A 113,550-nucleotide genomic window follows, 5' to 3' on the forward strand; every position below is an offset into this window, starting at 1 on the left:
CCGAGCGATGAACGCGACCTCAACCGTGCGTCGGACCGCAAGCACGAACGCGCCGAGAGCGTCGAGAACATCCTCGAGGAGACGGAGTCGCTCGTCCGCGACGAGCAGAAGTTCCCCGTGCGCTCGGAGGAACTCGCCGAGGAGTACGGCGACCACCCCATCGACATGCCGAACGAGACGGAGTCGCTCGGGTCGGTGTTCGACCGACTCGAGGACGAGGAGGAGTACGACAACGCCGAGGAGGTCCGCGAGGCCGTCTACGGCGCCGTCACCGGCGAGTCCGGCGGCACCGAAGAGTACAACGAGGAACGCGACCTCGGCGCCGTGGACCGCGCCGAAGGGGGGAGCGCCCGAAACGACGTCGACGGCGAGACCATCATGGACGACGTGGCGGCCGACGACGACACCGAACGGCGCGACCTGCCCGAAGAGCGGTAGTCCGTCCCGCTCCGCCGCACACCGCTCCCTTCTCGATCCGATTTCACACCCGACTGGCCGCCTCCTCAGGTATCAAGGGGACGGCGACCGGCCCTTCTCACATGGCAACGACTCTTCCCGCCGCGGAGTACGCGACCCGACTCGACGCCGTCCGCGGCCGACTGGCCGACACTGACGCTGACGCCGCGGTCTGGTTCGGCGCGACGAGCATCGAGTACCTCACCGGCTTCCACCACGTTCCGACCGAACGCCCCGTCGTCCTCGCCGTGACCGACGACCGCGCGGAGATAACGGTGCCCCGCCTGGAGGTCGAACGCGTGCGGGAGAACCCCCGCATCGACGGCGTCCACCATTACTTCGACTACCCCGGCGGCGACCCGATTCGCACCGCGGCCGAGATGCTCTCCGAACGGAACGTCGACGCCGTCGTCGCCGACAGCGACGGCGCGTCGGGGACGATGGGCTACCAAGGCCCGCCGCTCTCGGAGTTCGTCGACGTGGAGACCCAAGGGTGGGTGACGCGCATGCGCTGGGAGAAGACCGATTCGGAGGTGGACCTCATCCGCGAGTCGGCCAAGTGGGCCAATCTCGGCCACCGCTATCTCGCGGACTACACCGAGGTCGGCGCGCACCCGGCGACGGTCTCTCAGCGCGCCTCGACGGACGCCTCGCGCGCGATGCTCGACACGCTCGGAAGCCGCTACTCCGTGCGCGTCCGCGGCGACGGCCCGGTCACCGCGGGCTACATCAGCGGCCGCGAAACGGCGCTCCCGCACGGTCACACGCCGAACGAGCGCCTCTCGAAGGGCGACGTGCTCATCACGGGCGCTTCGGCCGACGTCGACGGCTACCACTCGGAACTCGAACGCACGATGTTCGTCGGCGACTACACCGCCGAGGACGAACACTACTTCGAACTCATGCTGGAGGCGCAGACCGTCGCCATCGACGCCCTCGGTCCCGGCGTCGAACTCGCGTACGTCGACGACGAGGTGACCGCCTACTTTGAGGAGCACGGCGTCGCCGACCTCGCACAACACCACGTCGGTCACAACATCGGTCTCGGCGGCCACGAACCCCCGTACATCGACACCGGATGGGCGGACCACTGCGCCTCCGAGCACACCGACCTGACCGAGTCCGACGCGACGATGGCGCCCGGACACGTCTACACCATCGAACCCGGCCTCTACACCGAGGAGGCGGGCTACCGCCACTCCGACACCGTTGCCGTCACCGACACGGGCACGGAGACGCTCACCAACTTCCCGCGGGACCTGGAGTCGAACGTCATCAGGTAAGCTCTCACTCGCCTTCCCCGCCATCCTCTTGTCGCGTCCCGCCGTTTCACTTTCACTTCCGCCGCGCCCTTTGCCGAGGTTCATACGTGATGGCGGCCACACGATTCGTATGTCGCTCTCCGCGGACACGACGCTCGCGCTCCCGGCGGAACCGCCGTTCGCGTTCGCCCGCTCGGCGTCGGTCCTCGACCGCGCCGCGCCTCCCGCGGGCGGGCGGTACACCCCCCGCGACGCACTCGTGACCGGCGGGTTCGCGCCCGAACCGTTCGTCGCGCACCTCTCCCCGGACGGGCCGGACGCGGTCCGCGCGCACGTCGATTGGCTCGACGGCCGCGGCGACGGGTCGGCCGTCGCCGCCCACCTCGACGCCTTCCTCTCGCTGTCCGACGACCCGACGCCGCTGTACGACGCGGCGGCCGACGACGAGGCGTTCGCGCCCGTGGCCGCCGAACTCCGCGGCTACCACCACGTCCGCTTCCCGACGCCGTTCGAGGCGGCCTGCTGGGCGGCGCTCTCCCGGCGGACGACCACCCCGGTCGCCGCCGCCCGCCGCGACTCGCTCGTTCGCGAACTCGGCCGCGTCGCCGTCGTCGACGGGGAGACGGTGTCGCTGTTCCCGACGGCCCGGACGGTCCGGGCGAATCCCGGCGCCGTGCGAACCGCCGTCGAGGGGACCGCGGCGGACGGGGAGAGGCGGTCCGCGACCGACCGGACCGACCCCGACCGCGCCGACGACTCGGAGTCGATACTCGCCGCCGCCGAACTGTTCGCGGCGTCGGGGTCGGACCTGCGCGAACTCGGGACGGACGACCTGCGGGACCGACTCGCGTCGCTCCGGGGGTTCGGCCCGCGCGCCGCCGCGTTCGTGGCGTTCCGCGGGTTCGGTCGGGCGTCGGTGCTGCCGACGACGGCGGCCCGCCTCCGTTCGCTCGTCGGCGAGGCGTACGGCGTCGAGGACCCCACCGAGGAGACGGTTCGCCGCCTCGCGGAACCCTACGGGGAGTATCGGGGGTACTGGGCGCACTACCTGCACGTCGACGCCCTCCTCGACGAGGAGTGAGCGTCGTCCTCCGACCCCCGTCCGGCAGCTTCAAGTCCGATTTCGCCAATTCACTGGTAGTGGCAGTCTCGTTCGACCTGTTCGGCACGCTCGTCGACGCGGCCCGGCCGGCCGACCCCGCGGCGGCCGTCGCGGCCGAACTCCGCGACAGGGACGTCGCCGTCCCGGACGACTGGGCGGACGCCTACGCCGAGGTCCACATCGACGCGCCGGAGGGGGCCGAAGTCCCCCTCCCCGCGCACGTCTCGGCCGCCCTCCGCTCTCGCGGCGTCGACGCCCCCGCGAACGCCGCGCGTCGCGCCGTCGTCGCCGCGTTCGACCCCGAGGTGCGGACGCGCCCCGGCGCGGCCGACGCCGTCGTCGCCGCCGCCGAACGCGGCCCCGTCGGTCTGTTCTCGAACTGCTCGGTCCCCGAACTCGTCGCGCGGACGCTCATCCGCTCGAACGTCGACCGCGACGTGTTCGCCGCGACGGTGTCCAGCGTCGCCTGCGGGTGGCGCAAGCCCGACCCGCGGGCGTTCAAGACGCTCGCCGGCCGCCTCGACGTCGCCCCCGAGACGCTCGTCCACGTCGGCGACAACTCGTACGCCGACGGCGGCGTCTCCGGCGTCGGCGGCCGCTTCGTCGACGCGACCGAGACCGACTTCGAGGCGTTCGCGGACGCCCTCCGCCGCGGCGCCTCGCTCTCCGAGTTCGTCTCGGAGGGCTGAGCCGTGCCCGCGAGCGCCGCCCTCGTCGTCGCACTCGCGGCCGGCCTCGACGCGGCGTTCGCCGAACCGCCGGCGCGCGTCCACCCCGTCGCCCTCCTCGGTCGCCTCCTCTCGCGTCCGGAACTCCAGTCGCAGTCGTCGCCGCCGTCGCACCCGCGACTCCGCGGCGTCCTCCTCGCCCTCCTCGTTCCCGTCGGCTTCGCCGCCGTCGCGGGTGCCGTCGTCGCCGCGGGTGGAGTCCTCTCGCCGTGGGTCGGCGCCGTCCTCGCCGGCCTCCTGCTGTTCTCGACGACCAGCCTCCGGATGCTGCTGGACGCCGCCCGCGACGTGACGCTCGCGGCCGACGCGGACCTCGAAACCGCCCGACGCGAGTTGCGCGCCCTCGCCGGCCGCGACGCCTCGGCGTTGGACGCCGCGCACGTTCGCTCGGCCGCCGTCGAGAGCGTCGCGGAGAACCTCGCGGACGGCCTCGTCGCACCTCTCCTCGCGTTCGCCGTCTGCGCGCCCGTCTCGCTCCCTCTCGCCGCGGCCGCCGCCGCGTGGGTGAAGGGTGTCAACACGCTCGACTCGATGTTCGGCTACCGGACGAACCCCGTCGGCGAGGCGCCCGCCCGCCTCGACGACGCCGTCATGTGGCTCCCGGCCCGACTCTCGGCCGTGCTCCTCGCCGCTTCGGTCTTTCAGTTCTCCCTCCCGCTCTCCGCCCGCGTCCGGACGCTCGCGCGCCGGCCCCCCTCGCCGAACTCCGGGTGGCCGATGGCGACGATGGCGGCCGTCCTCCCGGCGCGACTCGTCAAGCCGGGCGTCTACGACCTCGACCCGGCGTCCGACGAGGCGGGCACGCCGCTGCCGACGACGGCCGACGCGACGCGCGCCGTCCGGGTGACGAACCGCGCGGGACTGCTCGCGTTCGCCCTCGCGGGGGTGGTGGCGTGGGCCTAATCCCCCTTCCGGCCGCCCTCCGCGGCGGCGTCGCCTTCCTCACCCGCCTCCCCGTCGGGAGCGACGAGGCGTCGTGGGAGGCGTTCCGGCGCACGCCGCTCGCGTTCACGCTCGTCGGCTACCTCGTCGGCGCCCTCGCGGCGCTTCCCCTCCTGCTTCCCGTGCCCGTGCCGACGGCGGCGGCGCTGTACCTCGCCACCCTCTACCTCCTCACGGGCGTCGCGCACGCCGACGGCCTCGCGGACGTCGGCGACGCGGCGGCCGTCCACGGCGACGCCGAGCGTCGGCTCTCGGTGCTCAAAGATTCGCAGACGGGCGTCGGCGGCGCGCTGGCGCTCTGTCTTTGCCTCGTCGCCCTCGGACTCGGCGCGCTCGGCGTCGCGGGCACCCTCCCGAGAACCGCCTTCGCTCTCGCCCTCGCGGCCGAAGTCGGCGCGAAGACGGGGATGGCGACGCTCGTCTGTACCGCCCAGAGCGCCCACGAGGGGATGGGGTCGGCGCTCCTCGACGCCAACGACGCCGCGAACCTCCTCCCCGTCGCCGTCGCTCTCCTCCCCCTCCTCCTCGTCGCGCCCGCCTTGGGCACCGGGGGTGTCGTCGCCGCGGCGCTCACACCCGTCGCGACGGCGCTCCTCGTCGGGCGCTGGGGAGAGAACCATCTCGGCGGCGTCAGCGGCGACGTGCTGGGCGCGGCGAACGAACTCGGGCGCGTCGTCGGCGTCCACGCGGGGGTGGTGGCGTGGACGCTCTTCTGATGTGCGGCGGGCGGGGCACCCGCCTCGGCGGCAGGGTCGAAAAGCCCCTCGTCCCCGTCTGCGGCGTCCCCATGGTCGAACGCGTCGCCGCGGCGCTCCGGGAGAGTCGCGCCGAGACGGTCCACGCGGCCGTCTCGAATAACGCGCCGGAGACGGCCGAGCGCGTCCGCGAGATGGGCCTCGCCGTCGTCGAGACGTCCGGCGAGGGCTACGTCTCCGATTTGACCGCCGCGCTCGATTCGGTCGGGAGACCGGTCGTCACCGCCGCCGCCGACCTGCCGCTCCTCGAACCCGAACACGTGGATGACGCGATTGCGGAGAGTTTCGACCACGGGGGCGATGCCGGCAATGCAGACGACCCCCGTTCGGTCACCGTCTGCGTCCCCGCCGACCTGAAGCGCCGCCTCGGCGTCTCCGCGGATACGACCTTTCGGGGGGAGGACGGACGGGAACTCGCGCCGACGGGGCTGAACGTCGTCGGGAGCGGGGACGACACCGTGCAGTTGACGTGCGACGACCGCCTCGCGGTGAACGTGAACCGACCGTCGGACCTCGAACGCGCGGAGGCGCTGTGCGACTGATACTCGTCGCGGGGACGACCCGCACGGCCGAACGGGAGGGGCTGAGCGCCGCGGGCGCGACGCGCGACCTGCTGTGCCACACGCCGAGCGCCGACGCGGAGATTCTGACCTACGGTGACACCGTCCGCGCGCCGGTCACGCCCGTCAGTCCGACCGGGTGTCCGACGCCGGCGGCCGTCACCCGCGCCGTCCGCGAACTGCTGGGGTTCGACGCCACCGTCGTCGACGGCGGCCTCGCCGAACCGACGGGCGCGCCGACCGTCTCGATGGGTGCCGCCCCCGGCCGCGACATCGGCGAGGCGGACCCGGTGCAGACCGCGCCCGGCGCGTTCGCCGCCGCCCGGCAGTTCGGCCGCGCCCTGCCGGACGAGAAAGTCGTCGTCGGCGAGACCATACCGGGGGGGACGACAACGGCGCAGGCCGTCCTCCGCGCCCTCGGCGAGGAGTGGCCCACGTCCTCGTCGCTGCCGGAGAACCCCGTCGAACTGAAGGAACGAGTCGTCGAGGAGGCGTTCGCGTCCTCCGACCTCGAACCGGGGCGTGCGGCGCACGCGCCCGAACTCGCCGTGCGGTTCGTGGGCGACCCCGTGTTGGCCGTCGCGAGCGGACTCGTCGCGGGAGCGCTCGAATCCGAGACCGAGGTGATTCTCGGCGGCGGTACGCAGATGCTCGCCGTCGCCGCCCTCGTCCGCCACGCGGGCGTCGTCGGACCGCTGACGCTGGCGACCACCTCCTATCTCGCCGACGACGTACCGGAACTGGCGGCGGCCGCGGCGGCGCACGACGTGAACCTCGTCGTCACCGACCCCGGATTCGGCGGCGACGGCGACGGGGCGGGCGGCGTCGACCCCGGTCCCCTCTCGGCCTACGCCGACGGCGTCGCCAAGGAGGGGGCGGCGATGGGCGGCGCCCTCCACCTCGCGGCGCGCGCCGGGCGCCTGGACGAGGTGACCACCGCCACACTTGACGTGCTGGCCCGCCTGCGCTCCGACGATGGACCCTGACTCGGCGTCGTCGGTGTCGAGAGTGCCTCACGGCGGCGACGGCGACCCCGCCGTCGTCGACTTCAGCGCGAACACGAACCCGAAGCGGCCGCCCGGCACCGCTGCCGCCTACGACGCGGCGTACGGTCCGGCGACGCGCTACCCCGACGACGAGTACGCCGACTACCGGGCCGCGGCCGCCGACTACGTCGACTGCGACCCGAGCGACGTGGTCCCGACGGCGGGCGGGTTGACCGCCCTCCGCCTCGCGTTCGGCGTCACCGTCGCCCCCGGCGACGACGTGCTCGTCCCCGAACCCAGTTTCGGCGAGTACGACCGCGAGATTCGCTTACAGGGGGCGACGCCCGTCCCGGTCGCTCACGACGGGATTTTGGAAGCGGACCCGGCGGAGTACGCCGCCGCCGTCGTCTGTACGCCGAACAACCCGACGGGTGAGGCGGCCGCCCCCGACGACCTGCGCGACTTCCTCGCGCGGTGCCGCGCGGCCGACACCGCCCTCGTCGTCGACGAGGCGTTCCTCGACTTCACCGACGACCCGAGCCTCGCGGGTAAATCGGGCGCTATCGTCGCTCGGTCGCTGACGAAGATGTTCGGTCTCCCCGGTCTGCGCGCGGGATTCGCCGTCGCGACGGGCGGCCTCGGCGACGGACTCGACGCCGCGCGGCCAACGTGGGGACTCTCGGTGCCCGCGGCGGCCGTGGGCGCGCACTGCATGCGGCAGTCGACGTTCGTCGAGGAGACGAAGGCGCGCGTCGCCGCGGAGCGAGCGCGGATGCGCGACCGCCTCGAAGCCGACTTCGAGGTGTTCCCCTCCGACGCCCCGTTCCTCCTCCTCGGGGTAGACGGCGACGTGGACGCCCTCCTCGCGCACGCCCGAGAACGCGGGTTCGCCCTGCGCGACGCGCGGACGTTCCCGACGCTGGATTCGCACGTCCGGGTGGCCGTCCGCCTCCCGGAGGAGAACGAGGCCCTCGTCGACGCGCTCTCGGCGTTCGCATGACCGGCGGAGACGCTGGTTCCGACCCCGACGTCGACCCGGTCTTCCAGTCGGTCGTCCGCGACGGGGTCTGTCGGCTTCGGAGACCCGAGACGCGGTGGCTCTCGACGGGCCACGCCGGCGGCCCCTCGACCGGTCCCGTCGCGTACAACGTGAGCGTCCCCGAAGGATGGGACGAGCAGGACGTCGACGGCTACGTCCGCCGCCGCCTCGCCGAGGCCGGGTTCGAGGAGTCGGGGCCGACGCTCCTCACGGGCGTCTCGATGCGGCACGCCCGCCGCGCCCGCCTCGGCCCCGTCGAGGCCGTCGTCACCGCGGGCGTGTCGAACCCGGCGGCGCTTCCCGTCGACGGCGGCGGGGAAGCGACCGCCCCCAATTCGAGCGACGAGGGCGACCGCACGCCCGTCGGCACGGTGAACGTCCTCGTCGGCACGACGCGCGCCCTCGACGCGGGCGCCCTCGCCAACCTCGTCGCCGTCGCCGCCGAGGCGAAGGCCGCGACGCTCCTCGCGCGAACCGGCTTTCCGGGCACGACGACGGACGCCGTCGTGGCCGCCTGCGACCCCGCGGGCGCGGCGGCGGCGTACTCCGGCAGCGCAACCGACGTCGGGTCGGCCGCACGCGCCTGCGTTCGAGACGCCCTCTGCGCGTCGCTCGACTCGCGGTACGGCGGCGGGAGTCACTCCGAGGTTCCCGCCTCCGTCGCGGACGCCGCGTACGGCGTCGTCACCGACGAGCGGGCGTCCGTCTCCGAGATTTTCGGGAGCGAGAACGACTGAGAAGCTTTTATTCCGAACGCGCCGAGGGGATCGTCATGAACGACACACCGGTCCCCGCGGACCTGCCGGGGGTCGTCCTCGCCGGGACCGCATCGAGCGTCGGTAAGACCGTGGCGACGCTGGCCGTCTGCCGCGCCCTCGAACGCGCCGGTCGGACGCCCGTCGCGGCGAAGGCCGGCCCCGACTTCATCGACCCGAGCCACCACGCCGCCTCGCTCGGCCGTCCGTCGCGGACGCTCGACCCGTGGATGACGGGCGAGGACGGTCTCAAGCGGGCGTACGCCCGCGGGGCCGACCACGGCGACGTCTGCGTCGTCGAGGGGATGATGGGGCTGTACGACGGCGACGTGAGCACCGCCACGGTCGCCGCGGACCTCGACCTGCCGGTCGTCCTCGTCGTCGACGCGACGGCGGGGATGGAGAGCGTCGCGGCGACGGCGCTCGGCTTTCGCGCCTACGCCGACCGGATGGACTACGACGTGGACGTGGTCGGCCTCCTCGCCGCCCGCGCTCACGGCGGGCGGCACGAGGAGGGCATCCGGGAGGCGGTCCCCGAGGAGATGCACTACGTCGGCCGGACGCCGCCGCTGGACGGTCTCGACATCCCCGACAGACATCTCGGCCTACACGCCGGGAGCGAGTCCCCGGTCGACGACGACGCCCTCGACGACGCCGCCCGCCACGTCGACGCGGACGAACTGCTCTCGCTGGCGCGCCGCCCGCGGGTGGACGCGCCGCCGGAGCGACCGGCCGACCCCACCGGTCTGACCGTCGCCGTCGCCGAGGACGACGCCTTCCGCTTCGTCTACCCCTCCGTTCGAGAGCAACTCGCCGCGCGGGCGACGGTGGAGACGTTCGCGCCCGTCGCGGGCGACGACCTGCCCGACTGCGACGCCGTCTACCTCCCCGGCGGCTACCCCGAGAAGCGCGCCGCGGACCTCGCCGAATCGCCGGCGCTGTCGGCTATCGCGGACCGCGCGGCGGAGGATCTGCCCGTCTTCGGCGAGTGCGGCGGGCTGATGGCTCTCGGCGAGACGCTGACGACCGAGGACGGAGACGAGCACGCGATGGCGGGCGTCCTGCCCGTCTCGACGCGGATGACCGACGGACCGGTCGCCCTCGACCACGTGGGCTACCGGGCGCGTCGGGACTCGCTCGTCGCGTCCGCGGGCGAGTCGCTGCGCGGCCACGAGTTCCACTACTCGGCGGCGACGGCCGCCCCCGACGCGCGCTTCGCGTTCGAGGTGGTCCGCGGCGCGGGCGTCGACGGCGCGAACGACGGCATCGAGGAGTACCGGACGCTCGGCACGTACGCGCACTTCCACGCCGAGTCGGGCGCGTTCGACGCGTTCCTCGACGCGGCGGCGGAGTGAGACCGAGAAGAGACCGAGCGACGGCGGCCGGAACGGGCGGTAACTCGTAACTCGACGGTGTCAGTTGGCTCTGTTACAATCCTCTGCCGACGATAGTTTGTTGAGGCCGTGCTGAATACAGAGCGCGAATGCAGCAGCGTATCGAGTCGAATTTCTTCGTTTCCGGGGTATCCAGAACCCCTATAATCCGCCCTCCGACAACGAAGGATGATGCACCGGCGGACGATGATTGGGCTGCTGGCCGCTGGAACAACGGCGATGGCAGGGTGCGGATTCGACCAGCGTGTCTCCGGCGGAGATGTCCAAATTACGAATCGGGATAGCTCGCACACGGTCACCGTTCACCTCCGGCAAATAGACGATGGAGGCTAGACAGAGACGTTCCAAGGGACGCCTCCACAGCGGCGAGTACTCACGCTCGATTCCGACGAGACACGGACTCTCGATTCGTTCATCCCTGACGGTGGGGACTGGCTGCTCGTCGCCGAAACTGCCGTCGGAGACGTAAGCCGGGAGGCGGCACCTGAACCTCGTTTCACACGGGATAGCGCCTCGAGCACCCTGCCAGTGCCTGATGGTGATGCCCGGCGACTCATTTATGCTCCGATACTTAGTAGAGGATAGCATGGATGAAACCCAGTCGGCTTCCGCCACCACCCTCGGCGGGGTATCGCCGGAGGAGGCATTCGCCATCCTCGGAGACGAGACCCGACTGAACATCATCCGGGTACTGTGGCGTGCCGGTGCCCTCCACGCGTACGACGATATCGACGACAGCACGTCGACCATATCGTTCTCGGAACTCCGCCGGCGTGTCGACGTCGATGACAACGGCCGGTTCAACTACCACCTCTCGAAGCTCGTCCCCCACTTCGTGCGAAAGACCGCCGACGGGTACCGACTGAGTGGTGGCGGAAAGCGGATCGCCCGAACCGTCATCTCCATCGCGGGGGACCACGACGCAACGGTGGCCGGTGAGGTGAGTACGGACTGCCCGGTGTGCGGTGCAGCTGTGGCCGTCACGTACGAGGACCAGTGGCTCCGTTTCGCCTGCACCGAGTGTCCGGGGCTGTTCGGCGACGCGGCTCCGGATGGGACGCTCCTGAACGCACCGTTCCCGCCGCCGGGGCTGGCCGGGCGGACGCCGGACGACGCGCTCCGGGCCGAACTCTATCGGTGTATGTTGGACCTGACGTGCCTGATGCAGGGGGTCTGTCCCGAGTGTGCGAGTGCCGTCAGGGGGACGCTCTCGGTGTGCGACGACCACGACGCCACCCCCGAGCGACTCTGCGGAGCCTGTGGGACACCGTTCGTCGCGTGGGGTGAACTGCGATGTGACACCTGTCGGTTCGCCAAACGGCTCCCCGTCGAGCTGTGTGTGATGGGACTGGCACCCGTCATCGGATTCCTATAAGCTCGGGGGACCGAAGTGCTCGCACCGTCGCTGGACGAACTCTTCGACCTCGTTCGGACGCAGGTGCGAACCACCGTCACCGAACGTCCCCTCCGTGTGGCCACCACCATCGGTGCGGACGACGCCCTGACGCTGACCCTCGACGAACACCTCTCTGTCGTCGATATCTCTCAGTAGCTGGCTTCGACACCGCTATCGGATTCCTCCCCTCTGAGCACGTGGAGAAGGACTCTTCACTAGTTTTTCCGGGAGAAATATCATTCTCCGAATACTAATGCCCGGGCTCGGCGTAGGAGGTGTCGAACATGTCGACGAAAGCAACACTGAAAACGGTCCGTCTCGACGAGCTCGAACTCGTCAGCACCACCCAAGCCGGTTCGGAGATGGACGCGAGGGTGAACTTCCCGTTCTCTCCAGCGTTCCCGGCCGCGTCCGGCCTGGAACTCGAGGGTGGACACAACGTCGTCTACTTCGAACTCGACCCTAGAACGACGTTGGCAACTCACACGGACAGCCCCGAGGAGATACTCGTCTGTCTCGACGGCTCCGAGGTCGAGGTGTGGGCCGGCGAGGCGACGGGGAGCATCGGGGCTGGCGAGTTGGTCGTCGTCCCGCCGATGGTCCCCCACGGGTTCCGCAACACGGGTCCTGAGACCGCCCGGTTCCTGGGATTCTTCTCGGACCGAACGACTGTCTCCGAGTTCGAAGCGCCGGTCGAGCCGCTCGGTGTGACGACGCTGAGGACGTAGCCATGACGATGCAATCACCACCGGATGTCGACGTGCAGGCCGCAGCCGAATCGGAGGCGACCGCCAGAGCGTACGTGTCGATGTGGAACGACCGGGACTACGCGGCGATCCCGCGACTCGTCTCCGAAACGTTCGTGATGTACGACCCCGCCGCACCCGAAGCGGGGGTTTCGGGACCGAAGGGGGAAGTCCACGGTCGGGAGGGACTCCGCCAGTTCATGGAACTGTTGACGACGGCGTTCCCCGACTTCGAGATCACGGTCCTCGATATGCTCACCGACGAGACCCTGGCGATGTACGAGGTCCGACTGACGATGACCCACGAAGGGCCACTCGGTAGCCTCCCCCCAACGGGTCGACGGGTCGATGTCCGTGGCGTATCGGTTCTCCGCCTCGAAGACGGGGTCGTGGACGAACACCGATTCCATACGAACATGCAGGAGTCGGCCGAACAGCTCGGTCTGACGTTCCCGGCGATACTCGGACAGCTCCCGAAACTCCTGCTCGGCAAGCTACGCCCGTCTCGATAACGTTGAGGAGGGAATCGGAGGCTGGCCGCTCTCCCTCGTCGCTCGAGAGGGGTCGTCGCTACCCCTGTTCCGAGGTGAGTTGGGTGCCGACTCTGCCCCCGCGACTGAACTCGACAACCCGTTCCGGGAGGCGGTATCGGATGGAGCCTGTGTGGTTGTGGAGAATGGCGTCGGGAACGTGAATATCCGCTCGGGAGAACTCTGCTGAAGCCATCCTCTATACTCAGCAGGCGGCATCTGTCACTATGTGTAGATTACATCGAGAATTGGCCCAAGCAGCTACTCGATCAAATCTTCCGGTGCAACACCACCGTGACTGAGCAACTCTCCGTCGAAGGTAACTAGGGTCGCATCAACATCGTTCGCTAATGCGAGGAGCACACAGTCCATTGTGTAGAGCAGAGTATCTCGCTGTAATTCATACGCTGTAATCTGGTCACTGATTTCGGGTGCATAGATATCCACGCTACTGTAGATGTCCGACAACACCGCTTCGACGCGGTCCTACTCAACGCGCTTCTTCTTCGTCATGACTGACCGAATTTCCATGAGATTCAGAATAGATGTGCAGAACTCGTGGTCTCCGTTGAGCAACCGCGTCGCAATCTCACCACGACTCGGTTCGTCAGTCAAACTGGCGATGAAGACGTTCGTATCGATAAAGAACTTCATTCCCGCTTTCGTTCGTCACGTACCGCTTCTACGGAATCAACAGTGACATCTGCAAGTCGGCCTGAAAGCAGGTCACCGAGTCGAGGCCGAGGTTCGTCGTTGTCTGACGATTCATCGTCCAATTCGCGGTGTTGCGTAGCTACCCATTGTCGGTGCTTGCAGACTCCCTGTAAATCGTTTTCTCTGTTCGAGATTCACCTCACCGGGTACACCCTCTGTATCTCGCAAGTGTGTTCTGTCAGTTACTGAGGGTTTCAACAGAGTCCGTCAGTTCGGTTTCGTCTGCGTCTCTTTTTCCTCGCCCACCTCGGACTCCGACTCCGATTCAGACCCCCGGTTCGACTCCGGGTCCGACACCTCGGATTCGGCCTCGCCGTCGGTGCCCAGCGCCATTCGCTGAACGGCGGGCATCTGGAGGAACGACAGCAGCGTGTACAGCACGTACGTGTGCTCGGCGCCGTTCAGGTGGTCCTGATAGACCCGCGTCGCCGCCTCGCGGTCGATGAACGGCAGTGCGTCCATCAGCGGGGCCTTCTCGCGGAGCTTCTTCTGGGCGAAGTCGTGCGTGCGGAGCAGTTCCGTGGAGTTCGTCCACGGCTTGTCCGACATGTACGGTTCGGGCGAGCGGTCCGGCGAGAGGTGCTTGCGGGAGAACGCGTTCGCGTGGTGCAGGAGGAACTGAGTGGGGAACGACTTCGTGAGCGGGACGCCCGTCGACGCGTGCGGCACTCGGGCGAGGTCGTCGTCCAGCGCCACCGTCGTCGCGTCGATGACGTTCCGCCGCATCCGGTGTCGCATCGGGAGTTCCAGCGCCAGTTCGACGAGGCGGTTGTCGAAGAACGGACTCCAGTGCGAGGTCATGCCGTTCAGCGCGTGGAAGAAGTAGTCGGACTTGTTCGAGAACGGGTAGAAGTCGTCGAAGAAGACGAGTTCGCGAACCGACCGGTAGTTCACGCCGTGGTGGTCGACGCCGTCGTTCGAGACGATGTTCCGTTCGAGTATCTCGGTGAGGTCCGAAGAGCACTCCAGGTACTCCGGGAGCGGCTTCGCGCGGCGTTCGATGTGCTCGCGCACGCTCGTCGTCCGCTTAGCCATCGGGAGGTCGAACTTCCCGAGCGGACCCAACTGGACCTGCGGCGACGGGAAGGCGTGCTCTCTGAACAGTGTGTCGGCGCCCAGCCCCGAGATGAGCACGTCGACCTCCTCGCGGATGCGGTCGCCGAACTCCGTGATGTGGGCCTCGCTGAACCGGCCGTGGAAGTTCATCTGCTTGGGCGTCGATTCGAGCATGCGCGCGTGGTTGTCCCGGTCGCGCCGCAGCAGGCTGAACTCGCGGTCCGCCGCGAACGCCACCTGCTCTGCGACCTGCGCCTCGCGGTTCAGCCAGCCGGCGGTGTGGTAGGTGCGCAGGTCGATGTCGGGGTCGACGCCGGCGAGGATGGCCCGCGAGTCGCTGCCGCCGCTGAGCAGCAGTCCGTACGTCAGGTCGGGGTCGAGTCGCTCTTCGAGCACCGTCTCGAACCGGTCGACGAACCGCTCGGCGAACGACGAGAACGGCTCGTCGACCGGGTCGTACCGCGGCCGCCAGTAGCGCTCGGTGTCGACGGTACCCGATTCGAGGTCGACGGTCGTAATCGAGGACGGAAGCAGTTCCTCGACGCCGGTAAAGGGCGTCCGCACGCCGCCGACGGCGCCGAGCGTGAAGTACTCGGCCAGATACTCCACGTCGAACTCCGCGTCGACGTTCGGGCGGACGGGCAGCGACTGCATCTGCGTCGAGAAGACGAACGTCTCCTCGTCCGGGTCGACGCGGTACACCGGGCGGGTGCCGAGGCGGTCGGTGACGACGTGGGCTTTGCGCTCGTCGACGTCGTAGACGACGACGACGAACGACCCGTTTAGCCCGGCGGCGAACTGCTCGCCGTCGGCCTCGTACCGCCGGGCGCAGAATTCCGCGATGGTCGCCGCGTCGTCCGCCGAGCGCGGGCGGTAGCCGTCGTCGCCGTCGGGGCTCTCGTACCCCCAGACGTTTCCGTACGCCCACACGAGCGTTCCGTCGTCGGTCTCGGCGGGTTGCTCGTTCTCGGCGCCGGGATGCGCCGACCATCCGACGGCGACGCGTTCGTCGACGAACCGCCCGCGCTGTTCCTCGCCCGTCCACGAGAGGTCGTCTCTCATCTCGTCGATCGAGTGGTCTCGCGCGCCGAGGACGCCACAGATTCCTGTCATTGTCGGGTGGGTACGTGTTGGTCTTCGAGCGACGCGGCGGGGGTCGGGTCGGGGGAATGGTGCTGTGATATCATGGTGTCGTTAGCTTCGGACGGCACCGAGAACGGTTTCCAGGTCGCTGCGTATCTCCCAGGTCGAGCGGGATTCGACGACGGCCACCGCCGCGATGTAGACGGCGACGCCGGCGACGACGAGGCAGACGAACTCCGCGATGGCGGGAATCCCGGAGAGAGCCGGTCGAAGCGCGTACAGCGCGCCTCCCATAACGGCGCTCGCGAGGACCGGATACATCAACTCGGTGAGGAAGCGTCGGTGGCTCCCGTTCACGCTGCGGACGGCGACGTGAACCTTGATGGGCACGATGACGAGGACGAACACGCCCGCGATGAGGCCGACGGTCCCGACGATGCCGTACCGGGTCGTCGCCGGGTAGATGAGCGCCCCCGTCAGCGCCAGTCTGAGGAGGTTGATCTTCGTGTTGTAGTCGGGGTGGCCGAGGGCGTTCCAGATGTCGTTGAACGCGGATGTGAGCGAGGAGAATGCCCCGTAGACGGCGACGATCTGCATCACCGGGATGACGGGGAGCCACTGCTCGCCGAGGAACCCGCGGACGAACGGGTCGGCGGTCAAGACGACGCCGACTGCGGCGGGGAACGACGCGAACGAGAGGACCCTGACCGTCTTGTTCACCGCGTCGGCCAGCGCGTCTGCGTCGCCTTGGAGCTTCGAGTAGACGGGGAACGCGACCGTCGAGAGGCTCCGCGAGAGCTCCATCGTCGGCGTCTTGCCGAGGCGGTAGCCCATCTGGTAGAACCCGAGCGCGGCCGTCGTCAGGAGCCAGCCGACCACCCAGTCGTCGCCGCTGACCAGGAGGAAGCTGATTCCGCTCGTGGCGGTGATCCACTTGCCGTAGCCGAACAGCTCCCGGGCGTGGTCGAGCCGGAAGTCGAACCCCGGCCGGCGGCTGTCCAGGGCGTAGGAGGCGACGAGTTTCGCCACGTCGGCGGCGATGAACCCGTAGACGATGGCCCAGACGTCGCCCAGGACGAACGCCAGGGAGACGGCGACGACGAACTCCGTCACCGACCCGCTCATGTTGAACGCGAACTTCTTGTGCAGGTCGAGGGACTTCTCGAAGTAGACGATGCTCGGGTTGAACAGCCCGGCGACGAGCGCCGAGAGGGCGATGGCCTTCAGTATCGGTTCGACGACGGGTTCGCCGAAGAACGACGCCGCGAGCGGGGAGGCGACGACGAGGACGGCCGCGATGACCGCCCCGCGGGCCATCTGGAGCCCCCACATGCTGTCGAGGTACTCGTCGACGTTCGCCTCGGGACGCTGGACGAGCGCCCGGTCGATGCCGAGCCGGGAGAACCGGTTCAGCGCCGAGTACGTCACGAGCGCGATGCCCATGAGACCGATGTCTCTCGGGGTGAGCAGGCGCGCGAGGATGATCATCATCACGACCTGTAGCCCGCGCGACCCGAGGTTGGTCCCGACGGCCCAGATGCCGGACTTCACCGTCTGCGACATCAGGTCGCCGTCCGGTCGGAGGGTTCGGAGGACGGTCCGAAGGGCCGATTTCAAACGGTCGAGCATGTCGGTCGCGGCTTCCTCTCGGCCGCCGAGATAGTCCGCAGAATCCGGTTCGGCGAGGGCTCCCAGTCGGTAACGGGAGCGAGGACGCTATCGAGTACTCTCACTCTTCGTTGCTCTCTCGCGCGTCGTCCTTATACCTACGGCATTATCGCACGAGCTGTTTCTCGCTCTCACTCGGAGCAGCCGTCTCGGGACGTCTCCGGGGGCGGACCAGTCCGATTTTATGTGACGGACGCGTCGACTTCACACTATAATGAGAGAGGACTCCCTGCGATACGCGCTCCTCAAACCGCTCCGCGACCGCGCGGGCGCCGGCTACCGAGGACTGTCAGACCGACTCTCCATCTTCGCGACGCTCCTCGACCGGGAACTCTCGACCGGTCTGTCCGTCGATATCCCGTTCGAGCGGCGTCTGTGGCTCTGGCAGCGTGGATTCACGAGTCGGTCGAGCGCCCTGTACGACCTCGACGAGGACAACTACCGGCAGTTCGTCTCCGACCTGCAACACGAACGGGCGAACGACATCGCCGAACCGTGGGACACCGTCGTGAGCAACAAGCTGACGTTCTACCTCCTGTTCAGTTCCTACGCCGAGCACCTGCCCGACTGCTACGGCGTCGTCGGCGACGGCGAACTCCGACGCAGTTCGCCGACGATGCCCACCGCGCCGTGGGAGGCGCCGTCCGACGAGTTGAACGGCGTCGAACGCCACGACGCCGTCCGGTGGGTCGACCGCTACCTCGGCCGCCGGGAGGCGCTGGTGCTCAAGCCCATCTACGGGCACGGCGGCCGCGGCGTGTTCGTCTGCCGGCGGCCCGAGGGGGAGGACTCGAACGAAGACTACCTCGTCAACGGCGAGGCGAAGACGGACGCGGAGTTCGCGGCGTTCCTCGACGACCTCTCGGAGTACCTCGCCTGGGAGTTCGCCGAACAGGCCGACTACGCCGACGACCTGTATCCCGAGTCGACAAACACGCTGCGCGTGCTCACCCTGTGGGACTACGAGGCCGACGAGCCGTTCGTCTCGGGGGCCGTCCACCGCGTCGGAACGGCCGACTCCGCGCCCGTCGACAACTGGAGCAGCGGCGGCCTCTCCGCGATGGTGACCGACGACGACGAGTTGAGCGCCGGCGCCCAGTGGCTCCCCGAGGAGGGCGAGGTGCGCTGGTTCGACACCCACCCCGACACGGGCGAACAAATCGAGGGCGCGCGCGTGCCCGAGTGGTCGTCCGTCCGCCGGCAAATCGAGGAGATGGCCGCCGAGTATCCCTCGCTCCCCCGTCTCGGCTGGGACATCGTCCTCACCGGCGAGGGCGAGTTCGTCGTCCTCGAAGTGAACGCTCACACCGCGACGCGGACGTTCCAGGTGCACAAGCCGCTGCTGGAGGACCCGCGCGTCCGCGCGTTCTACGAGCACCACGACTGCCTCTAGTCGAGCGGCCGACCTACCCCGACCCGTCGTCTCCGAGCCGGGTCGGTTAAGTCGGGACGCCGTCGAGTACCGGCAAATGATCGACGACGACCTGCTGGCGCGGTTGTCCGAGTCGTCCCCGACGGGGACGACGGCGACGCAGTCCGTCTACCGACGGCTGTCGGTGCTGGAAACGCTCTTCGAGCGGGAGGTGGTCTCCGGCTCCTCCGTTTCGCTGCCACGGGAGCGGCGGCTCTCGCTGTGGCGACACGGCTTCACCAGTCGGTCGGGCGTCCTCTTCGACGTCGAGGAGGGCCGGTACGACGAGTACCTCTCGGACTACCAGCTCGAACGGTTGGACTCGCTCGGCGGGCCGTGGGGCGCGGTGGTGAAGAACAAGCTCGCCCAGTACCTCTTGCTCGACGCGTTCCGCGAGCACCTGCCCGCCCTCTACGGCGTGCTCGACGGCGGCGAACTGAAGCGGCGGCCGGCGTTCGCGTCCTACGAGGGGTCGGGCCCGCGCCGTATCGACGCCGTCCCGTGGCTCCGCGACCACCTCGACGGGGAGGGTGCGCTGGTGCTCAAGCCCATCTACGGCTACGGCGGGTCCGGCGTATACGTGTGTGAAGCGGTCGGCGGAGACGACGAAGACGGAGACCGGTCGAACGGCGACTATCTCGTCAACGGCGAGGCGAAGACGGCGGCGGAGTTCTCGGCGCTCGTCGAGGAGTTGGAGGAGTACCTCGTCTGGGAGTTCGTCGAGCAGGCCGGCTACGCCGACGACCTGTTCCCCGACGCGGTGCACACGCTGCGCGTGCTCACCCTCTGGGACCCCGACGCCGACGAACCGTTCGTCTCGAAGGCGGTCCACCGCGTCGGGACGGCCGACTCCGCGCCCGTCGACAACTGGAGTCGCGGCGGCCTCTCGGCCGAGATTCGAGAGGACGGGACGCTCGGCCCGGCCGCCTACTGGTCGGACGACGACCACGAGCGCCGGTGGTTTCAGCGCCACCCCGACACCGACGCGCGAATCGAGGGCACGGAGATTCCGGGCTGGTCGGCGATACGCGACCGACTGCTCGAACTGGCGTCGTCTATGCCGTACCTCCCGCGCGTGGGGTGGGACGTCGTCGTCACCGGCGAGGGCGAGTTCGTCGTTCTCGAACTCAACTCCCACGCGGGCGTGGAGACCCTACAGGTCCACGGGCCGCTCCTCCGGGACGAGCGCACGCGCCGCTTTTACGAGTACCACGGGTTCGCGTAGGCGTCGGAGAGCGCGTCGATCCGAGACGGGCTATCGGTCGTCCGATTCTCGGACGGTGGTGACGGGTATCGGCGACTCCCGCACCAGCGTCCTGGCGACGTCCCCGACGACGAGTTCTTCGAGTCGCGACTGCCCGTGGACGCCAACGACGATGAGGTCCGCGCCGTACTCCTCGGCGGCCTTCACGATCATCTCCGCGGCCTGACCGACCGCGACGCCCGTCCGAATCTGCACGTCTTTCTCGCCCGCTATCTCCTCGGCGACGGTGAAGAGGTCTCGCGCGTGGTCGCGGCGTTCGTCGAGCCAGTCGTCCCACTCGCTCGGGTGGTCGCCCCACCCCGCCGCCGCCGTCTCGTCGCTGTTTTCGTCGACGACGTACAGGACGGTGATGCTCTCGCTTCCGTACTCCGCGCAGGCGTAGCGCAGCGCTCGCTCGGCGAGCGGCGACCCGTCGAAGGGGACGAGGACGTGGTTCGGCATATCCGAGAGTACGGCGCCGAGCGTATTAGGCGTGTAATTCGAGAAACACGTGCGGCGCTGCGCGCTCGACTCCTCAAAGACGCGCGGCGTGTTCGGCCGCCGCGGTCAGTCCGCGGCCGCCGTCGCCGTTCCGGGTCCCGTACGCTCCCGGCGGTCGACCGTCCACGCTTGGTGCGCCATGAGCAGCATGCTGGCGACGAGACAGAGTCCCCACAGCAGCGTCGACATCCCGATGGCGGCGATTCCGGTGGCCGAGACGCCCCACACCGCGAGCGGAAGCATCCACTGTCCGACCAGATACAGCCCCGTCGTCGCTCGCCGGACTCGCCCGGCGACGTTCAGCGCGTCGACCTGACTCCCCATCACGACCGCCAGAATCGACAGCACGCCCATGTGCGCGTGGCCCGGCACGAGCCACGCCCCGCCGCCGCCCGTCTCCAACTGCACCGCCATGTACAACCCTACGCCCATCATCACCGTCAGCCCCAGGAATCCCGACGTCTTGAGTATCCGAGACATATGTTGACGATACTCATTATCCCGCATAACTGTTATCGTTCGTTTGACAGCTGCGCCGGTCGTATTTATCGGCGGTCGAAACGACTTTTCCGACCGCCGCGAACGCTCCCGCATGCACGGACGCGAGTCGGCCGTCTCGGTTCTCGACGCGAACCGGCGCGACGGCTACACGATACCCTCGGCGACGCTGTACCCGTTCCAGTGGAACTGGGACAGCGCGTTCGTCGCCGTCGGCCTCGCCCACGTCGAACCCGAGGCCGCGAAGCGCGAGGTACGGACGCTCCTCGACGCGCGGTGGGAGAACGGGATGGTGCCGCAGATAGCGTTCTGGTCGGACGCCGCGGGCTACTTCCCCGGCCCCGAGGAGTGGCGGGTCGGCACCGACCGGACGGTCCACGCCGACGTGGAGACCAGCGGCATCACCCAACCGCCGATGGTCGTCCCCGCCGCCGAGTACGTCTACGAGGTGACCGGCGACGAGGCGTTCCGAGACTCGGTGCTCCCGGACCTCGAAGCCTACTGCGAGTGGTGGCTCCGCGAGCGCTCCGACGACGGCGAACTCGTCTGGGTGCGACACCCGTGGGCGACCGGGATGGACGACTCGCCGGCGTGGGTCGGCCCCCTCGAACGCTTCGACCCCGGCGAGGTGTCCTACACCCGGAAGGACCGCAAAGATTCGGAGTTGGCCGAGCAGCGACCGACCGACTGGGACTACGACCGCTACGTCGCCCTCGTCCGGCAGGGCCGCGAACTCGGTTGGGACGAGGCCCGACTGCGCGAGGAGTCGCCGTTCGTCGTCGAGGACGTGCTGACGAACGCGCTGTTCGTCCGCGCCTGCGAGTCCGTCGCCGCCCTCTCCGCCGACGCCGGCGACGAGGCGGCCGCCGAGCGCTGGCGCGCGCAGGCCGAGACGACGCGCCGCGCCCTCTCCGAACGCCGGTTCGACGACGACCGCGGCCTGTTCGTCTCCTACGACCTCGCCGCCGACGAACCGCTCCCGGTCCGCTCGATTGCGGGTCTGATACCGACGCTCGCGGGCGCGCCGACCGACGAGCAGTTCGCGCGGATGCGCGAGACGCTCGACGAGTTCCTCGCCTACGAGTACGCCGCCCCCTCCTACGTCGGCCCGGAGATGGACTACGACCGCTACTGGCGCGGGCCGGTCTGGCTGAACACGAACTGGTTGCTCGAACGCGGCCTGCGGCGGATGGGCGCCGACGCGGAGGCCGACCGGGTTCGGGCGGACTCCCTGCGACTGCTCGACCGCGAGGGCTTCCGCGAGTACTTCAACCCTGAAACTGGGTCGGGCCGGGGGAGCGGCCGGTTCTCGTGGTCCGCGGCCCTGTCGCTGGCGTGGGCGGCCGAGGACGCCGCCGCGGAGGCTCCGCGATGAGCGACGACTCCTCCGAATCGGGCGACCGCTCGAACGACGAGGCCGACGGCGCGCCCGCGGCGGACCGCCCCGACTCGCCCGCGGAGACCCGGCGGAACACGCCCGGCGGGGGCGTCGCGCCCGGCGCGAACGCTATCGTATCCTCGGTACCGGAGGAGTTCGGCCTCGTGCAGGCGTGGTGGGGCGACGGCAAGGGCAAGACGACGGCCGCGTTGGGGATGGCGTTCCGCGCCACAGGCCACGGCTACCGCGTCCACCTCCTGCAGTTTCTCAAGGGTGGGGCGGACTCGGTGGAGGACGTCCGCGGCGAGTACAACGCCATCGAGGCTCTGTCGGGCATCTCCTACGAGAACACGGGCCACTACGGCTGGAACAGGCTGATGGACGGCTCCGACGACGACGAACACGCCGCGAAGGCGACGGCGGCGTTCGAGCGGACGCGAGAACTCGTCGCCGCGGCGGGCGAGGCGGACCTCTCGAAACCGCTTCCTCCGGAAGGCGGCCCCGAAGACGGCGTGAACATGCTCGTCTTGGACGAGATTCTGTACGCCGTCGAGATGGACTTGGTCGACGAAGCGGACGTGTTGGACCTCCTGGAGTCGAAGCCCGCGGACCTCGAACTCGTCCTCACGGGCGGACACGAGGAGCCGACCTTCCTCCTCGACGCCGCGGACCTCGTAACCGAGGTCAGAAAGGTGAAACACCCGTTCGACGAGGGGACGCGGGCGCGGAAGGGGACGGAGTACTGATGGCTGACGAGGCGGCGGGAACGGCGGAGGTGGGCGCCTGCACGATTCTCGTCGCCGGCACGGCCAGCCACGTCGGCAAGAGCACCGTCGTCGCCGGTCTCTGCCGCCTGCTCGCCGACCGCGGCGTCAGCGTCGCGCCGTTCAAGGCGCAGAACATGAGCAACAACGCCCGGGCGGTGCCCGTCGCGCCCGGCGCGCGGGAGTCCGACGACGAGAGCGCCGACGCCTTCGGCGAAATCGGCGTCTCCCAGTACGTCCAAGCGCGCGCGGCCCGCGTGACGGCGACGACGGACCACAACCCAGTCCTCCTGAAACCCCGCGGCGGCGGCGAGTCTCAACTGGTGATCGACGGCCGTCCGGTCGGTAACTTCGCCGCCGGCGAGTACTACGAGGAGGGCTGGCACCGCGCCCGCGACGCCACGAAGGCCGCACACGCCCGCCTCGCCGCCGCGCACGACGTGATACTCGCCGAGGGCGCCGGCTCCATCGCCGAGATAAACCTCCACGACCGCGATTTGGCCAACGTCGAGACGGCCCGCTTCGCCGATGCCGACGTCCTCCTCGTCGCCGACATCGAACGCGGCGGCGTCTTCGCCTCGCTCGTCGGAACGCTCGAACTCGTGCCCGACGACGTCCGAGAGCGGGTGGTCGGCGCGGTCATCACGAAGTTTCGGGGCGACGAGTCCCTCTTGGAGGAGGGTCTCGACGCCTTCGAGTCGCGGACGGGCGTGCCCGTCCTCGGCGTCCTCCCGTACGACGACCCCGGTCTGCCGGAGGAGGACAGCGTCTCTCTGCCCCCCGAGGGCGAACGGGCGGTCTTCGGGGCGGGGGCGGACGGGACGGATGCGGACGAGGAGGCCGTCACCGTCGCCGTCCCCCGTTTGCCCCGCGTCTCGAACGCGACGGACCTCGAACCGCTGGCGGCCGAACCGGGCGTCCGCGTCGTCTACTGTCCGTTGGATTCCGAGTTCTCGGGGGCCGACGCCGTCGTCCTTCCGGGGTCGAAGAACACCGCCGACGACCTGCGCGCTTGCCGCGAAGCGGGTCTGCACGACCGCCTTCGGGCGTTCTCGGGGCCGGTGGTCGGCCTCTGTGGCGGCTACCAACTGCTCGGCGAGCGACTGCTGAACGTCGGCGCCGAGAGCGTCCGCGGGGGGTCGGAACTCCGGGGATTCGGCTTGCTTCCCGTCGAGACGACCTTCTCGACCGAAAAGCGCGTCGCGCCCGTCACGTGGAACTTCGCTGGCGCCGGGCCGTTCGCGGGATTCGACGGTCCCGTCTCGGGGTACGAGATTCACACCGGGGAGACGCGGGTCGTCGAGGCGTATCGCGGCGAACTTGCGCGGCCGTTCGCCGCGCCCGACGGTCGTTCGGATGCGACGCTCGGGGTCGCCCGTGGTCCCGTCCTCGGAACGTACCTCCACGGTCTCTTCGAGAACGAGGGGTTCAGAGACGCGTTCGTCGACGGCCTGTTCGCCGCCGCGGGGCGGTCGCGGCCGGCGGCGAAGGATGGGGAGACGGCCGACTCGCCGTACGACCGCGCGGCCGCCCTCGTCTCGCGACTCGACCTCGAAGCGCTCGGGGTCGAAAGTTGAGGCGGCGGCTCTGTTGAAATCATCCGTCGCTGATAGTTTATTGAGGCTGTACTGAATAGAGGGCGCGAGTCGGTCGCTGACACAGCACCTGATATGAGAGAGTCGAACGCTCAGAACAGGCGAGGTAATTAACTCCCGCCTCCCCACAATGGCTGAAATTTATTAAATTCAGAGCCTCTCGCCACAACGTGTTTTTCTCTGTTCCATCTGACTAATTCCCTCTCCTCTAATTCCAGAAGGGAAAGATGATTCAATCGAAGGCGGAGTTTCGCTACCTCTTCATCAATAGAGGGCGGGTCATTCCAGAATTCATTCCCCGGTATCTTGCTCTTAGTCATAGCTATTAGTGTAATGTTATGAATAGAACTTAACTTCCAGAGGTTTTCACGCAAATCACGGTATCGACTAATCAAGAGAGTGTAGAGTATGTTAACTACGCACCTCTCTACTGAACGGCTGTTTCGCAATCAACAGCGTGAAACGAATCGCAGTGGCGTGCTGAATACACCCTCTAAGTGTTACACGCGGCCTCTGACAGTGGTCGGTGAAGTCTCTGTGGTGTGCTGAACTCAGAGCGCGAATGCAGCACGAGATTCGGCTCGATCTACGAAAGTAGTGATTACTCAGGAGATGCAACATTGTTATGAGCGAGCTAATCGAGACATAAATTATCTCACAAAAATTGGTATATTCGCGTTTCGGAATGCTCGAACGCACCACAGTGGTCGCACAGAGGAAAACTATCGCTTAGTCTACGTCGCTGATGAAGGACAGTACCTCGTCGGTGTAGCGGTCAGGGGCGACGAGATGGGCCGCATGTCCGTATCCCTCCAAGGAAGCGAGCCGACTGTTCGGCATTATCTCGTGGAGTCGTTCGGCCAAGCTTGTGTGGGGGCTCTCACTCCCGACGAGCAGTAACGTCGGGGTGGAGAGGTCTTCGAATGGTGTGAGATCCCACCAGTCGAACTCCCCGGCAGCTTCCAACTCGGGGAGGAGGGTTTGATGGAATATATCCACGTGGGCGTCCCATACCGGTGATGAGCGAACCTCGGTAAGTTCACCCGACGTGAATTTGGCGAAGTCGCTGACGACCATCGTGAGTGCCTGCTCGTTCTGCCCCTTGTCTATCAACGCAATCGTTTTTTCCATCGTCTCTTTGAGAACGGCTCTAATGTCCTCGTCGGGCGGGGCAGCAGGCTCGTGCGGGATTACGCTACGGAGATTGTCGGTTCGTAGGGCCGCCCATAACGCATAGTTGGCGCCTGAGGAGTGACCAAGCAGATGGACTGGGTCGTCGATCGACTCGACGACCGCGACCACGTCGGCAATCTGCGCGTCCGGACGACAATCGTCAGAAGACGCGCTGTCGCCGTGATTCCGTCGATCCATGGCGTAGACCGTCGTCTGTTCCGCGAGCGTAGACCGGATGTCGCCGATGTCCCATATTGAGCGATCAAACATACCCCCGTGAACAAGGACGAGCGGCGGCCCACTTCCCGACCGTTCGTAGGCAATTTCAGTCCCATCTGCGCTCGTGACGGTTTCCGTTTTTCCGCCGCTCTCTGGTGGTGTTGTTTTTGCCATGATCTATCTACTAGATGCCACTATGTGAAGAGGTAACATATTCACGCCGGGGCTATCTTAGGAGTAAGTGAGTGAACTGCGACGAACGAAAAACGGCGTGCTGAATATATTCTTTATACTCAGCATGCTATTCGTCTCTGACTACAACGATTTCAACGGAGCCGAGACGGCTGACCGGACTCGGTCGGAGGAGCCTCCGCGGTCACATTCCGTCTTCGACTACGTCGCCGGCGACTCGACGTTGCTCGTCGCACTCGTCGGAACGGTCGCGACGCTCTGTGCGAGCATCTGCTTCGGACTCGAATATCGGCAGCGGCGGCGGGGAGAATCGGCGTGGGACTTCACCCTATAGCGACGACGGAGATGGAGTTCCGGGACGCCGACCGCTCAGTTCAGTGCAGCGATTGGCCGTCGCACTCGCCGCTGGGGCAGCGTCCCTCGGCGTGCGCGGCGAACTCGCGGTCGAACGCCGATATCGCCGTCTCGACCGTCCGCGCGGCGCTCTCCTCGAAGTGACACATCGAGGAGTTCTGCATCGTCCGCGTCAGTTCGCGGAGCATGTCGTCTTTGTACTTCCCGGTGTAGATCTGTCGCAGCAGGTCCGTCATCTGCTTGGTCCCCTCGCGGCACGGCCCCGACCGGCCGCAGTTCTCCTGCGAGGCGAAGTTCGCGCGGTCGCCGACGGCCGCCAGCGCGCAGCGGTCCTCGCCGAACAGTTCGACGACGCCCTCGGAGCCGAGGTCGGCGCCGTCCAGCGCCGGTGCGGAGTACGTGTGGTCCAGTCGGCGGGTGAACCCGCCGAACTGCCCGCCGACGACGGCCATCTTCACCGAGTCGTGCTCGACGGCGTCCGTCGCCGTCCGCATCGACGATCCGGTGGAGAGTTCGACCGTCGCGGGCGCGTCCACGTCGCCGGCGACGGTGACGAGGCGCGTCCCCGGGTCGGCGTCGTCGGCGTCGAACGCCTCGGGGTTCCGAATCACTTCGCGGACCTGTAGCAGCGTCCGCGGCGTGTGGATGACCGTCGGCCGCCCGTACAGACCGTGCGTCTCCGGTCCCGGCGGGGTGAGGCGCGCTTCGAGTCGGTCGTTGCCCTCCAGCGATTCGAGCGCCATCGTCGGCTCGCCGGCGATGAACCGCTCGGGGCCGACGGCCAACTGCGGCGCCTCGCCGTGCTCCTCGCGGTGCCGCGAGACGGCCCGAGAGAGCCGCTCGGTTCCCAGCGACTCCTCCTCGGCGTAGACGACCACGTCCTCGGCGTCGAGGAGGTGTCCGACAGCCATCGCGGCGTCGACGACGCCCCCCGCGTCACCTTCCAGCAGCGTTCGGTCCGTCCGGTTGCGCTCGTCGGCGTCGTTAGCGTTCACCACGAGCACGGGGTCGCCCTCGGCGTCGCGGGCCTCCGCCCAGCCCTCGGCTATCGATTCGTCGGCGCGCGCGTCGCCGCGGCCGCGGCCGAGCAGACCGAGTTCGCGCATCCCCTCGCGCACGTCCTCTGGGTCCTCGCGCACCGCGTCGACCAGCGAGTCGGCCGGCGGTTCGGTCGGGTCGACCCAGCCGCACCGTCCGAGCGCGCGGCGGCGACCGACGCTCAGCGGCCCCTCCTCGGGCGTCGGAAGCACGCCGTCGTCGTCCGACGACCCCTTGTCGCCCTCGACGACGGCCTCGGCGTCCTCGGCGAACTCGCCCGACTCCGCCGCGCGCACGACCTCACCGGTGCGGTCGTGCGACGGCGCGGCGTAGAACGCCGTCCCGTCCTCGGTCGTCACCACGAGCAGCGGTTCCAGCGCCTCCGCGCCCGTCGAACCCGTTCGTCGAACCGTCGACGTCTCCGCGGCCTCCCGCGCGGCGTCGGCGACGGCGTTCGCGTCCGTCCGATGCGCCGACCCGGCGGCGACGCGGACCGCGGGCAGGCTCTCGTCTTCTTCCTTCGAGTCGCTCATCGAACAAAAATACTGCTGGCCGGTAGGAAAGGTTTGTTGCCTGTCGTTGACGTGTCGCCCTCGGCGAGGCGTCGCGCCCGCCACCCGACCCCCGTTACCGACCGAGTCGGTCGGCTGTCATACACTCGCGCGTACCCTCGCCGTCGAACTCGTTACCCGCCTCTCCTCGGTGAACGGCTCTCGGTCGGTGAAAAAATCCGTCTCGCTTCCGTGCGCGCCGGTCAGAACGGCGGTTCCATCTCCTCGTCGTCGTCCCCACCGCTGACGACGAAGTAGATGACCGCCGCGGCCACGACGGCGAGGACGAGCATGGTGAGCGCGACGCTCAGACCGCCCTCGTCGGCGTCGGCGTCGGCGGCGTCAACGTCGGCGTCCTCGTTCTCGACCGGTTCGTCTTCGATGGGGATGCGAACGGGCTGGTCGTCTTCGCCCTCGGTTTCGGTTGCCATGTCCGGAGCTAGTACGCTCGGGGACAAAGGCGTTCGGGCGGCCGAGCGGTGCGCCGGGTTCGGCGGGTCGACACCCCTCCTCCGCGTACCGCCGGAGTGCGGACCGGTCCCACTCGTCTCTACAGAGAACATTCTCCGAATCCGAACGCTTAATTCGGGTGGTCCCGTGGTGCGGATATGGTCGAAGCGTTCGCCGTCGCCAGCGGGAAGGGCGGGACGGGGAAGACGACGAGTACGCTCGCACTCGGAATGGCGCTGGCCGAGCGGTACGACGTGACCGTCGTCGACGCCGACACGGGGATGGCGAACCTGCTGTTTCACACCGGCCTCGACGACGCCGACGTGACCCTCCACGACCTGTTGGTCGAGGGGCGCGAGGCGCGGGTCGAGGACGCCGTCTACGAGCGGTTCGGGATGTCCGTCGTCCCCTGCGGGACGAGTCTCGCCGCGTTCGAGGCGGCCGACCCCGGCCGCCTCCGCGAGGTGGTCGCCGAACTGGCGGCCGGGACGGACGTGCTCCTCCTCGATTCGCCGGCGGCGCTCGGGTCGAAGAGCGCCGTCCTCCCCGTCGTCCTCGCCGACCGCGTCGTGGTGGTCCTGCAACCGACCGTCCCCTCGCTGTCGGACGGGCTGAAGGTGCAGGAGTACGCGCGCACCTACGGCACCGAGACGGCGGGCGTCCTGTTCAACCGCGTCCGCCCCGACGAGGACGCCGAGCGAATCGCCGAGCAGGCGTCGCGCTACTTCGGCGGGTCGACGCTCGCCTCGGTGCCCGAGAGCGACGCCGTCCGCGCCGCCCGGCGGGCGGGCGAACCGCTGCTCGCGCACGCCCCGACGGACCCCGCGGCCGACGCCTTCCGCGAGGCCGCGACGACTCTGGACGTCCGCGAGGGCGACGCCGCCGACGTGGCCGACCGCTTCCGGAGCGCCGTCCTCCCCGAGCGGGTGTGACCGCCCCCGTGACCGCGTTCACCGAGGCGTCGCTGGGAATTCCCGAGGGGGAGTTGCTCCGCTCGCGCGTCGTCAGCGACGCGGGGGCGACGCTCGCAGCCGTCTTGGACCGCGAACTCACCGGCTACGCCGTCTTCGAACCGCAGGACTCGCTGCTCGGCGGCGGCGGCGACCCCGCCGTGCTCACCTTCGAGGACGGGGTGCCCGTCCTCGCGTACGACGCCGGCGCCGACCGCGGCGGCCCGGACGCCCTCGCCGCCCTCGACGCGGCAGGTCCGTTCCGCGTCGAACTGTACGGACTCGCGGCCGCGGCCGTCGAACGCCTCCACCGCGACGAGACGTGTCGCGTCCCGCCGGCGCGGCCGGCGGACCGACTCGCCGCCGACCCCGAACTGGTCGAACGGACGCGCGCGGCGGCGCCGGCGGACCGCCGGGCCGACGAACGCACCGCCGTGGAGGCGTTCCTCGCCGACGCCGACCGCATCGAGGAGATTCGCGCGGAGGCGCGGCGAGAGGCCGAGTCGCGGGCCGCCGAGTGGGGGCTCTCCGAGCAGTTAGAGGAGTGAGGTATCGGTCGGACCGTATATACCGTCTCGGCCGCAAGAAATCGTGTGACGGTGCTCCCACTCGTTCCGTTGCGGACCCCCGCCGACTTCGCCGACTGGTACCGACCCGGCGCAGACTACGTCGTCCGAGTCGCCGAGGGCATGGGCTTTCCGACCGGCGACTTCCCCGCCCTCGTCGACGAGGCGGAGACGGCGATGCGGGGGAACCGGACCGGCTACGACGTGGCCGCGGAGGTGGCACAGACCATCGTGGCCGACCTCTTGGCCGACGCCGCTTTCGGGGGGCCCTTCCTGGAGTGGACGCCGCTGTGGTACGAACTCGCGCTGACCGGACCGACCTACTTCGCGGGATGGCGGCTCAAGCACATCGCCCGCAAGTACGCCGACACGCTCGAACACGTCTCGGTGCCGCGGTTCAGCCGACCGCAGGACGTGCTCTACGAGGGCAAGCCCGCGGTCGACCGCGTCTCGGGGTTCGCCGACCGCTTCGCCTTCGCCGACGCCATCATCCACTTGGAGTGGTTCGACTACGTCGCCAGCGAGTGCGGTCTGCCGGTGCCGCCCGAACTCATCTCGCGAACGCGCGACGAGACGGTGGCCTACTACGTCGGCGCGCGGCCGATGGAGGACCTGACGCCGACGGTCCGCCGGTTCCAGCACCTCCTGTTCAGCGACGACGTGTGGGTGCGCGAGGTGAACCGCCGCTACGACCTCGACAGCACCCTGTTCACGCTCTGGGAGCGCATTCTCTCGCGGGAGCGCCAGCGGTTCGACCCGCGGCAGACGTGAGGTCTCCGGCGGACGCGCCGGGCGTCTCCGCCGCCGCCGCGGTCACGCGTCGGAGGGTCTCGGTTCGTACGCCTCGCCGACGACAACGTCGAGCGCTTGCGAGCGGACGTGCATCGATAGGTCGCGGTGTTCGCGTATCTCGCCGTCGAGGCTGAACTCGATGTCCTCGCCCTCCCGGCCGGTGACGTGGAGTTCGTCGCCGGTGAGTTGGGTCACGTTCTCCGTGTCGCTTCCGATGAACTGCTGGACGGCCGCCTCGGTCAGCATCTTCGAGGTGGGCATGTCGTTGACGACAGTCACCTCGAACAGTCCGTCCTCGACGTTCGCCTGCCCGCCGCCGCGGGCGAACCCGCGCGCGTTGCCGACGAGGATACAGAGCGCCTCGCCCGTCCACGTCGTCGACTGGGCCGACACGTCGCGTTCGACTTCGAGTTCGACGTGCAGCGGTTCGAACTCCCGGACGGTCTTGAAGCCGGCGGCGACGTAGGCGAGCGTGCCGAACCGCTCTTTCATGTCGGAACTCGTTTCGGAGCTGGTCTGCGCGGTCAGCCCGGCGATACAGGAGTTCGTGAACAGTTCGCCGTCGGCGACGCCGAGGTCGATGCGCCGCCGGTCGCCGCTCTCTAAGAGTTCGAAGGCGTGCTCGACGTCCCTGATTCCGACGTTCGTGGCGAAGTCGTTACCGGTGCCGCCGGGGACGACGCCGAACGTCACGTCGTCGAGGGCGTCCGCCCGTCCGAGCCCCTCGACCACGTTGTGTATCGTGCCGTCGCCGCCGCAGGCGGCCACCCGTTCCGCCCCCTTCCGGCCGGCCCGTTCGGCGAACTCGACGGCGTCGCCCGGTTCCTCGGTCCGTTCGACGGCGTAGCCGCGCTCGGCCGCCAGCGATTCGACCCGCTCGGCGTGGTCGCCGGACCCGCTGACCGGGTTGAGGATGATTCGCCACTCGCCGTCGTCGGTGCTGGGGGGCGCTTCTCGGTCGCCGTCGGTCGTCTCGTGGGTCGTCATAGTTCGGAGGGTGTCGGTCGACGTCGAACGCGTTCGGTCGGTGTACGAAGGCGGTCGACGGTCAAGGCTTTGGTGGCTGTGCGCTCTCGAATCGGGTTGCCCGCCGTCGAACCCCGTGCCGACCGCGTGCTCCGCGGCGAAGCGGTCGTCGACGAACAGAACGTCGTCGGTGTCGAACGTCGGCGGGTCGACTCGGTCCTCCGCACTGGGGTCCGCGCCGAAGCCATTCGTACCCTATCCGTCGAATCGTATCCGCGAATAACGGGTGGTTTACACGCGATTCGGTCGTGCGACGCCGCGAGACGGCCCGGCGGCGCTCCGCCGACGCTCGGCGCAAGCGGCCGTTACCGGCTGCGCCGGTAACGTAAGATTGGGTTAAACTCCGCTATACAGGACAATACTCATACCCTTCTCTTTCCATTGTGCGCTCAGTTGATTGACATGCAGGACGAAAACGTCTGGCAGTCCGTCTGTAGAGCCCTCGGCGATAAGACTCGTCGGCGCGTGCTGGTTGCGCTCTTGGAACTCCCGGACGCCGACGACACGCTACGTGTGCCCGAGGATGTTCACGAGGGCGACCGAGACGAACGGAAACTGGAGACGGCGCTGTACCACAACCACCTCCCGCTGTTAGAGCAGGCTGGCTACGTTCGGTGGGACCCGGACGCGGGTCGGGTCGGCGTCGGCGACGACTTCGGGGAGATTCGGCCGGTGCTCCGACTCCTCCACGACAACCGAGCGGACCTCCCGGACGACTGGGTCTGACTCGAATCTACCTCGAATCCGGACGGGGGCCGGCCGCCACCGTATAAACACCGTTCGAACACGGCACGTGAATTGGTATGCGTGCGTCCCGTCACTCATACGCCCATCGGGGGGAGCCGCTTCGGTCCGCGACGGATCGATCGGCGCAGGCTTCCCCGCTGGTGGACGGCGGTTCGACCTCGAAGAGCACGCGCCCGACACCGCCAATACGCGGCTTCCCGTCGCATCCCCCGCGATTTCACCCTTCCGACAGTGCACGACGAAATGCGACGAGGAGCAACCGGTTCGCTCCCGGGCGACGGACGAGCGCCGCCGACCGCGCTCGACACCGCCCGTAACGGAACTGATCGGTTCGCCTCGACGCAGTTCGCGGCGACCCACTTCGAGAACGTCGTCGAGACCAAGGGCTTCCCATCGCGACGGAGACGGCCGCGCCCGATTCCAATGATACAGCAACACAACTGCGACCGAACGAGTACGAGAGGGCACGAATGAGCGACCAGCACCCGGACGAGACGAACTCCGAGGAGAAATCCGGCGTCGCGGGCTACATGGCCCAGGCGAAGGAGATGGCCGAGTCCGCACAGGAGCGAGGCGAGACGACCCCGGACCACGGGTCCGACGAGGGGCACAGCGGTCCGTTCGCGCCGGCCGAGCACCTCGCGGAGTCGTTCGCGGCCAACTCCATGTCGGAGGGGCGCCTCTTCGACGTGGCGGACGCCGTCAGCGACTACCGGATGAACGACGTGGACGTGACCGACACCACCTGCGGCTACTGCGCCGTCGGCTGTCGGTTCGACGTGCTCTCGAAGGACGACGAGGTGTTGGGAATCCGGCCGAACGCCGAGAAAGCCCCCGTCAACGGTATCTCGACGTGCGTGAAGGGCAAGTTCAGCTACGGCTACGCCGACGACGAGGACCGCCTGACGACGCCGCTCATCAAAGAGGACGGCGAGTTCCGAGAGGCGTCGTGGGACGAGGCGCTGGACCGCGTCGCCGAGGAACTGCAGGAGACGAAAGACGAGTACGGCCCCGACGCCCTCGGACTCGTCTCCTCTTCGCGGACGTCGAACGAGGCGAACTACCTGATGCAGAAGCTGTCACGCCAGATTCTCAAGACCAACAACATCGACAACTGCAACCGCCTCTGTCACTCGCCGACCGTCGCGGGCCTCTCGCAGACGGTCGGGTACGGCGCCGGGTCGGTCGGCACGGAAGCCTTCAACGACACGGACTGCTATCTCATCACGGGGTCGAACACGACCGAGTCCCACCCCGTTCTCGCCACCGACATCAAGCAGAACCTCAAGGAGGGCGCCGAGGCGTACGTTTTCGACCCCCGGAAGGTGCAGATCGCCGAGCACGCGACGCAGTACGCCCGCGTCACGCCCGGTTACGACACGGTCTGGATCAACGGCATGATCCGTCACATCCTCGAGGAGGACCTGCAGGACGACGAGTTCGTCGAGAACCGGACCGTCGGCTTCGAGGAGGTGAAGGAGGGCGTCGAGAAGTTCACGCCCGAGTTCGTCGAAGAGCACGCGGGCGTCCCGCCGGAGCAGTTGAAGAACGCGGCCGAGGCCGTCGCCACGGCGGATAGCTGCATGTTCTGCTGGACGCTCGGGCTGACCGAGCACAGCCACGGGACGGAGAACGTCGTCTCGATGGCGAACCTCGCCTTGGTGACGGGCCACGTCGGCACCGAGAAGTCGGGGCTGGCGCCGTTCCGCGGGCAGAACAACGTGCAGGGCGGCGGCGGCGACATGGGCCCCGTCCCGGGGAACTTCCCCGGCTACCAGAAGGTGACCGACGACGACGTCCGCGAGAAGTTCGAGGACTACTACGGCGTCGACGACCTGCCGGACGAGGTGGGTCTGACCATCACCGAGCAGTTCCTCGCCGCCGACCGCGGCAACATCAAATCGATGTTCGTCGAGGGGGAGAATCCCGTCTACTCCGAACCGAACGTCGACCACGCCGAGGAGATTCTCGAGGACCTCGACTTCCTCGCCGTTCAGGACATCTTCCTGACGAAGACGGCCGAGTACGCCGACGTGGTGCTCCCGGCGACGGGTCACGTCGAGACGAACGGGACGTACACGGGGACGACCCGCCACGTCCAACTGGTCAAGCGCGCCGTCGACCCGCCGGGCGAGGCGAAGCCCGACTGGGTCATCACCCAGGAACTCGCCGAGCGCTTCGGGTTCGAGTGGGACTACGACTCGCCCAGCGACATCATGGACGAGATAAACGACCTCACGCCCATCTACGGCGGCGTCACGCACGAGCGACTCGAAGACGGCGAGGAGCTGCAGTGGCCCGTCTGGGACGAGGACCACCCGGGGACGCCGCACCTCTACGAAGAGCAGTTCAACACGGCCGACGGGAAGGCCCACATGTTCCCCACCGATATCTCCGGTCCCGCCGAACGCGACATGGACGACGGCGACTACCCGATCAAACTGACGACGGGGCGCGTCCTCTACCAGTACCACACGGGGACGATGACGAACCGCGAGGAGGGTATCCGCTCGTACACGGACGAGTTGTTCGTCGAAATCAACCCCGAGACGGCCGAATCGCTGGGCATCGCCGACGAGGACCCGGTTCGCATCTCCTCGCGCAAGGGCGAGATAGAGGCGATGGCGCAGGTGACAGACCGCATCGGGCCGGACGTGGTGTTCGTTCCGATGCACGTCCTCGGCGACGGCAGCGACGTCGTAAACGAACTGACGGACGAGAGCCACCTCGACGAGCAGGCGCACGTGCCGGAGTTCAAGGTGACCGACGTGAAGGTGGTGCCGCGGGACCGCCCCACGGCCGTCGACGACGACGCGAACACGTCGAGCCCCGAGAGCGCCGACGACTGACGCGGCAGTCGTCGAACGCCGTCACGACCGCAATCTGACAGACTCCGCGGTCGTCGTCGCAAACATCCGCCGCGCTCGCGCCCCTGCCGCCACTTTTAGCGAGCGCGCCGACGTCATTCCGGCATGGACGTACTCGTCACCGGCGGCGACGGATTCGTCGGCCGACATCTGTGCGCGGAACTGGTCGACCGCGGTCACGACGTGGAGTCGCTCTCCCGGACGCCCGACCCGTCGGTGCTCCCGGCGGAGGTCACGACGACGAGCGGGGACGTGCGGGAGTTCTCGTCCATCGAGGGCGCCTTCGAGGGGAAGGACGCCGTCGTCCATCTCGTCGCGCTCTCGCCGCTCTATCAGCACGGGATCAGTCAGGAAGAGGTCCACGCGGAGGGGACGGAGAACGCCGTCGAGGCCGCCGACGCCCGCGGCGTCGAGCGGTTCGTGCAGATGAGTTCGATCGGGACCCACCCGGACGGACGGACCTCCTACACGCACGCGAAGGGAATCGCGGAGTGGACCGTCTACCAGTCCGACCTCGATTGGGTCGTCTTCCGCCCGTCGATGATATTCGGCGACGGCGGCGAACTGGTCCCGTTCACCGAGCGGTTCACGACGCCCTACGTGACGGCGCTTCCGGAGGGCGGGCGGCCGCCCATGCAACCCATCTGGGTCGGAGACGTCGTCTCGATGCTCGCCGAGGGCGTCGAGGACGGCGCGCACGTCCGCTCGACGTACGAACTCGGCGGTCCCGAAGTGCTGACCGTCGCCGACGTCGCGAGAGAAATCTACCGAGCGAGGGGACAATCCCTGCGCGTGCTCCCGGTGCCGGTGGCGCTCGCGACGCTCGGATTGACCCTCGTCGACCCGCTCTCGGTCGTCCCCTTCGGCCGCGACCAAGCGCGACAGCTGAAGATGAATCTCGCGGTCGAGGGGAACGATATCGGCGCCTTCGGACGGGAGACCGGAGACCTCAGGACGCTCGGCTCGTACGTGCGGTCGGAGTGACGGTCGGTCCCCCTGAGAGCCGATAGACGACGGCCTCGTACGGCTCGAACCTCGCCCTGCGGGTCGGGTCGGCGGGTCCTCGCCGTTGCCGAGGACGACCGCCGCGTCGGCGGTATCCACGGCCGCGCGGCCGAACACCGACGCCGCGTTGGACCGGTCGAGAACCACCGGCACGGCCTCCTCGTCGAGCGTCCGGGTGGAGGTGGAGAACGACTCGTCGTCCGGAAGCAGAAGGTCGTACGCGCCGTAGACGAACACCCCCGCTTCGTGTCTCAGGTCGACCAGTCGCCGAGAGTAGTGCCAGCTGGAATCCTCCGTCGGCGCCTGCGAACGCCCGAGGGGAAACGGACTCGCCGAGACGGCCGCGACGACCGAGGAGACCGTCGGCGACGACTTCGGGGAGATTCGGCCGGTGCTCCGACTCCTCCACGACAACCGAGCGGACCTCCCGGACGGGTGGACCCGACCGCACGGTCTGCGTGCGAATCGCTCCGCTCGAACGCGCTCGCGGCTTCCAATCTCGTCATTCCGTCACGACCGCGAACGACCCGTCTCGACGGTGGAGAGACGCCGGCTCCTTCGAGACGCCGCGGGACGCCTCGCTGACCGAGTCGACCGAGACGCTCGACGCCTCGAAGACCGACGTCTCACGGAACCTCCGCTGCGGGGAGCGGTGAACTCTCGGCCGCCGGCCGGCGTTCCGTCCGCCCGGAGAGAAACTCCTTTCAGACTGTCGGATTCATCACCGACGAGCGGGAGACGAGAAACGCCCGCACGAAGTCGGTGACCGACCCGCCCCAATCGGACGAACCGGCCGAGTGACCGCCCATCCGAACACCGTTCTCCACGATGAGACCCATCCCCTCCGCAGACGACCTCCCGGCGTATCTCGCTCCGCTACCCGACCGAGTCGAGACGACGGCGCTCCGTCTCGCGTGGGTGCTCGTCGCCGTCAATCTCCTGGGTACCCTGTTCGGTTTCTGGTACTACCGATTTCAGCTCGCGAACAGTCGGCTCGTCATCTGGCCCGCGGTGCCCGACAGCCCGCTCGTGACGCTGTTCATGGTCGCGAGTCTGGTGTCGTGGACGGTCGGGCGGGACCGCGATTGGATTCACGCCCTGGCCTTCGTCGGCAACCTGAAGTACGGCTTCTGGGTCGTCGTCGTCCAACTCGCCATCAACGACGTCCTCGCCACCGGCGACCCGTACCACTGGTTCCTGCTCGTCAGCCACCTCGGGATGGGGCTGCAGGCGTTCGTCGTCTACCGGTACGCCGACTTTACCGTCCCGGCCGTCGCCGTCGCCGCGGGGTGGTTCACGTTCAACGACGTCGTCGACTACTTCGTCCCCCTCGTCGGGGACTACCACCACACCTACTTCGGGCCGAGACTGGTGAACGCCGGCGACCACGACGTCCTCGCGCACGATATCGCCGCGGCCGCGGCCGTCGGACTGACGCTACTCGGAACGTTCCTCGCACTCGCGATTCGCGTCCGACGGTTGGAGCACGAAACGTGACTCCTTCGATGCGGGAATCGGGCCCCGTACTCCCGGTTAGACCACGATACGAGTCTCCAGTCCGAGCCGAAAATCGCAAGACGCGTATGCTCCGCTTCGCACGTGTCCCGCGGGTGCAATCCGACTCAGACGGGGGAACGGTCGGTATGCGCGCTCTCCCGACCGGCCGATTCGCTTCCGCGCCTGTCTACTCCGAGAGCACCCGCCGGCGGCGACGTCCGCTGTCGTCCGCACGGCCCGTCCCCTCCGGATGAGCTACCTCAAAAAACCGAGAGACCGTCTCGCGGCGCGTTAGTCCAGTTTCGCGGTCGCCGACGTCGACCGGGTACCCTGCCCCGACGACCCCTCTACGAGTCCGGCGTCGCTCGCTGCGGACGGCGTTCCGCCGGAACCGGCGGTGGCGCCGACGTCGAACTCGTCGACGAGTTCCTGGAGCGACTGCGCGGACGCGGACACCGTCTGGACGTTCCGCGCGACTTCGTTGATCGACGCCGTCTGCTCCTCGGCGGCCGCGGACACGTTGCTCGTCTGCGACGTCATCTCCTCGCTCACGCTGGAGACTTCGTCGACCATCGACACCACTTCCTCCGTCGACGTCGCCTGACTCTCCGTCGAGTCGGAAATCTCGCGGACGCCGTACTCGGCTTTCTCGCTCGCCTCCGCGATGTCGTCGAACATCTCGATGGCGCCCTCGATGGTCTCCGTCCCCGACCGTACACGCTCGCGCATCGCCTGCATGTCCCCGACCGTCGCGCCGGTGTCCGCTTGGACCTCCGAGATGAGGTCCTCGACGTCCTCGGTGGCGTTCTCGACTTCATCCGCGAGGTCACCGATTTCGTTCGCGACGACCGCGAACCCCTTTCCGACTTCGCCGGCGCGCGCCGCTTCGATGGAGGCGTTCAGCGCCAGCAGGTTCGTCTGCTCGGTGATGTCCGTGATGAGTTGGACGATGTTGTTGATCTCCTCCATCCGCTCTTCGAGGCCCTCGACCTGTTCGACGGCCGCGACCGCCTCCGTCTCGATGGCCGAAATCTCCTCGGTCGCCGCGGCGGCCTGTTCTCGACCCTGCCCCGCGAGTGAGGACGCTTCGTCCGCCGTCCGGACGACGCCGTCGGCCGACGCCGCCACCTCTTCGATCGTCGCCGAGAGGTTGTTCATCTCGCTCGACGCCGACTGCAACTGCTCGGTCTGTTGTGCCGCGCCGTGCGCGATCTCCTCGACCGACTCCGCCGTCGCCTGACTCGCGGACTCGATCTCTTCGGCGCTCGACGCCGTCTCGTTGCTGATCTCCGCGAACTCGTCGGCGACGTCGTGGACCTCCACGAGGCTCTGACGTACGCGCTCGATGCCGTCTTCGAGGTCCGTCATGATGGCGCCGAACTCGCCGGGCAGGTCCGTCCGGACGTCTTGGTCGAGATTGCCCTCGCCGAGTTCCTGACTCACCGTACGGAGTTCGGTGACCTGCTGACGGAGGTTCTCCCGCATCGACTCGAACGCGACGACGAGTTCGCCGAGTTCGTCGTCGGTCGCCTCGATGGCGGTGGCCCGGTCGAATCGCCCGGCGGCGAGTTCGGTCGCCTGGTCGCGGAGTTTCACGATGGGTTCGGAGAAGTACCGCGCCCCGCGGTACCCCACGCCCGTCACGGCGATGCCGGCGATGAGGATGAGGCCGATGAAGACGTTCCGCGCGGAGTCCGTCCGCTGACTCAGCGACTGTCCGAGCGCCGCGGCGGGTGCGGTGACGTCCGCTTCGGGGACCGTCGCGACCAGCGACAGTTGCTTGCTTCCGAACTGCAGCGGTGCGTATCCGACGTAGTAGGTGTCCTCCGTCCCGTCCGAGGCGGCCGTCGTGTACGTGTCGAGGCCGCTCCCGCCCGCCGTGATGCTGTTCTGAGCGATGCTCGCCAGTCCGCCGGCGTCCGACTCGTCCGTGATACTGCTCCCGGCCTCGACGACCGAGGCGTTCGGATGGCTCAGCACGGTGCCCGCTTCGTTGACGATGCTGAGGTGGCCGGATTCGCCGACCGTCACGTCGTTCGTCAGCGCAGCGAGGATGCCGAAGTCGAACCGAAGCGCGACCGTCCCGGCGAACTGCCCGTTCTGGTAGACGGGCGACGCGAGATACACGACCTGGGTTCCGTCGCGGGTTGTGACGTCCCCGACGTACACCTCGCCCTCTTCGAGGTCTTTGCTCGCCGCGAACCACGCTTCGTCGGCGTACGAGCGGTCCGAGACGGAACGCGTCTCGACCGTCTCTCCGGTTCGGGTCGTTTCGACGACGCCCTGTCCGGTTTCGGTCGTCAGGATAATTTCGTCGTACGCGCGCCGTTCCTCGCCGTTCACCGACACCGACCGCGTCAGGAGGTAGCTCTCGAAGGAGTCCTCGATGCGGTCCTTCGCGCTCTCCTGAGCGGTCGTCTGGAGTTCGTAGTAGTACACGCTCGGTGCGAGCACCCAGTCGAAGTCCTCGTAGTAGGTGTACGCGACGAACTTCTCCTCGACCGGATTGCCCGCCTGGGTTGTGTCCTCCCAGTCGTACTCGACGATGCCCCACGTCTCGCCGTTCCGAATCGCCCCCTCCTCTTCGACGAAGGCCTTCACGTCTTCGAAGACCGTCAAGTCGGCGTCGTCGACGAGGTTGAACCCGTCGGCGAGGCTGTGGTGCATGATTACGGTGGAGTCCTCGTCGACGACGTACGCGTAGCCCGTGTTCCCGATGTATCCGGGCTGGAACATGTCGGTCGCGGACCCCGAGGCGGTCGTGCCGTCCCCGTCCGTGCCCACGAGGATTCGTTCGACGCTGTTCTCGACTCGCCGTTGCTCGGTCGCCGACAAGTCTTCCCACGCCCGCCCGTCGTACTCGTTTTCGAGAATCGTCCGCTTCGCCGTCTCGACCGTGCTCCGCATCTGCAACGCCGTGTGGCCGAGTTGCTCTTGGCTCTGCCGCTGGACGAGTTTCCACTGGCCGCTTCTGGCCGCCTGGTAGTTCTGAACCGGGGAGGACGCCGCGAGCGACCGCCCGTCGACCCGGCGTGCGTCGAGGACGTTTTGGATGCCCTCCTGCCGGGCGGAGACGGTGTTGTTCAGTTCGCCCGTGACCTGCCGTTCCATGTGCACCGCGCTCTGCGTCTCGGCGGCCGACCCGATCCGCTGCATCTCGACGACCCCGACGGCCCCCACGGTCGAAACGGGAATGAGCGAGATTGCGAGACACAGTGCGATGAGTTTGCGATTGATGTTCATAGGTAGTGTGCGGAGACCCTCCCCCCATGCGGTCCCGTCCGGACTCGGTCGTACTCGCGCACCCCACTGCGGGAGATACCTCACCTCGGTTCGGAGAGTCGGGTCATCACTACCTCTTTCGACAGAAATTCCGAATATAAAGACTCGTCCCCGAGTATCTCTTCTGATACCGACAGTCTGTCGCTACTAGCCGATTCTGCGTCGTCACGGAGACCGGACGAACCCGACTGTCTCGGCGGTTCGTGGGAGAGAACTGAACAGACGGCTTCTCACCGACGTCGGGGGAGCGGTCTCAGATTCGATAGACAACGGCCTCGTACGGCCCGAACCGCGCGCCCTGCGGGTCCGTCGGTGGGTCCGCGCCGTTACCGACGACGACAGTCGCGTCGGTCACCCGAGCGGCGGAGTCGCCGGTCCGCGGGCCGGCGGCCACGTCACCGACGTACGCGCTTCGAGAATTGTATACTAATCAATCGTTGAAATTACGCCCAACCGCTGAAATTTTTTATCCGACAGGCAGGTGAGGTGATGCCATGCCGCGAGATACCTCAGACCAGTCACCTCCGTCCGATTCGCCCGCTTCGTCCGACTCCTCCGATTCGCCCGATTCGTCGGACCCGCTCCTCGAACGGCGCGAGTTCGTCGCCGGTGCGGCGGCCGTCGGCGGACTGACGTCGATGGTGTCGGGCGTGGCGGCCGACCCGATAGAGAGCACAGAAGAGGGAGACCGGGCGGGCGTTCAGTCGCTCTCGTCGCCCGGCGGCGACGTCGAGGTGACGTTCGAGGTGGTCGAGGGGACGCCGACGTACGCCGTCGCCTACGGCGGCGAGGCGGTGGTCGAACGGTCGACGCTCGGACTCGCCTTCCGGGACGACGCCGCCCTCGACGGGTCCTTCGAGGTGACGGGCGCGGAGCGTCGGAGCGCCGACGAGACGTGGACCCCCGTCTGGGGGGCGAGTGAGTCGATTCAGAACGCCTACGAGGAACTGGCCGTCGGCCTCCGAGAGACCGAGGGGCTAAAGCGCTCGCTCAATCTGCTCTTCCGCGCCTACGACGACGGCGCCGCGTTCCGCTACGTCCTGCCCGAACAGGAGAACCTCGGGTCGTTCGTCCTCACCGACGAGCGGACGGAGTTCGCGTTCGCCGACGACTACACCTCGTGGTGGATTCCGGACGACTGGGAGAACTACGAGTACCTCTACGAGGAGACGCCGCTGAGCGAAATCGAGCCGACGCCCGAGGAGGGGTCGGAAGCGGACGGCGCGAGCACGCCGCTGACGATGCGCGCCGGCGACGACGCCTACCTGAGCGTCCACGAGGCGGCGCTGACCGACTACGCGGGCATGACGCTCACCCGCGCCGACGACGAGCCGGCGACGTTCGAGAGCACGCTCGTCCCGTGGCCCGACGGCGAGTCGAAGGTGAAGGCCGAGGCGCCGCACGTCTCGCCGTGGCGGACGTTCACGCTCGGGTCGGACCCGGGGGCGCTCGTCGAGTCGGACCTACTCGTCAACCTGAACGAACCCAACGAGTTGGAGGAGACCGACTGGATAGAGCCGCAGAAGTACATGGGTATCTGGTGGGAGATTCACGTCGGCAAGTCGCGGTGGGCGCCCGGCCCGGACGTGGGGGCGACCACGGAAAACGCCAAGCGCTACATCGACTTCGCCAGCGAGCACGGAATCGCCTCGCTGCTCGTGGAGGGATGGAACGTCGGCTGGGAGGGCGGGTTCGACTCCTGGAGCAACGCGCCCTACGAGTTCTCCTTCACCGAGTCGACCGAACACTACGACCTGGCGGAGGTCGCCGAGTACGGGCAGTCGAAGGACCCGAGCGTGAACGTCGTCGCGCACAACGAGACGGGCGGCGGCGTGAGCAACTACGAGGACCAACTGGAGGAGGCGTTCTCGCTGTACGAGGACCTCGGCATCCACGCCATCAAGACGGGCTACGTCAGCGAGGAGGGACTGGACATCGACGGCGAGACGTACCACCACCACGGCCAGCGGATGGTGAACCACTACCGCCACGTGACGAAAAAGGCGGCCGAGCATGAGATCATGCTCAACGTCCACGAACCCATCAAGCCGACCGGCGTGCGGCGGACCTACCCCAACCTCATGACCCGCGAGGGCGTCAGCGGGCTGGAGTACGAGAACTTCCGTCCGGAGGGGAACCCGCCGTCGCACACGCTCACGCTCCCGTTCACGCGGATGGTGGCCGGACCGCTGGACTACACGCCCGGCGCGTTCGACATCCTGTACGAGGAGTACGGCACCACCCGCGTCCACTCCACCGTCGCGCGCCAACTCGCGCTCTACCCGATGCTGTTCAGCGGTCTCCAGATGGTCGCGGACCTGCCGGAGAACTACGACGACCTGGACGTCTTCGAGTTCGTCGAACAGGTGCCGGCGGCGTGGGACGAGACGGCCGTCGGCGACGCCGAAATCGGCGACTACGCCACCGTCGCCCGCCGGAAGGGCGAGGAGTGGTTCGTCGGCACCGGGACGGACGACACCGCGCGAACGCTGCCCGTCTCGCTGGACTTCCTCGAAGACGGCCGCGAGTACGTCGCGGAGGTGTACGCCGACGGCCCGGAGGCCGACTACGAGTCGAACCCCGAGGAAGTGGCGCGGTACGAGTTCCTCGTCTCCGCCGACGATACACTCCACGCGTCGATGGTCGCCGGCGGCGGGCAGGCCGTCCGCCTCCGCCCGCCCGAGGGCGGCGAGCAGTCCGAACTCCCGGCGTACGAACCGCCCGCCTACGAGTACGACACGCCCGTCGTCCCCGCGGAGACGATGGCCGGCGAACCGTTCACCGTCTTCGTCGAGGCGAGCAACGCGGGCGGCATCGTCGGCGGCGAGCGGATGACCCTGCACGTCGACGGCGAGACGGTCGGGGAGACGTTCGTCCGCGTCGGTCCCGGCGAGGAGACGCAGGTCGAGTTCCCCCTCCGCCTCTCGGAGGCGGGCGACCACGAGGTGACGATGGAGGCGTCCGACGGCGACGCCTCGTTCTCGAAGACGGTGACGGTCACGGAGCAGTCCGCGGAGTTCCGGATGTTCTCCTACGAGGGCTTCGAAGTGCCCGAGGAGACGACGGTCGGAAAGCAGGTTGAGATTCCGGTGACGGTGACCAACACCGGCGACGAGGAGAGCCTGCAGGTGGTCAAACTCACCGTCGACGACGACGTCGTCCAGACCAAGGGCGTCGACCTCCAACCCGGCGGCTCGACGGACCTGACGTTCCTGCACACGTTCGACTCGCCCGGCGAGTACGAGGTGGCCGTCGAGGACCTCGACCCGCGGACGGTGACGGTGAACGTGTTCTGAGGGTCGTCGCCGCTTCCCTTCTCTCCGTTTCTCTCCTCTCCCTCTGTCCCTCCCGTCGGCTACAGCCGATGCCCGCAGGCGCAGTTGCCGATGCAGTAGGTCGTCTCGACCGACGTCCAGATACCCAACTGCGCCATCGCGGCCCCCAGCGCCGCCGTCGAATCCGGCCGGGGGCGCGCCAGCGCCGCAGTCGCGCCGTAGGGCTTCGCACCCACCGCGATGCGCTCGACGATTTCGCCCCGAGCGTGGTCGATAACGGCCACCTCGTCGTTCGTCTGCACCGGGACGTACAGTTTCGCGTGCGCGGGGTCCCACGTTCCGACGAACGCCGACCCGCCGAGGTCGAGTCGACCGGTCACCTCGCCGGCGACGAGGTCCACGACGGTCGCGTCGTCGGACCCCGGGGTGAACACGTAGCCCGTCTCCGAGTCCGGGCCGATTTCGCTCGTCAGCGGTCGCCGTCCGAGGCCCTTCTCGCCCGTCAGCCTGACCCGCTCTTCGGGATTCGCGGGGTCCGAGAGGTCCCAGAGACTCTCCGTCCCCGTCTCACCCTCGTTGTGCTCGACGAGCAACGTCTCTCCGTCCGGCGAGACGGTGCCCATCCAAGGGCGCGCCGGACCGGCGCCGACCGGTTCCACGTCGACCTGCGTCTCGATTTCGAAGGGGTCGATTCGGAGGACGGTCAGCGTGTCGCCGAAGAGGTCCGGCACGTACGCGAACTCGCCGTCGGGGTGAATCGTCACGTCGCACGGCCCCGGCCCCGCCTGGCCGCCCGTCGTCTCCTCGCCCGTCCGGTCGATGTCGCCGGTCACCTCGCCGAACCCCTCGGAGGCGGGGTCGGCGTCGATGCGGAACTGTCGGTGTGCGGGTTCGCGCGCGCTGACGACGACGTGTTTCCCGTTCGGCGTCCGTTCGAGCCAGTTCGCCCCCGACTCCGTTTCCACCGCGGCGGTTTCGGCGAGCGACCCCACCGAGAGCGCGCGGACGCCGCGGCCGACGTTCAGCCACAGCGAATCCTCGGGTGCGGTCGTCAGCCGCGGGTTGTACTGGTTCGATGGAAACGACGAGGAGAGACCGAGCGCCCGCGTCCCGACGACTTCGTCCGACTCCGCGTCGACGACGCTCACGGTCCCGTCGCCCGTGTTGAACACGAACACCGTCGGTCGCTCCGAGGCGGGAGTCGGCGCGTCGCCGGGGTCCGTCTCCGTTGCGGTGCCCCCGCCGTCTGCGCCTTCACTTCCGCCTTCGCTTTCGTTCCCGCTCCCGCCCTCACCGCCGCCGGCGCACCCGGCCGTCGCCGCCGCGCCCGCGGCCGCGCTACCGACCAGCATTCGCCGCCGGGAGACGCCCCTCGCCGTCTCCGAGCGGTCCCGGTTCGGGTAGAGGAAGGGGTCGTCCTTCGAGTTCGTCACGTTCGAACGTTCGCGGCGACGGCAATAAGCGGTGCAGCCTCTCGCATCCGATACGGTTCGGAGACGACCCGAGTACTCGACACTGGACCGACAGGCCGATGAGCGGGCGGTCGCCTCACTCCGCCGTGGACGACCGTCCGATGCGCGCGCGCCTCGCATCCGCCGCGGTGCTGGGAGTCGGTCTCCTCGCGGTGGCGTGTGCGAACCTCTTTTCCGCTCGTCGGGGTCGCCGTCTGGGAGTGGGACCTCTCGTCGCTCTTGGTGCTGTACTGGGTCGAGGCGTTCGTGACCGTCCTCGTCGCCGCGGCGAAGGCGCTCCTCGCCGAACGCGGGTCGCCCTCCCTCGCGAGCGGACCCGAACCCCTCCACGAACTGCGCGAGAAACGGGGCGGCTGGCGGATTCGGCCGGGGTGGCCGCCGGTCTACCCGCGAAACGTTCCCGTCGCCGCGTCGATTCTCGGTTTCTGGGTCGTGTTTGTCCTCCCGATGAGCCTACTTCTCTGGCCCTCCTCGGTCGAGTCGGTCCCGTCCGCCGGACTGGCCGCGGGTGGCGGCGAGAACGTCGAGTGGAGCACTTCTCTAACCGCCCGACGCGGACCTCGCTCTTTTTATACGATGGTGACCGAACAGAGGACGAGAGAGAAACCCTCCCCGAACCCCCCCCATCCCCCCATCCGTGGTTTACTCTCTCACTCCCCCACTCACCGTTTTTGTCGGACTCCTACCGGGCAGTCCTCGATATCGCCGCTCTGATTCGGGCGTCTCAGGCGCTGAAGGACTGATTTGGCACGTCGGATGCTCTCTGCTCCGGGCCGCCCCCGCGGCGGCCGATTCGCCGGCGACCGTCAGTCGCTCGCCTCGGACGCGCTCCGCTCGTTTTCGATCCGCCGCGCCGCCGCGAGGATGGCGTCGTCGTCGACGTGTTCGAGGAGTCGCTTGTGTCCCCGCCGGGTCCGTTGGCCGACCTCATCGTCGGTGAGGTAGGTCTCGAACCGGCGGTCTATCTCCCGTTCGCGCATCTCGACCAGTCGCTCCTCGTCCAACCCGTGGTCGTCGGGCAAGCGGTCGTGGATGTACTCCCGCCACCGGTCCCGGTCGGCCCACTCCTCGGTGAGGTCCCGCTCTCGTCGCATCCAGTCGTAGTGGTCCGCCAACGCCTCGGGGACCCCCCGTTCGCGTCGCGCGTCTTCGACGACCGTGATGCCGACCCGCGCGCCGCGACCGGCGGCCATGCTCGCCTGATAGCCCGTCTCGTACGGCGTGGCGACGTACAACCCGCCGACCGGCGTCGTTCCGTCTTCGTCGGCGTAGGTCTTATCGAAGTGTTCGCGCACCTCGCCGTCGTGCTCGTGCGTTTCGAACATCGCGTCCTCGTCGTCCAACCCGCGCATGTACTCCCCGTCGTAGCGCGTGGCGGCCACGACTCGGCGCGCGGTCACCGTTCGGCCCTCCTGGGTCTCGACGACAAAGCCGCGGTGGTCGCCGCCCGCTTCACCGCCGATTTCGGCTTCGTCGGCCTCGTCCCCGATTCCGGCGTCGAGCGGTTCGACCGACTCCACGAGGTCCACGACCACCTCGCAGCCCGCTTTCTCGGCGTGGTCGTGCATCAGGTCGTACAGCGTCTCCACATCGATGCCGGCGGGGAACCCGAGGTAGTTCTCCAAGAACGCGCACCGCTGGATGGAGGAGCGTCCCCGGTCGAACACGACCGTATCGAGGCCGTAGCGGGCGGTGAACACGCCGGTCGAACAGCCGGCCGGACCGCCGCCGACGATGACCACGTCGCGGTCGAACTCGGTTCGCTCCGGCGGCGCCTCCGTCGCGCTCATCTCAGCACGCCTCCTGCGACGACGTCCGCGACGCGCCCGCAATCGAACCGTCACTCCTTCCATCTCTCGAGGTACGGCTCCCGGCCGACTCGCCGGTATCGCTGCTATCCCAACACCCAGCAAGCGATCCGTCGCCGCCGATCGCATCGGACTTCACGTACTCGCGCTGCGCTGCTATTCTGACTCGCGGTGAACCGTGCGCCATAATTTTAGGCCAACCTAAACGTACAAAGGCGTTTCTGTTATTCGGTCGGCGGAGGCGCCGGGATGTGAGCATCCGGCGGCGCTCGCCGGCGTCCGCGCCGAACTACGTGCCCGACTCGACGACGACACGCCGTTCGTTCGCGGCCGCGCCGCCGAGGCGTTCGGGGTGTCGATTCGAGGCGCTATCGGGGAGACGTCGTTTCCCGACGCGAGGGTCGGGGAACTCGCCGACGACGAGGCGTCGTTCGTCGCGGAGCGGGTCCGATTCGCGCTGCAGGCGCTGGACACCCGAGAAGATTCGGTTACAACTCCCGCCGCGGTCGGTACCGTCGAGGGGATTCGGCGGACGACCGACGCCGCCGCCGCGGAGATTCGGTCTCCCGATAGCGACGGCGAGTGCCCGCACTGCGGGCTCGCACTCCCCGAGAACGGGCCACCGATGTGTCCGCGTTGCGGCGCGCCGTACTGATGCAGTGAGCTTCGGAGTTCGAGCGCTCGGCGTTCAGGACTCATCCAGTAGTTCCAGCGTCTTCGGGTCCGGTTCGCCGCCGTAGTAGCGCTCCAGCGCCGTCCTGAACGGCGCCGGGTCGTCCGCGACGGCGTCGAACAGCGTCATCGACGACCGGAACTTCAGGTCGTCGGGCGACCCGAATATCTCGTTCGCCGAGCGCCCCTCGACGGCGTTCACGATGGCCGTGCACTCGCGCAGTCGCGGCCCCAGCGTCGGATGTGCGAGGTAGGCGTCCGCTTCGTCGTACGAGGCGATGGCGTACCGCCGTGTCATCTGACTCCGACCGAGCCCCTCCATCTGCGGGAAGACGTACCACATCCAGTGGGTGCGCTTGCGGCCCGCCCGCAGTTCTTCTTTGACGTCGTCTATCACGGATTCTTGCGCCTCGACGAATCGCCGGAGGTTCCACGGGTCGTCCGTCATCGCGTCTCGTCGGTCACGTTCTCGGGGGTGACGTTTCAACCTTGTTCGAGGCTGAAACCGGTTCGGTCGGCGGCGCTTCGGGGTTCATAGTCGTGGACGTCGGTGCGAGGAGATAGCACGTACGACGGATATCCGAAGTCACAGTTAGTGCTGATTTGTGATGGCGGTGCTGAATAGCGGGTGCGAATCGGTCGTGGGGTCGGCATCCAGTACGAGAGAACCGAATCGCTCAGAACAGATCCTCTATCACGGTAGAAGATGGGGGGCCGCCCCACCGAGGCACGGGTGGGTTGCATCTCCCACTCGAACGTCACCTCGACGAAGCATTAAGCCACAGATTCACCCGGTTACTCACTCGTGAGGATATGAGTGACAACCAAGGACCGACAACCTTCGATTCGCAGGCGTCGCTCAGCAGTTCGTCCAGTAGGTGCGAACGACTCGAGGATTTCAAGAGCCGATTTGGTTAGTAGTGTCTCCTGTCCGCTGTCGCGTCGACTCCTCAATCGTTTTCCGTAGCGGGCGTCTCGGAGATGTATGCTACGCCGTCGCAAGTTCCTCCAATCCGGTTCGCTAGCCCTCGCTGCGACCGCAGGCTGTACGGTTCCCGACTTCGGGGGTGGCTCGGGGAGAGGCGCCGATACGCAAGCCGGTGTCATCTGGGACCGACGGTACAGCGGGAACCGCGCCGTTAGGTTTCTCGATATCGTCTCCGTCTCGACGGGTGGATTCCTCCTCGTCGGATTCACCACTTCGAATCTCCAGACGCCGGACTGCGGATTCGCTCTCCGAACGGATGACGAGGGCACAGAACAGTGGCGACACACCGTCTCAGAAACGACGGCACTCCTCGCCGCGATAGAAGGAACAGACGAAGAGTTCGTCGCTGCCACCTATCGCGCGACTGGGAGCGGCGGCACTGGTGACAGCGGCGCAGTCGCGCTAAACGACGACGGCACCGAACGCTGGCGGACCTCGCTCAGCGAGTCGGGACAGAGTCAGTTGGGGACCGTCGCGCAGGTTCCGGATGGGAGGTATGCGCTCGGCGGTGTCGACCGCAGTCGTGGATGGCTGGTGCGACTCGAGTCCGACGGATCGATCAGGACGACCCGACGACCGGTGCTCGAGTCGGTTCCGCTCAGCAACGTCATCGATCTTCAGGGCAGCGCTTCGGGGCTGACCGTACTCGCTTCCGGTGGTGACGCGGGAACCGGCGACGAATGGGGTGTTCTGTTCCGGTTAGCTTCGGCTGGCTCGATGGCGTGGGGACGTCGATACGACCAGCAGTTCAGCCAGGCCGCGGTAACCGACGACGGGTACGCACTCTTGGGGCGGGAGAATCGACCCAGCTTCGACCCGGACGTGTTCTTGCCTCCCCGGCCGCAGATCGTCGTTGTCGACAGAGGTGGGTCGGTCACTGACAGCCGGGCGTACGGGTCGTCGGGTGAGGCCCACTGGTTCATCGAAGAGGCGTTGCTTCCGACGCCCGATGGCGGGTTCGTTATCGGTGGCCGATACGAACCCTGGGAAGAGCTGGGGACGCGTCGTGGTTCACTGATACTGCGGACGCATCCCAGTGCCGACTCGGTCGCGTGGGCACGGCTCCACGACGAGGGCGAACGAGTGTGGGCACTCGCTCGTGCGGGCACCCACGACGTGTTCACCGATACGGTCGACGACCAGAGACGAGCGAGACTGGTCCGATTCGACCAGCCGCAGCGGTCGAACGTCGACCTCCAAGCGACGACCGTTTCAGGGCCGACGAGCGAGCCGCTGTGACCTCGGAAGACGGTCACGATTGGAGAGCTGTGAACGGACCGACGACTCGAAGTACGTTAGCGTTCGCTCGTCTCACTCACCGCGGACGGACGCCTGCGCTTTACCCTCCACCCGTGTCCACTCGTAGCGCCGCATCAACCCCCGTACAGCCGTCTCCGAGAGTGACCACGCCTCGCCGACCGGCTTGCCGTTCTCGAGGTTCCGGCCGTCGTACGTTCGATCACTGCCCGCCCGTGTGACGAGCATCGGTTCGCGATAGTCGATCCGGATGGTCTCGCCGGGTTCGATCGGGGCATCCTCGGGGGTGTCGGCGTCGTCGGCTCGGAGGTCCTGTAGCTGCGGGTATGCGGGCTTGATTTGATCGACGATATCGGGGTCACCGCTCATCTGCGTTCGCTCGCGTCCGTCGCGTTGCCCGTACGGATTCGCGAGTCCTCTGAGAATCCATCCATATTACTCATCTCCATGACTCACACACATCTGACCTGCTCTTGGCTATGGTATCACTTACCGCCCGTCGGTGACGCTTAATCTCTCGTTGAACCCCACATCGTCCACGCGTGTCGTGGTACCCCCGCGTGTTGCGATTCGATACCTCGAAGCCGGCGACGTGACGGGAACGGTCGTCATCGACTCGACCTAACGACTCGTCGATTCCTTCGCCTCCGTCTATCGCTCTCGCACGACCGTTCGGGTCCGCTCGGCGTCGAGTCCGAACAGGAGGCCGGCGAGAAACAGGAGTTCGTTGCCCAGATAGTACTGCTGAATCACGTAGTCGACGAGGCCGATGTCTGGCACGGCCACGCCGAAGACGACCAACAGGAGCGCGATAACCGCCGCGAGGCCGGCAATCGCTCGGACGACGACGCCCGAGATAAGCCCGACGACGAACACCACGACCGCCGCGAGGAGACTCATCGCCCACCGACCGGTGACGTCTGACTGTCGCGCGCCTCCACCGAAGCCGGTTCGTCAGCACTCACACCGGCGGTCGCGTCGAACGCGGGTCCGAACTCGGAACGTAGCATTTTGGGTCTCTCTGTGAACTAAACGGCGTCGCCCCGGTTAACGCTGCGGAACCGTCCGTCGGACGGTTCAGACCGCGCGCACGATTACGGTCGCGTTCGTCCGCTCCTCGGCGGAGACGACCGAGAGGTCGAACGCCGCGGCGACGACGACGGTGTCGTTGCCTCGTTGCTGGACGACGACGCCGTCGTCGGCGCGACACGGCCCGAACGCGCGTCCCCGCCCGCCGGGACAGTTCTCGGCGGCCCAGACCTCGGCCGCGCCGGCGTCGTACGAGACGAGAAGCGACTGCCCCCTGTCGGTGGCGGTGCGTTCCACTCGCGCGATGTCTTCCACGAGTTCAGTCCGCACTTCGTCGACCGCGGCGGTCCGGTTCCGCCACCGGTGCTCGCCGTCGACGCCGGTCGCCGCGCCGGTGAACGCCGTCGAGAGCGTGCGTCCGACCCCGTCAACGTCGGCGGCCGGTCGCGTTCCATCGCCGGGCGCGTACCCCAGTTGCGCGTACGCGAACGCCATCGGCACGAGCGCGACGGCGACGACGACGGCCGCGAGGAGGACGACCTGCCCCCGGTCGCGGCTCACACGTACCACACCCACAGCGTCGCCGTACAGCCGTCGGTCGTCACCCAAGCCCGACCGGTCGGGACGCCGGTCGGACGCGGGGGTCCGACGGGCCCGTACGGGGTTTCCAGTCGGTACGAGAGCGGGGCCGGAAGTATCGCGTCGAGCCGCGAGTTGAGGGCGTCAGCCTCGGCGACGAACGACGACGGCGACTCGCAGGCGGCAGCGAGGCGGTCGGCGCCGTCGCCCTCGGGCGCCTCGGCGACGAGAATCGCCAGCGCGTCCGACGCGGTCCGGTCGAGTGCTCGCCGGTCGCCCGTCTCGACGGGTGCGAGCGCGAATCCGGCGACGACGGCGAGGACGAACAGGAGACCGACCGTCACCTCGACCATCGGCGTGGCGAGTTGCGCTCGGTCCGTAGAGAGCCCGCCGTTCCCGGACCGACCCCGGTTCCGATTTCGGTTCCGGGACCGTCGGCGTTCAGTCACCGACGGTCACCGCCAGCGGTTCCACCGTCGCGTCCACTTCGGTCCAGCGCACCGTCACCTCACCCTCGATATCCCCCGCGTCGTCTTCGAGCTCGAACGACACCGTCGGCGGGGCGACCCGCGTCGCGCGGAACTCGTAGTCGCCCGAGAGCCCGTTCGGGTCCCGTAGGACGAGGCGGTCGTTCGCGCTGACGGCCGTGACTGCCGTCCCGTTTCGGGTTACGATGGAGAGTCCGACCGAAGGCGTGCGGTCCGGGAGCGCCACGCGCCGCCGGACGGAGAGGTTCACCGTTGTCGTTCGCGCCGCGGTGCGTTCGACGCGGACGAGGCGGCGGACCCGAACCCCGTCGGGGTCGCCGCGTTCGACGAGCACCTCGTCGCCCAAACGGACGCGAACCGCGCGGCCGCGAACCGACGGCGCGAAGCGGTCCGCGTCGGCGGCGGTCAGCGAGCGAATCGCCGTTTCCGAGACGACGTTCGGCCGCCCGGCGTGCGGCGCGTCGGCCGCGACCAGTCGGCCCGCCAGCGCCTCCGCGGCGTGCCTCGCACCGGGATCGGTGTCGGCGCCCGCGAGTGCGACGTTCGCGAGGAGAACGCTCCCGACCGTCGCCGTCGTCAGGAGGACGAGCGCGGCGGCGAGACTCAGGAGGTTCGCCTGCCCCCGACCGGATTCGCTCGTCACGACCGCCCCCCGTCGCGGCCGTCCGAATCTCCGCGCCCGTTCTCCAGCGACACCGAGACGCGCTCGGAACCGCCGCGGACGACGACCCACGAGTCGCTCGCGCTCTCCCACGTTCCGGTCACGTTCGCCCCCCGCGTCGGGAACGAGAGGCGAACCCGACCGCCGACGCCGACGTCGGGGTGGTCGAGGACCAGTGCGGTGGCGTTCGCCTCCGGGTCCGAAGCGGCGCGTATCCGGTAGGGGTCCCCCCGGAGCGTCGCCGGAAGCGAGACGGCGACGCGGCGTTCGATGCGCCCCGGACGTTCGGGGACGGCGCGTTCGACGCGTTCGGCGCCTCCGACGAGGGCGCGGTCGCCGGCTTCGGCCGCCGCGGTGGTCCGGTACTCAGGGACGATACCGCCGTAGAACGACGCGCTCAGGACGGCGACGAACAGCACGACGACGCCGAGTTCGAGCGACTTCCCGACGACCGGCGAGAGGGCCCGTTCGGTCCGGAGTCGGCCGGGTCGGCGGAGGGCCCTACCGCGGCGTCTCACGCTCCCACCTCCATCTCGAGGCGGAGGTCGTGCACGACGAGGTGGACGGTCCGTTCGCCGGGGAAGGCGGCGACGACGCTGGGGACGCCGTCGCCGTCGAAATCGCGACGTACGGTCGTCGTCCCCCGCCGTCGGAACTCGCGTTCCCACGCGGCGGGTGCGGTCGTCTCGACGGCCACGCGGTACCGGTCCGCCGGCAGGATCCGTCGCTCGTGCGTCGGTGCGGTCCGAAGCGTCACCGGGAGCGCCGCCCCGCGCGCCGACACGGCGTCGGTCCCGGAGGCGTTCAACGCGGGGACGCCGACGTACAGCGTCCCGTCCGCGGCCGCGACGCTCGGCGGCGCCGACATCGAACTCCCGCCGCTCCGACCGCCCGGACCGGAGGTTACCGCACCCGCGACGGCGCTGACGCGCCTGCCCCTCGACTCGTACACCACCGCCCCGGCGTTCACCGACCAGACGACGCCGGAGTCGCCCAAGACGCGAACGGTCCTGTCGGCCGTTCGGAGCGTGCCGTCGGCGAGTCTCACCGTCGTCTCCGTTTCTGTGACGGTGCCCGTATCGAGGGCGTCGTCGATACCGTCGGCGACCCGAGCGGTCGCGGCCGCCGTCGCCCCCTCCTCGACGACCGCGCCCGCCGCGGCGGTGAGGACGCCGATACCGACGACGGTGATACCGAGGAGGACGGCGACGCCGACGACGGCCGACTGTGCCCGGTCCCCGTTTCCTCGACTACGCGTCATATCGACCCCGCCCCCGCGAAGACGAGATAGCAGACGGCGACCAGCAGTCCGGAGTGCAACAGCGCCTCGTACCGGCCCCTGCTGGCCGTGCCGGCGAACCACCCCGAGGCGAGCATCGTCGCCTGCGTCGTCACGTACAGTCGGTGGCGGTCCCGCGCGAGGTCGATGGCGTTCGGGTCGATGGCGACGCTGTCGAGGTTTGCCATCGACGACAACTGCGCGAACCCGTCGAACACGTGCGACCCCGTCGCCACCGTGATGCCGACGACCAGCAGGGCCGTCGTCCACCCGACGGCGACGTAGACGATCATCCCCGAGCGCAGGGCTTTTCGGGCGTGATAGAGTCTCCCTATCTCGGACTGCAGCATCTCGAACACCGTCCCCGTGTCGCTGCCGGCGTCGAGGGCGCCGATGACGAGGCCGATGGTCTGCTCGGCCATCGGCGTCCCGACGCGTTCGACGAACCGGTCCAAGGCCGCGGTCCGTAGGTCCTCGTCGGTCCCCGTGTTCGGCGACGTGAGGCGGAGGGTGAGCGCCAGGTCGGCCACGTCGGCGGAGAGCGGTCCCAAATCGACGTTCCGGGCGACGAGTTCGACGGCCGCCGGGAACGGTCGACCGAGGCTGACGTGCCCGGAGATGGCGTGGACGAAGTCCTTCAACTCCCTGTCCTTCGCGTCGTCGACCCGCGCTCGGCGGACGGCGACGGCGCCGACGGGGACGGCGTAGACGACGTACCCCGCGAGGACGATGCCGACGGCGTCCGCGCCAGCGACGACCGCCAGGAGGCCGGCGGCGACCCCGAAGGGGACGAAGGCGAGCGTCGCGCTGGCCGGGTTGGTCGTCGCCGTCGAGAGCATCCCGAGCGTCGTGTCCGGGCGGGCGTAGCCGACCCGCTGGTCCGGCGGCCGAATCGAGGCGACGAGCGCCGACGCTCCCGCCCCGACGACGAGGATGAACGCGCCGTTGCCGTAGACGACGAGACCGCGGAGCGTCGTCGTCCCCGCCGGCGTCGTCACCGTCGCCGACAGTCCGGGCGTGATGACGCTCATCACGGTCAGCGTGATGACGAACAGGGCGGGCAGGACGAGGAGGACGATGAATATCTCGGCGAGGAGTTCGAGAAAGCCCTCCGCCTGCTGACGGGCGCGGTCCTCCCGGTGGCCGAGCATTCGGCTCTCCATGCGGAGGTAGTTCCGGAGGGCGTCCGAACCCTGGTCGGCGTGCTCGCCGAACTTGAGCAGAAAGGGGGCGAGCGTGTTCTGCGCCGGGGTGTCGCGGGCGACGCGCCGGAGGCCGGCGTTGACGTTGCCGGTCATCGCGGCGGTGTTCAGCGCCTTTCGGCACGAGACGGCCGTCTCGCCGTACGCCCGCGTGTCGGCGACGCGGCGGAGCATCGCCCGCCGGCCGTCGCTCCCGGAGGCGAGGACGTGCAGGTAGCGGACGGCGCCGGGGAGCGTCCGGTCGATGTTCGACCGCCGAGCGGCGGCGGCCCACCGAAGGTACCGTCCGCCGAGAAGGACGACGGCGCGCTTGGCGACGAGACCGACCGCACACGCCGCGAAGACGCCGAGGACGACCGGCGGGACGCGTGGAACCGGAAGCGCGGCGACCGGCGGAACGAGCGCTTCAGCGAACGCGACCCACCCGTCCAGCGTCCGCCGCGGGAGGGCGAGGACGACGACGAGAAACGGAACCGCGGCGGCGAGCGTCGCCAGCCACGAGAGGCCGTACACCCGCGCGAGGAACAGGTCGAACCCCACGCGCAGGTCGGTGCCGCGATAGTCGCGGCGGTGACGTTCGTGTCGGGGGGCGTCGGCGTGGCGGGCGAACAGAGCGTACAGCGTGCGGTCGAAGACCGACAGCGAGTCGTCGCGCGCGGCGGTCGACGGAGCGGCCGTCTCGGTCATCGATCCGCTCCCCTCGTTCCGGCTTCGGCCGGTTCGTTCGTTCCGCTCGATTCGGGTTTCTCGTCCGCTCTCTCCGCTCCGCTCTCGGCCATTTTCCGGCGGACGCGTTCGACCGTCGCCGCCTCGTCGGTTCGGAGATCGGACAGAAAGCCGAACACGCGGTCGCAGTCGGAGACGTTCTCGCGGACGAGATACTCCACGTACCCCCGTTTCCGCAGGAACTCGGCTTCGACCGCTTCCACCTCTCTGTCGGTCGCGGCGGCGACGCGGTGGAACACGCGGTGCGAGAGGCGGCGGTGCTCGTCGCCGAGTCGCGGGTGGTCGTGCGCGACGGCGAACGACCCGTCGGTCTCTCGCCACAGCACGGTGTTCCAGTAGAGCGTCTGGCCGGCTTTCTCGATGGACCCCTTCCGCGCGGTCGGCGGAAGCGCGTCGTATCCCGCCTCGTCGACGAGTTCGACGACTTCGCCGACGTAGCGCTTCCCGTCCACGCGGTGCGGGAAGACAACGAGGTCCAACTCCCGCAGGAGGTACGCCGGGAGACCCTGTTCGACGACGCGGTTGACGAGCGTCTCCACGTTCTCGGCGTGCGTCGTCCCGACGACGCCGTGACCGGTGTTCAGTACCTCGGCGAAGGTCTCGAACGACGCGGGCGTGTTCACCTCGGCGATGACCTCCACGTCGGGGTTCAGGTAGTTGGCCTCGGTCATCAGGTCGGCCATCGAGACCCGCTTGAACTCCGATTCGTGCTCTCGGGTCGTCAGCGAGATACCCGTCTCGTGGGGGAGACGGACCTCTCGCGCCCCCTCGTCGATGCTCACCGGGCGGTGGTCGTAGGGGATGAACGGCATATGTGCGTTCATGAGCGTCGTCTTCCCGACCCCCGTCGGTCCGGAGAACAGCACGACGCGGCGGTGCTCGTACAGCATCCACAGCAGGGCGACCAACTCGACGGGCAGGGCGTCGAGGTGGACGAGGTCGACCGGCGTCATCGGGTCGGCGGCCTGTTTGCGGATAGAGACGTGCGGGCCGTCCGCGGAGATGACCGGCAGGGCGACGGCGCAGCGAATCGTCTCTTCGACCCCCTCAGGTCGGAGATTCACCTTTGCCGAGGGGCGAGAGGCGTTCAACTCCACGCCGTCGGCGGCCGCCAGTTGGGTGACGACGTTGACGAAACTCGTCTCGTCCTCGAAGGCGAGGTTCGTCGGGACGCGGCCGCCGCCGATGGCCGCGTCGTCGACGGCGTCGGCGCGCGGGATGACCTTCACGCGTTCGCCGACGCGGTTCGCCTCGACGTCCTCGAGGTCGGGGTCGCGGATGGGAATGGAGAGGACGCCCTCGCCGACGTAGTCGCGGAGGACGTAGTAGACGAGGTCCTCCAACCGGTCCTCGGCGAACCGGCGGTCCACCGGCGGGAGGACGAGGCCGTACTCCGAGAGCGCCGAGCGAACCCGGTACTCGGTCGCCTCGACCCACGCGCGCGTGTTTCGCGCCGTCAGCCGCCGCGAGAGGAACTGTCGGGCGCGTTCACGGACGAACCCGCGCCGGTCCTCGACCACCTCGCCGGCGTTGGCCTCCCAGATGCGCTCTTTGCATTCGGCGATGAGTTCCTCGTCGCCGGGGAGCAGGTCGGGTTCGAGGACGGCGTACTTCGTCGTGAAGCGGTCGTCGCCGAGGAGGTGGTCGCGATGGAGGACCACGTCGACGTCGAACCCGCAGAACGGGACGGTGTAGTGGCGGAGTCGTTCGCCCGCGACCCGGTCTGCGAACTCGGCGTCCGTTCGATAGGTCGTCGTCGCGGGGGCGTAGTTCTCGGTGTGAACGACGAGCGTTCCGTCCGCGCCGTCTTGGCTCACGTCGACCACCTCGACGCGGCCGTCCAGCGCCAACGGCGTCATCTCGCCCAGGAGACGCAACTCGCAGAGCGCGTAGTACTCGATGCGCCGCCGGGCGGCGGGCGACACGTCGAGCAGACGGTCGAACACGCGCCGGTACTTCGGGGGGACGCCCGCCTCGGCGCGTTCGGCGGTACCCTCGCGTGTCAGCGGCCGGCGGCGGCTGACGACCGAAAAGTGGTCTTCGACGGTCCGCAGGGCGGACTCCTCGCGCGGACCCAACCCGGGTTCGGACACCTCGTAGCGAAACCCGACGTCGCCGTCGTCGCGGACGGTCACGACGACTCCCGGCACCACCTCGTACTGCGTTCGGACGTCCGCGGCGTACCACGCCTCGCCGTGGTCGGGGGGAAGCGGCGGCGGCACGTCTCCGACCGTCACCCGGTTCGGTTTCGCGTCGTTCTCCGCCGGACCGTTCATCGACCCTCTCCGACTCGGGCAGTAGACGTCATCGAAGTATCGTTGCTAGATTTCAGTATATATAATTTGATAATCGACATTGGGATCGGAAATCATTTCGAAGTGAAGCTCTTAGAGTACTCGTAAGCGCCACTAGCAGTGCTGTGAGAACATGAACTATCTCATGATAGGCGGGGCTTCAACTCCGAAAGTCCGTTTTAAATATCAAGATTGATTCTCACAACCTCCGATACGTGCCGGTTGAGAAGCCCCGTGTGCGAAGTAATTTCGGGTCGCGAAGCTCCGCGCGGACACCCCGTCTGCGCGATGATTTCCAAACCATCGAACGGAACGCTCCGTCGAACGTCTCGACCGGTCGTCGGTCGCCGAACCCCGGGGAAGACACAGACATCTCTCGCAGCATCGTTATGCCGACTCACGCGGTATCTGTGGTAATGCCCCTCAATCCGAATTTTCTCGAGCGATTGGTGCTGTTTCGGCTCAACAAGGGTCCGGCGCCGATGCTCGACCTGTTCGGTGCGGCGAGCTTCGAGTCGGTGTCGCTCGCCCTCGAGTTGGGTCTCTTCGAGTCGCTCGCGGGCGCGGAGGCCCCGCTCACGGCCGCGGCTCTCGCCGACCGTCTCGACGCCCACCCCGACGGTCTCGCTACGCTCTGCAACTTCCTCGTCGCCGAGGGCTACTTGACCACCGAGGAAGACGGCTACCGGCTCACCGGGATGACGGAGACGTGGCTGCTGGCCGCCTCCGAGACGGACATGGGGCCGTGGCTCGCGTTCTGGAACGACCTCGTCTTCCCGTTCTGGGAGCGCGAACTCGAAACCGCGGTCAGGGAGGGCGAACCGAGCCGGTCGATCTACGAGTGGTTCGACGAGCAACCCGGCCGCTGGGAGGTCGCGCAGGCCGGCTTTCGGGCGGCCGCCTCCCTCTTGGTGGACGACGTGGTCGACGCGGTGACCGTTCCGGGCGGGAGCACCCGACTCATCGACGTCGGCGGGGGACACGGACTGTACGCCGTCGAGTTGTGCCGCCGGCACCCGAATCTCTCGGCGACCGTTTTCGATCTCCCGGGTGCCGTTGCGGCCGTTGACGACGAAATCCCCGACGCGGTGGCGGACCAGGTCAGCACGCGAGCGGGGGACTACCGGACGGACGACCTCGGGGACGGCTACGACGTGGCGCTTCTGTTCAACATCATCCACGCGCACGACCCGACGGAGAACACCGCGTTGTTTGAGCGCGTGGCCGACTCGCTCGCGCCGGGCGGTCGGATTATCGTATTAGACCAATGGGAGGGGAGCGGGCGAACGTCGGTGAGTCGAGCCGGTCTTCGGTTCGTCGCGCTGACGTATCTGACGACGCTCGGAGCGACCGTCTACGCGCACGAGGAGGTCACCTCGTGGCTCCGGGACGCCGGCTTCGGGGACGTCACCCGACGGAGCGTCGGCCCGCTGTCGGGGCTGGCCCTCGTCGAAGCGACGAAGCGGTAATCGCACGGCTACTCGCCGATAGATGCGCCGCCTACGCGGCGAGCCCCTTCGAACGGCCGACGACGTCGAATAGCCGTCTCTCAACGGTTCGCCAGACAATTCCCTGGCAGTCCGACGGAACGACACGAGAGCCATCGCGCGTGTTCGGCACCGCAAGTTCCTCGGCCGGAGGGGATGTTCCCCGTCGGAGTTCCGATCGACCGCCTCCGAGTCTCGGCGTCCGACCGACATCTGATTGCCAACCTACTTGAGCGAGCGGAGTCTAGAATATATATGAGTTCTCTTCGATCTATTGAGTCGAGTTCGATTTTACCCATACAGATGGCTGTCGGGCCGGGTGAGTTGTGAACCCGAGTCGCGTCGACTCTCTCGTCGACCTGACCTACGGACTGTTGATCGCGGTCTCGGTCGGACTGATCGTCGTCGCCGGGAACGCCATCGGGTTGGCGTTCGGATTCGGGGTGCTGGTCTCCTACGTTCTCCACGTCGTCTGGAAGATGGCTCGTTTCGACCCGAACTGGATGACGACGGCGGTCAAGGAAACCGTCGAAGAGACGGTCAACGAAACCGTTGAGGAAACAGTCGAGGAGACGGTCGGAAAAACCGTTGAGGAAACGGTCAACGAAACCGTTGAAGAGACAGTCGAAGAGACGGTCGGAAAAACCGTCGACGAGACAGTGGAGAAAACGGTCGAGGAGACGGTAGACGAGAAGGTCGGGGAGACAGTAGAGAAAACAGTCGGCGAAACCGTCGAGAAGACGGTCGGGGAGACGGTGGAGAAGACGGTCGAGGAGAAAGTGGGCGAGACGGTGGAAAAAACGATGGACGAGAAGGTCGGAGAGACGGTGGAGAAAACGGTCGGCGAAACCGTCGAGAAAACCGTTGGCGAGACAGTCGAAAAGACAGTCGAGGAGAAAGTGGACGAGACAGTGGAGAAGACCCTCGAAGAACAGCGTGCGGCCGAGAGGGCGGACGGCGAGGTAGAGACGGCCACCGAGGACGACGAAATGGACACGGCCCCCGAGGATGATGAGGTGAAGAAAGTTGCTGAGGACGACGAGGAGGACGGGGCCTCCGAGGACGCCGAAGAGAAGGCCACCGAGGACGACGAGGCCGACAAGGACGACGATACAGAGAATCGATGACCAGCCTCCTACTCGTCGCTGGCGTTCTCGTCGCGATGTTCGTCGCATACAATATCGGAGGGTCGACCACGGGGCCGGCGTTCGGGCCGGCCGTCGGGGCCGGCGCAATCTCCAAACCCGTCGCCGCAGGGCTGATGGGCGTGTTCTTTTTCATCGGTGCTTGGACGCTGGGTCGGAACGTCGTAACGAAGCTCGGCACCGAGTTGGTCGTCGACCCCGGTATCTTCACGCTCGAATCGTCTATCGTGGTGCTGTTCTTCATCGGAATCGCACTGCTGGTCGGGAACCTCTTCGGCGTCCCGGCCTCGACCTCGATGACCGCCGTGGGGGCGATCGCCGGCCTCGCGCTGGCCGGCGGGGTGTTGGATTTCGCCGTGATGGGACAGATCGTCGTGTGGTGGGTCGTCTCGCCCATCATCGGCTTCTGGGTCTCGTTGATCATCGGCCGGTACTTCTACGCACGGCTGAACGGACTGATCGCGATAGAGCGCAGCACGGGACCCCTCCTCGACCTCGACCGATCCGGCGTCGTCCCCGTTCCGCGGGTTCACCGAACGACCAACCGTCGGGAGCTGGTCGGGACGTTTACCGTCGTCGCGATCGGCTGTCTGATGGCCTTCTCTTCCGGCACCTCGAACATCGCCAACGCCGTCGCACCGCTGGTCGGCAGCGGCGAACTGGCCATGAACCCGGCCATCGTCCTCGGCGGTATCGCCGTCGCCATCGGCTCGTTCACCATCGCTCGACGAACCCTGGAGACGATGGGCAGCGACCTCACGGAACTACCCCTCACCGCGGCCATCGTCGTCGCGTCGGTCTCCTCGACGCTGGTCGTGTTCCTCTCGGCGCTCGGCATCCCCGCGAGTTTCGTCATCATCGCGACCATGTCCATCGTCGGGCTGGGGTGGGGCCGAGCGACCCGACCGATGACCGGTTCCGAGATAGTCGCTGGCGAGGGCGGGGCACCGATTAGGGTCGACGCGCTGGCAGCCGAAAGAGAGGGTGAGACGCTCCCCCCGATCGGCGCGGAGGACGCCGATGACATCCCCGATCCGGGGGCGTTGTTCAAGCCCGTGATGACCGCCCGGGTCGTCCTGATGCAGAACGTCGTGCCGGCCATCGCGACGGCCGGTGCCTATCTCACGTTCCGGTTCGTCCCGATATTCGGGTTCTGAGTCGGAGCCGACTCGAACTCCTCAGCGTCGCGCCTCGAACGTATCCTCAGTGACGGCGCTCGGGATGCGATACCCAGGTTTATCCTCCCGTGACACCTTTTAGCGCGACATGGGAACGGACCAGGCACCACCGACCGAATCCGGTGGGACGGGCCCGATACCGCTCTCCACGGGCGAGACGGTTACCCTCCCGCTGTCGACCGAAGCGACGATGCTGGGGGCCGCGTTCGCGGTTCCGAGACGGCAAGTCGCGGCGCTGTTGCCCGACGAACTACGGCCGATGCGGGTGACGGCGCGCGGGAAGTCTGCGGTGACGTTTCTGAGCGTCGAGTATCACCGCATCGGTGACGGTCAGATCGACCCGTACGACGAGTTCGCCGTCGTTCTACCGGCCGTTCACGAGTCGACGACGACGGTTCCGTATCTGTCTGCACTGACCCGCCCGAGCGGCTACATCTGGTATCTCCCGGTGACGACGGAACCCGCCAAAGCACTCGGAGTCGACGTCTGGGGATTCCCGAAGGTCGTGGCCGACATCACCCACGCGGACGACGGCGCTCGCCGACGAACGACCGTCACCGTCGACGGGGACCGGTTCATCACCTTCGAGACCCGCCGTCCGCCGTCCATGGCGACGCGAAAGAACGGTCACGTCTACGCCGTCAAGGACGACGAGTTGCGGCGCGTCCCGACCGAGGTCGTCGGCGAAATCGGTGCGTGGCCGTTCTCCGACGAGGTTTCGGTGACGTTCGGGGAAGCGCACCGCGCGGAACCGCTCCGGGAACTCGACATCGGTGACCGGGCGCTCGCCCGCGTCTCTGTCGAGGGTGAGGCATGGTTCTATCCTGGCGAACCGCCGTTCGCCGAGTGAGAGCGGAACAGTGCCGCGACCGCACCGTCGTCCGACGACGGGAACTCGATACGGATGTTGAACGCACGCACTGTCTCTCGCAGACTCTCCCGACGGCTCCCCGGTCGCTTGTCGTGGCTTCGAGAGAGACGGTACAGAACGCGTACGGACTGATTCTCCGTCTGCTCGGCCGGTCGAGCGTGTTTGAGATTCAGAGTCTGACCTCGTCTGGCGAGAGCGATACGACCATCCGAATCATCTCTACCTCTATATCCGAAGGCACTGTATCGAGGATGAGAGATGATACTGGAGGAAACAACGGAGGTGAAGGCGTCACCAGGGGACGTATATCGGTTTTTCGAGTCGATGGAAGAGAACTACCCGCGGTGGCATCCCGACCACGTTACCTTCCTGTGGATCGACGGAGAGAGTTTGAAAGCGGGAGAGAAAGCGTACTTCGAGGAGACAATCGCGGGAAAGCGACAGCGGAAAACGGTTCGATTCACGCGGGTGGAGTCAGACCGATACATCGAGTTCGAACCGACATCGCTGCTAATCGGACTTCTTGTGCCTCACATCAGTTTCACCATCGTCCCGCGTCCGGACGGTTGTGAGATCACGCAACGTATCAAGGTGCGAACCGGCCCGATCGGTGCGTGGCTCAACCGAGGAGAGTTCGACGCCGTTCGGAAGCACATGCGAGAGGAAGGCGAGAATCTGAAACGGATCTTCGAAGAGAGGGAATAGCTCGACGGAGAGATTCGAGATCAGAGGCGTGGAGCTCGTGGACTGACGGACTCGCTCGCCGAATCGGTCCGTTCGTTCCGATCGTCCCCGCCACCGCTCCCGGGGGGTCACCACCGAGCGCCTTATTCGAGTCCGTCCCTTGACACTGGTGATGGCTACAGTCTCCCGTAACGAGCCGACGCCGTCGCCCGGCGCCCCGCCGGAGTCCGGAGAGGCGTGCGTCCTCTGGCACCGGCGCAACCTCCGCCTCGCCGACGACCGAGCGGTCGAGTACGCGACGGCGAACTACGACACCGTCTGTCCCCTGTTCGTCTTCGACCCGCGGTTCTACGGGGCGAACGGTCTCGCCTGCGACGCCCGACTCCGCTTTCTTCACGAGTGTCTGGTTGACCTCGAAGACCGGTACGCGGAGGCGGGGACGACGCTGCTCTACACCCACGGGTCGCCAATCGACGTCCTCGACTCGTTCCTCGACGCGGGGTGGGATATCGTGGTCAACAGGGAGGCGACGGGGCGGTACGGGAAGGAGCGAGACGACGCCCTCGTCGCCCGCGAGGGGGTGCGGTTCGTCGACGACGACGGCATCCGGTACGGGCAGTCCGACCGGGAAGGATGGCAGGACCACGCGGAGGCGTACTTCGAGGACGAACCAAACCGCCCGCACGAGTCGGGATTCGGAACGCACGGGCTCTCGACGACGGTCGATACCGACGCCATCGAGCGCGAGTACGACGTTTCACCGTCGAAGACGGGCATCTCGACGGGCGGCGCTGGACACGTTCAGCGACCTTCGTGAGGAGTCCGAGGCGGCGATGCGAGAGTCCGCGGTGTTCCGGCGGGCGTCGCTGTCGCCGAAGAATCGAAATATCGTCGAGCAGACGGCGGACCGGACGGCCGAAGACGGGAAACTGACGAGTCGGCGGCGGGTTCCGACTCCGGGTCGACGGACGGGCAGACGGGATTCGATCAGTTCGTCTCGGAGCGGTAGCCGGTCTGCGCGTAGGTGAAATCGCTCGACTCTGTACCCACCTATTAGAAATATACTCTCAGAAATAATAATATATTTCTCGGATATGGTCTCAAAGCCAGTCCATATCGGCTCTATGATACAGCTCTAGGATACTGCAATACCTGCATGTTATTATCTGACACGACCCTTATCTCCTCAGACGACATACTAGTCTCCACAATGAGGGGGAGAGTTCGGCTGGAAAAGCTGACGGAAGCAGGTCTGCAACAGTACGATCAGGAACCGATTCTCGAGGAGGTCAACACCGCGGTTGGGTCTGTAATCGCGAGTTTCGAGGAACACTCCGGCAAACGTCTCGGTGATACGGGCGTTCGCATCACGAGATTCGAACTCGACGTGTACGAAGACGGATCGAACGAGAAATCGCACTTCGCCTACAGTCGTCCCCGTCGGTTCGGCCTGACATCTCCGTTCGGAAACGATTTCCAGTTGCCGTGGCCGTTCCCGCCGCACAAGCACTGCACGTGGCTCCACTGCCTGGACCTGGAAATTCCGATTCCCGGTACAGATTCGGTAATCGTCGTTCCCATCTGCATAGAGATCGAGTACCCCTGCTGGTAAACGAACTCGGGTCGGCCTCCGAGACACCGCCTTCGGCACGTCGTTCGCACCACCTCCAACGGGTTTCGACTGAGACGCGTACCCTGATACATCCGGCTCCACGTGTGTGCGAACCGTCGTACTACAGCATCGCATTCCGCAAAAACGAATCCATATCCGACTATCTTGGCCTCAATACTCCTGTAGATCCAGCTCGATGATGTTCGCCGCGTCCGACACCGCCCGCCGAAGTTCCTCGGTGAAGTACTCGTCCTGTGCGCGACTGGCCGGGACGGCGACGCTGATGGCGCCTCTGACGGACACGCCCTCGGAGTGGGTGTCCCTGATGGGAGCAGCGACGCAGCAGAGGCCGTTCAGTTGCTCCTCGTAGTCGAAAGCGACGCCCTCGGAGCGCGCTTGCTCCAGTTCCGCGTCCAATCGGTCGCGGTCGGTAATCGTCTGTCGCGTCGTCGCCGGCAACCCGTGCCGGTCGACGATTTCGTCGACGCGTTCGGGTGGCGCCTGCGAGAGGAACGCCTTCCCGAGGGCGTTGTCGTGGAGCCGCTTTCTGTTCCCCGCGGTGTCGAAGTTGACCGCGCCCTCGCCCCGGTTGTCGTAGATGTAGAAGCCGTAGCCGTGCTCTTCGACCATCAGGATGCAGAGTTCGCCCGTCTCGCGGGCGAGTTCGTCCACCTTCGCCTTCCCCGCCTGATAGGTGGCCATCTGCGAGACGACGTCGTGACCCATCGTGAGCAGGTTCAGACTCACTCGGTATCCCTCGCGGTCGCGGACGACGAACTCCGCGTCCTCCAGCGTCTTCAGGTGGTAGTGCGTCGTACTCTTCGCGACGCCGAGGTGCTCGGCCACCTCCGTCGCCGTCGTTCGTTCGCGGCCGGCGAGGAAGCCGAGAATCTCCAGGGTTCGCTCGGACGCTTCGATTCGCTTGGTCCCCGTTTCGCTCGTCATACCCTGTAGTTTGCACCGAACAATAATCAAGGTTCACCACAGTAGAACTCCTGCCCGCACGGCGCGATTCCTAATGCACTGGACCCGACCCTGCGTTACAGAACTACGCGCGTAATATTGTGATAGACCGATTCGACAGGGGAGAACCCCTACTCGTCCGTTCGTCCCTCACCACCACCCGTGCGTTCGTCTCCAAGTCGATACGTCGAGTCGGTTCGTTCGCAGAAGTTCGACACGATTGAACGAGGTTAGAGACACGATTTCGTACCGGAGCCAGATACTACCCAAACAATTATTATAGTCGGTTCGTGAGTTCCACGTGCGATGTACTACCAAGACGGAGAGGAGATATTCGTCATCGACGGGCACGTCCACCTCTGGGACGCCCGAGAGGAGAACATCATACACGAGGGCGGCGAGGAGTTCATCCAGTGTTTCTACGACTACCACACCGGATTCACTCCGGAGGAGCGAGAGTGGGACCTCGATGAGTATCGCTACTACGGACCCGACCGAATGACCGAGGACCTGTTCGGGAACGCGGCGGCCGACATGGCGGTCTTCCAACCGACCTACCTGACCGACTTCTACGACGAGGGGTTCAACACCATCGACCAGAACGCCGAGTTGGCCGAGGAGTACCCCGAGCGGTTCGTACTCAACGGCGCGTTCGACCCGCGCGACGGCGAAGCCGGGATGCGCGACCTCGAACGGCAAAAAGAGGAGTACGATATCCAGGGCGTCAAAGTCTACACCGCCGAGTGGAAGGGCGACTCGAAGGGCTGGCGCCTCGACAGCGACGAGGCGTTCGAGTTCTTGGAGAAGTGCGCGGACCTCGGCATCGACAAGATTCACGCGCACAAGGGCCCGACGATTCGGCCGCTGAACCGCGACGCGTTCGACGTCGCGGACATCGACGACGCGGCGAGTTCGTTCCCCGACCTGGATTTCGTCGTCGAACACGTCGGACTCCCCCGACTGGACGACTTCTGTTGGATCGCCGCCCAAGAGCCGAACGTTTACGGCGGCCTCGCCGTCGCGGCGCCGATGGCGCAGAATCGACCGCGGAAGTTCGGCGAGATAATGGGCGAACTGCTGTTCTGGTTGGGCGAGGACCGCATCATCTTCGGCTCGGACTACGCCCTGTGGAATCCGGATTGGCTGGTCGAGACGGTGATGAACGCCGAACTCACCGACGAACAAAAGGACGAGTACGGCATCGAACTCTCGCCCGACGTGATGAAGAAGATCATGGGCGAGAACGTCGCCGACCTGTACGACATCGACATCGAGGCGAAGAAAGAACAGTTCCGCTCGGACGACGTGACCGAGGAGTTCGGGCTCGGAGACCACTACGGCGCCCCCGACGCCACCGCGGACTGATGTCGAGCAGCACCCACAACGACGGCGGTCCGTCCGTTCCCGACGTGCGCGAGCGACTGGACCGCGTCACCGACCCGGAACTCGACGAGTCCATCGTCGAACTCGGCTACGTCGACGACATCACTCCCCGGGGTTCGACCGTCGACGTGACGTTTTCGCTTCCGACGGCGTGGTGCTCGCCCGCGTTCGCCTGGATGATGGCCGTCGACGCCCGCGACGAGGTGGAGTCGCTCCCGTCGGTCGAGACGGCGACGGTGACGCTCCGGGACCACATGCACGACTCGGAGATAACCGAGGGCGTCAACGCGCGCGCGTCGTTCGCGTCGACGTTCCCGGACGCCGACGGCGACGTGGCTAGCATTCGAGCCTCGCTGGACGACAAGGCGCGCGTCGGCCGACAGTTCGAGGCGCTGAACGCACTCGTGGACGCCGGTCTCACCGACCGACAGATCGTCGAGTTGCGACGCGAGGACCTCTCGCTTGACGACGGCGCCGTGTTCGTCCGGGACGGGTCGGTCGGCATCTCCGTCGACCGGGAACCGCTCGCCGAGTACGTCGAGAAGGTCGAAGCAACGGGCTTGGTCGAGACGGGTTCGGACGTGCTGTTCCGAACGCCGGAGGGTGACCCCATCTCCCCCGACGAGTTCGACCTCGTCCACAAGCGGAGTCGCCTCGCGAACGTCAACATGACCGGGCAGGGAAACATCTGCGACGCGCTCAACGAGGCGCGGTTCGACCCCGACCGACCGGAGACGTACGGTCCGGACGGCGAGGAGTCGTGACCGGCGAACGCCCTCCGTTCCGCCCGCCGTTCTTTTCGCCGGCGTCGACCTCGGGCATCGACCGACCCGCGGATTTATACCGAACGATGCGGAACTATATCGTGCACCATGCTAGCAGCACGTTTGCACGAGTACACCGAGGACATGAGCGAACCGCTCTCCATCGACGAGGTCGACCGACCCTCCGTCGACGTCTCCGACGGCATCGTCGTGGAGGTCGAGGGAGCGGGGTGGTGTCAGACTGACAACCACATCATCGAGGGGATGTGGACCGACTACGTCGAGCAGACGCTCCCGATGACGCTCGGCCACGAGAACGCCGGCACCGTCGTCGACGTCGGCGAGGAGGTGAACACGGTCGAGGAGGGCGACCGGGTCATCTGCCACCCCGTCGCGACGTGCGGGACCTGTCGAGCGTGCCGCCTCGGCAACGACATGTACTGCGAGGACCTGTCGTTCCCGGGACTCACGACTGACGGCGGCTTCGCGGAGTACCTCCGCACGAACGAACGCGCCGTCATCCCGCTTCCGGGCGACGTCGACCCGGCGGATATCGCGCCGCACGCCGACGCCGGCATCACGGCCTACCACGCGGTCAAGAAGGCGGTGGACGAACTGAACCCCGGCGACGCGGCCGTCGTCGTCGGCGTCGGCGGCCTCGGACACATCGGGCTGCAGTGTCTGAACGCGATGAGCGCCGCCGATATCGTCGCCTTGGACGTGAAGGAGGCCGCTCGCGACCTCGCGTCGGACCTCGGCGCGAGACACACTATCGACCCGACGTCGGAGGATGTACCGAGTGCCATCGACGACTTCACCGACGGGAGCGGCGCCCAACAGATCATCGACTTCGTCGGCGCCGACGAGACCACCGCGCTCGGGCCCGACATCGCCGCGCCGGGAGCGGACCACCACATCGTCGGCTACGGCGGCCACGTCCACGAACCCTCCCAGACGCTCGTCGACGGCGAACTCGCCTACCGGGGGACGCTCGTCGGGCGCTACACCGAACTGCAGGAACTCGTCGCCCTCGTCGACCGGGGAGACGTCGAACTCCGGACGAGCCGATACGACCTCTCGGAGATAAACACCGTCGCGGAGCGCCTCGAACACGGGGAAATTGAGGGTCGGGCGGTCATCGTTCCCTAGCTCAGCCTACCGCGCACTCTGCTTTCTCTTGGTCTCTTTCCCGACTCGTACGGCGTCTCGTATAGTACTATCTTAGGAGATACGAGACTAAATAGCGCTTCTCCAGATACAGATTGAATGTAAAAGATTACAAAGAGCACAGAAAGGTCCGTACCCCCGCTCGGCGATGAGCCCCCTTCTCGGAGAACGACACATCTATTATGGCCCACGCGCGAAATCCGGCGATGAACAACGTTAGCACGCGGTGGTGTACAGATGAGTGAGGCGGAGAGCTCCGTTCAGTCGTACACGCTTCGTCTCGAACTCGTCGACGAACCCGGCGAACTGCTCCGCTCGCTCAAACCCATCGCGGAGAAGGGCGGAAACCTCCTCTCTATCTTCCACGAACGAGGAAACGTCACTCCACGAGGCTACATCCCCGTCGTCGTCGACGTTGAGGCCACTCCGGACCGCTTCGAGAAGATTGTCGAAGCGCTGAGTCAGACCAATATCAACGTCATCCAGGCCGGCACCGAGCGGTACAGTAAGGAGCTGACTGTCCTTCTCTCCGGTCACCTCATCAATACCGACTTCTCGAACACGCTCTCTCGCATCCAGGAGACCCGGAGCGCGACCGTGACTGACATCTCCATCTCCGCACCCCAGGGGTCCACCGAGACGTCCAGCGCACGCGTCCGGATGGCCACGCAGGCAGGGTCGAAAGACGAAGTCCTCGCGTCGATCAGAGAGATCGCCGAGGAGAAGGACCTCCGCATCGTGGAACCGCTCGTCGCGGGTGGCCATACGTGAACGTCGGCGTCCTCGGCGCTGGTGCCGTCGGTGGGTCGGTGGTCGAACTCGCAGAGGAGTACGGACACACCGTCACCGTGTTCGCCGACTCCCAGAGCGCCGTCGTGGACCCCGACGGTATCGACGCCGCGGCGGCTCTCTCGGCGAAGCGCACCGACGGCAGAGTCGGGTCGGCCGACCCGGAGGCGGCGCTGGACGCCGAGTACGACGTACTCGTGGAGGCGACGCCGACGACGCTCGGTGACGCCGAACCGGGCTTCTCGCACGTTCGGACCGCGCTCGAACGCGACCGTCATGTCGTGTTAGCGAACAAGGGTCCGATCGCCGAGCGGTACGGTGATATCCGGCGACTCGAAGCCGAGAGCGCGGGCACGGTCCGATTCGAGGCCACCGTCGGTGGCGCTCTCCCGGTCATCTCCACTATCGAGGGGTTCGGTCCGTCTCGAGTTGGCTCGCTCCATGGTGTGTTGAACGGGACGGCGAACTTCATCCTCTCGCGGATGAGCGCCGAGGGACTGGACTACGAACACGTTCTCGTGGAGGCCCAAGACCTCGGTGTGGCCGAGACCGACCCGACGTTCGACGTTGACGGGACGGACACCGCGCTCAAGGGAGTCATCGTCGCCAACCTCCTCTTCGAAGGAGAGTACAGTCTCGAAGATGCCTCCATCGAAGGTATCCAGGCGCTCTCCGGGAACATGCTCGAACTGGCGCGTGAGGACGGACAGACGGTTCGGCTCATCGCGGAGGTGCGCAACGGAAACATCCGGGTGAGTCCGCGTCTCGTTCCGAGAGAGAGTCCGGTCGCCCCCTCCGGAACGCACAATGCGGTCCAGTTGACGGTCGAAGACGCCGGACAGGTGACCCTTTCCGGTCGCGGCGCAGGCGGTGCCGAAACGGCGACCGCGGTCCTGGCCGATGTCGGGCGCTTGGGCGAAAACAGACGCTAGTACTTCCGGAGTCGGCTTCTCCCGGAACTGGCTAGTCCGACAGCGGAATTTCCTTGGGGACCGATACCTCGTTCCGGAGGGTGTCCATCACGTCGTCGTCGACGCTGTTGTTCTTCGTGAGTTCGATGAGCGAGGCGAGCTTTTCGAGCGGAATCTGCCCCGGCGCGTAATCGACGTCGTCCGCCAATAGCGGCGCGTATCCGAGCTTCGAACCGTAGAGGTGACCGATGATGCGGGTGTGGCTTCCCAGTTCGCCCATCGAGATGCCGGCGACGTCGATTCCTTTCTGCGTGGCGGCGTGGACGGCTTCGAGGAGGGTGAGCGTGTCCGCTTGGTCCTGCGGAAATGTCGCTACCTTGGCGATGTCGCCGTACGCCGCACACTGTTCGATAATCGCGTCCAAAACCGGTCTCTCGGGTGTCTCCTCGAAGTCGTGGTGGGAGATGATGAGTTGCACGTCGTTTTCGCGGAACTCGTGCGCCAGCCACTTCTTCGAGCGAATCGTCTCGAACTCGATGTCGACGAATTCGACGGCGTCGAACCGCGACGCGGAGAAGAGGTCGTCGAGTCGCCCCGTGTCGTTCGCTTTTCCGCCGAACCACCGGGCCCGGTTCGTCGCGATGATCGGCAGTTCGCCGTCGTACGCCTCCAGTTGTCCGACCGGATCCTCCGCTTTGTCCATCCGAAATTCGATGAGATCAGCAATCCCGCGTGCGTCTTTCTCTCGTGTTAGATCGTTCGTTGTTGCAGCGAGAGCCGATTCCTCGATTTTCATGTGAGGTCTTATCACTCTGCGGCGTATAAACGTTGGCTCTTTCCGCAATATCGCACTGCGGTCACGTCGACAGCGTCGGCTGATGCGCACACGGGCGCCGACGACTCCACACCCGTCCGCTTCAAGTTTTCTGAAACGGAGAAGTACAACAAATTATATCCAGTAGCAAACCAGCCGCTCGAAACCAAAATGGAAGAATAAAATACTGAACGGCTATCTGTTTCCCGACAGTCCGTCTCTATGCTCAATTCCTTCCGTATTTGTTATCGTCTCTAGCACATCGGCGAGCTGTTTCAACCCGATGTCATCCGATCGATCGTCGGGGCGAATCGGAGCGTACGCTAACGTCGACCCGTAGAACGCGCTGATTACTCGAGTGTGCTTTCCGGCCGCTCCGGTCCCGTAGCCCGCAATCTTTGTACCCTCGCGCGATGCATCGTTCAGACACTCCAACAACACTAGCGCGTCACCCTCATCTTTGACGGAGACGACGATTTTGACGAGGTCACCGCGCTCTCGGCATCGGGAAATGATCTCTCGGAGATCGCGTTTCGATGGGGTTTTTTCGTTGGTATAGCTCGATATTAGTACTTGGACTCCTCGTTCACGAATTCCGGGAAGTACCTCCCCTTCGTCGTCCGCGTCCTCCAACGGCACCTCCACCATCGCCACGATATCCGGCGGCGCAACGGAGACCATACTCGCCACCTCGTCGAATGCGAGCGTCTCGCCACCTTCAGTGGCCGCTCTGGGGGAGAGGACGAGCGGAATGTCGTCAGCATAACTCGACAGTTGGGCCCGTGGATTCGCCGCGCTCCCCAACCGAAACTCAACGTAGTCGGCCAGCGTCCGGACTTCCCCAACCGTCGCCAAGTCGTCGGTCACACCCACCAGTCGACACTCGTCAACGTCCATGTCAGACACAGCGTCTCGGAGCGCAAAAGTATTTCCGGGGTGGTCGCGCACTGGTTGCTACGCTTCCTCGGACCACCGCCGAAAACGATCCCTTGGGACGCCGCCAGCCGACATTCAAAGATATCGGAGCATCCCAGTTCGGTTCCATCTCGGCCTCTTTCGATCGGATACCACTCACTGTTACATACATAGAGTCGTAACGAATCTTGCAACTCACTCGACTCAGCACTTCAACATTGTCAAATCCGGCTGGACCTGTCGGCGATGACCCCGACTCGAATCCCAGGCCGAACCGACAACGAGGCGGTCAAAACGAGTCGCGTTAGACACCACGCCGATCTCCTCGTCTATTGCTCGGTATCGGGCCGTAGTTGCCGCTGGCTCGTCGTTTCGAGGACTTACTGAATGGAATCTTCCGGCCCGACAATAGTCAAGTTGTCGAATAGTTCGTCGTAGCCGTTGAGTTCGTAGAGGTATTCCCCACCCAAGACCTCCTCACGGACGGAATCCTCCGAATCGAGCTTCTCGCGGGAGCGTTCTAGCACGTCTTCGGCACCTTCCTGCGGAATCACGGCGACGCCGTCGTCGTCGCCGATGACGATGTCGCCGGGGTCCACGCTTACCCCGCCGCAGGAGACGGTGACGTTTATCGACCCCGGGTCCTGCTTGAGCGGTCCCTGCGGGTTTATTCCCCGGCCGTACACCGGGAACTCCATCTCCGCTATCTCTCGACTGTCCCGGTAGGCGCCGTCGATGATGATTCCGGAGAGATCGTTTGCCTGACACGAGGTGCACATCAGTTCGCCGAGGTGGCCCGTTTCGGTGTAGCCGTTGCAGTCGATGACGAGAACGTCTCCCGGTTCGGTCATCGTAATCGCCTTGTGGATGATCAGGTTATCGCCGGGCGACGCGTTGACAGTGACCGCCGTCCCGGCCATCTCCACGCCGTCGTACGCCGGTCGGATACCCGAGTCCATCGTCAGTCCGACGTTTCCGGTGACGTCCGAGACGATGGTGCTTGGCACGTCTTCGAACGCCGCGACGACGTCGCTATCCGGCCGGTCTACGTCATGCTCTACCGTGTGCATACGGCGACCGATGCGGACGACTCATGTTAAACTATCGGTGTCTCTGACTCACCCGGTGTCGTTCGTCTGTGCTGTCGTCCGTCCGTGGTTCGGTCCGCGTGTTCCCGCCCGCGGACAGCGGCTCTCTTAATCCATAGAATTATACCTGCAGGGCTGTCACGATGCTGTATGCGTGGATTAGCGAAGACAGAGCGTACTGAAGGGTACGTCGAACTCATCGAGCGAGAGCGCCCGATACCGGCGGCCGACGAGGTACTCATCGAGGTGGAGTACGCCGGCATGTGCGGCAGCGACGCGGGCATCTACAAGTTCAAGGCGCCGTTCGAGCGCATGGACCTCCCGACGGTCATCGGTCACGAGTACACCGGCCGTGTCGTCGAAATCGGCGAGGACGTGACGAAGTTCGCACTCGACGACCGGGTGGTCGAACGACCGATCCGGCCGTGCGGCGACTGCTACCAGTGCGAAATCGGCGAGGAGAACGTCTGTCAGCACACGGAGCTCACTGGTATCGACCACGACGGCGCCTACGGGGAACTCATCGCCGTCCCGGCGGACGTCCTCCACCCCGTCCCCGACGGCGTCCCGGCGAAGCACGCCGCGATCGTCGAACCGACGGCCATCGCGACGCGCGCCGTCATCGAGAACTCCCGGGTTAGCCCCGGCGACCGCGTCCTCGTCGAGGGGCCGGGACCCATCGGACTGCTGTGCGCGCAGGTCGCTGCGGCGCAGGGCGGCGACGTGGTCGTCTCCGGGGTCGGACGGGACTCGAAGTATCGCCTGCCACTCGCCCGCGACCTCGGATTCGAGGCGCTCGATGTGGCTGAGACGGACATCGCGTCGCATCGCGAGCGACTGACGGACGGTATCGGGTACGACGTCGTCTTCGACACGACGGGACACCCGTCCGGGTTGCCCACCGCCGCGGACGAGGTGCGGAAGGGAGGCCAGATCGTGCTCGTCGGGCAGACCGGTGAGACGACGATGCCGTACTCCCCGCTCGTCCGGGCCGAAATCGACCTCCAGTGCAGTTACGGGGCGACCTATGAGGACTTCGAGCGCGGACTGCGGCTCATTCAGGCTGGCGACGTCGATTGCGAGACGTTCGTCGACGACCGGTTCTCGCTGCTCAACGCCGAGGAAGCGTTCGAGGCCTTCCTCGCGGGGGAGACTTGCAAACCCGTCTTCGACGTCTCGGTGCTCTGAGTTCCCGCTCCAGTACGTGTCGACGGTCGCGTGAACGACGTGCTCTCGCATCGCGCAGATTTTCGTCCGCCGCCGCCTCGTCGAGTCTCGACTGTCCGTCGTAGTCGACGTTGGACCTGAACTCCTCGGGCACTCGGAAAACGGACGTTTACGACCGCCTCGTTTCTTTGGTGGTCGCCCCGTTTACGACTCCGAGGAGGCGCTCTTAACTTCGGGCGGGCCGTCCCATCGACAGCCGTCGTCCTTCGGTTCGTATCCGAGAACCTCCTTTGCGTGCTCGGTGTCGAACCACCGGGACGCGTTGTCGCTGACGGCGTAGAACGTATCGTACGTCACCGTCTCGTTCCCGAGACAGCACTCGACGAGGTGGGCGAAGTCGCGCTGGGACGTCCACGTCGCCTTCAGTCGCTTCACCATTCGTTCGTACTCCTCGCTTCCGCGCTCCCAGGACCCCGTTTGGGATTGGTCCCACACCTCGTCCTCGTCGCCGAGTTCGTGCTCGTTGCCTCTGTCGACGCCGCGTTCCGCGTCGCCGTACGGGTGGTCGTATCGCTCCGTCCGGACGCTCGAGATGCGGAGCGAGAATATCTGCGTCGGGTAGGCGTCGCGTCGCGCATGCGACCGGAGGATGTTCTCGCCGAAGAGCTTCGAGGCGCCGTAGTAGCCGTCGGGTTTCGGAAGCGATTCGTGGTCGAGTAGCAACGGGTACCCCTCCCCGTAGAGGTCCGGCGCGTGGTCCTCCTCGTACAGCCCCATGACTCGCTGCGAGGACGCGAACACGAGTTTCTCCACCTCGGCGTCCTGTGCCGCCTTGAGGACGTTGTACGTTCCGACGATGTTCGGTTCGACAATATCGCCGAAGTCCGCCCCGGCGTCGGACTGGGCGGCGAGGTGAATCACTGCGTCCTGCCCGTCGAAGGCGGGTCGGATCGCTTCGTAGTCGCTGACGTCGGCCACGTGCGTCTCGTAGTCTGGGTGGTCGTTTCGGTCGAGGAAAGTGAACTCGTATCGATCCTCGCCCACCAAGTGGTTGCGCAGGGCTTCTCCCGCTTCGCCGAACGGACCCGTAATGAGGACTCTTTGCGTGCTCATCGATAATTGAGGTTTAGACTGGAGGCATTTATAGCTTCTGCGAACTTAAACCGACGCTTCAGCCCGCTTCGAGGGCTCTGACGGTCATTTCCCACCGTCAGCAGGATGGCGTGGTTTCAATAATATCGAATTCTCGACGAGCGATTGTATTACAGTACTATGAATGTAACCAATAAATAGCTGAGCGATCGACCGTCTCCGAAACGAAGTCGGAACCGACGGGCTACTGCTGGGAAAGTTTTAGTTCGATGATGTTCTTTTTGTTCAGGAGCGCCGGAGCGAGCGTCTCCTCGATGCGTTCGTCTCCCATCCTGCTGAGCGGGCCGCTGATGCTGATTGCGCCGACGACCTCGTCGGGATTCGATAATATTGGAGCCGCGACGGCACTCACACCGACGAAGTGCTCCCCGCGGTTTATCGCGTACCCCCGTTCCCGCGTCTTGGTTAGCTCTTCGAACAGCGCCTCCCTGTCGACGATGCTCTCGTCGGTGAGCGCCGGAAGCCCTCGTAGATCAAGGATGGCCTCCACTCGCTCTTCCGAGAACTGCGACAGCATCGCCTTCCCGAGCGCCGTGTTGTGCAAGTAGAGATGCGCGCCCAAGGCCGCGTTGTCGTCTATGGACTCGGGTCCCTCCGATTTGTACAGTTGGACCATGTAGCCGTTCTGTTCGGTCCCCACGTTCGCGATCTCCCCCGACTGTGCCCGGAGGTCGTCTATCTCCGGTTTCGCGGCCTGATAAAGCGGCAACTGATCGCGCAGTTGGCCCCCGGTGCGGAGAAAGAGGAAGCTGCACTCGTACCGATCGTCGTGCTTCGTCACGTAATTGTTCTCGACGAGGGTGGCGAGGTGGATGTGGGCGGTACTCATCGGCATGTCGAATTCCGCGGCGACCTCCGAGAGCGTCGTCGGTCCCTCGGTTCGCAGGTACTCTACGATGTCGAACGCTCGTGAGACGCTCTTCAACTGCCGCGTACTCGATTGGTCGTCCTCGCTCATACGAGCCCATCCCATCGTCGCATATTAAGTGCTAGGAAGCGCTTCAAACATGTTGAACCCGAAGTGCAGAAGAGAGACCCCGACGCCGCACGGGGCGGGTGAGAGCGCCTGTACTCCCGGGTATCGGTAGTTTTATTTTTCCCGGTCGGCGATTCACGAACGACCATGAGCGCGGAGAGCGTCGTCGACGACATCTCGCTGATACAGTTCGAGCACGTGCGGGTGTACGTGCTGGAGGACGTACCGAGCGGAGAGACCACCCTCGTCGACACGGCGTTCGAGGAGAACGGCGAGGAACTGGTGGAAGTACTTCGAAGCGAGTTCGGCGGCGTCGACCGTGTCATCCTGACGCACGGCGACCACGGCCACCACGGAGGGCTCCCCCACGTGATGGAGGCGTTCTCCCCGACGCTGGCCGCGCCGGACAACGAGTCGAAACTGTACGAGGCCATCGAGTACGAACCGGACGTGCGGTACGAGGACGGCGACGTTTTGGAAGGCAACATCGAGGTGATCCAAGTCCCCGGCCACACGGAGGGGACGTCCGCGCTGTTACTCCGGGACCGAGATATCCTCATCTCGGGAGACGCGCTGGACGGGGCGGACCGCGCTGGACTCCCGGCCGGCTACCTCCTCCCGCCGCCGGCGCTGTTCAACGACGACCACGAGGCGGCGGAGATAAACCTCTACAACCTGCTCCAGTACGACTTCGAGACGCTGTTGGTGTTCCACGGCTCGAACGTCTTCGAGGACCCGAAGGGGAAACTCGACGACTTCCTCGTCGAACGCGAGTGGGACCCGCGTCCCTGAGTGCCCGAGCGACGTCGAGACGACCAAAACAGTTCCCTCGGGTCAGTCCTCGTCGACGAACGAGGTGACGACAGGACAGGTGGCGTCGAGCAGGATAGACTGGGCGACGCTTCCGAACAGCACCTTTCCGGTCGGAGAGCGGCGTCGGGGACGGACGACGATGTACCGCGCGTTCCGCTCTTCGGCGTAGTCGATGATTTCGTCGGCCGGATCGCCCACTAACCCGACGGTTTCGTACTCGACCGAGATATCGGTCACCGCCTCCTCGGCCATTTCGGCCGCCGCGGCGCGAACCTGCTCCATATCGAGCGGATCGTCGGCCTGCGCGCTGGTCCGTCCCAGATTCACGAACTCAGAGCGGGTCAACGCGTGGACGAAATGGACCGTATCGCCGAACGCCTCGGCCAGTCGCTCGGCCTCTTTGACTACCGTCTTCGTTCTGTCCGATCTATCTACCGCTCCGACGATTACCATGCGTCCTACTGTTTCGTACCCCTACATCATTGTTTCGCCGCCGAACGTCGGACTCTGGCCGTAGATGTTGTCACTGGATGATAGAAAAACCTAAATGATAGTCCCCATACGATAGAGTAGAGATGACAGACGACAGTATCTCTGCCAGCGCTGGGGACAGTCAGGCGAGTACGTACGGTGGTGTGAACCGGCGGAGCGTGCTGAAGGCTCTCGGCGGAACCGGTCTCGTGGCGACCGCGGGGTGCACCAGCCAGTTGTCCGGCGGGTCGAATCAGGAGTGGCCTTCCCGGCAGGTAGAAGTGGTGTCGCCGTGGTCGGCCGGCGGGGGCGCCGATCGGACGAGTCGGGCGGTCGCCGATGCGGCGGAGAGCAACACCGACGTCTCGTGGAACGTCAGCAACCAGACCGGCGGGTCGGGGTCCGTCGGGATGAGTGCGGTGGCCAACGCGGAGCCGACCGGGCACATGCTCGGTTGTACCGCTCCCGAAATCTGCCTGTATCAGCACCTCGGCATCGCGGACTTGGGTCCGGAAGACATCACGCCCATCATGCAGTACACCCAGATGCCCGCGGCCATCGTGGTGCGACAGAACGCCGACTACACGACGGTCGACGAGTTCCTCTCGTACGCGGAGAACAACCAGGTGCAGATGGCCAACTCCGGAATCGGGTCCTCGTGGCACATGGCAGGCGCCGCCTGGGCGTCCGAGGCGGGAATCGACGTGCAACACGTCGCGTACGAAGGTGCCGCGCCCGCCATCACCGCGACGGTGAACGGCGAGGCGGACTGCGCGACGGTCGGCGCGGTGGAGGTCGCCTCGCAGGTCCGAGACGGTCCCCTGACCGCGCTCGGCGTCATGTACGACGAACAGCTCGAATCGCTGCCGAACACGCCGACGATGCAGTCGCAGGGGGTCGATATCGTCATCGGATCGTGGCTCGCGCACTTCGCCCCGCCGGACCTTCCGGACGAGGTGCAGCAGTCCATCGTCGAGACGTACAACACCGTCTACGAGTCCGAGTCGTTCAGCACGTTCATGGAGAACAATAACTTCATGCGCGTCAAGCGCGGTCCCGACGAGCTCCAGCAGTTCCTCGACGAGCGCTACGAGTTCTACGGAAACTTGGTCGAAGAGCTGAACATACAGGCCTGAGCGTCCGCAGTATCGACGACTCGAGGGGCCCGAGACCCTTCGGTCGACACCAGTAGGTTTTTATAAATCGTGAGTGAACGTTTCACACAGTCACCCAACACATGAGCACCAGTAATGCACGTTCGGGGCATCGGCAGACCACGCTCCGGCAGAAACGCGACCGAGGTGAACGGCGGCGAGACCCGATACCGACCGTTGCGCCGTCGCCGACGAACAGAAGGTCGCGAACCGTAGGAGCGCGGGTCACGTCGATTCGCGAATACGATTTGGAACCGAGGTGGTCCACATGACGGTGGGAACCGACAGGCTTCGGTCAAGTCCGCTCGCGGTCGCCTTCATCGTCGGCGCGGCGGTTGTGATACTCTTCGCGGCCCAGTTCCCGAGCGGCGGCGAGGTCGGACCGGGTTTCTTCCCCATCGGCATCTCAGCCGGCATCATCCTCTTCGCACTCGTCGAGTTGGTCACCGAGAGCGACGGTGGCCTCGACGTGAGCGACCACGACCTTCGGGCCGCCGGCGTGGTGTTTGCCCTCGTGCTGGGCTATCTCCTGATGATGCCGCTTGCGGGATTCCTCGTGGGGACGATACTGTTCCTGCCGGTCATCCTCTACTACTCGGGTGTCCGCTCGCCGGCGACGATACTCCTGATGTCGATACTGCTTCCCGTCGCGCTGTTCTACATCTTTAGTCAGTTCTTCTTGGTCCCGCTCCCGGAGGGCGTGATACCGTTTTCCAGACTGCTCCCGCGGCTTCCCGTCTGGGTGATGCTATGATCGAGGCCATCCTCGGCGGGTTGGCGAACGTCCTCAACCCGTTCACGCTGTTCCTGATGGTCGCCGGCGTACTCATCGGCATCCTGATGGGGTCGATTCCGGGGATGACGGCGACGATGACCGTCGCCGTCCTGCTCTCGTTCACGTTCACGATGGACCCGGGCAACGGGATGATGCTCCTGCTCGGTATCTACGGCGGCGCGGTGTACTCGGGGTCGATCCCAGCGATTCTCATCCGTACGCCGGGAACGCCGTCGGCGGCGGCGACCATCTTCGACGGCTACCCGCTCTCGCAGAAGGGAGAGGCGGGCAGAGCCATCCGCATCAGCACCGTTGCCTCGTTCATCGGCGGCGTCATCAGCGTCATCGGTCTGATGTTCTTCTCCCCGCTCATCGCCGACGCGGCGCTGCAGTTCCGTTCGCCGGAGTTCTTCGCGCTCGCGCTGTTCGGGTTGACGATCATCGCCAGCGTCAGCGGCGACTCCCTCCCGAAAGGGATGATATCCGGCCTCTTCGGGATGCTCGTCGCAACCGTCGGTATCGACCCACTCACCGGCTTCCAGCGGTTCACCTTCGGCGTTCCGGAACTGCTCACCGGCGTCCAGTTCATCGCGGTCATGATCGGATTGTTCGGTATCGCGGAGGGGATGAAGGCGTACTCCTCGGGTATCGACGGTGAGGGCAAGAAGGTCGAACAAGATATCGAGGGCATCGTCCCCTCCCTCTCGGACCTGAAGGCCATCGGTCCCGTCTCGACGCTGTCCGGCATCGCCGGCGTCCTCATCGGCTCGATTCCCGGCGCGGGCGGCGACATCGCGGCGTTCATCACCTACAACGAGGCGACGCGGTGGATCAAGGATGCCGTCCCCTCGTTCGGTGAGGGTAACATCCGCGGTATCGCGGCCGCGGAGTCCGGGAACAACGCCAGCACTGGCGGCGCGCTGATTCCGACGCTCACACTCGGCATCCCGGGCGACTCGGTATCGGCCATCCTCATCGGCGCGCTGATGGTCCACGACGTCCAACCCGGTCCGGCGCTCTATCAGGAGGAGACGACGCTGCTGTACACCATCTTCGTCGGCTTCCTCCTCATTTACGTTCTCATCCTCCTCTTCGGGCTGCTCGGAGCGCACTACTGGGTTCGACTCATCAACATCCGGGAATCGCTGTTGTGGCCCGCCATCCTCGTCCTCTGCGTCATCGGTGCGGTGGCGCTCCGGGGCAACCTGTTCGACGCGTGGGTGATGCTCGGCGCGGGTGCCCTCGGGTACGTGCTCCGACTCCGGGGCTACCCGTTGGCGCCGATGGTGCTCGGACTCATCCTCGCGCCCATCGCCGAGACGAATCTCCGACGTTCTCTCTCGCTGTCCGGAGGCTCGCTCGATATCTTCTACACGAGTCCCATCGCACTCGTGATCATCCTCCTCAGCGTCGCGACTATCGCCGTTCCCGCCGTTCGCTCTCTCTCTTCGGGTTCCTCCGCCTGAACAGCGGTTCTTACTTCTACGGGTTTTCCTCGTCTCAACAAGCGTACGGACTCGGAGTCGAAGCGTAGCGTTCGTACGAACGGTACGGAAGCGGAGCCCTTCTGTATTCGTTCTAAATAGGGAAAGCGTATCTACTTCATCCGAATACAGAACTTTACTGGACGCTTATAAGAGATGAATAGAACACAATAGTAGCTTTATTCTGTATACGATTTCACTAGGATAGATAACGATTTCGAATTTCGATACATAGAAATAGAAATCCCGTATATAGATATAACGACTCTGTTTGAGACTTGGGCTAACCCACACGACTCCTCAGCGGTAGCCGTCTCTTGGTGGCATTAAAACACAATCCTACGAAATATAAGATCAATTCTATTTTCCTCAACACTTTACTAGTTACCCTCCTGAGAGTAGCTCGTCATGTCTCCGCTTACCAGACGCGCACTCCTCAAAGGAGTCGCCGGCAGCACGGTCGCCCTCGGGGCGATGGGAACCGCGACGGCCGCGGACGACCGGGAACAGTACGTCGTCACCGCGTCCGGGACGGGCGCACTGAAGCGACTCGAACGAAGCGACGCGGAGGTCGTCGCCTCCATCGCAGGCGATACCGTCCACCTCGTCCTCGCGACCGAGGCGGCGGACATCGAGGGAATCAGCGGTGTCGCGTCCGTCGACCCGAACGAGGGGTATCGCCTGCTCGGCCCGGCGAAGCGGGCGACCAGCACGGCGGAGTCGCTGGACGACCAGTACGCCTCGCTCCAGTGGGACAAGATGGCCGAGACGACCGGCGCGTTCGAGGCGCACGACACCGCGACGGGCGCCGGCAGCACCGTCGCCATCATCGACACCGGCATCGACGAACAGCACCCGGACATCCCCGCCGTGATGGAGAAGGGCAGACTGTTCCGCGCGGACGGACTGACCAGCCCCGACGACGACCCTACCGTGGCGGGCGACGAGACCATCGAGGCGAACCTCCACCCCGACACCGAGGAGGTGGAACCGTACGTCTGGCGCGGCCCGCCGGAGACGCGTTCGCAGTCGGCGGCCGACGACGTGCAATCACACGGAAGTCACTGCGCCGGCATCGCCGCGGCGAAGGACGACATCGACGCCGACGGCGTTCCCGAGGACCTCGGCGTCGTCGGGATGGCGCCGGACGCCGAGGCCGTGCCTCTTCGCGTGTTCTACTGGAAGCGATTCGAGGACTACGAACTCGACGGCGACGCCGACGGCGAGGTCGAGGAGACGATTCCGGTCGTCACGACGCTGTACACCACGGACTTCGACATCATGAGCGCCATCGACTACGCCCCCGACGTCGGCGCTGACGCCGCGAACATGAGCCTCGGTGGCGGCGTGGTGAAGGGTTCCGCGCACAGTTCCGGCGAGCACGTCGCCTACCAGCGCGTGACGCAGGACGCGGTCGAGCGGGGCACCGTCGTGACCGCCAGCGCGGGCAACGCGAGCGCGAACCTCCAACAGGGCGGCTTCTACACCCTCCCGAACAGCGTCCCCGGGACACTGAGCGTCAGCGCCACCGGGCCGAACAACGAACTCGCATTCTACTCGAACTACGGCACCAGCGACATCGACGTCGGAGCGCCCGGCGGCGGCTACGAGACGCTGGAGAAGACGCTCGCGGCCGATACCGAGTGGCCCTATCCCACGAACCTCGTTCTCTCGACGGTGCCGCCGGACCTCAACGACGGCCTCGCGTACGACTGGTACGCCGGCACGTCGATGGCCGCACCGCAGGTGGCCGGTCTCGTCGCCCTGATTCGGGAGGTGGCGCCGGAGATGAGCGCCAAGAAAATTCAAAACGTTATCGAGCGCACCGCCCGCTACAGCACGGGCCGGAGCAGCCCCAAACTCGGCGCGGGCGTCGTCTACGCCCCCGACGCTCTCGAAGAGGCGCAGCGCTGAGCCGCGAGTCCCGCTCGAAGTACCGGCCGCGACCGTTCAATTTCGCGCGCTATCCGTAGAAACCTGACGTGTCGTGCAATTGTGACGAGTATCATCGATAAACACGGTAGTATATATCCGAATCCGGTTACCTAATTTGATATTCTTCGACATAAGGTTATACACTGCCGTCAGAAATCACGGCGGCATGGACACGAACCCGGGGGGACTGTCCGAACTCCTCTCCGACAGAATCCGGACGAGCTATCTGGCGAAGATGGTCGCCGTCTTCGTCGTGATCGGCCTCGTCGTCGCGTCGGTCGGCGCGTACAGCTACGTCAACACGAGCCAACACGTGAAAGCGGAGACATAGGAAGAACTGGTCGCCAACGCGGAGACTCAACGACTCGCTTCGAGGCGTTCGAGGAACTCCTCGCGACGGATCGGCTTGGTGATGTACGCGGCGATGCGGTCGCCGTCGTCGTTCAGGTGTTCGTCCGCTTCGTAGGCGCTGAGGACGAACACGTCGCCGTCGAACGCCGTTTCGTCGAGGCGGTCTATCACCTCCGGTCCCGAGAGGTTCGGCATCCGACGGTCGAGGACGAGGACGTCCACCGACGCGTCGAGTTCCGACAGCGCGGCCTCTCCGTCGGCCGCCTCCCGCACCGACCACCCTTTCTCTCCCGCCAGCCAGATGACGAGCGTCTCCCGAAACGCCTCGTCGTCGTCGACCAACAGGACGGTTTGTTCCGTCGCCTCTTCCTCCCGTTCGGACGTAGGTTGACTGTGCTGCATGCGTCTTACTTTTTGGAGGTCCCAACCCGCGACACCCGGTCGTCTTTACAGATAGTTCTGATTGACGACTCATCTGATATAAGCACTCGCCTTGTATGTACAAGTCCGTTCTTACTATCGGTCCGCTCTCGTCACCAGCGAGACGCGCCGACCGGCCCGCCGTTCAGCACCGCGTCGAGAGTTCTCACAGAACCACAACCGTTCTCCCGTTCGGTTCGGTTCGGTAGCCGAGGTATGGACGACGTACCCGAAGCGCAGGAGTTCTCGCGTGCGACCCTCGCACGGATGCTTCGGCAGGTCGACCCGGATGCGACGCTTCGGGATAGCACCCGCGTCGACCGCGGCTTCTGCTCCATCTACCGACTCGACGTGCGCGGCGACGAGGGGACCGAGTGCGATACCTGAAGGCGTCCCCCGACGGCGAGCCTCGGTCGATTCCGGCCGAACCCCGGATTCAGTCCATTCTCCGCGCTCGCACGTCGATGCCCGTCCCCGCGGTTCGCGGCGTCGTCGACGACCACGGGGCGCTCCCGACGTCCTACTTCCTCATGGACGCCCTCCCCGGCGAGCGCGTCGCCTACGAACGCGTGACTCGGTTCGGCGACGACGCGCTTCGACGACTCGCCCGGGAGACGGGCGAGCAGTTGGGCGAACTCCACTCGGTTCCGGCCGTCGATGCGTTCGGGTTCGTCGGCCACGACACCGCTGAGGGCCGTCACACGGAGCCGGGCGCGGAGCGACCGGGTCTCAGCGCTCCTCGCGGTCGCGCTCCGTCGAGAGCGTCTCGCCCAGAACGGCGTTGATTCCGCGTCGGATTCGGGAGCCGACCGCCTGCTGGGTGATTCCGAGTTCCGAGCCCAGTTCGGCCATCGTCACCTCGCGCGGCGTGTCGAAGTAGCCGCGTTCGTACGCCAAGACCAGCGCCTCGCGTTGGGCTTCGGTCAGGGTCGCCTCCCCCGAACGCCGTCGCGGGGTGAGCGAGCGGACTTCGGTCATCGTGACCGGCACGTCCCACTCCTGACAGCGGTCGTAGAACGCGGCGACGTCGTCGCGCCCGTCGCCGCGTATCCGGAACAGCCACTCCTCGCTCGTGCCGACCGCTTCGAGGAGCGACACCGCCGTCTCGGCCAGCGCACTCAGAACGCCCTGATGGGCGGTGTTCCACTCGACGCGCAGGAGGTACTGGTCGTCGACGGCGTCCACGAGTCGAACGCTCCGCACGGCCGGGTGCGGGGAGAACGCCGCCTCGACGTCGTCGACGCGAACGCCGTGCACCCACACGTACGGGACCACCGTGCCGCGGTTCGGGACGACCCGTTCGAGTTCCACGGTCGCCGCCGGGAGCGCCTCGAAGACGCTTCCCAACGGGAACTCCCGGGCGCGGACCGTGAACGTCGCCTCAGTCGCCATTCTTCGTCGGGCACCGATAGCCGACTGGTGGACGGTCGCGGGAAGGAGTGACTGCTCGCGTCTCCCCGCCGCGCGGGGGGCCGAATCGGGGTCGGTCGGCGTCCGGAAAGGGAATCGAGAGGGAAGAGACAGGTCTGACCATCGAGCGTACTGACGTACAGCGATGATTCACCTAACGGGCCGCTTTCCGTGTGAAAGGCGTTTAAGTGCTCGCGGGCGGCCGTCGTCGCGCAGTCCGTCAGTTTCCGCGGTCGGAACGTCGAACGGCGCCGCCGACCGCTCTCGCTCGCATCAGGTGGGACGCAGCGCACCGTCCGACGGGGCTGCGGCGCTCAGTCGTCCGCCGAGATTGGGTCGCCGCTCGCGTCGGTCGGCGCGGGGCTCTCCCCGTCGTCGAACGGGTACCACGACTGCTTGCCGTCGGTGAGACAGGGGTCGACGTAGTCGGTCTCTTCTGGTTCGGCGAACTCGACGAGCGCCTCCTGTCCGGTGGCCTCGACCCACTGTCTGAACGTCTGGCCGTCCTCGCGGTGGGCGGCGAACGCCTCCAAGAGATTCCGCAGCAGGCCGGGCACCTCGTCGGCGGGAACGCGCTGGCGCACCCACTCGACGAACGAGGGTTCGGGACCGACGCCGCCGCCGACGCCCACGTCGAGCGCCTCGACCATCTCGCCGTTCTTCCGGGCGCGCATGCCCTGGAAGCCGATGTCGGCGGTCAACGCCTGCCCGCAGTCGGCCGTACAGCCCGAGTAGTGCATCTTGATCTGCGAGACGTCGTCGGGGAGTTCGACGTTCGCGCGAAGCCAGCGCAGCATGACCGCCATCCGGGCCTTCGTCTCCGTCAGCGCGAGCGAGCAGAACTCCGTGCCCGTGCAGGCCATCGCGCCGCGGGTGAAGACGCTCGGTTCGGGGCTGTGCGTCTCCAGCAGGTCCGACGCCAACAGCGCGTCTAGTTCGGACTCGGGGACGTCCAGGATGAGCGGGTTCTGCCGACGGGTGAGCCGCATGGCTCCGGAGCCGTGGCGGTCCGCGAGGTCCGCCAGTTCGATGGTCTCGGCGGCGGTCAGCCGACCGAGCGGCACCGAGAGGCCGACGTAGTAGTCGCCGTCTTTCTGTTCGTGGACGCCGACGTGGTCGTGTTTGCCCGCCTCGTCCGGCCGTCCGGCGTTGTAGGTGTACTCCTCGCGCAGGTTCGTCCCCGCCCCTTCGAGTTCGAAGTCGACGTACTCCGCCTGCAGCAGGTCGCGAATCTTCTCCGTCCCCCACTCGTCGACGAAGAATCGGCTCCGGTTCTTCTGGCGGTTTTCGCGGTTTCCGTGGTCGAAGTAGAGTTCGACGAACCCACGCACGACGTCGTAGGCGTCGTCCGGTTCGACGAAGACGTCGAGGTCGCGCGCCCGCCGCGGTTGGCGCCCGCCCAGACCGCCGCCGACGCGGACGTTGAACCCGCGGACGGCCTCGCCGTCGACGGTCTTCTCGGCGGGTTCGAGACCGATGCCGTTGATGGAGTCCTGCGCGCAGCCCTCGCGACAGCCCGTGACGCTGATGTTGAACTTCCGGGGCATGTTGGCCAGGTCGTCGTCGTCGCGCAGTTTCTCCGATATCTCGTTGAGCACGGGTTGGGCGTCGACGAACTCCCGGTGGTCGCGGCCGGCGACCGGACAGCCCGAGATGTTGCGCATCGTGTCGCCGCCGGCCGACCGCGAGGTGACGCCGACAGACTCCAGGCGCTCCCATATCTCGGGGATGTCCTCCAGTTTGAGCCAGTGAAGCTGAACGGATTGACGGGTGGTGAGGTCGATCCAGGCGTCGCCGAACTCGGGATTCTCGACCGGACCGGCGGCGTAGTCGCGCGCCACCTCGCCGATGGCGCGCAGTTGGTCGGGTTCGAGCACGCCGTTCGTGTTCGCCAACCGCATCATGAAGTAGCTCTCCTGCCCGGAGCGGTGGTGGAACACCCCCCAGAACTTAAACCGGGAGAACCACATCTCCCGTTCGTCCTCGGGTATCGACTCCCATCCCTCCTCGGCGAACTCGAGTATCTTCTCGCGGACCTCGTCGCCGTACATCCCCGCCTTCCACTCTTCTTTCTTATTCGCCACCGGAAACACCCCGACTGGTCAATTGAAGTGCTATCGCACAGAAGTTGTGTGATTGGTCCATTAACGTGGCTAAAGCTTCACAGCAATGCATAAAATACTGCCTCTTTAACAAATACACAAGATTGTCTGGTGAACTCGACGGACAGAAAGAAGGCGTCCGGAGCCGACTATATTTCAGGCCACGAGTGATGAATCATTGTTTCGTCGCTCGGTCCGTTCGAGAACTGTCGATATGAAAACCGGCGGCCGAAGAGGGTCGACTCGCGACCCGGTCCCGTCCGGCGCGGCGACGTCGGGGTCGCACGCGCGAGTGAACCTAAAACACACAATACAATATAATCTCTTTGAGGCCCTTCAATTGTCTCCATAGCAACGACTATTGGGCGAGAGCCGGGACGAACGCACAGCTAGCGCGCGTAGCGGTGGACAGTTGTTTTACTCAAACCATGATATTCGTTGACGAAATCCTCGCCACCCGACTATGACCGATCCGAAACCAACCACCTGTATGCGGTGTGCGGTCGGATGCGGCTACCTCCAAGAAGGCGCGGCCCCGGGTCGGGGCGTCGCCGACGTGTCCGGTCACTCCGAGCACCCGACGAGCGGCGGTCGCAAGTGCCGCCGCGGCGTCCGCGAGACGGTCGACCCGAAGGGAGAGCGACTGACGACGCCGCTGATACGACGGGGGGATAGCCTGCATCCGACGGACTGGGACACTGCCCTCGGTGTCGTCGCCACCCGTCTCATCGAGGCGATTCGCAAGAGTCCGACCAACGTCGCCGTGCTGGGAAGCGGCCAGCAGACGAACGAGGCGGCGTACGCCCTCGGGAAGGTCGCCCGCGGCGTCTTCGGGACGCCCCACTACGACGCGAACACGACGCTGTGCATGGCGTCGGCCGTCACGGCGTACTACCAGGCGTTCGGGAGCGACGCGCCCCCGCCGACGTACGACGACATCCCGGAGGCGGACACGCACGTCGTCTGGGGGGCGAACCCGGCCGTCGCCCACCCCGTCATGTACCGCTGGATTGCGGACAGCGCACGGGACGGCGACCTCATCGTCGTCGACCCGGTGTCGACGAAGACCGCCGCGGAGGCGGACGTGCACGTCCAACCCGACCCCGGCACCGACCTCGCGTTGGCGCGCGCCGTCCTCGCGCACCTCGTCGAGTCCGACGACGTGGACCAGGCGTTCGTGGACGCGCACACCGACGGTTTCGAGCGGATGGTGGAGTCGCTTCCGGACGCCGAGACGGCGGCCGCCACCGCCGGCGTCCCCCTCGACCGGGTCGCCGAGGTCGCTTCGGCGCTGGACGCCGCCACGCTACTCTACTGGGGGATGGGCGTCAACCAGAGCGTGCAGGGCACCGCGACGGCGCGGGCGCTCATCGACCTCTGCTTGGCGACGGGGAACCTCGGTCCGGGGTCCGGGCCGTTCTCCCTGACCGGGCAGGCGAACTCGATGGGTAACCGCGTCTGCGCGTCGAAGGGGACCTGGCCCGGACACCGGGCGTTCACCGAGGCGGCCAACCGAGAGCGGATGGCCGAGGTCTGGGACGTGCCGCTGACCCGTCTGCCGGACTCCTCCGGTCCCGGGTTCGTGAGCATCGTCGACGGACTCGCGCGCGGCGACATCGACGTCTGCTGGACCGTGGCGACGAACCCCGTCGCCGGCATGCCGGACGCCGGTTACGTGAAGAGGGCGCTCGACGACGCCTTCCTCGTCGTACAGGACGCGTTCCGCTCGGACACGCTGGCGTGCGCCGACGTGGTCCTGCCGGCGGCGACGTGGGGGGAGTCGACGGGGACCGTGATGAACATGGAACGCCGCGTCTCGCCGGTGACCGCGGTGAACGCCCCGCCGGGGTCGGCCCGGCAGGACCTCGACATCATCGCGGCCGTCGGCAACCGCATCGACCCCGACGCGTTCGACGGTCCCCCGGTGGACCCGGAGTCGGTGTTCGACGAACTCCGGGGGCTGACCGCCGGCACGACGGCGGATATCTCCGGAATCACCTACGACCGCTTGGAACGGGACCTCGCCGTTCGGTGGCCCGCGCCTGACGAGGACACCGAAGGCGGATACCGGTACTACGACGGCGGGGAGTGGTCGTTCCACACCGACTCCGGCCGCGCCCAGTTCTCCACCGCGGTGCACAGCGCCGTTCCCGAACCCATCGACGAGGAGTACCCGCTCACCCTCACGACCGGTCGGGAATCGGACACCTACAACACCGGCGTCCGAACGCGCGGCGCGGGGGAGACGGACAAACCCACCGCGCGGATGCACCCCCAGACCATCGCGGACTGCCTGCTGTCAATCGACCGCGGCGAGACGGTCATCGAGTCGCGCCGCGCCAGCGTCGTCGTCGAGGTCGCACCCAACGACGGCGTTCCGCCGGGCGTCGTCTGGCTTTCCATCCACAACGCGGCCGCCAACGAACTGACGCTGTCGGCTGTGGACCCCGAGTCGGCCGAACCGAACCTGAAGCAGTGCGCCGTCGCGCTACAGGCGCCGGAGCGCGCGCACCCGGAACGCGAACGCGACGCCCCGGTTCTGTCGACGTAGCGGCGGCCGTCACTCCGTCCCCCCGTCGTGTCGTCGCGTCGTCGCTACCAACCGTTCTCCGAACTCGTCCTCGACCCGTTTCGACGACGCCGACAGTTCACCGTCCGACTGACCGTCGGACCGGCGCGACCGCCGCCGAGACTCCATCATACTCGTCTATTATACTACCTCTTTGGTGTGGATTCTAAACCGTATCTCTCCGAGACTCCGCGACAATTCATTTCAACCCTGTAGGATAGAATAATAACTCCATCCGAGCGCTCGTTTGAGGGATTCGCATATCTCGGCTCCCAGCCACCTATTTGTCAACCGAATCTCTTATTAACTATCCATGTATGGCCTCGAACCGTAATGAAGTGTAAGAATAGAAAGTCTGAAGCGAAAGTCGTGAAGGGACGGCACTCGGAACCGGGCGGTCGGTGGACGAACCGGCACGTCTCGGCCGATTCGCGTCCGGTTCGGTCGGCCACGGTCGGACGTGCGGGCGCCGACGGGCGGACCGGGGGGTGTCGGAAGTGAACAGTCCGATCAAGATGACGAAGTACCGGACGCTGCTGCTCGCAACCGTCGGATTCAACTTCTCGTTTCTCATCTGGTTCTCCTTCGCGCCGTTCACCGGTCCGATGGCCGACGAGTTCGGTCTCTCGCTCGCGGAGATCGGAATCCTCGCCAGCGCGGCCATCTGGCTCGCGCCGTTCGGCCGCATCCTGACCGGGTGGCTCTCCGACAAGTTCGGCGCGCCGACGGTGTTCGCCATCGTGTTGGGCTACGTCGGCGTCTTCTCGATGGCCTCGGCGTTCGCCCAGTCGTACGCGGTGTTCTTCGTCGAACGCCTCATCGTCGCCACGGCGGGCATCACGTTCGTCATCGGCATCCAGCACGTCTCCGAGTGGTTCGAGGAGGGGGAACTCGGCACCGCCGAGGGCGTCTACGCCGGCATCGGCAACGCCGGCGCCGCGGGCGGCGCGCTCATCCTCCCGCGCGTGTTCGGGTCGGGGTGGAACGGGCCGCTGTTCTCGACGAACTGGCGCGCCGCGTTCTTCTACACCGGCGTCGTCTCCATCGTTCTCGCCGTCGTCTACTACGTCTTCGGCGAGGCGGCCAAGAGCGACGCCAAACGGCAGGCGACGAAGGACAGCGCGAGCTTCAGGGGCTGGTTCTTCACGGCCACGCGGTACGGCACCGTGGTACTCGCGCTGGCGTACGTGATGACGTTCGGCCTCGAACTGTCGATGAACGGCTGGCTCGCGACCTACTACCGCGAGGGGTTCAACACGGACAACCTCGTCCTCGCGAGCACGTTCGCGGCCACGTTCTCCGTCGCCGCCGGCCTGCTCCGCCCCATCGGCGGCTACGTCAGCGACGTGCTCGCGCGGCGAGAGCAGGACATCCTGCCCGTCTTCCAGGGACGCTACCGCGAGCAGTGGACGTTCGTGACCCTGTGTTTCGTCGTGCTGGCGATGTTCGGGATGACCGCCGCGGGTCTCACCGGACAGGTCCTGCTAGCCGTCGGCGCCGGCTTCCTCGTCGGCACGGCCTGCGCGCTGGCCGAGGGCTCCATCTTCGCGCAGGTGCCGTCGATGTTCCCCAACAGTTCCGGCGCCGTCGCGGGCGTCGTCGGCGGCATCGGCACCGTCGGCGGTATCGTCTACCCCCTCGTCTACGCCGCGCCGTACCTGCCGAACCTCCACACCGGCTACTCCGTCGTCGCGGTGTCGATGGTGCCCATCGTGCTCCTGACGGCGTGGGTGTTCCAACCGAAAATCGCGAGCGTGGCCAACGAGGCCGGGTTCGTCGGGCAGGGGGAGACGACGGTGACCTCCGACGACTGACGGCCTCGGGAGAGGAGTTCGCGCCTCCCGCGTCTGCGACTTTCGAGTTCGGACTTCCGACCGCACTGCAGAACGTTGGATTCTTCGCCGCTTTCGTTCCGTTTCTCAATCCGTCGCGAGCGCCTGCCGGCGGCCGACTCAGAACTGCTCTGCGGTGTCGACGCCGATGACGACGCCGGCCTCGTCGTTGGCGAACCCTTCGTCGGCGTCGGCCGTGGAAGCGAACGCCAGTCGCGCCTGTTCGGCGTGGGCGCGGTGGACGGCCTCCTCCACGTCGTCGTCGAACGAGAAGTCGGCGACCACGTCGTCCCACGCCGCGCGAGGGACGCGATACGCCCGCACGTCGTCGACGGTGACGTGGTCGCCCTCCCGTTCGAACTTCGAGTGTTGACCGAGGAGGGCGGCGTTGAACTCGACCAGCGCGTCCGCCAACTCGTCGGGGTCGACGCCCGTCTCGTCGGCGGCGCGATGTACGACCGCGTCGTCTATCGGGGCCTCTCGCGTCTCCGAGGGACTGTCGTCTGACATCTGACTGGTGGGTTCGACGGCGGCCTGCCGGTTCGGTCTTTCGGCCCGACGCGCGCCGGCGACCGACCGATGACGCCGGGCTACTCCTCCTCCGCTTCCGTCAAATCGAGCCGGTACTCGTAGTACGCGTTTCCGTATCGGAGCAGGTCTCTCGGCGGGTAGTCGTTCGCGCCGCCGTCTTTCGTCACGTTGCCGTCGATGTACGCCCGTTCGTTCATCCGCTTCAGCACGGAGACGACGGCGTCGGGGAACGGATGCTCGGCAGTGTACCCCTCTCCCCGCGCCCGTCGGAACACCTCCCGCTCGGCCGCAGAGAGCGTCTCGGGGTCGATTCGCGCTCCGACGAGGCGTCCGCGGATGGCCTCTTCTATGCCCGTCTCGGAGTCGGCGACGGGGTCGGCATCCGGACGGTAGACGGCCTCGTGGAACGTCTCGCGGGCGACTTCGACCCGCCAGATTCGGTCCCTGTGGGCGACGCGCGCGGGGCCGTCGTCGGCGAGGAGTTCGCTCCGGTTCGCAGCGTCGTCATCGCGATAGACGGAGCCGCCGCGTTGGACGAGTCCCCACGGGACGCCGCCGGCGTTGCCGCGGGCGCGCGCCGCCATGTACGCGATTTGGACCGCCCGTTGGTCGACCTCGGGCAGGTCGTCTCTCTCGACGTACGTCGACTCGTCGGCGTCGTCGACTCGCCCCGCTTCGGACAGTCGCAGGACGGGATGTGTCACCTCCTCCTCGCCGACGACCACCTCGTCGAGGCGGTAGTACGTTCCGTTCAGTTCGGCCCACACGGGACCGCTCGTCGGGAACGGCTTCCGGTACTGCGTCGTGTACTCCGTCCCGTTCACGGCCGCCGCGAAGGCCTCCTCGTCCCACGGTGCGCGCGTCTCGTTCAGGTCTTCGACGTACCTCTCGCGGAGCGTCGACGTGCGGCCGTACAGGTGGAACGTGAGTGTCGCGGGGTCGTCGCCGGCCGCCTCGGAGAGCCGGTTCGAACACCCGCTCGCGGCCGAGAGGCCGACTACGCCGACGAGCGCGAGGAGCCGTCGCCTGGACGTGGTGGAGGACATTCGGTTTCGGATTCGCCCAACACGTCAAGTATCTTTGGTATCGTCGGGACTCCAACTCGATTCGCCTCTGAGTCCGGGTCGGTCGGCCGAGGTCGCGTCGCCACTGCCGAGATTTCGCGTCGAAAAAAGTGCGGTTCGAGGCCCCGAATCGACCGACGTCCGCGCTCTCGGCCGAGTTACGCTGACTGGACGGCGTCCAGCAGTTCCTCGTAGTCGGGCTCGTTCTCGGGGGAGTCGGCCTCCCACGCGTACGAGACGGCGCCGTCGTCGTCGACGACGTACACCGCGCGGTTTGCGACGCCGTACAGACCGAGGTCGCCGATGTCGGTTTGGAGGTCGTACGACTGAATCGTCTCCCGGCTCATGTCGCTGACGAGGGGGAACGACAGGTCGTACTCCTCGCGGAACGCGTTGAGCGAGAACGGCGAGTCGGCGCTCAGCCCGTACACCGACGCGCCGGCGTCCTCGAAGTCGTCGGCGTGCTCCTCCAGAGCCGACATCTCGTTGGAGCACGGCGGCGTGAACGCGCCCGGGAAGAACGCGAGCAGGACGGGACCGTCGCCGACGGCCTCGGACAGCGAGAACTCCTCGACCTCTCCGTTCGCGACCTTGTTCGTGAACTCGGGTGCGTCGTCGCCTTCTGAGACCATACCTCCACGTCGGGCTCTCGGGCGGATAAACCGTCGACAGGACGCCGCTCTCGCCGCCAGCGGGAGAGCTATATATCGCTCGACGACCCGTATTCAACGTTGTTGCCGACGGACGAGACGGTGCGACCCGGCCGCGTCGGCGCAGCTTCAATATCCGAGCCGACGTATCTGAGAGCACCTCCGGTTCGTCCGAAGGATTCCCATCATGAGTACCTCCTACCCCACCCGCGGGACGACCGGCCCGCGCGGCCGACGCACGGCCCGCGCCGTCCTCGTCGCCGTCGGCCTGTTCGCCCTCGGCGTCCTCGCCAACCTCGTCCTGAGCGTCGCCGTCGCGGTGCCCCTGTCCTCGCGGCCGTTCTCGTCTGACCGCCGTCCGCGGTTCGGTTTCCGCACGGCGGCGGAGCCGAGGCGGTCCCTTCTCCCGAAGCGTCTCGCCACCGGCGAATCGTTCGGACCGCCGTACTGATAAACGGGTTTCGCACACAAACGGCACGTTCAGGTCAGATATCGATAATATCTATCGGGTGGTCCCGACGAAGGCCGGCGAGCGGTTTCGCCCCACCGTCCCCGCTCCGACTGGTCCGACCCGGGAACCCCCCGAGTCGCCGGTCGAGACACACGTCCGAGTCGAGACGCCTCTATACGAAACTACTACGCTCTCTATCGGCATCCGGAGCGGACAGAGACCGGAACGGGGAGACAACGGCGTCGGGCGTGACGGAAACGGTCGTGATGACCTGCGCGGAGTGCGGAGGCGCGCGAGGACACCGGGTGACGGTCGTCGTCGAATCGGCGCTGACGCGCGGCGGACTCGCGGGGACCAGCGACGAATCCCCCGCACAGCGGATACGGATTCTGAAGTGCGACGACTGCGGGGAGTTCACGCGGAGCAACGCGCTCTGAGGTTTCTCGGCGGAGACGGAAAGCGACCGGGCAGTTGCCCGTGTGGGTGACGGAACGGTCCGGGACGCCGTGCGGCCTCGCTCACTCCGCCCGCGGTTCCACCGGGTAGGGGCCGGTGAACTTCGAGAGGTCGACGTCGGCGACGCTCACCTCGTCCGCGGAGGCGTAGGGTCGGTTGACGACGATGTCGCCGGCGGTGCGGTTGCCGATGCCGGGGATGGAGGTGAGTTCGTCCATGCTCGCCTCGTTCGGGTCCAGCGGGTGGGGTACGCCCGTCACGGACCGGTAGCCGTGGTCGACGATGGCCACGTCGATGGTCTTTCCCAACTCGCGTTCGCCTGGGATGCCGACGAGGAGCGGGTAGGTGCCGAGTTGACGGCCGAACGTCCGGCCGTCCTGGTGGTACTCGAGGTGGACGTTCGGGAGGACCGTCCCCGCGGGAGCGACGCGCTTCAGCATCGGTTGGTCGATCTCCTCGCGCACCTCCTTTTTGTACTGCTGGAACAGTTTCTTGTGCTCGGCGGCGATGTTCGCGCCGTCTTCGGCCATCTCGGTGCCCTCGAACGCCATCACCTGTCGGATGTTGATGCGGCGGACCATCAGACCGGCGTCGTAGACGCGGTGGAGGAAACGCTTGTTGTGCGCGAACGTCTCCTCGCGTTCGCCTTTCAGGCCGTGCAGGAGATTGATTCCGGGGAGGAGTTTCGGCAGGCGGTTCGCGGCGCCGTCGCCGTGCGTCGGCGCGTCGGCGGGCGACTCGCCGGGGCGCCAGCCGGCCTCCTCGTTGACGATTTTGACCGCCTCGAAACACTCGTCTGCGGTGACGTTCAGCGTGTTCTGCTCCTGCACCACGGGGTCGGCGGATTCGAGGCCGAACGCGGCGGTGTCGCCTGGCGTATTGTGTTCGGCGATGATTCGGATGCATTCGCGGGACTGCTCGGGCCACTCGACCACCGTGATGGGATTCATGTTGTCGAGGTGGAGCGTCTCCAGGTCGGGCGCCACCTCGCGAATCCCCTCGTACAGTCGGCGGAGGGCGTCGGGGTTCGGCGCCTCGCCGTCGCCGCCGAACGCGAGGATGTCGGCCTGTCGGCCGAGGCGGAAGTGCTTTGCCCCCCTATCGGAGAGGTTGCCCACCTCGCGGACGACGGACTCGGGCGTCCGGAAGGCGGGGTTGCCGTACATCGGTTCGGTGCAGAACGAACACCGGTAGGCGCAGCCACGAGAGGTCTCCATCTCGCAGATGAGGTACTCGGGGTGGTTGGGGTGCTGTTCGACGACGAACGCCCCCTTCGCGGCCCAGCGGTCCAACTCGTCGTTGTCGCGGTAGCGGTTGTCGAAGCCCTCCAACTCGTTCGAGACGAGGTCGTACGCCGCCGACTCCACGTCGGCCATCGCGAGGAAGTCGTAATCGAGGTTCCGACGCTCCATCTCCTGGGCGCCGGCGTTCTCCTCGCCGACGCCGAAGCGGATGGGACCGCCCATCAGGGAGGTGCCGTCGGCGGTCCACGCGAGTTCGCGCACCTCGTCGGGTTCGGCGGGGGTGCCGCCGACGTACTTGCCGGGGACGGTCATCCCGCCGATGTATATCATCAGGTCGGCGTCGGCCACGTCGGCCCACTTCTGTCTGTCGTCGCGGAGTTCGTCGATGGTGTGGTAGGTGACGTTCTCCTCGGGGACGCCGGCGTCGACGAGAGCCCCGGCCGTGAAGCGCGGGTACGTCGAGATGTACGGCGGCACGCCGAAGTGCGCCGGTTCGTCGACGTAGCCGTCCACGAGCGTTACGGCGAGGTCGGCCGGGTCGGTCATGTGGGAAGGGAGACGGTCGACGGGTAAAACGGTGACTACCTCCGAACGCGCTTCGAGCGCACGTACGGCGGCGCGTCGTCACCCACTCAATGGAAGATGTGCCCCTCGCGCCGCCACGCCGTCCCCGACGGCCGGAGTCGCTCGGCCCGCCGCGTTCGCTCCCACGTCGCCACCGCGGCGACGACGGCGTCGAGAGCGTCGCCGTCGGCGTCCGCCACGGCCCGGTCCCGCACGGCAGGGGCGACGGAGACGCCGTCGAGGGCGGCGAGGGCTTCCAGATTCTCCGTCCGTCGCCGCCGGCCCGCCTCGTCGCTCGTCTTGTACCGCTCGCGGTGAGCGCCGAGGCGGTCCAGCGTCGCGGCGGGGTAGGCTTCGAGCGCCCACGGCAGGTCGGGGTCGGGGTCCTGCATCGGGAGGACGCGCGCCGCGTCGGCCTCGACGAGGGGTTTCAGCACGTCGCGGACGCCGTGGAACGTCTGCGCCTTCACGAAGAAGTGATAGGGAGAGGTGGCGCCGACCGCGCGGTCCGTCTCTCGTGGGTAGTACGTCCGGTCTCCTGCTCTCTCGGCGGCGCGTTCGCGCGCCCACGCCGAGAACTCGCTCGCGTCGGCGAACCCGTTCGGGAACCACCGGACAAACGCCGCCCAGTCGTCGACGCCCGCCGCGTCCAGCAGGAATGCAGGCAGACCGAACGAGAAGTCGAGACCGAAGGCGGTTCGTCCGCCGGCGTCGGCGAGAAACGACCGGAGCGCCGGCAGGACGGCCTCGCGGGCGGCGTCGGTTTCGAGGAGGTCCGGCGCGGCGATGCAGGATTCGACGTCGAGAGCGCCTTCGTCGGCCGTTCCGCGGGCGAGGTATATCGACTCGCCGGCGCGGCGGGCGCCGCTGAAGTCGACGCCGTAGACGGTCGTCGGCGGGTCGAATCCCGTCATACGCGTCGGTCGGATGCGAACGGAATAGTCTCCCCGTTCCGCGCCCGCCAATTCCGCCGTCACCGAGAGACGTTTTAGCTCCCCGCGCGGCCGTGTGAGTATGAGCGACGAGGGACGCGCGGCGGATGGCGGCGCGGCGGCCGAGGCGACGAGCGAGACGGCGGACTCGGGGGGGAGCGAAGCGGTTCGAATCCGTCCCGTCGACCCCGACGACGCCGCGGCGATTCGGGACCTCTACGCCCCGTTCGTCGAGGAGACGGCGGTGACATTCACGGAGCGGGTGCCGTCCGTCGAGGAGATGCGTCGGGAGATACGGGACAAGCGCGAAGCCGACGCTTACCCGTGGTACGTCGCCGAAATGGATGGAGACGGGAGTGCGGACGAAGGCGAGAATGGGGATGAGGGCGTCGTCGGCTACGCCTACGGGGGAAGCCTGCGCGAACGGGACGCCTACCAGTGGGCCGTCGAGACGTCCGTCTACGTCGACCCCGACGTACAGCGCGGCGGTATCGGGAGGACGCTGTACGAGCATCTGTTCGAGACGCTGCGGGCGCAGGGGTACGTCGCCGCCTATGCCGCCCTCGGGATGCCGAACCCCGAGAGCGTCGCGTTCCACGAGGCGACCGGGTTCGACCATCTCGGGACGTTCCCCGAGGCGGGGTTCAAAGTCGGCGCGTGGCACGACGTCGAGTGGTACCGCCGGCCCCTCCGCGAGGCGCCCGCGGACCCCGACCCGCCGCGCCCCGTCTCCGCCGTCGACCCGGCGTTCGGGAGCGAGTGAACGGCCCCGGAACCCCTCACGAGGACCGCGACACCGCGGCGAGGTGGGCCGAAGCCCGCGTGTTTATCATCGTGGCGAGGCTAGGTGGAGACATGCCTGCGACCCTCGAAGTGAAGTGTACGGATTCGGACTGCGAGATGGATATGTTCGAGATGCACTACACCTACGACATGCCCGACGATGTGGGCGTCGAGGACTTCGCCTGTCCGTACTGCCGAGGGACCGACTGCTTGGAAGCCATCGAACTATGAGCGGGCTGAAGGAGTTCGGCGAGTCCGCCGCCCGGAGCGTTCTCGAACGCGTCGGCCGCGGCGTCGGCCGCGTCCAAGAGCGAAAGCCGCTCCCGAACGACGTCCTCGAGAGCGACGACGCCTACCTCGTGGTCTTCGACGCTCCCGGCGTCCAGCGCAGCGACGTACAAGTGCGCTTTCTGGACGGCGAGGTGCAGGTCCAGATAGACCGCTTCCGCGACTTCCACGAGGGGTTCGAGATGCGCTTCCCCGGCCGCGGTCTGTCGCTCGACGGCAGCGCGGAACTGCCCGACGACGCCGTCGTCGACGCCACGGGCGCCAGCGCGACGCTCGCAGCCAACGGGACGCTCCGCGTGGAGATTCCGAAGGACGAACGCGCGCAGGACGTCGCCGTCACCGACGAGGCCGACGTCTCCTCGTCCGATACCGACGCCACCGGAACGGAGGGGGCGAGCGAGGAGACGACGATGGGCGAGACGATGGCCCGCGGTGACACCGACGGCGAGACGGACCGCGGCGACGTCGGCACCCCGGAAGACGGCGACGGCCTCGACGCGACCGGTTCCTCGACGGACATCGACGCGACTGACGCCGCCGACGGGGTCGGGTCGACGGACTCGACCGGCGTGGGCGACGAGGACGAGGATGAGGACGACGACGAAGACGACAACACCGCCGGCCTCGACCGCTAACCAGTCCTAACCCCGCCGGTCAGTCGACGGTCATCCCCTCGACCACCTCGAACGCTTCACTTCCGTCGAACCGTCGCGGGTCGTACGCTTTTTCGACGCGCTCCCCGCCGAGCATCGCCGCCGCGACGGCCTCGCCCGACGCGGGCGCCCACATGAACCCGTGGCCGTGCCACCCGGTGGCGACGAAGACGTCCTCGACGACCTCGCCGAGCAACGGCTTTCTGTCCGGCGTCGCCGTGCAGAGGCCCGCCCACGCCCGCGACACCTCGGCGTCGTGGGTCGCCCGACGGTCGAGTACGTCCGTCGCCGCCTCGACGAACCAGTCGTCGCCCTCGCGGGACCACTCGTCCGGGTCGGCCTCGACCGCCTCGGTGCCGTCGCCGGCGAGGAGGCCCTCTGGGTGCGGGCGGAAGTATGCCCCCTCCGAGGCGTCGTAGCAGATGGGTCCGTCGTACGGCCGACGACTGACGAGGGCCTGCACCCGGTACGGTTTCGTCGCGAGAGGAACGCCGGCGTCCGCGAGCACTCGCTTCGTGTGCGCGCCCGCGGCGACGAGCACCGAGTCGTACCGCTCGGTCACCACGCCGTCCGGGCGGACGACGCCCGGCGGGTCGGTCCGGACGCCCACCGCCTCGCCCGTCCGAATCTCGACGCCCGCCGCGCGGGCGCGGGCGGCCGCCATCGAGACGTAGGAGGCCGGGTCGGTCCACATCGCGTCGGCGGCGACGGCGGCCGTCCCCACGTCGTCGGTCCGGAGGGCGTCGCCGAATCGGTCTCGAAGACCAGCGCCGTCCGTCGTCGTCACGTCGCGGCCGTGGGCGCGCATCCGTTCGGCCGTCTCGGCGACGGCCTCGCCGGTCCGGTCGTCGTCGGCGCGGGCGAGGAAGACGTACGGGCAGGGCGTCGCGGAGAAGCCGGTCGCCTCGTCGCCGGCGAACGCGCGGAATCGGGCGAGGGCGCGCGCGGCCATCCGGACGTCCACGTCCTCGGCGTAGGCGTCGTAGAGGATGCCGGCGGCGCGCGAGGAGGACCCGGCGCCGACGGCGTCGCCGCGTTCGTACACCGTCACCGACGCGCCCGCCTCCGCGAGGTCGGCCGCGGCCGTGAGTCCGACCGCGCCCGCGCCGACGACGGCGACTCGCTCGCCCGACCCATCCGGAATCCCGAACGGCCGCGCGAAGTCGTCTTCTCCCTCTCCGCTCATCGGTGCTCCGCCGGCAGCAGCGACTCGAACGGCCGCTCGGTCAGCCAGTCGATGAGCGTCTCCAGGTCCGCCTCAGCCTCCGAGAGCAGGCGCTCTCCGGCCTCGGCGGACGCGCGGGTGGGCCGGCCGACGGCGCCGCTCTCGGTGAACTCCGCGGCGTCGACGGGGAGCGACGCGCCCGCGACGGTCGTTCCCCACGAGTCCGCGCCCCCCTTCTTCCGCCGCCGCGAGGGCGTCCTCGCGGACGAGTTCGGGCGCGGCCGCGTAGACCATGCTCGTCTCCATCTCGTCGGCGTGCCCGATTCCCTCGGTTCCGAACAGTTCCTCGGCCGTCTCGTCGAGGTTGGACCACCAGTTCCACGGAACGACGAACGCCGTCTCCTCGCTCCGAAGGCGGCGCGCGGCGCGTTCGAGGGCGTCGTCGTTGCCGCCGTGACCGTTGACGACGACGACCTTCCGGACGCCGTGGGTCGCGAGGCTCTCGACGGTCTCCTCGACGTACGCCGCGAACGTCTCCGACGAGACGGTGAGCGTCCCGTCGAACTGCAGATGGTGGCTGCTGACCCCGACCGGAATCGGCGGGAGGACGACGGCGTCCGCGCGGTCGACCGACTCGGCGACGGTGCGGGCGGCGAGGTAGTCTGTTCCCAGCGGCAGCGCCGGTCCGTGCTGCTCTATCGCGCCGGTCGGCAGGACGGCGACCGAGGCGTCCTCGAACCGCTCGCCGGCCGTCGTCGTCGTGTGTTCGTGGAGGTGCGGCGAATGTTTCATCGTAGTCGTCGCTCGTCGGCGGGACACTTAGGCGCTTAGCAGTCGGTGAGGCGAAGAACGGAGCGGGGGAGGCCGGCGCTACTCCGAGAACTTCTCGACGCCGCGGGCGGGGTAGCCGACGACGATGTCGGCGCCCGCCTCCTTTATCGAGGAGACGCGGTCGCGGACCGTCTCGACGTCGCCGACGAGGGCGTAGTCGCGGACGGCCTTCCCGAGCACTTCGCGGGCGCGGCCCTCGGCGCGGGCGTCCGTCGCCGCGTCGGTCGGGAGCGCCTTCGCCACGGGCCGGCGCCGGGCGGCGTAGGCGCCGACGCCGTCCAGAATCTCGTCTTCGTCGTCGGCGAGCACCGTCGGCGCGTAGACGGCGATTTCGCCGTCGTACCCCGTCGCGCGGAGCGCGCGGAGGTCCGTCTCCGTCGACCGCGAGAGCAGTTCGTACTGCGTGCCGCCGGCGGCGAGGGCGACGCGTTCGACGCCCTCGGTGCCGACCCACGCCTCCGGCGCGCGTTCGAGGCCGGCGGCGAGGCGCGGTGCGACGGCGCGGCGACGTTCCTCTTCGGAGAGGTAGGCGGCGTGGCCGGCGACGAAGACGCGGCGGACCCCCTCGGGCACCCAGTTCCAAAGGTCGTCGTCTCCCGTGGGGTCGAAGCCGTCCGCGCGGACGGGCATCGTGAGACGAACCTCGCGGTCGGCCGCGAGTTCTCGAAGCACCTCGGCGTCCGGGAGGTGCTCGCGCCCCTCGTAGTCGACGGCGACGGTGTCGAACGGCGTGTCGAGGGCCGCCCGCACGTCGCACTCTTTCGGCTTCAGGGCCACGGCGTCGAGACCCGTCTGCGAGACGGCGCACTCACCGGTCAACATCGTGTATCACTACTCACGTGAGGAAGGTTATCGTCGTCGCGGAACGCGATCCATCGTCTGTGCGACCATGTGACCCCTCGTTACCGACGGGACGGCATAAACGCGTCGTTCAGGGCCACTTCTTGCCTGCGGGGGACGGTCGAGCGGATGGGCGACGTTACAGTGGGAGTTCGGCGTCCGGGTCGACCACCCGGTCGGGTTCGGCCGGCGCCTCCCAGTCGGTGGCGAGTTCGAGCAGTTGGACGAGCATCCGCCCCGTCGCCCCCCAGACGGTGTAGCCGTCGACGTGGAAAAAGTGGATGCGGTGGTCGCCGTACTTCGGGTGCATCCGCTGTTCGGACTCGTAGTTGTCCAGGTTCGTCAGGTCCGACTCCGCGAGGACGGCTATCTCGGCCACCTCGCGTTCGTCGGGGTCGTACTTCCGGTCGGGGACGCGCGCGACGAACGGCGTCACGGAGTAGTCGGTGACGGTACCGATGTCGTCGAGTCGGCCGAAGAACTCTACCTCGTCGCGGAGGAGGCCTATCTCCTCGTACGCCTCGCGGAGCGCCGTCTCGCGCAGGTCCTCGTCGCTCGGTTCGCGCCCGCCGCCGGGGAAACTCATCTGGCCGGGGTGCTCGCCGAGGTGGTCCGCGCGCTTCGTGAACAGGACGTGGTCCTCGCCGCCGCGGACGAGGACGGGGGCGACGACCGCCGCCTGCCGGTTCGCGTCCGCTATCGTCTCGGCGCCGTGCGACGACACCCGCGAGAGGTCCATGTTGGTTCGAACCGTCGGAGGCGCTTAGCCTTAGCTCTCGCGGCGAGCGGACGTCTGTGTGGATCAAACGGGACAGTCAGTCGTCAGTCGAGCGCCGCCTCCAACCGCGCGCGGACCGTTTCGACGGTCGCCGCCGCGTCCGCGTCGCCGGGCGCCCACAGTTCCGCGTCGTACGCCACGTCGAGCAGGCGCTCGATTCGGGCCTCGTCGCCCGCCCTGACGGCCGCCTCGCTATCCCGTCGCAGGCGGGCGGCGGCGGCGTCGGCGGCCGACCCGCGGTCGACCGTTCTCCGGTCAACGTCGAGGATGTGCGGCAGGTCCTCGGCGTTCGCCGGGAGCGACGGGAACGCCGCCGGACCGGGGACGAGAAGTGCGACGCCGTCGCGGTCGTACGCGACGAGGTAGTACTCGCGGACCGCGTCCTCAACCGCCGCCGACAGCGCCGCCGCGTCGGCGTCCCGCCCCTGCTTGAACGCGAGTTCGTCGAGTGCGCGCCCGAGTTCCGCCCGTGAGAGCGCGCCGAAGAGGTCGACGACGCCCGCGAGGTCGTCGTACAGCGCTTCGGCGTCGGTCACGACGACACCTCCTCGGCGTCTCGCTCGGCGGCGCCGACCACGTCCGCGGGGTCGAACGGCGCGTCCGACCACGCGGGTAACCGCCGGTCCTCGCCCTCGGGTTCGACCACCGCGTCGGCGTAGGCGGCCACCTGTTCTCGCTCGCCCGCCCGGTCGAACGCGAAGTCGTTGAACGCCGCGTCGGCGGCGTACTGGTCGACTAATCGGAGCGCCGCCTCGCGGTAGCGGGCGGGGAGCGTCTCGAAGTCGGGGACGACGCCGCGGTCCGCGAGCGTCCGGAACAGCGTCTTGCCGACCGACTCGCTCATATCGGAGAGCCCGGTCGGCCCGGAGACGGCGCGGTGGTCGTGTTCGTAGGCGCCGAGGTCGACCTGCGCCGTCCCGTCGAAGCCGACGGCGTCGAACGCGCCGCCGAGGACGCCGACTTCGAGCCCCCACGACCGCGGCGCGCGGAGCGACCGGGCCACGTCGCTCGTCGCGGCGAACTCGCCGGAGAGCGCGTACCGGAAGGCGTCGAGGTAGTCGACGACGGGGGCGCGCGTCTCGTCGGCCAGCGCGCGGACCAGCGGCGCGTAGAACAGGCGGAACAGCCGACCGTACAGGCGGCCGTCCTCGACGCGGGCGTAGTAGCCCTTCGAGAAGCCGTAGCCGTTCGCGAGGGGGAAGAGCAGGCGGGGGACGTACGAGCGGTCGTACGTCTTCGTGTCGGCGTCGTGGACGACGACGAACTCCTCCTCGGCGGCGCGCCCGAGCGCCAACCACACGTCGCGTCCCTTCCCGCGGACCCCGCTCAACCCCTCCGCGCCGAGCAGGTCAGAGACGCGCGGGCCGTCGCACCACAGCACTTCGAGCGGCAGGTCGTACTCCGAGAGCCACTCGCGGAACGGCCCGACGCGTTCGGCCGGCGCGCGAAGCGGGACGACCACGCGGGCGGGGTCGACGCGTTCGAGGGTCGAGAGGACGCGGTTGGCCGCCAGCCCCGCGTACTCGCGTTCGGTCATCGGGACGACCACCGCCGTCCGCGCCGTCGGCGCGTCGGGCGTCGGGTCCGAGAGGTCGTGAAGCGTCGTCACCCGCTCCTGCACGTACTCCATCGAGCGACAGTGAGGACTGCCGAAGGAAAAGGGGGCGGGTCGGGGAACCCCCACGCCCGCGGGGGAGCGGTCAGTTCGGAAGTCTGTCGAAACGCTGGAGTGCGAGCAGCGCGCTCACGACGACGGCGAGGCCGAGCGAGAGTCCCGTGAAGATGGCGTCGTACGAGAGGCCGCCGGGCGGAAGCGGGTCGACGACCGGCAGCAGAGCGGTCGCGGCGCGGACGACGTCGTAGGCGCCGTGGCCCTCGCGGAGCACCCCGACGGCGGAGGAGCCGGTGGCCTGAACGATCATCATCCCGGCGGAGTAGACGGCGTAGGCGCTGCCGCGGTGTTCGTCGGGGAGCGTGTCGAGCAGGTAGGTGTCGAGCGCCGGAAAGAGGCTGTGAACGACGTAGCCGACGACGGCCGTGAGGAGGAGGATGGGGACGAGGTCGCTGGTCGCCGTCAGCGCGAGGACGGCGACGACGAACGCGGCGACGATAGCGAGGAGGTACGGCACCGGCGGCAGGCGGTCGGCGAGGCGCCCCGAGACGAAGAAGGCGGGGACGCCCGCGGCGAACAGCAGCGTCAGCGTGTTCTTCGCCGTCGCGCTTCCGAGTCCCTTCGTCTGCATGTACAGTTCGTAGAAGTTGAACAGCCCCTGCCAGACGAACCCGGTGGAGCCGAGGATGACGACGCCGAGGAGGATGACCCGCCACTGGGCCCGCGCGGCGCCGAGAAGGTTCCTGTCGGCCGCGCCCGCCGCCGGGAGTTCGGTGCGCCGGGCGGTGCGGTAGAAGACGACGGTGGCGAGGAAGGCGGCGACGCCGATGCAGACGAAGACGACGCGCCACTCGACGAACACGGAGAGGACGAGCGTGACGAACGGCGCGGCGATGACGGCGGCCAGTTGGGCGGCGGTGCCGTGGACGCCCAGCGCCCGTCCGACGCGCTCGGGGTAGAGTTCGCTCACGAGGGGGTTGGCGGCGACCAAGTAGACGCCCGAGGAGAGGCCCATCAGGAGGGCGCCGACGCCCACCATGACGATGGAGTCGGCGGCGGCGGTGAACGCGGAGGCGACGGTGAGTATTCCGCCGGTGGCGAGGACGACGCGGTGGCGGGGGACGCGCGTCAGGAGCCATCCGGTCGGGAGGCGGGGGACGGCGCTGCCGACCCACACGAGCGTCGCGACGAGGCCGGCCGTCGCCTCCCCGATGCCGAAGACGGCGATGAACTCCTCTAAGAGGGGTGCGAATATCACCCGCGCGAGGTTGACGAGCAGCACCATCGAGCAGAGCGTTCCGAACAGCCGACCACGTGACACGACCGTGCGTTTCGCTCGGGGGGGTTCAAGCGTTCCGGAACGCCGCTGGGTCCCGTCTCGCAGCCGTTCGGAACCGTTGCCCGCGAACCGTGCGAGTCGGTGTCACCTCCCAGCGACTTTTTACGTATCCCTGACAAACGCGGAAGGGTATGAAAACGACGCGGAAGGGGATGCGCGAGGGGGAGTTGGAGAAGGACACGTACGACCGCCTCGCGTGCAGCGAGTGCGGCGAGACGCTGAAGACGCGGAACGACCCCGAGGAGGTGTTCTCGGTTCGGACCTGCCCCGACTGCGGCACCGAGTGGAAGGAGCTGGGATAACCGGACCGGCGACCGCTACTCGAACACCGCGTCGAACGCGCGGGCGCCGAGCGGTTCGAAGGTGCCGGCGGCGACGTTCTCCGCGACGTGTTCGGGCGAACCGGTGCCGACGAGGGCGCTCGTGACGCCCGGCGCGCTCCGCGCGAAGTTGAGCGCCCGTTGTGCGGGCGTCTCCCCCGAGAGCTGACCGTCCACCGCCGCGGGAATCGACTCGGCGAGCGCGCCCTGCGAGAGGCTGGCGCTGGCGAACGCGTCGAGTCCGCTCTCGTGGACGTACCGGAGCGCGCTCACGTCCCCTTCTTCGTCGGGGTGGCGGTGCGCCTCGACGGTGAACGCGTCGGCCATCCGCACGTTGAACGGGAGTTGGACGGCCGCGAACCCGCAGTCGTCCGCGCCCGCGGACTCGGCGGCGCGTTCGGCCCGCGCGAGGACCTCGGGCAAGGAGAGGTAGCTGTCGTGCCCGCGCGGGACGCGGAACGCCTCCCACGTCGCCACGCCGTAGACGCCCAACTCGCCCGCGAGGCGACGCTCCTCCAGCGTCTCGAACGCCGCCTCCAACTGGTCGTACACCTCCTCTCTCGAACGCTCCGTCAACTGCGTCTCGGGGTTGTGGACGTAGTAGCAGTCGATGGCGTCCACCCGAAGGTTCTCCAGCGAGCGGTCGAACATCGCGTCCAGAAAGCCCGGAGCGATGCAGTGGCTCCCGCGGGCCAAGTCGTCGGTGTCGACCAGTCCCGACCGGACGAACTCGTCGCGGACGTACGCGCCGGGGTCGTCGGGCCGCGACCCGTCGAACGGCACGAACCCGCCCTTCGTCGCCACGACCACCTCCTCGCGGGAGACGTCCGCCGATTCGAGGGCGTCGCCGACGGCGCGTTCGCTGCGCTGACAGCGGTAGTTTATCGCCGTATCGAGGAGGTTGACTCCCGATTCGAGCGCCTCGACCATCGCCTCGCGGTAGCGCGCGTCGGCGTCGTCCGTCGGGTCGCCGAGATAGGTGCCGACGCCGATGCTTGAGACGACGCCCGGACCGAACCGACGGAAGTACGTCCGCGCGAACGCGTCGCCGAATCGGTCGCGATACCCCCACGTACCGGATGTCGTCGCCATGGGTGAAGTAGCGGACGGGGGCGTAAACGCGCTCTGGTCCCCTTACACGTCGCCGGACATCGCCTCGAACAGGCGCTCACACAGTTTCCGCCGGGGGAGCGCGTCGCCGCCATCGGTGAGGATGCGGCCGTCGCGTTGAGGAATCTGCCCGCCGCCCATGCGGGCGTGGCCGCCGGCGGAAGCGCCGGGGACGTTGTCGAGGGCGTGTTCGAGCGTCCGGCCCATGTGGACCCGGTCGTCGCGCGAGCGACCCGACAGAAAGAGCGTGCCGTCGCGTTCGCCGCAGACGACGACGGCGGTGACCCCCTCCAACTGGATGAGTTCGTCCGCCGCCTGCGGGATGGCGTCGACGTTCGACAGCGTGCCGACGTCGCTGACGGCGAACGGCCCGCGCACGTCGCGCCCGGCGATGGCGCGCGCCTTCAGTTCCAGCACCTCCTTGGACACCTCCGGGTTGGCCACCCGGTTGAGCACGTCCTCGTCGACGCCGGGGTAGAGGTAGCCCGCGGCGGAGAAATCGTTCGCCGAACAGCCCGCGGTGAGCCGCTTCGTGTCGGTGAGGATGCCGTAGAGCAGGCCCGTCGCGACCATCGAAGGGACGGTGTACTCCGAGCCGACTTCGCTGGCGTGGCGGTCCGGCGGGACCGGCTTCGCGCCGACGTCGCGGAAGTACTCCGCGACGATGCTCGAACAGGCGCCGTAGTCGGTCCGCACGTCGGTGAACCGCTCGCCCGTCCCCTCGCCGGGGTGGTGGTCGACGACGGCGAACGGAACGAGGCCGTCGGCGCCGGCGAATCCGCGCGGACGGTTGTGGTCGACGAGGACGACGTCCGTGGCCGCGAGATCCGTGACGTGGTCGATTACCTCCAGGTCGAGGTCCAACACCGTCTCGAACGCCCGGTTCTCTTGGTGACGTATCTGGCCGGTGTACTGGATGCGCGCGGTCACGCCGACCTGTTCGGCCAGGCAGGCGACGCCGATGGCCGCCGCCATCGCGTCGGGGTCCGGGTTGGGGTGCATCAGCACTGCCACCTCGTCCAGTTCCGACAGTCGCTCCAGAAAGCGGGTCCCCGTCGGACGCTTGAAGTGCAGGATCGCGTACAGACCGCCGCCCAGCGCCACCGCGGCGACGACGACAGCCACGACTAGCCCCGGGTGGTCCGCGAGGACGGATCGGGCCCCACCCACCACCTGCGCGACCCCCGTCGCGCCGACGGCTGCCCTCGACTCCATACCGTGCGGTCCCGTGCCACACGTATGAAGATTCCCTTTGTTTCGCCGTCACGAGAACGACAGTATACGCCGGAGAAACGCTATCCTGCGCCGTCGGCGGCGCGGTAGTCGGCTATCGCGGCACGATAGCCCTCCCGGAAGGTGGGGTAAGCGAACTCGTAGCCGAGTTCCCGGAGGCGGTCGTTCGAGCACCGCTTGCTCGTCAGGACGCGCCGCCGCGCCGCCTCCGAGAGGTCGCCGTCGGCTAGGCGTTCCTCCTTGGTTCGCTTGTCCGGCCGGGCGACGCCGCACTCGTCGGCTAACCAGTCGGCGAACGCCCACTTGTCGGCGGGTTCGTCGTCGACGACGAGGAGCGTGTCCGTCCCGCGGGCGCTCTCGTCCGAGAGGAGAAAGCGGACGGCACCGGCGGCGTCGTCGCGGTGGACCATGTTGAGATAGCCCGCCGTGACCGGACCGGAGAGGTAGCGGTCGAGGCGGTAGCGGTCCGGACCGTACAGACCCGCGAATCGCGCGACTGTGCCGTCGATGCCCGCCTCGGCGGCCCCCTCGACGGCGACCCGTTCGGCCTCGGCGAGGACGCGCGTCTTGTCGGTAGTCGGGTCCAGCGGCGTCTCCTCGTCGACCCACTCACCCCCGTGGTCGCCGTAGACGCCCGTCGAAGAGGTGTAGACGAGTCGCTCCGGCGGCGAGTCGCGGTCTCCGTACTCCGCTACGACGTTCCGCAGACCGTCGACGTAGACCCGCTGGGCGGCGTCGGCGCCGCGGCCGCCCGAACTCGCGGCGAACACGACCCAGTCCGCGTCCGGGAGCGAGGACACGGAGTCGGGGTCCGTCGCGTCGGCGCGCACCGGGTTGAGCCCCGCCGATTCAACCGCCGCGAGGCCGTCGTCGGACCGGCGAACGCCCGTCACGTCGTGGCCGTCGCTCGCCAGTTGGCGACCGAGTTCGAGGCCGACGTAGCCGCACCCGACGATGACTGCGCGGGCCATCTACCGGTCGTTCCGCTCGGCGATGTAGCCGTGGATGGCCGCCAACTGTTCGAGCGTCATCGCGTTCCGGCCCTCGAGCGCCTGCTGTATCTCCTGTCCGGAGAGACCGAGGTCGACGTTCGAGGCGATGGTGTCCACGTCGAGGACGCCCGTCGTCATCCCGAGGAGGAGGTGGTCGCGGAGTTCGAGCACGATGGCCTCCTGATCGGGGTACTCCTCCGAAAGCGCCAACAGCGCGGCCGCGTCCTCGACGCGCATGTCGGGCGCGGGGCCGTCGGCGACGGCGGCGACCTGTTCCTCGTCGACGTCGGCGTCCGCCGCCGCCGCCTCGACGCCGACCGAGTCGACGACGGTCCGAATCTGCGCCTCGTAGGCTTCTCGCAACTTCGCCGGCGAAAGCGACGCCGGGTCGTCGGCCGCGTCGTAGAGCATACTCCCACTCGCCGCGCCTCGGGCAAAACGGTTTCCGTCGCCTCCGTCGCCAACCGAATCACTCCCGCGGGCACCGTCCCGTCGGCGTGTCGCACCGCGGTCCCGGCGCCGACCCGGCCCACGCCGGGGACGCCTCGAACGCGTCGCCGTCGACGTCGCCGACGCCGTTGCCGGCGGGCGGGACGACGGCGACGACGACCGTCCGCACCTCGAACCCGATTCGCTCGTTCGACCCGACGACCTCCCGCGTTCCGTCGCCGTCGACGTCCAGTCGGACGACCGAGCCGTCGCGGACGTACGTCGTCGGGACGGCGCCCCCGCCCGCCGAGACGGCGAAGCGGGCGTACGCGCCGCGGGCCTCAACGACCCAGAGGTTCGCCGTGGCGACCCACGGGTTCAGCGTCGGCGACAGCGGAAGCCCCGCGGGCACCGACCCGAGCGTGCCGTTCAGGACGCGGTCGGTCAGGCGGTCGGCGCCGCGGGACGCCGCTTCGTTCGTCAGTTCCGTCGCGAGCGTCCGCGTTCGGGAGGCGGTGCCGTTCACGGCCGCTTCCGGGACGCGAACCCCCGGAGCGGTCGTCGCCTCGCGCAACTCGACTCTGAGCGCCGTGGCGAGTCGGTCCCGCGTCGAGTCACTCTCGACGCTGACCTCGGACGCGACGGCGGCCGCGAGCGACCCGTTCGACGCGGCGACGGCGCGTGCTCCCGGTCCCCGCCACCGAGCGAGGGCGACGTCCACCGCCTCGGCGCTCTCGGCGGGCGTCATCGCCGTTTCGCGCCGGACCGCGATTGCGGCCCGCAATCGGACCGTGACGAGCGAGCGGTCCACCTCCTCCGCGAGCGCGTCGCGTCGGTCACGGAGCGTCGCGTCCTCGCGGGCCGCGAGCGTCCGGTCGGCGGCGACGAGCGCCCGGCCGGCCGTGCGGAGCGACACCCGAGTCCCGCCGAAGACCCTGCCGACGACCGAGTCCGCGAGGTCGCCGTACGGGAGGGTGAACAGGTTGGTATTCCGGGCCGCCAGCGGCGTGTAGGCGGTTCCGTCCGCGACGCCGTCCACCGCCGCGCCGTCGACGCCGGACAGCGAGAGGTACGCCGGGTCGCCGTCGGGGACGAACGCGTCGTGGTCGGCGGCGGCGACGGCGTCTACAGTACCCGAGTCGTCCTCGGCCGCGCGACTGGCGAGCGCCCCCCTCACCGCGTCCGCGTCCACGTTGCGGGAGGCGAGCGCACCCCGCAGTCGGTCGTTCCGCCCGTCGGCCGCCGCGGCGCGTTCGTCCAGCGCCGCGAGGACGCGGTCGACGTACGCCGCGCGCGCCGCGACGCGGACCCGGTCGGCGACGCCGTCGTACTCGGCCGGCGCGTCCACCAGGTCCGTCCGTCGGTCGCGGACGGCCGCCGCGAGTTCGGCCGCCGCGTTGGCGTGACCGGTCGCCGCGTCCCGCGCCGCAACCTCGACCGAGACGTTTCTGACGCGTTCGCGAAGCCCGGCCACGTCCAGATACACCCACTCGCGGAGGGATTCGGGACGCTCGCCGACGTGGGTCGTCGACGCCGCGGCGCTCCCGCCGGCCGTCCCTCCGCCGGAGAGCGCGGCGCGCCGGGCGACGGCGTCCGCACCGCCGCGGTCCGCGAGTACGCCGCCCGCCGCCCGCGGGACCGACGCGAGGTTCGGTCCGGAGAGGGCGCCGCCGCGGTCGAACAGCGGCGTCACCGACCGCTCGGGACCCGGAAGCGAGCGGAGCGACGCGACGACGGCGACGCGGACGCGGTAGTCGTCCGTCCAGCGTCCCGTTGTCGTTCGTCTGGTTCCGTTGCGCACCCACGTCCGCGAGACGGTGTGACGCACAAGAACCCGCCGAGCGGTCGTCTCGAAGGCGCGTTCGCCGACGCCGACGGTCCGCGGAGCGGCGGGCGTCTCGG

Annotated in this window: 109 protein-coding genes and 3 pseudogenes (2 of these 112 cut by a window edge); 61 read left to right on the forward strand and 51 right to left on the reverse strand. The window is 67.3% G+C overall.

What is annotated here, in order from left to right; genetic code table 11:
• The 15 genes from NDI76_RS03780 to NDI76_RS03850 all read left to right on the forward strand — a co-directional run.
• A protein-coding gene (locus tag NDI76_RS03780) for a DUF5789 family protein (protein WP_310922680.1) crosses the window boundary here: on the forward strand, positions 1-438 show its 3' portion. The gene continues 3 nt to the left of window position 1, outside the view; the window shows 438 of its 441 coding nt (coding positions 4-441); its start codon lies off the left edge, out of view; the stop codon is at positions 436-438.
• 101 nt (positions 439-539) lie between these two features.
• A complete protein-coding gene (locus NDI76_RS03785; RefSeq protein WP_310922681.1) occupies positions 540-1,739 on the forward strand; it encodes a M24 family metallopeptidase in 1,200 nt (399 codons plus the stop codon).
• Positions 1,740-1,848: 109 nt separating this feature from the next.
• Positions 1,849-2,799, forward strand: a complete 951-nt coding sequence (locus tag NDI76_RS03790) for a DNA-3-methyladenine glycosylase family protein (protein ID WP_310922682.1) — start codon at positions 1,849-1,851, stop codon at positions 2,797-2,799.
• Positions 2,800-2,858: 59 nt separating this feature from the next.
• Positions 2,859-3,509 (forward strand): HAD family hydrolase, encoded by a 651-nt coding sequence (locus NDI76_RS03795; protein WP_310922683.1) that lies wholly within the window; start codon positions 2,859-2,861, stop codon positions 3,507-3,509.
• A 3-nt stretch (positions 3,510-3,512) separates the two neighbouring features.
• The gene (cbiB, locus tag NDI76_RS03800; protein ID WP_310922684.1) at positions 3,513-4,451 is read left to right on the forward strand and encodes an adenosylcobinamide-phosphate synthase CbiB; all 939 of its coding nucleotides are present in this window, start codon (positions 3,513-3,515) and stop codon (positions 4,449-4,451) included.
• A complete protein-coding gene (gene cobS, locus NDI76_RS03805; RefSeq protein ID WP_310922685.1) occupies positions 4,442-5,206 on the forward strand; it encodes an adenosylcobinamide-GDP ribazoletransferase in 765 nt (254 codons plus the stop codon). Before cbiB ends, cobS begins: the two co-directional genes overlap by 10 nt.
• On the forward strand, positions 5,206-5,787 hold the full coding sequence (locus NDI76_RS03810; RefSeq protein WP_310923858.1) for an NTP transferase domain-containing protein: 582 nt from the start codon (positions 5,206-5,208) through the stop codon (positions 5,785-5,787). The genes cobS and NDI76_RS03810 overlap by 1 nt, the downstream gene beginning before the upstream one ends.
• Entirely contained in the window at positions 5,778-6,791 is a 1,014-nt protein-coding gene (locus NDI76_RS03815; protein ID WP_310922686.1) for a nicotinate-nucleotide--dimethylbenzimidazole phosphoribosyltransferase, read from the forward strand. Before NDI76_RS03810 ends, NDI76_RS03815 begins: the two co-directional genes overlap by 10 nt.
• Positions 6,781-7,791 carry an aminotransferase class I/II-fold pyridoxal phosphate-dependent enzyme gene (locus NDI76_RS03820; protein WP_310922687.1) on the forward strand — a complete coding sequence of 337 codons (1,011 nt, stop codon included), beginning with the start codon at positions 6,781-6,783 and terminating at the stop codon, positions 7,789-7,791. Before NDI76_RS03815 ends, NDI76_RS03820 begins: the two co-directional genes overlap by 11 nt.
• Complete coding sequence (locus NDI76_RS03825; RefSeq protein ID WP_310922688.1) at positions 7,788-8,567, forward strand: adenosylcobinamide amidohydrolase; 780 nt, start codon at positions 7,788-7,790, stop codon at positions 8,565-8,567. Before NDI76_RS03820 ends, NDI76_RS03825 begins: the two co-directional genes overlap by 4 nt.
• Before the next feature lie 62 nt (positions 8,568-8,629).
• Complete coding sequence (locus NDI76_RS03830) at positions 8,630-9,940, forward strand: cobyrinic acid a,c-diamide synthase CobB (RefSeq protein WP_310923859.1); 1,311 nt, start codon at positions 8,630-8,632, stop codon at positions 9,938-9,940.
• A gap of 625 nt (positions 9,941-10,565) precedes the next feature.
• The gene (locus tag NDI76_RS03835) at positions 10,566-11,354 is read left to right on the forward strand and encodes a DUF7351 domain-containing protein (protein WP_310922689.1); all 789 of its coding nucleotides are present in this window, start codon (positions 10,566-10,568) and stop codon (positions 11,352-11,354) included.
• Between the two features lie 15 nt (positions 11,355-11,369).
• On the forward strand, positions 11,370-11,531 hold the full coding sequence (locus NDI76_RS03840) for a hypothetical protein (RefSeq protein WP_310922690.1): 162 nt from the start codon (positions 11,370-11,372) through the stop codon (positions 11,529-11,531).
• 206 nt (positions 11,532-11,737) lie between these two features.
• Positions 11,738-12,103, forward strand: a complete 366-nt coding sequence (locus NDI76_RS03845) for a cupin domain-containing protein (protein ID WP_310922691.1) — start codon at positions 11,738-11,740, stop codon at positions 12,101-12,103.
• A gap of 2 nt (positions 12,104-12,105) precedes the next feature.
• On the forward strand, positions 12,106-12,633 hold the full coding sequence (locus tag NDI76_RS03850; protein WP_310922692.1) for an ester cyclase: 528 nt from the start codon (positions 12,106-12,108) through the stop codon (positions 12,631-12,633).
• A gap of 279 nt (positions 12,634-12,912) precedes the next feature.
• Here NDI76_RS03850 and NDI76_RS22570 read toward each other — a convergent pair.
• The 3 genes and pseudogenes from NDI76_RS22570 to NDI76_RS03865 form a co-directional block, all read right to left on the reverse strand.
• Positions 12,913-13,305: pseudogene (locus NDI76_RS22570) on the reverse strand (type II toxin-antitoxin system VapC family toxin).
• Positions 13,306-13,572: 267 nt separating this feature from the next.
• Positions 13,573-15,483 (reverse strand): asparagine synthase-related protein, encoded by a 1,911-nt coding sequence (locus NDI76_RS03860; protein ID WP_310922694.1) that lies wholly within the window; start codon positions 15,481-15,483, stop codon positions 13,573-13,575.
• Positions 15,484-15,615: 132 nt separating this feature from the next.
• Complete coding sequence (locus tag NDI76_RS03865) at positions 15,616-17,133, reverse strand: lipopolysaccharide biosynthesis protein (protein WP_310922695.1); 1,518 nt, start codon at positions 17,131-17,133, stop codon at positions 15,616-15,618.
• 253 nt (positions 17,134-17,386) lie between these two features.
• Between NDI76_RS03865 and NDI76_RS03870 the strand changes: the two genes are divergently transcribed.
• A complete protein-coding gene (locus tag NDI76_RS03870; protein WP_310922696.1) occupies positions 17,387-18,565 on the forward strand; it encodes a sugar-transfer associated ATP-grasp domain-containing protein in 1,179 nt (392 codons plus the stop codon).
• A 76-nt stretch (positions 18,566-18,641) separates the two neighbouring features.
• Positions 18,642-19,808: a sugar-transfer associated ATP-grasp domain-containing protein gene (locus tag NDI76_RS03875; protein WP_310922697.1), complete on the forward strand. Its 1,167-nt coding sequence runs from the start codon at positions 18,642-18,644 to the stop codon at positions 19,806-19,808.
• 30 nt (positions 19,809-19,838) lie between these two features.
• Here NDI76_RS03875 and NDI76_RS03880 read toward each other — a convergent pair whose 3' ends face one another.
• Complete coding sequence (locus NDI76_RS03880; RefSeq protein ID WP_310922698.1) at positions 19,839-20,288, reverse strand: universal stress protein; 450 nt, start codon at positions 20,286-20,288, stop codon at positions 19,839-19,841.
• A gap of 105 nt (positions 20,289-20,393) precedes the next feature.
• On the reverse strand, positions 20,394-20,807 hold the full coding sequence (locus tag NDI76_RS03885) for a DUF8059 family membrane protein (RefSeq protein ID WP_310922699.1): 414 nt from the start codon (positions 20,805-20,807) through the stop codon (positions 20,394-20,396).
• Positions 20,808-20,919: 112 nt separating this feature from the next.
• Between NDI76_RS03885 and NDI76_RS03890 the strand changes: the two genes are divergently transcribed.
• From NDI76_RS03890 to NDI76_RS03900, 3 genes are read left to right on the forward strand one after another with little or no spacing between them, the layout of a single operon-like run.
• Complete coding sequence (locus NDI76_RS03890) at positions 20,920-22,200, forward strand: MGH1-like glycoside hydrolase domain-containing protein (protein ID WP_310922700.1); 1,281 nt, start codon at positions 20,920-20,922, stop codon at positions 22,198-22,200.
• Positions 22,197-22,949, forward strand: coding sequence for a cob(I)yrinic acid a,c-diamide adenosyltransferase (locus NDI76_RS03895; RefSeq protein WP_310922701.1), 753 nt, complete (start codon positions 22,197-22,199; stop codon positions 22,947-22,949). The genes NDI76_RS03890 and NDI76_RS03895 overlap by 4 nt, the downstream gene beginning before the upstream one ends.
• Entirely contained in the window at positions 22,949-24,544 is a 1,596-nt protein-coding gene (locus NDI76_RS03900) for a cobyric acid synthase (protein ID WP_310922702.1), read from the forward strand. Before NDI76_RS03895 ends, NDI76_RS03900 begins: the two co-directional genes overlap by 1 nt.
• Positions 24,545-25,291: 747 nt before the next feature.
• On the opposite strand, the gene NDI76_RS03905 is transcribed toward NDI76_RS03900, so the two are convergent.
• On the reverse strand, positions 25,292-26,128 hold the full coding sequence (locus NDI76_RS03905) for an alpha/beta fold hydrolase (protein ID WP_310922703.1): 837 nt from the start codon (positions 26,126-26,128) through the stop codon (positions 25,292-25,294).
• A 124-nt stretch (positions 26,129-26,252) separates the two neighbouring features.
• Between NDI76_RS03905 and NDI76_RS03910 the strand changes: the two genes are divergently transcribed.
• Positions 26,253-26,480 carry a hypothetical protein gene (locus NDI76_RS03910; RefSeq protein ID WP_310922704.1) on the forward strand — a complete coding sequence of 76 codons (228 nt, stop codon included), beginning with the start codon at positions 26,253-26,255 and terminating at the stop codon, positions 26,478-26,480.
• Positions 26,481-26,520: 40 nt separating this feature from the next.
• Here NDI76_RS03910 and NDI76_RS03915 read toward each other — a convergent pair whose 3' ends face one another.
• Entirely contained in the window at positions 26,521-28,071 is a 1,551-nt protein-coding gene (locus tag NDI76_RS03915; RefSeq protein WP_310922705.1) for an NADH-ubiquinone oxidoreductase-F iron-sulfur binding region domain-containing protein, read from the reverse strand.
• A gap of 221 nt (positions 28,072-28,292) precedes the next feature.
• Positions 28,293-28,520 (reverse strand): hypothetical protein, encoded by a 228-nt coding sequence (locus NDI76_RS03920; RefSeq protein ID WP_310922706.1) that lies wholly within the window; start codon positions 28,518-28,520, stop codon positions 28,293-28,295.
• Between the two features lie 177 nt (positions 28,521-28,697).
• Between NDI76_RS03920 and NDI76_RS03925 the strand changes: the two genes are divergently transcribed.
• From NDI76_RS03925 to NDI76_RS03935, 3 genes are read left to right on the forward strand one after another with little or no spacing between them, the layout of a single operon-like run.
• On the forward strand, positions 28,698-29,471 hold the full coding sequence (locus NDI76_RS03925; RefSeq protein WP_310922707.1) for a nucleotide-binding protein: 774 nt from the start codon (positions 28,698-28,700) through the stop codon (positions 29,469-29,471).
• Positions 29,468-30,037 carry a DUF8054 family protein gene (locus NDI76_RS03930; RefSeq protein WP_310922708.1) on the forward strand — a complete coding sequence of 190 codons (570 nt, stop codon included), beginning with the start codon at positions 29,468-29,470 and terminating at the stop codon, positions 30,035-30,037. Before NDI76_RS03925 ends, NDI76_RS03930 begins: the two co-directional genes overlap by 4 nt.
• A gap of 45 nt (positions 30,038-30,082) precedes the next feature.
• Positions 30,083-30,826: a DUF8116 family protein gene (locus NDI76_RS03935; RefSeq protein WP_310922709.1), complete on the forward strand. Its 744-nt coding sequence runs from the start codon at positions 30,083-30,085 to the stop codon at positions 30,824-30,826.
• A gap of 42 nt (positions 30,827-30,868) precedes the next feature.
• On the opposite strand, the gene NDI76_RS03940 is transcribed toward NDI76_RS03935, so the two are convergent.
• A complete protein-coding gene (locus NDI76_RS03940; protein ID WP_310922710.1) occupies positions 30,869-31,834 on the reverse strand; it encodes a diacylglycerol/lipid kinase family protein in 966 nt (321 codons plus the stop codon).
• Between the two features lie 441 nt (positions 31,835-32,275).
• Here NDI76_RS03940 and NDI76_RS03945 point away from each other — a divergent pair, with 441 nt between their 5' ends.
• The 3 genes from NDI76_RS03945 (at position 32,276) to NDI76_RS03955 (ending at position 36,471) form a co-directional block, all read left to right on the forward strand.
• Positions 32,276-32,599, forward strand: a complete 324-nt coding sequence (locus tag NDI76_RS03945) for a DUF7344 domain-containing protein (RefSeq protein WP_310922711.1) — start codon at positions 32,276-32,278, stop codon at positions 32,597-32,599.
• Positions 32,600-33,090: 491 nt separating this feature from the next.
• Positions 33,091-35,469 (forward strand): formate dehydrogenase subunit alpha, encoded by a 2,379-nt coding sequence (gene fdhF / locus NDI76_RS03950; protein WP_310922712.1) that lies wholly within the window; start codon positions 33,091-33,093, stop codon positions 35,467-35,469.
• Positions 35,470-35,592: 123 nt separating this feature from the next.
• Positions 35,593-36,471, forward strand: coding sequence for an NAD(P)H-binding protein (locus NDI76_RS03955; protein WP_310922713.1), 879 nt, complete (start codon positions 35,593-35,595; stop codon positions 36,469-36,471).
• A gap of 725 nt (positions 36,472-37,196) precedes the next feature.
• On the opposite strand, the gene NDI76_RS03960 is transcribed toward NDI76_RS03955, so the two are convergent.
• Positions 37,197-37,331 carry a hypothetical protein gene (locus NDI76_RS03960; protein ID WP_310922714.1) on the reverse strand — a complete coding sequence of 45 codons (135 nt, stop codon included), beginning with the start codon at positions 37,329-37,331 and terminating at the stop codon, positions 37,197-37,199.
• Between NDI76_RS03960 and NDI76_RS03965 the strand changes: the two genes are divergently transcribed.
• A complete protein-coding gene (locus tag NDI76_RS03965; protein ID WP_310922715.1) occupies positions 37,321-37,989 on the forward strand; it encodes a DUF1405 domain-containing protein in 669 nt (222 codons plus the stop codon). The genes NDI76_RS03960 and NDI76_RS03965 overlap by 11 nt on opposite strands.
• Positions 37,990-38,280: 291 nt before the next feature.
• On the opposite strand, the gene NDI76_RS03970 is transcribed toward NDI76_RS03965, so the two are convergent.
• On the reverse strand, positions 38,281-41,232 hold the full coding sequence (locus NDI76_RS03970; RefSeq protein ID WP_310922716.1) for a methyl-accepting chemotaxis protein: 2,952 nt from the start codon (positions 41,230-41,232) through the stop codon (positions 38,281-38,283).
• Between the two features lie 292 nt (positions 41,233-41,524).
• Positions 41,525-41,665, reverse strand: a complete 141-nt coding sequence (locus tag NDI76_RS03975) for a hypothetical protein (RefSeq protein ID WP_310922717.1) — start codon at positions 41,663-41,665, stop codon at positions 41,525-41,527.
• Between the two features lie 100 nt (positions 41,666-41,765).
• Between NDI76_RS03975 and NDI76_RS03980 the strand changes: the two genes are divergently transcribed.
• Positions 41,766-44,567, forward strand: a complete 2,802-nt coding sequence (locus tag NDI76_RS03980) for a glycoside hydrolase family 97 N-terminal domain-containing protein (protein WP_310922718.1) — start codon at positions 41,766-41,768, stop codon at positions 44,565-44,567.
• Positions 44,568-44,626: 59 nt separating this feature from the next.
• Here the strand turns inward: NDI76_RS03980 and NDI76_RS03985 are convergent, their stop codons facing one another.
• On the reverse strand, positions 44,627-45,979 hold the full coding sequence (locus NDI76_RS03985) for a hypothetical protein (protein WP_310922719.1): 1,353 nt from the start codon (positions 45,977-45,979) through the stop codon (positions 44,627-44,629).
• A 198-nt stretch (positions 45,980-46,177) separates the two neighbouring features.
• Between NDI76_RS03985 and NDI76_RS03990 the strand changes: the two genes are divergently transcribed.
• On the forward strand, positions 46,178-46,732 hold the full coding sequence (locus NDI76_RS03990; protein WP_310922720.1) for a DUF6498-containing protein: 555 nt from the start codon (positions 46,178-46,180) through the stop codon (positions 46,730-46,732).
• 92 nt (positions 46,733-46,824) lie between these two features.
• On the opposite strand, the gene NDI76_RS03995 is transcribed toward NDI76_RS03990, so the two are convergent.
• On the reverse strand, positions 46,825-47,808 hold the full coding sequence (locus NDI76_RS03995; protein WP_310922721.1) for an NAD(P)/FAD-dependent oxidoreductase: 984 nt from the start codon (positions 47,806-47,808) through the stop codon (positions 46,825-46,827).
• A gap of 370 nt (positions 47,809-48,178) precedes the next feature.
• Between NDI76_RS03995 and NDI76_RS04000 the strand changes: the two genes are divergently transcribed.
• Positions 48,179-48,481, forward strand: coding sequence for a hypothetical protein (locus tag NDI76_RS04000; protein WP_310922722.1), 303 nt, complete (start codon positions 48,179-48,181; stop codon positions 48,479-48,481).
• A gap of 33 nt (positions 48,482-48,514) precedes the next feature.
• Here the strand turns inward: NDI76_RS04000 and NDI76_RS04005 are convergent, their stop codons facing one another.
• Complete coding sequence (locus NDI76_RS04005; RefSeq protein ID WP_310922723.1) at positions 48,515-48,946, reverse strand: DUF1810 domain-containing protein; 432 nt, start codon at positions 48,944-48,946, stop codon at positions 48,515-48,517.
• A 537-nt stretch (positions 48,947-49,483) separates the two neighbouring features.
• Between NDI76_RS04005 and NDI76_RS04010 the strand changes: the two genes are divergently transcribed.
• Positions 49,484-50,725 (forward strand): hypothetical protein, encoded by a 1,242-nt coding sequence (locus NDI76_RS04010; protein ID WP_310922724.1) that lies wholly within the window; start codon positions 49,484-49,486, stop codon positions 50,723-50,725.
• A 72-nt stretch (positions 50,726-50,797) separates the two neighbouring features.
• Here the strand turns inward: NDI76_RS04010 and NDI76_RS04015 are convergent, their stop codons facing one another.
• The 9 genes from NDI76_RS04015 to NDI76_RS04055 form a co-directional block, all read right to left on the reverse strand.
• Positions 50,798-51,112, reverse strand: a complete 315-nt coding sequence (locus tag NDI76_RS04015; RefSeq protein WP_310922725.1) for a hypothetical protein — start codon at positions 51,110-51,112, stop codon at positions 50,798-50,800.
• 282 nt (positions 51,113-51,394) lie between these two features.
• Positions 51,395-51,643 (reverse strand): hypothetical protein, encoded by a 249-nt coding sequence (locus NDI76_RS04020; RefSeq protein ID WP_310922726.1) that lies wholly within the window; start codon positions 51,641-51,643, stop codon positions 51,395-51,397.
• A 177-nt stretch (positions 51,644-51,820) separates the two neighbouring features.
• Positions 51,821-52,333: a DUF7261 family protein gene (locus NDI76_RS04025; protein ID WP_310922727.1), complete on the reverse strand. Its 513-nt coding sequence runs from the start codon at positions 52,331-52,333 to the stop codon at positions 51,821-51,823.
• On the reverse strand, positions 52,330-52,800 hold the full coding sequence (locus NDI76_RS04030; RefSeq protein ID WP_310922728.1) for a DUF7262 family protein: 471 nt from the start codon (positions 52,798-52,800) through the stop codon (positions 52,330-52,332). Before NDI76_RS04030 ends, NDI76_RS04025 begins: the two co-directional genes overlap by 4 nt.
• Positions 52,793-53,482 carry a DUF7263 family protein gene (locus NDI76_RS04035; RefSeq protein WP_310922729.1) on the reverse strand — a complete coding sequence of 230 codons (690 nt, stop codon included), beginning with the start codon at positions 53,480-53,482 and terminating at the stop codon, positions 52,793-52,795. Before NDI76_RS04035 ends, NDI76_RS04030 begins: the two co-directional genes overlap by 8 nt.
• Positions 53,479-54,018 carry a DUF7266 family protein gene (locus NDI76_RS04040; protein ID WP_310922730.1) on the reverse strand — a complete coding sequence of 180 codons (540 nt, stop codon included), beginning with the start codon at positions 54,016-54,018 and terminating at the stop codon, positions 53,479-53,481. Before NDI76_RS04040 ends, NDI76_RS04035 begins: the two co-directional genes overlap by 4 nt.
• A complete protein-coding gene (locus tag NDI76_RS04045) occupies positions 54,015-54,761 on the reverse strand; it encodes a DUF7289 family protein (RefSeq protein WP_310922731.1) in 747 nt (248 codons plus the stop codon). The genes NDI76_RS04040 and NDI76_RS04045 overlap by 4 nt, the downstream gene beginning before the upstream one ends.
• Positions 54,758-56,668, reverse strand: coding sequence for a type II secretion system F family protein (locus NDI76_RS04050; protein WP_310922732.1), 1,911 nt, complete (start codon positions 56,666-56,668; stop codon positions 54,758-54,760). Before NDI76_RS04050 ends, NDI76_RS04045 begins: the two co-directional genes overlap by 4 nt.
• A complete protein-coding gene (locus NDI76_RS04055; RefSeq protein ID WP_310922733.1) occupies positions 56,665-58,983 on the reverse strand; it encodes a type II/IV secretion system ATPase subunit in 2,319 nt (772 codons plus the stop codon). The genes NDI76_RS04050 and NDI76_RS04055 overlap by 4 nt, the downstream gene beginning before the upstream one ends.
• Before the next feature lie 434 nt (positions 58,984-59,417).
• On the opposite strand from NDI76_RS04055, the gene NDI76_RS04060 reads away from it, so the two are divergent.
• The 7 genes from NDI76_RS04060 to NDI76_RS04090 all read left to right on the forward strand — a co-directional run bounded on the left by NDI76_RS04060 (position 59,418) and on the right by NDI76_RS04090 (position 65,978).
• A complete protein-coding gene (locus NDI76_RS04060; RefSeq protein WP_310922734.1) occupies positions 59,418-60,470 on the forward strand; it encodes a methyltransferase in 1,053 nt (350 codons plus the stop codon).
• Between the two features lie 344 nt (positions 60,471-60,814).
• Positions 60,815-61,615: a hypothetical protein gene (locus tag NDI76_RS04065; RefSeq protein ID WP_425498319.1), complete on the forward strand. Its 801-nt coding sequence runs from the start codon at positions 60,815-60,817 to the stop codon at positions 61,613-61,615.
• Complete coding sequence (locus NDI76_RS04070; RefSeq protein WP_310922736.1) at positions 61,612-62,790, forward strand: inorganic phosphate transporter; 1,179 nt, start codon at positions 61,612-61,614, stop codon at positions 62,788-62,790. The genes NDI76_RS04065 and NDI76_RS04070 overlap by 4 nt, the downstream gene beginning before the upstream one ends.
• Positions 62,791-62,899: 109 nt before the next feature.
• Positions 62,900-63,661, forward strand: a complete 762-nt coding sequence (locus tag NDI76_RS04075; protein WP_310922737.1) for an acetoacetate decarboxylase family protein — start codon at positions 62,900-62,902, stop codon at positions 63,659-63,661.
• A 279-nt stretch (positions 63,662-63,940) separates the two neighbouring features.
• Complete coding sequence (locus NDI76_RS04080) at positions 63,941-64,387, forward strand: SRPBCC family protein (RefSeq protein WP_310922738.1); 447 nt, start codon at positions 63,941-63,943, stop codon at positions 64,385-64,387.
• Between the two features lie 151 nt (positions 64,388-64,538).
• A complete protein-coding gene (locus tag NDI76_RS04085; RefSeq protein ID WP_310922739.1) occupies positions 64,539-65,183 on the forward strand; it encodes a deoxyribodipyrimidine photo-lyase in 645 nt (214 codons plus the stop codon).
• Positions 65,184-65,576: 393 nt separating this feature from the next.
• Complete coding sequence (locus NDI76_RS04090) at positions 65,577-65,978, forward strand: hypothetical protein (protein WP_310922740.1); 402 nt, start codon at positions 65,577-65,579, stop codon at positions 65,976-65,978.
• A 171-nt stretch (positions 65,979-66,149) separates the two neighbouring features.
• On the opposite strand, the gene NDI76_RS04095 is transcribed toward NDI76_RS04090, so the two are convergent.
• Positions 66,150-66,923: an IclR family transcriptional regulator gene (locus tag NDI76_RS04095; protein ID WP_310922741.1), complete on the reverse strand. Its 774-nt coding sequence runs from the start codon at positions 66,921-66,923 to the stop codon at positions 66,150-66,152.
• 324 nt (positions 66,924-67,247) lie between these two features.
• Here NDI76_RS04095 and NDI76_RS04100 point away from each other — a divergent pair, with 324 nt between their 5' ends.
• The 5 genes from NDI76_RS04100 (at position 67,248) to NDI76_RS04120 (ending at position 71,976) form a co-directional block, all read left to right on the forward strand.
• Positions 67,248-68,306, forward strand: a complete 1,059-nt coding sequence (locus tag NDI76_RS04100) for an amidohydrolase family protein (protein WP_310922742.1) — start codon at positions 67,248-67,250, stop codon at positions 68,304-68,306.
• Entirely contained in the window at positions 68,306-69,088 is a 783-nt protein-coding gene (locus NDI76_RS04105) for an iron-sulfur cluster assembly protein (RefSeq protein ID WP_310922743.1), read from the forward strand. Before NDI76_RS04100 ends, NDI76_RS04105 begins: the two co-directional genes overlap by 1 nt.
• Before the next feature lie 108 nt (positions 69,089-69,196).
• Positions 69,197-70,237 carry an NAD(P)-dependent alcohol dehydrogenase gene (locus NDI76_RS04110; RefSeq protein ID WP_310922744.1) on the forward strand — a complete coding sequence of 347 codons (1,041 nt, stop codon included), beginning with the start codon at positions 69,197-69,199 and terminating at the stop codon, positions 70,235-70,237.
• Positions 70,238-70,492: 255 nt separating this feature from the next.
• Positions 70,493-71,026, forward strand: a complete 534-nt coding sequence (locus tag NDI76_RS04115; protein ID WP_310922745.1) for an amino acid-binding protein — start codon at positions 70,493-70,495, stop codon at positions 71,024-71,026.
• On the forward strand, positions 71,023-71,976 hold the full coding sequence (locus tag NDI76_RS04120) for a homoserine dehydrogenase (RefSeq protein WP_310922746.1): 954 nt from the start codon (positions 71,023-71,025) through the stop codon (positions 71,974-71,976). Before NDI76_RS04115 ends, NDI76_RS04120 begins: the two co-directional genes overlap by 4 nt.
• Positions 71,977-72,007: 31 nt before the next feature.
• Here the strand turns inward: NDI76_RS04120 and NDI76_RS04125 are convergent, their stop codons facing one another.
• The 3 genes from NDI76_RS04125 to NDI76_RS04135 form a co-directional block, all read right to left on the reverse strand.
• A complete protein-coding gene (locus tag NDI76_RS04125) occupies positions 72,008-72,682 on the reverse strand; it encodes a type I 3-dehydroquinate dehydratase (protein WP_310923860.1) in 675 nt (224 codons plus the stop codon).
• 282 nt (positions 72,683-72,964) lie between these two features.
• The gene (locus NDI76_RS04130; protein ID WP_310922747.1) at positions 72,965-73,666 is read right to left on the reverse strand and encodes a type I 3-dehydroquinate dehydratase; all 702 of its coding nucleotides are present in this window, start codon (positions 73,664-73,666) and stop codon (positions 72,965-72,967) included.
• A gap of 398 nt (positions 73,667-74,064) precedes the next feature.
• On the reverse strand, positions 74,065-74,754 hold the full coding sequence (locus NDI76_RS04135; protein ID WP_310922748.1) for a 4-carboxy-4-hydroxy-2-oxoadipate aldolase/oxaloacetate decarboxylase: 690 nt from the start codon (positions 74,752-74,754) through the stop codon (positions 74,065-74,067).
• 168 nt (positions 74,755-74,922) lie between these two features.
• Between NDI76_RS04135 and NDI76_RS04140 the strand changes: the two genes are divergently transcribed.
• On the forward strand, positions 74,923-75,960 hold the full coding sequence (locus tag NDI76_RS04140) for a zinc-dependent alcohol dehydrogenase (protein WP_310922749.1): 1,038 nt from the start codon (positions 74,923-74,925) through the stop codon (positions 75,958-75,960).
• A gap of 183 nt (positions 75,961-76,143) precedes the next feature.
• Here the strand turns inward: NDI76_RS04140 and NDI76_RS04145 are convergent, their stop codons facing one another.
• Positions 76,144-77,052, reverse strand: coding sequence for an NAD-dependent epimerase/dehydratase family protein (locus tag NDI76_RS04145; RefSeq protein WP_310922750.1), 909 nt, complete (start codon positions 77,050-77,052; stop codon positions 76,144-76,146).
• A 223-nt stretch (positions 77,053-77,275) separates the two neighbouring features.
• Positions 77,276-78,049, reverse strand: coding sequence for an IclR family transcriptional regulator (locus tag NDI76_RS04150; protein WP_310922751.1), 774 nt, complete (start codon positions 78,047-78,049; stop codon positions 77,276-77,278).
• 165 nt (positions 78,050-78,214) lie between these two features.
• Between NDI76_RS04150 and NDI76_RS04155 the strand changes: the two genes are divergently transcribed.
• Positions 78,215-78,859, forward strand: coding sequence for an MBL fold metallo-hydrolase (locus NDI76_RS04155; protein ID WP_310922752.1), 645 nt, complete (start codon positions 78,215-78,217; stop codon positions 78,857-78,859).
• A 42-nt stretch (positions 78,860-78,901) separates the two neighbouring features.
• Here NDI76_RS04155 and NDI76_RS04160 read toward each other — a convergent pair whose 3' ends face one another.
• Positions 78,902-79,333: a universal stress protein gene (locus NDI76_RS04160; protein WP_310922753.1), complete on the reverse strand. Its 432-nt coding sequence runs from the start codon at positions 79,331-79,333 to the stop codon at positions 78,902-78,904.
• Positions 79,334-79,455: 122 nt separating this feature from the next.
• Between NDI76_RS04160 and NDI76_RS04165 the strand changes: the two genes are divergently transcribed.
• The 5 genes from NDI76_RS04165 to NDI76_RS04185 all read left to right on the forward strand — a co-directional run bounded on the left by NDI76_RS04165 (position 79,456) and on the right by NDI76_RS04185 (position 85,030).
• Complete coding sequence (locus NDI76_RS04165) at positions 79,456-80,487, forward strand: Bug family tripartite tricarboxylate transporter substrate binding protein (RefSeq protein ID WP_310922754.1); 1,032 nt, start codon at positions 79,456-79,458, stop codon at positions 80,485-80,487.
• 286 nt (positions 80,488-80,773) lie between these two features.
• On the forward strand, positions 80,774-81,259 hold the full coding sequence (locus NDI76_RS04170; protein ID WP_310922755.1) for a tripartite tricarboxylate transporter TctB family protein: 486 nt from the start codon (positions 80,774-80,776) through the stop codon (positions 81,257-81,259).
• A complete protein-coding gene (locus NDI76_RS04175) occupies positions 81,256-82,746 on the forward strand; it encodes a tripartite tricarboxylate transporter permease (RefSeq protein ID WP_310922756.1) in 1,491 nt (496 codons plus the stop codon). The genes NDI76_RS04170 and NDI76_RS04175 overlap by 4 nt, the downstream gene beginning before the upstream one ends.
• 426 nt (positions 82,747-83,172) lie before the next feature.
• Positions 83,173-84,678 (forward strand): S8 family peptidase, encoded by a 1,506-nt coding sequence (locus tag NDI76_RS04180; RefSeq protein ID WP_310922757.1) that lies wholly within the window; start codon positions 83,173-83,175, stop codon positions 84,676-84,678.
• Between the two features lie 187 nt (positions 84,679-84,865).
• On the forward strand, positions 84,866-85,030 hold the full coding sequence (locus tag NDI76_RS04185; protein WP_310922758.1) for a hypothetical protein: 165 nt from the start codon (positions 84,866-84,868) through the stop codon (positions 85,028-85,030).
• A 26-nt stretch (positions 85,031-85,056) separates the two neighbouring features.
• Here NDI76_RS04185 and NDI76_RS04190 read toward each other — a convergent pair whose 3' ends face one another.
• Positions 85,057-85,452 carry a response regulator transcription factor gene (locus NDI76_RS04190; RefSeq protein WP_310922759.1) on the reverse strand — a complete coding sequence of 132 codons (396 nt, stop codon included), beginning with the start codon at positions 85,450-85,452 and terminating at the stop codon, positions 85,057-85,059.
• Between the two features lie 234 nt (positions 85,453-85,686).
• Between NDI76_RS04190 and NDI76_RS04195 the strand changes: the two genes are divergently transcribed.
• Positions 85,687-85,857 carry a hypothetical protein gene (locus tag NDI76_RS04195; protein ID WP_310922760.1) on the forward strand — a complete coding sequence of 57 codons (171 nt, stop codon included), beginning with the start codon at positions 85,687-85,689 and terminating at the stop codon, positions 85,855-85,857.
• A complete protein-coding gene (locus NDI76_RS04200) occupies positions 85,845-86,255 on the forward strand; it encodes a phosphotransferase family protein (RefSeq protein WP_310922761.1) in 411 nt (136 codons plus the stop codon). Before NDI76_RS04195 ends, NDI76_RS04200 begins: the two co-directional genes overlap by 13 nt.
• Here NDI76_RS04200 and NDI76_RS04205 read toward each other — a convergent pair.
• Both NDI76_RS04205 and NDI76_RS04210 read right to left on the reverse strand, forming a co-directional pair.
• Positions 86,200-86,862 carry a helix-turn-helix domain-containing protein gene (locus NDI76_RS04205; protein ID WP_310922762.1) on the reverse strand — a complete coding sequence of 221 codons (663 nt, stop codon included), beginning with the start codon at positions 86,860-86,862 and terminating at the stop codon, positions 86,200-86,202. The two genes, NDI76_RS04200 and NDI76_RS04205, sit on opposite strands and share 56 nt — an antisense overlap.
• 332 nt (positions 86,863-87,194) lie before the next feature.
• Complete coding sequence (locus tag NDI76_RS04210) at positions 87,195-88,964, reverse strand: nitrite/sulfite reductase (RefSeq protein WP_310922763.1); 1,770 nt, start codon at positions 88,962-88,964, stop codon at positions 87,195-87,197.
• 481 nt (positions 88,965-89,445) lie between these two features.
• Here NDI76_RS04210 and nasA point away from each other — a divergent pair, with 481 nt between their 5' ends.
• Both nasA and NDI76_RS04220 read left to right on the forward strand, forming a co-directional pair.
• Positions 89,446-91,533, forward strand: coding sequence for an assimilatory nitrate reductase NasA (gene nasA, locus NDI76_RS04215; RefSeq protein WP_310922764.1), 2,088 nt, complete (start codon positions 89,446-89,448; stop codon positions 91,531-91,533).
• Between the two features lie 533 nt (positions 91,534-92,066).
• The gene (locus NDI76_RS04220) at positions 92,067-93,365 is read left to right on the forward strand and encodes an MFS transporter (protein WP_310923861.1); all 1,299 of its coding nucleotides are present in this window, start codon (positions 92,067-92,069) and stop codon (positions 93,363-93,365) included.
• 138 nt (positions 93,366-93,503) lie between these two features.
• Here NDI76_RS04220 and NDI76_RS04225 read toward each other — a convergent pair whose 3' ends face one another.
• The 3 genes from NDI76_RS04225 to NDI76_RS04235 form a co-directional block, all read right to left on the reverse strand.
• A complete protein-coding gene (locus NDI76_RS04225) occupies positions 93,504-93,893 on the reverse strand; it encodes a DUF8048 family protein (RefSeq protein ID WP_310922765.1) in 390 nt (129 codons plus the stop codon).
• 80 nt (positions 93,894-93,973) lie between these two features.
• The gene (locus NDI76_RS04230) at positions 93,974-94,960 is read right to left on the reverse strand and encodes a hypothetical protein (protein WP_310922766.1); all 987 of its coding nucleotides are present in this window, start codon (positions 94,958-94,960) and stop codon (positions 93,974-93,976) included.
• Between the two features lie 176 nt (positions 94,961-95,136).
• Positions 95,137-95,610: a redoxin domain-containing protein gene (locus NDI76_RS04235; RefSeq protein ID WP_310922767.1), complete on the reverse strand. Its 474-nt coding sequence runs from the start codon at positions 95,608-95,610 to the stop codon at positions 95,137-95,139.
• A gap of 205 nt (positions 95,611-95,815) precedes the next feature.
• Between NDI76_RS04235 and NDI76_RS04240 the strand changes: the two genes are divergently transcribed.
• Together NDI76_RS04240 and NDI76_RS04245 are read left to right on the forward strand one after the other, a co-directional pair.
• Complete coding sequence (locus NDI76_RS04240) at positions 95,816-96,079, forward strand: hypothetical protein (RefSeq protein ID WP_310922768.1); 264 nt, start codon at positions 95,816-95,818, stop codon at positions 96,077-96,079.
• Between the two features lie 305 nt (positions 96,080-96,384).
• Positions 96,385-96,516: a hypothetical protein gene (locus NDI76_RS04245; RefSeq protein WP_310922769.1), complete on the forward strand. Its 132-nt coding sequence runs from the start codon at positions 96,385-96,387 to the stop codon at positions 96,514-96,516.
• An 81-nt stretch (positions 96,517-96,597) separates the two neighbouring features.
• Here NDI76_RS04245 and NDI76_RS04250 read toward each other — a convergent pair whose 3' ends face one another.
• Positions 96,598-98,325: a radical SAM protein gene (locus NDI76_RS04250; protein ID WP_310922770.1), complete on the reverse strand. Its 1,728-nt coding sequence runs from the start codon at positions 98,323-98,325 to the stop codon at positions 96,598-96,600.
• 86 nt (positions 98,326-98,411) lie between these two features.
• Positions 98,412-99,257, reverse strand: coding sequence for a DUF429 domain-containing protein (locus NDI76_RS04255; protein WP_310922771.1), 846 nt, complete (start codon positions 99,255-99,257; stop codon positions 98,412-98,414).
• A 100-nt stretch (positions 99,258-99,357) separates the two neighbouring features.
• Here NDI76_RS04255 and NDI76_RS04260 point away from each other — a divergent pair, with 100 nt between their 5' ends.
• The 3 genes and pseudogenes from NDI76_RS04260 to NDI76_RS04270 all read left to right on the forward strand — a co-directional run.
• Positions 99,358-100,038: a GNAT family N-acetyltransferase gene (locus NDI76_RS04260; RefSeq protein WP_310922772.1), complete on the forward strand. Its 681-nt coding sequence runs from the start codon at positions 99,358-99,360 to the stop codon at positions 100,036-100,038.
• A 92-nt stretch (positions 100,039-100,130) separates the two neighbouring features.
• Positions 100,131-100,289 carry a DUF7559 family protein gene (locus NDI76_RS04265; RefSeq protein ID WP_008389170.1) on the forward strand — a complete coding sequence of 53 codons (159 nt, stop codon included), beginning with the start codon at positions 100,131-100,133 and terminating at the stop codon, positions 100,287-100,289.
• Positions 100,286-100,723: pseudogene (locus NDI76_RS04270) on the forward strand (Hsp20/alpha crystallin family protein); the annotation flags it as partial. The gene NDI76_RS04265 and the pseudogene NDI76_RS04270, both read left to right, overlap by 4 nt.
• Positions 100,724-101,000: 277 nt before the next feature.
• On the opposite strand, the gene NDI76_RS04275 reads toward NDI76_RS04270, so the two are convergent.
• The 7 genes and pseudogenes from NDI76_RS04275 to NDI76_RS04305 all read right to left on the reverse strand — a co-directional run bounded on the left by NDI76_RS04275 (position 101,001) and on the right by NDI76_RS04305 (position 107,510).
• Positions 101,001-102,185 carry an NAD(P)/FAD-dependent oxidoreductase gene (locus tag NDI76_RS04275; protein WP_310922773.1) on the reverse strand — a complete coding sequence of 395 codons (1,185 nt, stop codon included), beginning with the start codon at positions 102,183-102,185 and terminating at the stop codon, positions 101,001-101,003.
• A pseudogene (locus tag NDI76_RS04280) lies at positions 102,182-102,956 on the reverse strand (creatininase family protein). Before NDI76_RS04280 ends, NDI76_RS04275 begins: the two are co-directional and overlap by 4 nt.
• 78 nt (positions 102,957-103,034) lie before the next feature.
• Complete coding sequence (locus NDI76_RS04285) at positions 103,035-103,817, reverse strand: DUF7388 family protein (RefSeq protein WP_310922775.1); 783 nt, start codon at positions 103,815-103,817, stop codon at positions 103,035-103,037.
• Between the two features lie 157 nt (positions 103,818-103,974).
• Positions 103,975-104,574, reverse strand: coding sequence for an NUDIX hydrolase (locus NDI76_RS04290; RefSeq protein ID WP_310922776.1), 600 nt, complete (start codon positions 104,572-104,574; stop codon positions 103,975-103,977).
• A gap of 83 nt (positions 104,575-104,657) precedes the next feature.
• Positions 104,658-105,149: a DUF7109 family protein gene (locus NDI76_RS04295; protein ID WP_310922777.1), complete on the reverse strand. Its 492-nt coding sequence runs from the start codon at positions 105,147-105,149 to the stop codon at positions 104,658-104,660.
• A complete protein-coding gene (locus NDI76_RS04300) occupies positions 105,146-106,243 on the reverse strand; it encodes a glycosyltransferase family protein (protein WP_310922778.1) in 1,098 nt (365 codons plus the stop codon). Before NDI76_RS04300 ends, NDI76_RS04295 begins: the two co-directional genes overlap by 4 nt.
• Positions 106,244-106,313: 70 nt before the next feature.
• Positions 106,314-107,510 carry an MFS transporter gene (locus tag NDI76_RS04305; RefSeq protein WP_310923862.1) on the reverse strand — a complete coding sequence of 399 codons (1,197 nt, stop codon included), beginning with the start codon at positions 107,508-107,510 and terminating at the stop codon, positions 106,314-106,316.
• Between the two features lie 185 nt (positions 107,511-107,695).
• Here NDI76_RS04305 and NDI76_RS04310 point away from each other — a divergent pair, with 185 nt between their 5' ends.
• Positions 107,696-107,866, forward strand: a complete 171-nt coding sequence (locus tag NDI76_RS04310) for an HVO_0758 family zinc finger protein (protein WP_310922779.1) — start codon at positions 107,696-107,698, stop codon at positions 107,864-107,866.
• A 15-nt stretch (positions 107,867-107,881) separates the two neighbouring features.
• On the opposite strand, the gene NDI76_RS04315 is transcribed toward NDI76_RS04310, so the two are convergent.
• The 5 genes from NDI76_RS04315 to NDI76_RS04335 form a co-directional block, all read right to left on the reverse strand.
• Positions 107,882-108,976, reverse strand: coding sequence for an aldo/keto reductase (locus NDI76_RS04315; RefSeq protein ID WP_310922780.1), 1,095 nt, complete (start codon positions 108,974-108,976; stop codon positions 107,882-107,884).
• Positions 108,977-109,018: 42 nt separating this feature from the next.
• On the reverse strand, positions 109,019-110,209 hold the full coding sequence (locus NDI76_RS04320; protein WP_310922781.1) for a DHH family phosphoesterase: 1,191 nt from the start codon (positions 110,207-110,209) through the stop codon (positions 109,019-109,021).
• An 80-nt stretch (positions 110,210-110,289) separates the two neighbouring features.
• The gene (locus tag NDI76_RS04325) at positions 110,290-111,198 is read right to left on the reverse strand and encodes an SDR family oxidoreductase (protein WP_310922782.1); all 909 of its coding nucleotides are present in this window, start codon (positions 111,196-111,198) and stop codon (positions 110,290-110,292) included.
• Positions 111,199-111,630: a DUF5791 family protein gene (locus NDI76_RS04330; RefSeq protein ID WP_310922783.1), complete on the reverse strand. Its 432-nt coding sequence runs from the start codon at positions 111,628-111,630 to the stop codon at positions 111,199-111,201.
• Between the two features lie 58 nt (positions 111,631-111,688).
• Positions 111,689-113,550, reverse strand: the 3' portion of a protein-coding gene (locus tag NDI76_RS04335) for a DUF7286 family protein (protein WP_310922784.1). Its footprint extends 1,201 nt past the window's final position; the window shows 1,862 of its 3,063 coding nt (coding positions 1,202-3,063); its start codon lies off the right edge, out of view — the gene reads right to left on this strand; the stop codon is at positions 111,689-111,691.

The organism is Halogeometricum sp. S1BR25-6 (assembly GCF_031624495.1).
GTDB classification, from domain to species: Archaea; Halobacteriota; Halobacteria; order Halobacteriales; family Haloferacaceae; genus Halogeometricum; species Halogeometricum salsisoli.

Bases quoted from the DNA above. Each gene is read 5' to 3' on its own strand.
- NDI76_RS03785 (WP_310922681.1), top strand. From the start codon at position 540: ATGGCAACGACTCTTCCCGCCGCGGAGTACGCGACCCGACTCGACGCC.
- NDI76_RS03790 (WP_310922682.1), top strand. From the start codon at position 1,849: ATGTCGCTCTCCGCGGACACGACGCTCGCGCTCCCGGCGGAACCGCCG.
- NDI76_RS03810 (WP_310923858.1), top strand. From the start codon at position 5,206: ATGTGCGGCGGGCGGGGCACCCGCCTCGGCGGCAGGGTCGAAAAGCCC.
- NDI76_RS03820 (WP_310922687.1), top strand. From the start codon at position 6,781: ATGGACCCTGACTCGGCGTCGTCGGTGTCGAGAGTGCCTCACGGCGGC.
- NDI76_RS03825 (WP_310922688.1), top strand. From the start codon at position 7,788: ATGACCGGCGGAGACGCTGGTTCCGACCCCGACGTCGACCCGGTCTTC.
- NDI76_RS03835 (WP_310922689.1), top strand. From the start codon at position 10,566: ATGGATGAAACCCAGTCGGCTTCCGCCACCACCCTCGGCGGGGTATCG.
- NDI76_RS03845 (WP_310922691.1), top strand. From the start codon at position 11,738: ATGGACGCGAGGGTGAACTTCCCGTTCTCTCCAGCGTTCCCGGCCGCG.
- NDI76_RS03850 (WP_310922692.1), top strand. From the start codon at position 12,106: ATGACGATGCAATCACCACCGGATGTCGACGTGCAGGCCGCAGCCGAA.
- NDI76_RS03860 (WP_310922694.1), bottom strand. From the start codon at position 15,483: ATGAGAGACGACCTCTCGTGGACGGGCGAGGAACAGCGCGGGCGGTTC.
- NDI76_RS03865 (WP_310922695.1), bottom strand. From the start codon at position 17,133: ATGCTCGACCGTTTGAAATCGGCCCTTCGGACCGTCCTCCGAACCCTC.
- NDI76_RS03870 (WP_310922696.1), top strand. From the start codon at position 17,387: ATGAGAGAGGACTCCCTGCGATACGCGCTCCTCAAACCGCTCCGCGAC.
- NDI76_RS03875 (WP_310922697.1), top strand. From the start codon at position 18,642: ATGATCGACGACGACCTGCTGGCGCGGTTGTCCGAGTCGTCCCCGACG.
- NDI76_RS03880 (WP_310922698.1), bottom strand. From the start codon at position 20,288: ATGCCGAACCACGTCCTCGTCCCCTTCGACGGGTCGCCGCTCGCCGAG.
- NDI76_RS03885 (WP_310922699.1), bottom strand. From the start codon at position 20,807: ATGTCTCGGATACTCAAGACGTCGGGATTCCTGGGGCTGACGGTGATG.
- NDI76_RS03890 (WP_310922700.1), top strand. From the start codon at position 20,920: ATGCACGGACGCGAGTCGGCCGTCTCGGTTCTCGACGCGAACCGGCGC.
- NDI76_RS03895 (WP_310922701.1), top strand. From the start codon at position 22,197: ATGAGCGACGACTCCTCCGAATCGGGCGACCGCTCGAACGACGAGGCC.
- NDI76_RS03900 (WP_310922702.1), top strand. From the start codon at position 22,949: ATGGCTGACGAGGCGGCGGGAACGGCGGAGGTGGGCGCCTGCACGATT.
- NDI76_RS03905 (WP_310922703.1), bottom strand. From the start codon at position 26,128: ATGGCAAAAACAACACCACCAGAGAGCGGCGGAAAAACGGAAACCGTC.
- NDI76_RS03910 (WP_310922704.1), top strand. From the start codon at position 26,253: ATGCTATTCGTCTCTGACTACAACGATTTCAACGGAGCCGAGACGGCT.
- NDI76_RS03915 (WP_310922705.1), bottom strand. From the start codon at position 28,071: ATGAGCGACTCGAAGGAAGAAGACGAGAGCCTGCCCGCGGTCCGCGTC.
- NDI76_RS03920 (WP_310922706.1), bottom strand. From the start codon at position 28,520: ATGGCAACCGAAACCGAGGGCGAAGACGACCAGCCCGTTCGCATCCCC.
- NDI76_RS03925 (WP_310922707.1), top strand. From the start codon at position 28,698: ATGGTCGAAGCGTTCGCCGTCGCCAGCGGGAAGGGCGGGACGGGGAAG.
- NDI76_RS03940 (WP_310922710.1), bottom strand. From the start codon at position 31,834: ATGACGACCCACGAGACGACCGACGGCGACCGAGAAGCGCCCCCCAGC.
- NDI76_RS03945 (WP_310922711.1), top strand. From the start codon at position 32,276: ATGCAGGACGAAAACGTCTGGCAGTCCGTCTGTAGAGCCCTCGGCGAT.
- fdhF (WP_310922712.1), top strand. From the start codon at position 33,091: ATGAGCGACCAGCACCCGGACGAGACGAACTCCGAGGAGAAATCCGGC.
- NDI76_RS03955 (WP_310922713.1), top strand. From the start codon at position 35,593: ATGGACGTACTCGTCACCGGCGGCGACGGATTCGTCGGCCGACATCTG.
- NDI76_RS03965 (WP_310922715.1), top strand. From the start codon at position 37,321: ATGAGACCCATCCCCTCCGCAGACGACCTCCCGGCGTATCTCGCTCCG.
- NDI76_RS03960 (WP_310922714.1), bottom strand. From the start codon at position 37,331: ATGGGTCTCATCGTGGAGAACGGTGTTCGGATGGGCGGTCACTCGGCC.
- NDI76_RS03970 (WP_310922716.1), bottom strand. From the start codon at position 41,232: ATGAACATCAATCGCAAACTCATCGCACTGTGTCTCGCAATCTCGCTC.
- NDI76_RS03980 (WP_310922718.1), top strand. From the start codon at position 41,766: ATGCCGCGAGATACCTCAGACCAGTCACCTCCGTCCGATTCGCCCGCT.
- NDI76_RS03995 (WP_310922721.1), bottom strand. From the start codon at position 47,808: ATGAGCGCGACGGAGGCGCCGCCGGAGCGAACCGAGTTCGACCGCGAC.
- NDI76_RS04005 (WP_310922723.1), bottom strand. From the start codon at position 48,946: ATGACGGACGACCCGTGGAACCTCCGGCGATTCGTCGAGGCGCAAGAA.
- NDI76_RS04010 (WP_310922724.1), top strand. From the start codon at position 49,484: ATGCTACGCCGTCGCAAGTTCCTCCAATCCGGTTCGCTAGCCCTCGCT.
- NDI76_RS04015 (WP_310922725.1), bottom strand. From the start codon at position 51,112: ATGAGCGGTGACCCCGATATCGTCGATCAAATCAAGCCCGCATACCCG.
- NDI76_RS04020 (WP_310922726.1), bottom strand. From the start codon at position 51,643: ATGAGTCTCCTCGCGGCGGTCGTGGTGTTCGTCGTCGGGCTTATCTCG.
- NDI76_RS04045 (WP_310922731.1), bottom strand. From the start codon at position 54,761: ATGACGCGTAGTCGAGGAAACGGGGACCGGGCACAGTCGGCCGTCGTC.
- NDI76_RS04050 (WP_310922732.1), bottom strand. From the start codon at position 56,668: ATGACCGAGACGGCCGCTCCGTCGACCGCCGCGCGCGACGACTCGCTG.
- NDI76_RS04055 (WP_310922733.1), bottom strand. From the start codon at position 58,983: ATGAACGGTCCGGCGGAGAACGACGCGAAACCGAACCGGGTGACGGTC.
- NDI76_RS04060 (WP_310922734.1), top strand. From the start codon at position 59,418: ATGCCCCTCAATCCGAATTTTCTCGAGCGATTGGTGCTGTTTCGGCTC.
- NDI76_RS04070 (WP_310922736.1), top strand. From the start codon at position 61,612: ATGACCAGCCTCCTACTCGTCGCTGGCGTTCTCGTCGCGATGTTCGTC.
- NDI76_RS04075 (WP_310922737.1), top strand. From the start codon at position 62,900: ATGGGAACGGACCAGGCACCACCGACCGAATCCGGTGGGACGGGCCCG.
- NDI76_RS04080 (WP_310922738.1), top strand. From the start codon at position 63,941: ATGATACTGGAGGAAACAACGGAGGTGAAGGCGTCACCAGGGGACGTA.
- NDI76_RS04085 (WP_310922739.1), top strand. From the start codon at position 64,539: ATGGCTACAGTCTCCCGTAACGAGCCGACGCCGTCGCCCGGCGCCCCG.
- NDI76_RS04090 (WP_310922740.1), top strand. From the start codon at position 65,577: ATGAGGGGGAGAGTTCGGCTGGAAAAGCTGACGGAAGCAGGTCTGCAA.
- NDI76_RS04095 (WP_310922741.1), bottom strand. From the start codon at position 66,923: ATGACGAGCGAAACGGGGACCAAGCGAATCGAAGCGTCCGAGCGAACC.
- NDI76_RS04100 (WP_310922742.1), top strand. From the start codon at position 67,248: ATGTACTACCAAGACGGAGAGGAGATATTCGTCATCGACGGGCACGTC.
- NDI76_RS04105 (WP_310922743.1), top strand. From the start codon at position 68,306: ATGTCGAGCAGCACCCACAACGACGGCGGTCCGTCCGTTCCCGACGTG.
- NDI76_RS04110 (WP_310922744.1), top strand. From the start codon at position 69,197: ATGCTAGCAGCACGTTTGCACGAGTACACCGAGGACATGAGCGAACCG.
- NDI76_RS04115 (WP_310922745.1), top strand. From the start codon at position 70,493: ATGAGTGAGGCGGAGAGCTCCGTTCAGTCGTACACGCTTCGTCTCGAA.
- NDI76_RS04130 (WP_310922747.1), bottom strand. From the start codon at position 73,666: ATGGACGTTGACGAGTGTCGACTGGTGGGTGTGACCGACGACTTGGCG.
- NDI76_RS04135 (WP_310922748.1), bottom strand. From the start codon at position 74,754: ATGCACACGGTAGAGCATGACGTAGACCGGCCGGATAGCGACGTCGTC.
- NDI76_RS04140 (WP_310922749.1), top strand. From the start codon at position 74,923: ATGCGTGGATTAGCGAAGACAGAGCGTACTGAAGGGTACGTCGAACTC.
- NDI76_RS04145 (WP_310922750.1), bottom strand. From the start codon at position 77,052: ATGAGCACGCAAAGAGTCCTCATTACGGGTCCGTTCGGCGAAGCGGGA.
- NDI76_RS04150 (WP_310922751.1), bottom strand. From the start codon at position 78,049: ATGAGCGAGGACGACCAATCGAGTACGCGGCAGTTGAAGAGCGTCTCA.
- NDI76_RS04155 (WP_310922752.1), top strand. From the start codon at position 78,215: ATGAGCGCGGAGAGCGTCGTCGACGACATCTCGCTGATACAGTTCGAG.
- NDI76_RS04160 (WP_310922753.1), bottom strand. From the start codon at position 79,333: ATGGTAATCGTCGGAGCGGTAGATAGATCGGACAGAACGAAGACGGTA.
- NDI76_RS04165 (WP_310922754.1), top strand. From the start codon at position 79,456: ATGACAGACGACAGTATCTCTGCCAGCGCTGGGGACAGTCAGGCGAGT.
- NDI76_RS04170 (WP_310922755.1), top strand. From the start codon at position 80,774: ATGACGGTGGGAACCGACAGGCTTCGGTCAAGTCCGCTCGCGGTCGCC.
- NDI76_RS04175 (WP_310922756.1), top strand. From the start codon at position 81,256: ATGATCGAGGCCATCCTCGGCGGGTTGGCGAACGTCCTCAACCCGTTC.
- NDI76_RS04180 (WP_310922757.1), top strand. From the start codon at position 83,173: ATGTCTCCGCTTACCAGACGCGCACTCCTCAAAGGAGTCGCCGGCAGC.
- NDI76_RS04185 (WP_310922758.1), top strand. From the start codon at position 84,866: ATGGACACGAACCCGGGGGGACTGTCCGAACTCCTCTCCGACAGAATC.
- NDI76_RS04190 (WP_310922759.1), bottom strand. From the start codon at position 85,452: ATGCAGCACAGTCAACCTACGTCCGAACGGGAGGAAGAGGCGACGGAA.
- NDI76_RS04195 (WP_310922760.1), top strand. From the start codon at position 85,687: ATGGACGACGTACCCGAAGCGCAGGAGTTCTCGCGTGCGACCCTCGCA.
- NDI76_RS04205 (WP_310922762.1), bottom strand. From the start codon at position 86,862: ATGGCGACTGAGGCGACGTTCACGGTCCGCGCCCGGGAGTTCCCGTTG.
- nasA (WP_310922764.1), top strand. From the start codon at position 89,446: ATGACCGATCCGAAACCAACCACCTGTATGCGGTGTGCGGTCGGATGC.
- NDI76_RS04220 (WP_310923861.1), top strand. From the start codon at position 92,067: ATGACGAAGTACCGGACGCTGCTGCTCGCAACCGTCGGATTCAACTTC.
- NDI76_RS04225 (WP_310922765.1), bottom strand. From the start codon at position 93,893: ATGTCAGACGACAGTCCCTCGGAGACGCGAGAGGCCCCGATAGACGAC.
- NDI76_RS04230 (WP_310922766.1), bottom strand. From the start codon at position 94,960: ATGTCCTCCACCACGTCCAGGCGACGGCTCCTCGCGCTCGTCGGCGTA.
- NDI76_RS04235 (WP_310922767.1), bottom strand. From the start codon at position 95,610: ATGGTCTCAGAAGGCGACGACGCACCCGAGTTCACGAACAAGGTCGCG.
- NDI76_RS04240 (WP_310922768.1), top strand. From the start codon at position 95,816: ATGAGTACCTCCTACCCCACCCGCGGGACGACCGGCCCGCGCGGCCGA.
- NDI76_RS04250 (WP_310922770.1), bottom strand. From the start codon at position 98,325: ATGACCGACCCGGCCGACCTCGCCGTAACGCTCGTGGACGGCTACGTC.
- NDI76_RS04255 (WP_310922771.1), bottom strand. From the start codon at position 99,257: ATGACGGGATTCGACCCGCCGACGACCGTCTACGGCGTCGACTTCAGC.
- NDI76_RS04260 (WP_310922772.1), top strand. From the start codon at position 99,358: ATGAGCGACGAGGGACGCGCGGCGGATGGCGGCGCGGCGGCCGAGGCG.
- NDI76_RS04265 (WP_008389170.1), top strand. From the start codon at position 100,131: ATGCCTGCGACCCTCGAAGTGAAGTGTACGGATTCGGACTGCGAGATG.
- NDI76_RS04275 (WP_310922773.1), bottom strand. From the start codon at position 102,185: ATGAGCGGAGAGGGAGAAGACGACTTCGCGCGGCCGTTCGGGATTCCG.
- NDI76_RS04285 (WP_310922775.1), bottom strand. From the start codon at position 103,817: ATGTTGACCGGTGAGTGCGCCGTCTCGCAGACGGGTCTCGACGCCGTG.
- NDI76_RS04290 (WP_310922776.1), bottom strand. From the start codon at position 104,574: ATGGACCTCTCGCGGGTGTCGTCGCACGGCGCCGAGACGATAGCGGAC.
- NDI76_RS04300 (WP_310922778.1), bottom strand. From the start codon at position 106,243: ATGGAGTACGTGCAGGAGCGGGTGACGACGCTTCACGACCTCTCGGAC.
- NDI76_RS04305 (WP_310923862.1), bottom strand. From the start codon at position 107,510: ATGGTGCTGCTCGTCAACCTCGCGCGGGTGATATTCGCACCCCTCTTA.
- NDI76_RS04310 (WP_310922779.1), top strand. From the start codon at position 107,696: ATGAAAACGACGCGGAAGGGGATGCGCGAGGGGGAGTTGGAGAAGGAC.
- NDI76_RS04315 (WP_310922780.1), bottom strand. From the start codon at position 108,976: ATGGCGACGACATCCGGTACGTGGGGGTATCGCGACCGATTCGGCGAC.
- NDI76_RS04320 (WP_310922781.1), bottom strand. From the start codon at position 110,209: ATGGAGTCGAGGGCAGCCGTCGGCGCGACGGGGGTCGCGCAGGTGGTG.
- NDI76_RS04325 (WP_310922782.1), bottom strand. From the start codon at position 111,198: ATGGCCCGCGCAGTCATCGTCGGGTGCGGCTACGTCGGCCTCGAACTC.
- NDI76_RS04330 (WP_310922783.1), bottom strand. From the start codon at position 111,630: ATGCTCTACGACGCGGCCGACGACCCGGCGTCGCTTTCGCCGGCGAAG.